The organism is Aeromicrobium sp. Root236 (assembly GCF_001428805.1).
GTDB lineage: Bacteria > Actinomycetota > Actinomycetes > Propionibacteriales > Nocardioidaceae > Aeromicrobium.
The window spans coordinates 279193-392848 of the sequence record NZ_LMIS01000001.1 but is presented as its reverse complement, the minus strand read 5'-3'; the positions used below and the strand labels follow the sequence as shown (position 1 = coordinate 392848).

The 113656-nt window shown below is 68.5% G+C and carries 109 protein-coding genes (2 of these 109 running past the window's edge); 38 read left to right on the top strand and 71 right to left on the bottom strand.

Going from position 1 to position 113656, the window contains the following annotated elements:
- The 6 genes in view from tkt to pgl are tightly spaced (at most 29 nt apart) and all read left to right on the top strand, a layout consistent with a single transcriptional unit that may run on beyond the window.
- Positions 1 to 818, top strand: the 3' end of a protein-coding gene (gene tkt / locus ASE12_RS01940) for a transketolase (RefSeq protein ID WP_056396240.1). Its footprint begins 1357 nt before the window's first position; the window shows 818 of its 2175 coding nt (coding positions 1358–2175); its start codon lies off the left edge, out of view; it ends in the stop codon at positions 816 to 818.
- A gap of 29 nt (positions 819 to 847) precedes the next feature.
- Positions 848 to 1936: a transaldolase gene (tal, locus tag ASE12_RS01935; protein ID WP_056396237.1), complete on the top strand. Its 1089-nt coding sequence runs from the start codon at positions 848 to 850 to the stop codon at positions 1934 to 1936.
- Between the two features lie 3 nt (positions 1937 to 1939).
- Complete coding sequence (locus ASE12_RS01930) at positions 1940 to 3520, top strand: glucose-6-phosphate isomerase (RefSeq protein WP_056396234.1); 1581 nt, start codon at positions 1940 to 1942, stop codon at positions 3518 to 3520.
- Positions 3521 to 3522: 2 nt separating this feature from the next.
- Positions 3523 to 5040, top strand: coding sequence for a glucose-6-phosphate dehydrogenase (zwf, locus tag ASE12_RS01925; protein WP_157413074.1), 1518 nt, complete (start codon positions 3523 to 3525; stop codon positions 5038 to 5040).
- Positions 5040 to 5945 carry a glucose-6-phosphate dehydrogenase assembly protein OpcA gene (locus tag ASE12_RS01920; protein ID WP_056404458.1) on the top strand — a complete coding sequence of 302 codons (906 nt, stop codon included), beginning with the start codon at positions 5040 to 5042 and terminating at the stop codon, positions 5943 to 5945. Before zwf ends, ASE12_RS01920 begins: the two co-directional genes overlap by 1 nt.
- A complete protein-coding gene (pgl, locus tag ASE12_RS01915; protein WP_056396230.1) occupies positions 5942 to 6643 on the top strand; it encodes a 6-phosphogluconolactonase in 702 nt (233 codons plus the stop codon). The genes ASE12_RS01920 and pgl overlap by 4 nt, the downstream gene beginning before the upstream one ends.
- A 175-nt stretch (positions 6644 to 6818) precedes the next feature.
- On the opposite strand, the gene ASE12_RS01910 is transcribed toward pgl, so the two are convergent.
- The 12 genes from ASE12_RS01910 to uvrA all read right to left on the bottom strand — a co-directional run bounded on the left by ASE12_RS01910 (position 6819) and on the right by uvrA (position 20266).
- Positions 6819 to 7658, bottom strand: coding sequence for a DUF4393 domain-containing protein (locus ASE12_RS01910; protein WP_056396228.1), 840 nt, complete (start codon positions 7656 to 7658; stop codon positions 6819 to 6821).
- Positions 7659 to 7760: 102 nt separating this feature from the next.
- Positions 7761 to 8546 (bottom strand): TIR domain-containing protein, encoded by a 786-nt coding sequence (locus ASE12_RS01905; RefSeq protein ID WP_162255459.1) that lies wholly within the window; start codon positions 8544 to 8546, stop codon positions 7761 to 7763.
- A gap of 268 nt (positions 8547 to 8814) precedes the next feature.
- On the bottom strand, positions 8815 to 9168 hold the full coding sequence (locus tag ASE12_RS01900) for an RNA polymerase-binding protein RbpA (RefSeq protein ID WP_082582025.1): 354 nt from the start codon (positions 9166 to 9168) through the stop codon (positions 8815 to 8817).
- The gene (gene secG, locus ASE12_RS01895) at positions 9168 to 9404 is read right to left on the bottom strand and encodes a preprotein translocase subunit SecG (RefSeq protein ID WP_082582024.1); all 237 of its coding nucleotides are present in this window, start codon (positions 9402 to 9404) and stop codon (positions 9168 to 9170) included. Before secG ends, ASE12_RS01900 begins: the two co-directional genes overlap by 1 nt.
- A gap of 18 nt (positions 9405 to 9422) precedes the next feature.
- A complete protein-coding gene (tpiA, locus tag ASE12_RS01890; RefSeq protein ID WP_056396219.1) occupies positions 9423 to 10223 on the bottom strand; it encodes a triose-phosphate isomerase in 801 nt (266 codons plus the stop codon).
- Positions 10220 to 11419: a phosphoglycerate kinase gene (gene pgk / locus ASE12_RS01885; RefSeq protein WP_056396216.1), complete on the bottom strand. Its 1200-nt coding sequence runs from the start codon at positions 11417 to 11419 to the stop codon at positions 10220 to 10222. Before pgk ends, tpiA begins: the two co-directional genes overlap by 4 nt.
- 3 nt (positions 11420 to 11422) lie before the next feature.
- The gene (gene gap, locus ASE12_RS01880) at positions 11423 to 12427 is read right to left on the bottom strand and encodes a type I glyceraldehyde-3-phosphate dehydrogenase (RefSeq protein WP_056396212.1); all 1005 of its coding nucleotides are present in this window, start codon (positions 12425 to 12427) and stop codon (positions 11423 to 11425) included.
- A gap of 152 nt (positions 12428 to 12579) precedes the next feature.
- On the bottom strand, positions 12580 to 13563 hold the full coding sequence (gene whiA / locus ASE12_RS01875; protein ID WP_056396210.1) for a DNA-binding protein WhiA: 984 nt from the start codon (positions 13561 to 13563) through the stop codon (positions 12580 to 12582).
- A gap of 51 nt (positions 13564 to 13614) precedes the next feature.
- Entirely contained in the window at positions 13615 to 14592 is a 978-nt protein-coding gene (gene yvcK / locus ASE12_RS01870) for a uridine diphosphate-N-acetylglucosamine-binding protein YvcK (RefSeq protein WP_056396207.1), read from the bottom strand.
- A complete protein-coding gene (rapZ, locus tag ASE12_RS01865; protein WP_056396206.1) occupies positions 14589 to 15452 on the bottom strand; it encodes an RNase adapter RapZ in 864 nt (287 codons plus the stop codon). The genes yvcK and rapZ overlap by 4 nt, the downstream gene beginning before the upstream one ends.
- Complete coding sequence (gene uvrC / locus ASE12_RS01860) at positions 15449 to 17392, bottom strand: excinuclease ABC subunit UvrC (protein ID WP_056396203.1); 1944 nt, start codon at positions 17390 to 17392, stop codon at positions 15449 to 15451. Before uvrC ends, rapZ begins: the two co-directional genes overlap by 4 nt.
- Positions 17393 to 17401: 9 nt before the next feature.
- Entirely contained in the window at positions 17402 to 20266 is a 2865-nt protein-coding gene (uvrA, locus tag ASE12_RS01855; RefSeq protein WP_056396200.1) for an excinuclease ABC subunit UvrA, read from the bottom strand.
- Between the two features lie 201 nt (positions 20267 to 20467).
- Here uvrA and ASE12_RS01850 point away from each other — a divergent pair, with 201 nt between their 5' ends.
- Both ASE12_RS01850 and ASE12_RS01845 read left to right on the top strand, forming a co-directional pair.
- The gene (locus ASE12_RS01850) at positions 20468 to 21124 is read left to right on the top strand and encodes an MBL fold metallo-hydrolase (RefSeq protein WP_056396197.1); all 657 of its coding nucleotides are present in this window, start codon (positions 20468 to 20470) and stop codon (positions 21122 to 21124) included.
- A 7-nt stretch (positions 21125 to 21131) separates the two neighbouring features.
- The gene (locus tag ASE12_RS01845; protein ID WP_157412779.1) at positions 21132 to 21569 is read left to right on the top strand and encodes a hypothetical protein; all 438 of its coding nucleotides are present in this window, start codon (positions 21132 to 21134) and stop codon (positions 21567 to 21569) included.
- Positions 21570 to 21572: 3 nt separating this feature from the next.
- Here ASE12_RS01845 and ASE12_RS01840 read toward each other — a convergent pair whose 3' ends face one another.
- The 6 genes from ASE12_RS01840 to ASE12_RS01815 all read right to left on the bottom strand — a co-directional run bounded on the left by ASE12_RS01840 (position 21573) and on the right by ASE12_RS01815 (position 25131).
- Complete coding sequence (locus ASE12_RS01840) at positions 21573 to 21932, bottom strand: hypothetical protein (RefSeq protein ID WP_200954946.1); 360 nt, start codon at positions 21930 to 21932, stop codon at positions 21573 to 21575.
- 25 nt (positions 21933 to 21957) lie between these two features.
- Complete coding sequence (locus tag ASE12_RS01835; RefSeq protein WP_056396191.1) at positions 21958 to 22209, bottom strand: hypothetical protein; 252 nt, start codon at positions 22207 to 22209, stop codon at positions 21958 to 21960.
- Positions 22210 to 22276: 67 nt separating this feature from the next.
- On the bottom strand, positions 22277 to 22573 hold the full coding sequence (locus ASE12_RS01830) for a hypothetical protein (RefSeq protein WP_157412778.1): 297 nt from the start codon (positions 22571 to 22573) through the stop codon (positions 22277 to 22279).
- A gap of 19 nt (positions 22574 to 22592) precedes the next feature.
- Complete coding sequence (locus tag ASE12_RS01825; RefSeq protein WP_056396185.1) at positions 22593 to 22829, bottom strand: hypothetical protein; 237 nt, start codon at positions 22827 to 22829, stop codon at positions 22593 to 22595.
- Positions 22830 to 22865: 36 nt separating this feature from the next.
- A complete protein-coding gene (locus tag ASE12_RS01820; RefSeq protein ID WP_056396182.1) occupies positions 22866 to 23849 on the bottom strand; it encodes a hypothetical protein in 984 nt (327 codons plus the stop codon).
- A 1-nt stretch (position 23850) separates the two neighbouring features.
- Positions 23851 to 25131 carry a cytochrome P450 gene (locus ASE12_RS01815; protein WP_056396177.1) on the bottom strand — a complete coding sequence of 427 codons (1281 nt, stop codon included), beginning with the start codon at positions 25129 to 25131 and terminating at the stop codon, positions 23851 to 23853.
- Positions 25132 to 25280: 149 nt separating this feature from the next.
- Between ASE12_RS01815 and ASE12_RS01810 the strand changes: the two genes are divergently transcribed.
- Positions 25281 to 26654 (top strand): APC family permease, encoded by a 1374-nt coding sequence (locus tag ASE12_RS01810; RefSeq protein ID WP_056396172.1) that lies wholly within the window; start codon positions 25281 to 25283, stop codon positions 26652 to 26654.
- Positions 26655 to 26661: 7 nt separating this feature from the next.
- On the opposite strand, the gene ASE12_RS01805 is transcribed toward ASE12_RS01810, so the two are convergent.
- The 3 genes from ASE12_RS01805 to uvrB form a co-directional block, all read right to left on the bottom strand.
- A complete protein-coding gene (locus ASE12_RS01805; protein ID WP_369797158.1) occupies positions 26662 to 27690 on the bottom strand; it encodes a TerC family protein in 1029 nt (342 codons plus the stop codon).
- Positions 27691 to 27865: 175 nt separating this feature from the next.
- Complete coding sequence (locus ASE12_RS01800) at positions 27866 to 28651, bottom strand: aldose 1-epimerase (RefSeq protein WP_082582023.1); 786 nt, start codon at positions 28649 to 28651, stop codon at positions 27866 to 27868.
- 27 nt (positions 28652 to 28678) lie between these two features.
- Positions 28679 to 30760: an excinuclease ABC subunit UvrB gene (uvrB, locus tag ASE12_RS01795; RefSeq protein ID WP_056396170.1), complete on the bottom strand. Its 2082-nt coding sequence runs from the start codon at positions 30758 to 30760 to the stop codon at positions 28679 to 28681.
- A 50-nt stretch (positions 30761 to 30810) separates the two neighbouring features.
- On the opposite strand from uvrB, the gene ASE12_RS01790 reads away from it, so the two are divergent.
- Positions 30811 to 31470 carry a TetR/AcrR family transcriptional regulator gene (locus ASE12_RS01790; protein WP_056396168.1) on the top strand — a complete coding sequence of 220 codons (660 nt, stop codon included), beginning with the start codon at positions 30811 to 30813 and terminating at the stop codon, positions 31468 to 31470.
- A gap of 14 nt (positions 31471 to 31484) precedes the next feature.
- Here the strand turns inward: ASE12_RS01790 and ASE12_RS01785 are convergent, their stop codons facing one another.
- Positions 31485 to 32870: a pyridoxal-dependent decarboxylase gene (locus tag ASE12_RS01785; RefSeq protein ID WP_056404455.1), complete on the bottom strand. Its 1386-nt coding sequence runs from the start codon at positions 32868 to 32870 to the stop codon at positions 31485 to 31487.
- A 42-nt stretch (positions 32871 to 32912) separates the two neighbouring features.
- On the bottom strand, positions 32913 to 33560 hold the full coding sequence (locus ASE12_RS01780) for a TetR/AcrR family transcriptional regulator (protein WP_056396165.1): 648 nt from the start codon (positions 33558 to 33560) through the stop codon (positions 32913 to 32915).
- Between the two features lie 59 nt (positions 33561 to 33619).
- Here ASE12_RS01780 and ASE12_RS01775 point away from each other — a divergent pair, with 59 nt between their 5' ends.
- Positions 33620 to 33910 carry a hypothetical protein gene (locus tag ASE12_RS01775; RefSeq protein ID WP_056396162.1) on the top strand — a complete coding sequence of 97 codons (291 nt, stop codon included), beginning with the start codon at positions 33620 to 33622 and terminating at the stop codon, positions 33908 to 33910.
- Positions 33911 to 33923: 13 nt separating this feature from the next.
- Here the strand turns inward: ASE12_RS01775 and ASE12_RS01770 are convergent, their stop codons facing one another.
- Together ASE12_RS01770 and ASE12_RS01765 are read right to left on the bottom strand one after the other, a co-directional pair.
- The gene (locus tag ASE12_RS01770) at positions 33924 to 34883 is read right to left on the bottom strand and encodes an SDR family NAD(P)-dependent oxidoreductase (protein ID WP_056396159.1); all 960 of its coding nucleotides are present in this window, start codon (positions 34881 to 34883) and stop codon (positions 33924 to 33926) included.
- A gap of 99 nt (positions 34884 to 34982) precedes the next feature.
- Entirely contained in the window at positions 34983 to 36374 is a 1392-nt protein-coding gene (locus tag ASE12_RS01765) for an acetyl-CoA C-acetyltransferase (protein ID WP_082582022.1), read from the bottom strand.
- A gap of 147 nt (positions 36375 to 36521) precedes the next feature.
- Between ASE12_RS01765 and ASE12_RS01760 the strand changes: the two genes are divergently transcribed.
- From ASE12_RS01760 to ASE12_RS01750, 3 genes are read left to right on the top strand one after another with little or no spacing between them, the layout of a single operon-like run.
- Positions 36522 to 37871 (top strand): 3-oxoacyl-ACP reductase, encoded by a 1350-nt coding sequence (locus ASE12_RS01760; RefSeq protein ID WP_056396156.1) that lies wholly within the window; start codon positions 36522 to 36524, stop codon positions 37869 to 37871.
- A 1-nt stretch (position 37872) separates the two neighbouring features.
- Positions 37873 to 38754: a MaoC family dehydratase gene (locus ASE12_RS01755; RefSeq protein ID WP_157412777.1), complete on the top strand. Its 882-nt coding sequence runs from the start codon at positions 37873 to 37875 to the stop codon at positions 38752 to 38754.
- A gap of 51 nt (positions 38755 to 38805) precedes the next feature.
- Positions 38806 to 40692 carry a CocE/NonD family hydrolase gene (locus tag ASE12_RS01750; protein WP_056396153.1) on the top strand — a complete coding sequence of 629 codons (1887 nt, stop codon included), beginning with the start codon at positions 38806 to 38808 and terminating at the stop codon, positions 40690 to 40692.
- On the opposite strand, the gene ASE12_RS01745 is transcribed toward ASE12_RS01750, so the two are convergent.
- Positions 40689 to 41561, bottom strand: a complete 873-nt coding sequence (locus tag ASE12_RS01745; RefSeq protein WP_056404449.1) for an acyl-CoA thioesterase II — start codon at positions 41559 to 41561, stop codon at positions 40689 to 40691. The two genes, ASE12_RS01750 and ASE12_RS01745, sit on opposite strands and share 4 nt — an antisense overlap.
- Before the next feature lie 77 nt (positions 41562 to 41638).
- On the opposite strand from ASE12_RS01745, the gene ASE12_RS01740 reads away from it, so the two are divergent.
- From ASE12_RS01740 to ASE12_RS01725, 4 genes are read left to right on the top strand one after another with little or no spacing between them, the layout of a single operon-like run.
- The gene (locus tag ASE12_RS01740) at positions 41639 to 42136 is read left to right on the top strand and encodes a hypothetical protein (protein ID WP_056396150.1); all 498 of its coding nucleotides are present in this window, start codon (positions 41639 to 41641) and stop codon (positions 42134 to 42136) included.
- Complete coding sequence (locus tag ASE12_RS01735) at positions 42133 to 43002, top strand: DUF4097 family beta strand repeat-containing protein (RefSeq protein ID WP_162255458.1); 870 nt, start codon at positions 42133 to 42135, stop codon at positions 43000 to 43002. The genes ASE12_RS01740 and ASE12_RS01735 overlap by 4 nt, the downstream gene beginning before the upstream one ends.
- Before the next feature lie 23 nt (positions 43003 to 43025).
- Positions 43026 to 43976 (top strand): ATP-binding cassette domain-containing protein, encoded by a 951-nt coding sequence (locus ASE12_RS01730; protein ID WP_056396145.1) that lies wholly within the window; start codon positions 43026 to 43028, stop codon positions 43974 to 43976.
- Position 43977: 1 nt separating this feature from the next.
- Positions 43978 to 44772 (top strand): ABC transporter permease, encoded by a 795-nt coding sequence (locus ASE12_RS01725; RefSeq protein ID WP_056396142.1) that lies wholly within the window; start codon positions 43978 to 43980, stop codon positions 44770 to 44772.
- Here the strand turns inward: ASE12_RS01725 and ASE12_RS01720 are convergent.
- The 10 genes from ASE12_RS01720 to ASE12_RS01675 form a co-directional block, all read right to left on the bottom strand.
- A complete protein-coding gene (locus ASE12_RS01720) occupies positions 44769 to 45917 on the bottom strand; it encodes a DUF418 domain-containing protein (protein WP_235508816.1) in 1149 nt (382 codons plus the stop codon). The two genes, ASE12_RS01725 and ASE12_RS01720, sit on opposite strands and share 4 nt — an antisense overlap.
- A gap of 76 nt (positions 45918 to 45993) precedes the next feature.
- Positions 45994 to 46890, bottom strand: coding sequence for a proteasome assembly chaperone family protein (locus ASE12_RS01715; protein ID WP_056396138.1), 897 nt, complete (start codon positions 46888 to 46890; stop codon positions 45994 to 45996).
- A gap of 16 nt (positions 46891 to 46906) precedes the next feature.
- Complete coding sequence (gene dxs, locus ASE12_RS01710; protein ID WP_056396136.1) at positions 46907 to 48787, bottom strand: 1-deoxy-D-xylulose-5-phosphate synthase; 1881 nt, start codon at positions 48785 to 48787, stop codon at positions 46907 to 46909.
- A gap of 76 nt (positions 48788 to 48863) precedes the next feature.
- The gene (locus tag ASE12_RS01705; RefSeq protein ID WP_056396133.1) at positions 48864 to 49382 is read right to left on the bottom strand and encodes a flavin reductase family protein; all 519 of its coding nucleotides are present in this window, start codon (positions 49380 to 49382) and stop codon (positions 48864 to 48866) included.
- A gap of 30 nt (positions 49383 to 49412) precedes the next feature.
- Positions 49413 to 50072, bottom strand: coding sequence for a TetR/AcrR family transcriptional regulator (locus ASE12_RS01700; RefSeq protein ID WP_056396131.1), 660 nt, complete (start codon positions 50070 to 50072; stop codon positions 49413 to 49415).
- Positions 50069 to 51751, bottom strand: a complete 1683-nt coding sequence (locus ASE12_RS01695) for an allophanate hydrolase (RefSeq protein WP_056396128.1) — start codon at positions 51749 to 51751, stop codon at positions 50069 to 50071. Before ASE12_RS01695 ends, ASE12_RS01700 begins: the two co-directional genes overlap by 4 nt.
- Positions 51748 to 55392, bottom strand: a complete 3645-nt coding sequence (uca, locus tag ASE12_RS01690; protein ID WP_056396126.1) for an urea carboxylase — start codon at positions 55390 to 55392, stop codon at positions 51748 to 51750. Before uca ends, ASE12_RS01695 begins: the two co-directional genes overlap by 4 nt.
- Complete coding sequence (locus ASE12_RS01685; RefSeq protein ID WP_056396125.1) at positions 55389 to 56108, bottom strand: urea amidolyase associated protein UAAP2; 720 nt, start codon at positions 56106 to 56108, stop codon at positions 55389 to 55391. Before ASE12_RS01685 ends, uca begins: the two co-directional genes overlap by 4 nt.
- Complete coding sequence (locus ASE12_RS01680; protein WP_056396122.1) at positions 56105 to 56944, bottom strand: urea amidolyase associated protein UAAP1; 840 nt, start codon at positions 56942 to 56944, stop codon at positions 56105 to 56107. The genes ASE12_RS01685 and ASE12_RS01680 overlap by 4 nt, the downstream gene beginning before the upstream one ends.
- A complete protein-coding gene (locus ASE12_RS01675; RefSeq protein WP_056396120.1) occupies positions 56944 to 58527 on the bottom strand; it encodes an APC family permease in 1584 nt (527 codons plus the stop codon). The genes ASE12_RS01680 and ASE12_RS01675 overlap by 1 nt, the downstream gene beginning before the upstream one ends.
- 181 nt (positions 58528 to 58708) lie before the next feature.
- Between ASE12_RS01675 and xylB the strand changes: the two genes are divergently transcribed.
- Genes xylB through ASE12_RS01660 form a run of 3 tightly spaced genes read left to right on the top strand, consistent with a single transcriptional unit; the run spans position 58709 to position 62476 of the window.
- A complete protein-coding gene (xylB, locus tag ASE12_RS01670) occupies positions 58709 to 60118 on the top strand; it encodes a xylulokinase (RefSeq protein WP_056396118.1) in 1410 nt (469 codons plus the stop codon).
- 7 nt (positions 60119 to 60125) lie between these two features.
- Positions 60126 to 61286 carry a xylose isomerase gene (gene xylA / locus ASE12_RS01665; protein WP_056396115.1) on the top strand — a complete coding sequence of 387 codons (1161 nt, stop codon included), beginning with the start codon at positions 60126 to 60128 and terminating at the stop codon, positions 61284 to 61286.
- Positions 61287 to 61288: 2 nt separating this feature from the next.
- Positions 61289 to 62476 (top strand): ROK family transcriptional regulator, encoded by a 1188-nt coding sequence (locus tag ASE12_RS01660; protein WP_056396112.1) that lies wholly within the window; start codon positions 61289 to 61291, stop codon positions 62474 to 62476.
- A 40-nt stretch (positions 62477 to 62516) separates the two neighbouring features.
- Here ASE12_RS01660 and ASE12_RS01655 read toward each other — a convergent pair whose 3' ends face one another.
- On the bottom strand, positions 62517 to 63719 hold the full coding sequence (locus ASE12_RS01655) for an IS110 family transposase (protein WP_056396109.1): 1203 nt from the start codon (positions 63717 to 63719) through the stop codon (positions 62517 to 62519).
- A gap of 936 nt (positions 63720 to 64655) precedes the next feature.
- On the opposite strand from ASE12_RS01655, the gene ASE12_RS01645 reads away from it, so the two are divergent.
- Entirely contained in the window at positions 64656 to 65273 is a 618-nt protein-coding gene (locus tag ASE12_RS01645) for a hypothetical protein (RefSeq protein ID WP_056396106.1), read from the top strand.
- 372 nt (positions 65274 to 65645) lie between these two features.
- Complete coding sequence (locus tag ASE12_RS19935; RefSeq protein ID WP_157412776.1) at positions 65646 to 66011, top strand: hypothetical protein; 366 nt, start codon at positions 65646 to 65648, stop codon at positions 66009 to 66011.
- Between the two features lie 103 nt (positions 66012 to 66114).
- Here ASE12_RS19935 and ASE12_RS01640 read toward each other — a convergent pair whose 3' ends face one another.
- The 3 genes from ASE12_RS01640 to ASE12_RS01630 all read right to left on the bottom strand — a co-directional run bounded on the left by ASE12_RS01640 (position 66115) and on the right by ASE12_RS01630 (position 68063).
- The gene (locus tag ASE12_RS01640; RefSeq protein ID WP_056396104.1) at positions 66115 to 66948 is read right to left on the bottom strand and encodes an alpha/beta fold hydrolase; all 834 of its coding nucleotides are present in this window, start codon (positions 66946 to 66948) and stop codon (positions 66115 to 66117) included.
- A gap of 27 nt (positions 66949 to 66975) precedes the next feature.
- Positions 66976 to 67398 carry a DoxX family protein gene (locus ASE12_RS01635; protein ID WP_056396103.1) on the bottom strand — a complete coding sequence of 141 codons (423 nt, stop codon included), beginning with the start codon at positions 67396 to 67398 and terminating at the stop codon, positions 66976 to 66978.
- A 92-nt stretch (positions 67399 to 67490) separates the two neighbouring features.
- A complete protein-coding gene (locus tag ASE12_RS01630) occupies positions 67491 to 68063 on the bottom strand; it encodes a PadR family transcriptional regulator (protein ID WP_056396099.1) in 573 nt (190 codons plus the stop codon).
- Positions 68064 to 68363: 300 nt separating this feature from the next.
- On the opposite strand from ASE12_RS01630, the gene ASE12_RS01625 reads away from it, so the two are divergent.
- Positions 68364 to 69233 (top strand): alpha/beta fold hydrolase, encoded by an 870-nt coding sequence (locus ASE12_RS01625; protein WP_056396096.1) that lies wholly within the window; start codon positions 68364 to 68366, stop codon positions 69231 to 69233.
- 128 nt (positions 69234 to 69361) lie between these two features.
- Here the strand turns inward: ASE12_RS01625 and ASE12_RS01620 are convergent, their stop codons facing one another.
- The 3 genes from ASE12_RS01620 to ASE12_RS01610 all read right to left on the bottom strand — a co-directional run bounded on the left by ASE12_RS01620 (position 69362) and on the right by ASE12_RS01610 (position 71988).
- A complete protein-coding gene (locus ASE12_RS01620) occupies positions 69362 to 70330 on the bottom strand; it encodes an aldehyde reductase (protein WP_056396093.1) in 969 nt (322 codons plus the stop codon).
- Between the two features lie 163 nt (positions 70331 to 70493).
- Positions 70494 to 71396, bottom strand: coding sequence for an NADP-dependent oxidoreductase (locus ASE12_RS01615; protein WP_056396090.1), 903 nt, complete (start codon positions 71394 to 71396; stop codon positions 70494 to 70496).
- A 46-nt stretch (positions 71397 to 71442) separates the two neighbouring features.
- Positions 71443 to 71988 (bottom strand): TetR/AcrR family transcriptional regulator, encoded by a 546-nt coding sequence (locus tag ASE12_RS01610; protein ID WP_056396087.1) that lies wholly within the window; start codon positions 71986 to 71988, stop codon positions 71443 to 71445.
- Positions 71989 to 72242: 254 nt separating this feature from the next.
- Between ASE12_RS01610 and ASE12_RS01605 the strand changes: the two genes are divergently transcribed.
- Both ASE12_RS01605 and ASE12_RS01600 read left to right on the top strand, forming a co-directional pair.
- Complete coding sequence (locus ASE12_RS01605; protein WP_056396085.1) at positions 72243 to 73721, top strand: adenylate/guanylate cyclase domain-containing protein; 1479 nt, start codon at positions 72243 to 72245, stop codon at positions 73719 to 73721.
- On the top strand, positions 73718 to 74584 hold the full coding sequence (locus ASE12_RS01600; protein WP_056396083.1) for an alpha/beta fold hydrolase: 867 nt from the start codon (positions 73718 to 73720) through the stop codon (positions 74582 to 74584). The genes ASE12_RS01605 and ASE12_RS01600 overlap by 4 nt, the downstream gene beginning before the upstream one ends.
- A gap of 151 nt (positions 74585 to 74735) precedes the next feature.
- Here ASE12_RS01600 and ASE12_RS01595 read toward each other — a convergent pair whose 3' ends face one another.
- The 4 genes from ASE12_RS01595 to ASE12_RS01580 form a co-directional block, all read right to left on the bottom strand.
- A complete protein-coding gene (locus ASE12_RS01595) occupies positions 74736 to 75659 on the bottom strand; it encodes a transglutaminase-like domain-containing protein (RefSeq protein WP_056396080.1) in 924 nt (307 codons plus the stop codon).
- A 405-nt stretch (positions 75660 to 76064) separates the two neighbouring features.
- Positions 76065 to 76346 (bottom strand): helix-turn-helix domain-containing protein, encoded by a 282-nt coding sequence (locus ASE12_RS01590; protein ID WP_056396079.1) that lies wholly within the window; start codon positions 76344 to 76346, stop codon positions 76065 to 76067.
- Positions 76343 to 76747, bottom strand: a complete 405-nt coding sequence (locus ASE12_RS01585) for a VOC family protein (RefSeq protein WP_056396076.1) — start codon at positions 76745 to 76747, stop codon at positions 76343 to 76345. Before ASE12_RS01585 ends, ASE12_RS01590 begins: the two co-directional genes overlap by 4 nt.
- 43 nt (positions 76748 to 76790) lie before the next feature.
- The gene (locus ASE12_RS01580) at positions 76791 to 77351 is read right to left on the bottom strand and encodes a dihydrofolate reductase family protein (protein ID WP_056396073.1); all 561 of its coding nucleotides are present in this window, start codon (positions 77349 to 77351) and stop codon (positions 76791 to 76793) included.
- Between the two features lie 141 nt (positions 77352 to 77492).
- Here ASE12_RS01580 and ASE12_RS01575 point away from each other — a divergent pair, with 141 nt between their 5' ends.
- Both ASE12_RS01575 and ASE12_RS19930 read left to right on the top strand, forming a co-directional pair.
- Positions 77493 to 78317 carry a class I SAM-dependent methyltransferase gene (locus ASE12_RS01575; protein WP_056396070.1) on the top strand — a complete coding sequence of 275 codons (825 nt, stop codon included), beginning with the start codon at positions 77493 to 77495 and terminating at the stop codon, positions 78315 to 78317.
- Positions 78318 to 78409: 92 nt separating this feature from the next.
- Positions 78410 to 78607 carry a hypothetical protein gene (locus ASE12_RS19930; RefSeq protein ID WP_157412775.1) on the top strand — a complete coding sequence of 66 codons (198 nt, stop codon included), beginning with the start codon at positions 78410 to 78412 and terminating at the stop codon, positions 78605 to 78607.
- A gap of 49 nt (positions 78608 to 78656) precedes the next feature.
- Here ASE12_RS19930 and ASE12_RS01570 read toward each other — a convergent pair whose 3' ends face one another.
- Positions 78657 to 79451, bottom strand: a complete 795-nt coding sequence (locus ASE12_RS01570) for an LLM class flavin-dependent oxidoreductase (protein WP_056404444.1) — start codon at positions 79449 to 79451, stop codon at positions 78657 to 78659.
- Positions 79452 to 79616: 165 nt separating this feature from the next.
- Here ASE12_RS01570 and ASE12_RS01565 point away from each other — a divergent pair, with 165 nt between their 5' ends.
- Together ASE12_RS01565 and ASE12_RS19925 are read left to right on the top strand one after the other, a co-directional pair.
- Positions 79617 to 80804: an FAD-dependent monooxygenase gene (locus tag ASE12_RS01565; RefSeq protein WP_056404443.1), complete on the top strand. Its 1188-nt coding sequence runs from the start codon at positions 79617 to 79619 to the stop codon at positions 80802 to 80804.
- 5 nt (positions 80805 to 80809) lie between these two features.
- Positions 80810 to 80965 (top strand): hypothetical protein, encoded by a 156-nt coding sequence (locus ASE12_RS19925; protein ID WP_157412774.1) that lies wholly within the window; start codon positions 80810 to 80812, stop codon positions 80963 to 80965.
- 218 nt (positions 80966 to 81183) lie between these two features.
- Here the strand turns inward: ASE12_RS19925 and ASE12_RS01560 are convergent, their stop codons facing one another.
- From ASE12_RS01560 to ASE12_RS01545, 4 genes are read right to left on the bottom strand one after another with little or no spacing between them, the layout of a single operon-like run.
- Positions 81184 to 81729 carry a hypothetical protein gene (locus ASE12_RS01560; protein ID WP_157412773.1) on the bottom strand — a complete coding sequence of 182 codons (546 nt, stop codon included), beginning with the start codon at positions 81727 to 81729 and terminating at the stop codon, positions 81184 to 81186.
- A 41-nt stretch (positions 81730 to 81770) separates the two neighbouring features.
- On the bottom strand, positions 81771 to 82232 hold the full coding sequence (locus tag ASE12_RS01555; protein ID WP_056396065.1) for an SRPBCC domain-containing protein: 462 nt from the start codon (positions 82230 to 82232) through the stop codon (positions 81771 to 81773).
- 9 nt (positions 82233 to 82241) lie between these two features.
- Positions 82242 to 82886 (bottom strand): dihydrofolate reductase family protein, encoded by a 645-nt coding sequence (locus ASE12_RS01550; protein ID WP_056396062.1) that lies wholly within the window; start codon positions 82884 to 82886, stop codon positions 82242 to 82244.
- 1 nt (position 82887) lies between these two features.
- Entirely contained in the window at positions 82888 to 83226 is a 339-nt protein-coding gene (locus tag ASE12_RS01545) for a helix-turn-helix transcriptional regulator (protein ID WP_056404442.1), read from the bottom strand.
- Between the two features lie 145 nt (positions 83227 to 83371).
- On the opposite strand from ASE12_RS01545, the gene ASE12_RS01540 reads away from it, so the two are divergent.
- Positions 83372 to 83656, top strand: a complete 285-nt coding sequence (locus tag ASE12_RS01540; protein WP_056396058.1) for a DUF4242 domain-containing protein — start codon at positions 83372 to 83374, stop codon at positions 83654 to 83656.
- 140 nt (positions 83657 to 83796) lie between these two features.
- A complete protein-coding gene (locus tag ASE12_RS01535) occupies positions 83797 to 86370 on the top strand; it encodes a helix-turn-helix transcriptional regulator (RefSeq protein ID WP_200954945.1) in 2574 nt (857 codons plus the stop codon).
- Here the strand turns inward: ASE12_RS01535 and ASE12_RS01530 are convergent.
- From ASE12_RS01530 to ASE12_RS01475, 12 genes are all read right to left on the bottom strand, one after another.
- Complete coding sequence (locus ASE12_RS01530) at positions 86317 to 86646, bottom strand: hypothetical protein (protein WP_056396055.1); 330 nt, start codon at positions 86644 to 86646, stop codon at positions 86317 to 86319. The two genes, ASE12_RS01535 and ASE12_RS01530, sit on opposite strands and share 54 nt — an antisense overlap.
- A 68-nt stretch (positions 86647 to 86714) precedes the next feature.
- The gene (gene arr, locus ASE12_RS01525) at positions 86715 to 87125 is read right to left on the bottom strand and encodes an NAD(+)--rifampin ADP-ribosyltransferase (protein ID WP_056396052.1); all 411 of its coding nucleotides are present in this window, start codon (positions 87123 to 87125) and stop codon (positions 86715 to 86717) included.
- A 59-nt stretch (positions 87126 to 87184) separates the two neighbouring features.
- On the bottom strand, positions 87185 to 88333 hold the full coding sequence (locus ASE12_RS01520) for a hypothetical protein (protein ID WP_082582015.1): 1149 nt from the start codon (positions 88331 to 88333) through the stop codon (positions 87185 to 87187).
- Positions 88334 to 88451: 118 nt separating this feature from the next.
- A complete protein-coding gene (locus ASE12_RS01515) occupies positions 88452 to 89549 on the bottom strand; it encodes an ROK family protein (RefSeq protein WP_056396046.1) in 1098 nt (365 codons plus the stop codon).
- A gap of 128 nt (positions 89550 to 89677) precedes the next feature.
- Positions 89678 to 90940: a sugar ABC transporter permease gene (locus ASE12_RS01510; protein WP_056396043.1), complete on the bottom strand. Its 1263-nt coding sequence runs from the start codon at positions 90938 to 90940 to the stop codon at positions 89678 to 89680.
- A gap of 14 nt (positions 90941 to 90954) precedes the next feature.
- Positions 90955 to 91731: an ATP-binding cassette domain-containing protein gene (locus ASE12_RS01505; RefSeq protein ID WP_056396040.1), complete on the bottom strand. Its 777-nt coding sequence runs from the start codon at positions 91729 to 91731 to the stop codon at positions 90955 to 90957.
- A gap of 101 nt (positions 91732 to 91832) precedes the next feature.
- Positions 91833 to 92882, bottom strand: a complete 1050-nt coding sequence (locus ASE12_RS01500) for a sugar ABC transporter substrate-binding protein (protein ID WP_200954944.1) — start codon at positions 92880 to 92882, stop codon at positions 91833 to 91835.
- Positions 92883 to 93120: 238 nt separating this feature from the next.
- Positions 93121 to 95916 (bottom strand): aconitate hydratase, encoded by a 2796-nt coding sequence (locus ASE12_RS01495; RefSeq protein ID WP_200954943.1) that lies wholly within the window; start codon positions 95914 to 95916, stop codon positions 93121 to 93123.
- Positions 95917 to 96054: 138 nt separating this feature from the next.
- Positions 96055 to 96741: an RDD family protein gene (locus ASE12_RS01490; RefSeq protein ID WP_056396034.1), complete on the bottom strand. Its 687-nt coding sequence runs from the start codon at positions 96739 to 96741 to the stop codon at positions 96055 to 96057.
- A gap of 8 nt (positions 96742 to 96749) precedes the next feature.
- Positions 96750 to 99398, bottom strand: a complete 2649-nt coding sequence (locus ASE12_RS01485) for an SCO7613 C-terminal domain-containing membrane protein (RefSeq protein WP_056396031.1) — start codon at positions 99396 to 99398, stop codon at positions 96750 to 96752.
- A gap of 21 nt (positions 99399 to 99419) precedes the next feature.
- Positions 99420 to 100625 carry a class I SAM-dependent RNA methyltransferase gene (locus ASE12_RS01480; RefSeq protein WP_056396028.1) on the bottom strand — a complete coding sequence of 402 codons (1206 nt, stop codon included), beginning with the start codon at positions 100623 to 100625 and terminating at the stop codon, positions 99420 to 99422.
- A complete protein-coding gene (locus ASE12_RS01475) occupies positions 100622 to 102634 on the bottom strand; it encodes an APC family permease (protein WP_056396025.1) in 2013 nt (670 codons plus the stop codon). Before ASE12_RS01475 ends, ASE12_RS01480 begins: the two co-directional genes overlap by 4 nt.
- A 69-nt stretch (positions 102635 to 102703) precedes the next feature.
- Between ASE12_RS01475 and ASE12_RS01470 the strand changes: the two genes are divergently transcribed.
- Both ASE12_RS01470 and ASE12_RS01465 read left to right on the top strand, forming a co-directional pair.
- Positions 102704 to 103366: a TrkA family potassium uptake protein gene (locus ASE12_RS01470; protein WP_056396023.1), complete on the top strand. Its 663-nt coding sequence runs from the start codon at positions 102704 to 102706 to the stop codon at positions 103364 to 103366.
- On the top strand, positions 103366 to 104028 hold the full coding sequence (locus ASE12_RS01465) for a TrkA family potassium uptake protein (protein ID WP_056213494.1): 663 nt from the start codon (positions 103366 to 103368) through the stop codon (positions 104026 to 104028). Before ASE12_RS01470 ends, ASE12_RS01465 begins: the two co-directional genes overlap by 1 nt.
- A gap of 2 nt (positions 104029 to 104030) precedes the next feature.
- Here ASE12_RS01465 and ASE12_RS01460 read toward each other — a convergent pair whose 3' ends face one another.
- The 4 genes from ASE12_RS01460 to dut are packed head-to-tail and all read right to left on the bottom strand — an operon-like array spanning position 104031 to position 106122.
- Entirely contained in the window at positions 104031 to 104669 is a 639-nt protein-coding gene (locus tag ASE12_RS01460; protein ID WP_056396016.1) for a DUF3159 domain-containing protein, read from the bottom strand.
- Positions 104666 to 105016, bottom strand: coding sequence for an OB-fold nucleic acid binding domain-containing protein (locus tag ASE12_RS01455; protein WP_056213490.1), 351 nt, complete (start codon positions 105014 to 105016; stop codon positions 104666 to 104668). The genes ASE12_RS01460 and ASE12_RS01455 overlap by 4 nt, the downstream gene beginning before the upstream one ends.
- Before the next feature lie 9 nt (positions 105017 to 105025).
- Entirely contained in the window at positions 105026 to 105655 is a 630-nt protein-coding gene (locus ASE12_RS01450; RefSeq protein ID WP_056396013.1) for a DUF3710 domain-containing protein, read from the bottom strand.
- Positions 105655 to 106122 (bottom strand): dUTP diphosphatase, encoded by a 468-nt coding sequence (gene dut, locus ASE12_RS01445; RefSeq protein ID WP_056396011.1) that lies wholly within the window; start codon positions 106120 to 106122, stop codon positions 105655 to 105657. The genes ASE12_RS01450 and dut overlap by 1 nt, the downstream gene beginning before the upstream one ends.
- Positions 106123 to 106176: 54 nt before the next feature.
- Between dut and ASE12_RS01440 the strand changes: the two genes are divergently transcribed.
- Positions 106177 to 106683: a DUF3093 domain-containing protein gene (locus ASE12_RS01440; protein WP_056396007.1), complete on the top strand. Its 507-nt coding sequence runs from the start codon at positions 106177 to 106179 to the stop codon at positions 106681 to 106683.
- Positions 106664 to 107110: a DUF4235 domain-containing protein gene (locus ASE12_RS01435; RefSeq protein ID WP_056396004.1), complete on the top strand. Its 447-nt coding sequence runs from the start codon at positions 106664 to 106666 to the stop codon at positions 107108 to 107110. Before ASE12_RS01440 ends, ASE12_RS01435 begins: the two co-directional genes overlap by 20 nt.
- Here the strand turns inward: ASE12_RS01435 and ASE12_RS01430 are convergent.
- From ASE12_RS01430 to ASE12_RS01420, 3 genes are all read right to left on the bottom strand, one after another.
- Positions 107085 to 107384, bottom strand: a complete 300-nt coding sequence (locus ASE12_RS01430; RefSeq protein ID WP_056213481.1) for a DUF4193 domain-containing protein — start codon at positions 107382 to 107384, stop codon at positions 107085 to 107087. The two genes, ASE12_RS01435 and ASE12_RS01430, sit on opposite strands and share 26 nt — an antisense overlap.
- Before the next feature lie 63 nt (positions 107385 to 107447).
- Positions 107448 to 108239: an inositol monophosphatase family protein gene (locus ASE12_RS01425; protein ID WP_056396001.1), complete on the bottom strand. Its 792-nt coding sequence runs from the start codon at positions 108237 to 108239 to the stop codon at positions 107448 to 107450.
- A gap of 76 nt (positions 108240 to 108315) precedes the next feature.
- Positions 108316 to 109389, bottom strand: a complete 1074-nt coding sequence (locus ASE12_RS01420; RefSeq protein WP_082582013.1) for a ferrochelatase — start codon at positions 109387 to 109389, stop codon at positions 108316 to 108318.
- 52 nt (positions 109390 to 109441) lie between these two features.
- On the opposite strand from ASE12_RS01420, the gene ASE12_RS01415 reads away from it, so the two are divergent.
- Positions 109442 to 110626 carry an MFS transporter gene (locus ASE12_RS01415; RefSeq protein WP_056395997.1) on the top strand — a complete coding sequence of 395 codons (1185 nt, stop codon included), beginning with the start codon at positions 109442 to 109444 and terminating at the stop codon, positions 110624 to 110626.
- A 36-nt stretch (positions 110627 to 110662) separates the two neighbouring features.
- A protein-coding gene (locus ASE12_RS01410) for a bifunctional proline dehydrogenase/L-glutamate gamma-semialdehyde dehydrogenase (RefSeq protein WP_056395994.1) crosses the window boundary here: on the top strand, positions 110663 to 113656 show its 5' portion. The gene runs 402 nt beyond the window's last position; only the first 2994 of its 3396 coding nucleotides appear in the window; its start codon is at positions 110663 to 110665; its stop codon lies beyond the right edge, outside the window.

The window sequence follows — 113656 nt, the reverse complement described above, 5'->3', positions numbered from 1 at the left end:
GGCTGACCCGTCCCTACGGCGGCACGTTCCTCGTGTTCAGCGACTACATGCGGCCGGCCGTACGCCTCGCCGCGCTGCAGGAGCTGCCCGTCACGTACGTCTGGACCCACGACTCGATCGGCCTCGGCGAGGACGGACCGACGCACCAGCCGGTCGAGCACCTCGCGGCCCTGCGCGCGATCCCGGGCCTCGACGTCATCCGGCCCGCCGACGCCAACGAGACGGTCGCCGTGTGGCGCACGCTGCTCGGCATCACCAACCGTCCGGCTGCCCTGGCACTCAGCCGGCAGAACCTGCCGACGTTCCCGCGCGGCACCGACGGCTGGGCGCCCGCGTCCGACGTCGCCAAGGGCGCCTACACGCTGATCGACGCCGACGGCGAGCCCGACGTGATCCTCGTGTCGACGGGCTCCGAGGTGCAGATCGCGGTCAAGGCTCGTGAGCAGCTCGCCGCCGAGGGCATCTCGGCGCGCGTCGTCTCGATGCCGTGCCGTGAGTGGTTCGAGCAGCAGGACAGCTCCTACCGCGACAGCGTCATCCCGCCGCAGCTCCGTGCCCGTGTCTCGGTCGAGGCCGGCGTGGCACTTGGCTGGCGCGACGTCGTCGGCGATGCCGGCCGCATCGTGAGCCTCGAGCACTACGGCGCCTCGGCTGACTACGAGACGCTCTACGACAAGTTCGGCATCACCGCCGACGCCGTCGTCGCCGCTGCCAAGGACTCGATCGCGGCTGCCGCCGGCGAGCCCTCGGCCCCGTTCCACGCCCGGCCGGCCGGACCTGTCGGTCCCGGTGACAACGCCGACGTCCAGTCACACTGACCCGCACAACTGAATTCCAAGGAGACACCATGAACGACCGTCTGAAGGCTCTCGCCGACGCGGGAGTATCGATCTGGCTCGACGACCTCTCGCGTGAGCGCATCGAGACCGGCAACCTCGCCTCGCTCGTCGCGGACTCCGGCGTCGTCGGCGTCACGACCAACCCCACGATCTTCGCCTCGGCCATCGCCAAGGGTGAGCGTTACGCGGCGCAGGTCAAGGAGCTCAAGGCGTCGGGCGCCGACGTCAAGACCACGGTCTTCGAGCTCACCACGACCGACGTCCAGAACGGCTGCGACATCATGCGGCCGGTCTATGACGCCACGGGCGGCGTCGACGGCCGTGTGTCGATCGAGGTCGACCCCGACCTCGCCAAGGACACCGACGGCACCGTCGAGCTCGCCAAGCGCCTCTGGGAGCGCGTCGACCGGCCCAACACGCTGATCAAGATCCCCGCGACCGTCGAGGGCCTCCCCGCGATCGCCGCGACGATCTCCGAGGGCATCAGCGTCAACGTGACGTTGATCTTCTCGCTCGAGCGCTACCGCGGGGTCATGGACGCCTACCTCTACGGCCTCGAGCAGGCCGCGGCCAACGGCAAGGACCTCTCGTCGATCTACTCGGTCGCGTCGTTCTTCGTCAGCCGTGTCGACACCGAGATCGACAAGCGTCTCGCCGACGACAGCCCGCTGCGCGGCAAGGCGGCCATCGCCAACGCGCGCCTGGCCTACGAGGCGTACGAGGAGGTCTTCGGCTCCGACCGCTTCAAGGCGCTCGCGGCCAAGGGCGCCAACACGCAGCGTCCCCTGTGGGCCTCGACCGGCGTCAAGGACCCGTCCTACCCCGACACGATGTACGTCAGCGAGCTCGTCGTCGCCGACACCGTCAACACGATGCCGGAGAAGACTCTCGAGGCGTTCGCCGATCACGGTGAGGTGCGCGGTGACGCGGTGCACGGCACGTACGACGAGGCCCGTCAGGTCATCGCCGACCTCGATGCCCAGGGCATCAAGTACGACGAGGTCGTCGAGCTGCTCGAGGTCGAGGGCGTCGACAAGTTCGAGACCTCGTGGAACGAGCTCCTCGAGACGGTCCAGACCGAGCTCGACAAGGCCTGAGCCGTGGTGCAGATCGCGCTCACGGTCCCTGCCCAGAACGAGTTCGAGACGGCCCTCCGCGAGGCCATCGAGCAGCGAGTCGCCTCGCGCATCGCTGCTCAGGACGCCACGCTGTGGGGTCCTGACGCCGAGTCCGAGGCGAGCATCCGGCTCAGCTGGACGCAGCTCGCCGAGGCCTCGCGGCCGCTCGTCGCCGAGATCACCGAGCTGCGCCAGCAGCTGGCCGGCAAGGGGCTCGACCGGGTCGTCCTGTGCGGCATGGGCGGCTCCTCGCTCGCGCCCGAGGTCATCTGCGACACCGCCGGTGTCCCTCTGACGGTGCTCGACTCGTCGCAGCCGGACATGGTGCGGGCCGCGATCGCCGAAGGGCTCGACCAGACCGTGGTCGTGGTGTCGAGCAAGTCCGGCGGCACCGTCGAGACCGACAGCCAGCGCCGGGCCTACGAGCAGGCGTTCACCGACGCCGGGCTCGACCCGGTCGACCACATCGTCGTGGTCACCGATCCCGGTTCGCCGCTCGACGACGAGGCGACCAAGGCCGGCTATCGCGTGTTCCGCGCCGACCCGCACGTCGGCGGCCGCTACTCGGCGCTGACCGCGTTCGGGCTCGTCCCGAGCGGTCTGGCCGGTGCCGACATCGGTGCCCTTCTCGACCAGGCGGCCGGCGCCCAGGCAGCGTTCTACGCCGACGACGCCGACAACCCTGCGCTCCGCCTCGGTGTGCTCATCGGCGTCGCCAACCGGCACCGCGTCGACAAGCTCGTGCTCGCCGACCAGACCCGTCACGGCGTGGGCGACTGGATCGAGCAGCTCGTCGCGGAGTCGACCGGCAAGCTCGGCAAGGGCGTCCTGCCGGTCGTCGTGCCGTTCGAGAACGCGGTCAACTTCAACCCGAGCACGGCCGACTCGATCCTCGTGTCGATCGGCGCCACGGACGCGCCCGAGGCCCAGTCCGGCTACGCCGCGGCACTCGACGCCGAGCTCGGCGCGCAGATGCTGCTGTGGGAGGTCGCCGTCGTGGTGGCCGGCCGGATCATCGGCATCAACCCGTTCGACCAGCCCGACGTCGAGAGCGCCAAGCAGGCCGCCCGTGAGCTGCTGTCCGGTGGCGGCGAGGTGCCGACGCCTGACGCCACCGACGACGGCATCGACATCTACGGGGAGGGCTCAACCGTCCCCGACGCCGTCGACGCCCTGCTCGCCAAGCTCGACCTGCAGCACGGCTACCTCGCGGTGCAGGTCTACCTCGACCGCATCGCGTACGCCGACTTCGCCGGAGTGCGCGAGGTCCTCGCGCAACGGCTCGGCCGGCCCGTCACGTTCGGCTGGGGCCCAAGGTTCCTGCACTCCACCGGTCAGTACCACAAGGGCGGTACGCCCAACGGCGTGTTCCTGCAGGTCACCGGCACGCCGGCGGAGGACCTCGCCGTCCCGGGGCGCGACTTCACGTTCGGCTCGTTCATCGACTCGCAGGCCGCCGGCGATGCCGCAGTCCTGCGTGATCACGGGCGTCCGGTGCTGCGGTTGCACCTCAACGACGTCGAGGCCGGCCTGAAGCGACTACGAGAGGCGTTCGCCAAGTGAGTCTGGTCGACAACCCGCTGAGGGACCCCAAGGATCGCCGGCTCCCCCGCATCGCGGGACCCTGCAGCCTGATCCTGTTCGGCGTCACCGGCGACCTCGCCAAGAAGAAGCTCGTCCCGGCGATCTACGACCTCGCCAACCGTGGCCTCCTGCCGCCAGGCTTCGCGCTGGTCGGCTTCGCCCGGCACGACTTCGGCACCGCCAAGTTCGCCAACATGATCAAGCAGGCGGCCAAGGACGGCGCACGTACGCCCTGGAGCGAGACGGTCTGGAACCAGCTCGCCGCCGGCATCCGGTTCGTCCCCGGCGAGTTCGACGACGACGAGGCGTGGGAGCAGCTCGGCAAGACCATGGCCGAGCTCGACGAGCAGCAGGGCACCGGCGGCAACCACGCCTTCTACCTGTCGATCCCGCCGGGCCTGTTCCCGGTCGTCGTGTCGCAGATCAAGAAGCACGGCCTCGCGGAGTCGTCCGAGGGCTGGCGCCGCGTCGTCATCGAGAAGCCGTTCGGACACGACCTGAAGTCCGCCGAGGAGCTCAACCGCATCGTCGGCGAGGTCTTCCCCCGGCGCTCGGTGTTCCGCATCGACCACTACCTCGGCAAGGAGACCGTCCAGAACATCCTGGCGTTCCGTTTCGCCAACGGGATGTTCGAGCCGATCTGGAACAACCACTACGTCGACCACGTGCAGATCACGATGGCCGAGGACATCGGCATCGGTTCGCGCGCCGGTTACTACGACGGCATCGGCGCCGCCCGTGACGTCATCCAGAACCACCTGCTCCAGCTCATGGCGCTCATCGCGATGGAGGAGCCGGTCTCGTTCAACGCTTCGTCCTTGCGCATCGAGAAGCAGAAGATCCTCGCGAACGCCCGTCCCCCGGCCCGCATGGACCTGCACACCGCCCGCGCGCAGTACGTCGGCGGCTGGGCCGGTGGCGAGCAGGTGCTGGGCTACAAGGAGGAGGAAGGCATCCCGCAGTCGTCGATGACCGAGACGTACGCCGCGATGCGCATCGACGTCCTGACCCGGCGCTGGGCCGGCACCCCGTTCTACCTGCGGGCCGGCAAGCGTCTCGGCCGGCGCGTCACCGAGGTCGCCGTCGTGTTCAAGCGGGCCCCGCACCAGCCGTTCAACAAGAACGACATCGAGGAGCTCGGCCAGAACGCCCTCGTCATGCGCATCCAGCCCGACGAGGGGGTCACGCTGCGCTTCGGTGCCAAGGTGCCCGGCACGACGATGGAGATCCGCGACGTCAACATGGACTTCGCCTACGGCGGCGCGTTCGTCGAGAGCAGCCCTGAGGCGTACGAGCGACTGATCCTCGACGTGCTGCTCGGCGATCCGCCGTTGTTCCCGCAGCACGAGGAGGTCGAGCTGTCGTGGAAGATCCTCGACCCCGTCATCGCGCACTGGGACAAGCAGAAGACCATCGACACCTATCCGTCCGGCACCTGGGGCCCTGAGTCGGCCGACAAGATGCTGGAGCGCGACGGCCGTACGTGGAGGCGTCCCTGATGGAGATTGCACTCGAGAAGACCAACTCGTCCCGCATCGCGCGGGCGATGGTGAAGGCCCGTGTGGCAGCCGGCAGCCCGGCGATGGACATGGTGCTGACGCTGCTCGTCGTGACCGACGACGAGAACGTCGGCGAGGCGCTCAAGACCGCCACGACGCTGTCGCGGGAGCACCCGTCACGCGTCATCGGCGTGATCCTCGGCGACGGCCGCGGGGCCCCCGAGCTCAACGCCAAGGTCCGCGTCGGCGAGAACTCCTCCGGGGAGTCGATCCTGCTGCGCATCTCCGGTGAGCTCACCAAGCACGCCGAGTCGGTCGTGCTGCCGCTGCTGCTGCCGGACTCCCCCGTCGTCGTGTGGTGGCCCGGCAAGCCGCCGACGGACCCGTCCGAGGACGCGATCGGCCGACTGGCCCGTCGTCGCCTGACCGACGCGGAGGCCACCGACTCACCGATCCGCTCGCTCAAGAACGTCGCCAGGCACTACGTCGCCGGCGACACCGACCTCTCGTGGACGCGGCTGACCCCGTGGCGTGCCTTGTTGGCCGCCGCGCTGGACCAATCCGCCGGCAAGGTCACGGGCGGCACCGTCATCGCCGGCAGCGGCAACCCCGCGGCCACGCTGCTGGTGGCCTGGCTCGAGAGCCGGCTCAAGGTCGACATCAAGACCCGCAAGAGCGACAGCGGTGCGCAGATCATGTCCGTCGTGCTCAACACCCCTGAGGGCGACGTGCAGATCGAGCGGGTCACCGACCACTCATGCCACTTCAGCGTGCCGGGCTCGTCCCCGCGCGAGGTGCCGCTCGGCCCCCGTACGCTCGCCGAGCTGCTCGCGGAGGACCTGCGCCGCCTCGACGCCGACGACGTCTACGAGGCGACGATCAAGCACATGCTGGCCGAGGCATGACGCTCAGCGAAGAGGTTTACCCGGACGCTCCGGCGTTGGCGGCCGCGATCGCCGACCGGCTCACCGGCCGGATCGCGCTGATCCAGGCCGAGGGGCGGCGACCCAAGGTCGTGCTGACCGGCGGGACGATCGCGATCGACGCGTACGAGCTGATCCAGAGCGAGCTCGTCGACTGGACCGAGGTCGACTTCTACTGGGGCGACGAACGCTTCGTGCCCGAGGGAAACGCCGACCGCAACGACCAGCAGGCGCGGGACGCGTTCCTCGACCGTCTGGGCGTACCTGCGTCGAGCATCCACTCGATGCCGGCGCACGGTTGCGACCTGAGCACCGCCGAGGCGGCCGACCAGTACGCCGCGGCGCTGCCGTCCGAACCGTTCGACGTGACGCTGCTCGGCGTCGGCCCTGACGGGCACGTGGCGTCGCTGTTCCCCGGTTTCCCGCAGCTGCACGAGGCGGAGCGGCGGGCCGTCGAGGTGTTCGACTCCCCCAAGCCCCCGCCCGTACGCATCTCGCTGACGTTCCCGGCGCTCAACAACTCCGAGGCGGTGTGGTTCATCGTCGCCGGCGAGGGCAAGGCCGACGCGGTCGCGCGGGCCCTGGGCGACGGGACGCTCGAGGACACCCCGGCACGCGGCACCCGCGGCCTCAGCGAGACGGCGTGGCTCCTCGACGACGCCGCAGCCTCCAGGCTCTGAAGCAGCGTCCACCGTCGCGAAGAAGCGGTGACGTGGCGTCCACGATCAGCTCGAACGTCGGCGCCAGGCACCGCTCAGTCAGCGGTGAGGCTCAGAAGATGACTTCGCTCATGTTGCCGTTTAGATGGCACAGGCACCTTCGAGCTGTCACACGGCGCCGTGGTCATCGCAATGCTCAGGCGACGACCGCGGCCATAAACTGCGTGCCGAAGTCACGCCTACGCATGATGCCGCGCGAGAAGCCAATTTCGTGGCCCTCTGGGAGGTCCATCTGCCCGAACCGAAGAAACTCCGGTCTGGTCTTCACCCAGTCGTAGGCTGTGGCGTCGGTGAGCTGAGTCTGGAAGTCGACTTCTACGAGTCCGAGTCGCACCCAGTTGTCGACCCAGACCGAGAGCGAAGGCTCGACGATCGGTATGTCACCGGCACGCAAATCGAGGACATGGGTCGCCAAGACATTGTGACCACTAGGGCCGAGCTCGTGAATGATGTTGGCGATGGGGATGATCGCAGATACGGGTGCCTCGTTTGAAATCAGGGCTTTCAAGAGTGCAGCCTCTTCGCCGGACAGTTGCCGAATGATCTCAGCAAACGACGGGTGTGCCTTCCCCTCAACTCTGCGGTCGGTGGCGGTCGCAAGCAATTCGAGGTACATGTCTTTGAGGGTTGGTTCATCTAGCGAATAGCGCAGCCCCTCCATCGCGGGACCAGCGACTGAGGGCTTCGGGCTTATCAGTTCTTCGTCAGGAATCCCGTCGAGTTTTCTCGCCATATCAGCGGCGAACTCATGCTCAAAGTAATCCTTTGACAGGCCGACGAGCTTGCCGAGCGGGCTGTAGAGCTTCAGCAAGAGGGCCTGCTTGACTTCCTGTCGCTTCGCAAGCGAGTTTGCTGCTGCCTTGAAGTGTGGCGACTCTTTGGCAATTTCTGTTAGCTGCTCACCGGTGTGGCGGTCACCCTTTGCAGCCTTGGCAGCAGCCTTCGCCGCGGCGGGCACGATCTCGGCACCAGTCATGAGCAAATTCTAGAACGCACCCGCCCCACACCGTTCGCTCCGGGTGCGGCTGCGAGTCTTGAAGACCTTGCGCGGGTGGCACGACCCGGTGTCGAAATAGGTTTAGTGGTCTTTGAAAGCTTCCCAGTTGACTGTCATTCCGGCATCTTCGATCTCTTTCGCAAGCTCGTTCTTCCAGGCTCCGCCGTGATCAAGGGCGATGTAGACCAGTCCGCGGATATCACCCACTTCCTCGATACCTTCGTCGTACAGGACAGCGACGCGAGCCCTGCCCAAAGCGGCGAAGAAGTAACCCATCTCGAAGACCACATTTTGCCGAGCGCGTGGAGTCAGCTCGAGCTCACGCTTGCTCCGGCCGACATCATCTGCAGTCGCGAGAATCACTGCGTAGGCAGCCGTACTCGCATGATTCTCAAACTTCTCGATGAGAGTTCGACCTCGATTTGTCTTCCGGTTCAAAATGACCGGTTCTCGCCCAGTCAGGTCCCTGAGGAAATCTTTCGTTTTTAGCTTTGTCGCCTCGTCGTGGCCGTGGACGATGAACACTTCCTGCGGCGTCGAACTCCCGGACGGTTCGGTTTGGTCCGACTCGGCAACCTCGGTGCCCATCTCCTCCGCAAGTTCCAGTTCATAGATTGCGGCATCGATAATCGTGCACGCCTTCTGGACGCCAGCCCGCTGATAGGGGCGAAAGTCGGTTCCCGATGTATACATCGATGGCGAATACTTCACGCCCGTGAACTTCCGATAGGCGGTGCTGTCCGGCCCCAAGATCTGACGGACTACGGCATCCGTGCGTTCGCGCCAGTCTTGCCAATCTTGCACGGCTCCGTTGTCCGCTGCGTCTATGCGTTCCCGCAGCAGTGCAATCTTTCGGGCTGTGTCCACCTGCAAATCGTAGTGGCTTAGGTGCGTCAGGTCCGCGCCACACGCCCTCGGATCGCGGGTCAAAATCGCGAACATCTCAGCGTTCTACGTAACGGTTCCTGACCGACACCTGGCAAACTCGGATCGAAGTCCCCGCTAGCAACGAGCGGACGTGTGCCAAGCGCAAGTTCTCGCACCAAGCACAAGCCGACGAGCATCAACTTCCGCTTGGTTCAGCGGAGCGCTGCGATCTCAGCCTTATTGTGGCGGTAGTTGCACCGAGCAGCCGTCAGAAAATTACTTCGCCGGTCTTGCGCTTGGTGCGCAGGAGCTCGATGGCTTCCTTGAGGATCTCGTCGGCCTCGGTCTCCGAGCGACGCTCCTTCACGTAGGCCAGGTGCGTCTTGTAGGGCTCGATCTTCTTGGCGGTCGGCCGGTTCTCGGCGTCGACGCTGGACGGCATGCCGCAACGCGGGCAGTCCCACGACTCCGGCACCTCGGCCTCGATCGCGAACTGCAGCTCGGTCGTGTGGTTGTTGATGCAGAAGAACGTCACGAACTGCCGCGGTGCGGCCTCGCCACGCTCGGCCTCACCCATGGGGCCCGAGCCGATACGGCTGCCCCGGATAGCACCTGCTGCCACTAGTTGCTCACCTTCAGTAGCAGGCCGAGCGCGAAGATGCACACGACCCAGACGACTGCGATACCGACCGTGATGCGGTCGAGGTTGCGTTCGGCGACCGAGGAGCCGCCGAGCGAGCTGGAGACGCCGCCACCGAACATGTCGGAGAGACCGCCCCCGCGTCCCTTGTGCATGAGAACCAGGACGATCATCAGCACGCTGCTGATCGCCAGGATTACGGAGAACGTCAAAATCACGAGTTGGGGCCTTCGTTGTCAGGCGCCGGACAGGTCCGGCATGGCATAGAACCGAGCGATCCCGGCGAACTCCTCCGCTTGGAGGCTTGCTCCGCCGACCAAGGCTCCGTCGACGTCCGACTTCGCCATGATGGCGGCGATGTTAGCCGCTTTCACTGATCCGCCGTAAAGGATACGCAATGATGCTGCGACTTCGGGCGACCAGGTCTCCGCAACACGCGAACGGATTGCTGCGCAGACCTCCTGGGCGTCCTCAGGGGTGGCGACCTCGCCGGTGCCGATGGCCCACACGGGCTCGTACGCGATGACGACCGAGGCCATCTGCTCGGCGGTCAGGCCGGTCAGCGAGCCGTCGATCTGGTTGACGCAGTGCTCGACGTGGCCGTCGGCCTGTCGGATCTCGAGGCCCTCGCCGACGCACACGATCGGGCTCATGCCCGCCGCCAGCGTCTTGAGGGCCTTGATGTTGACGACCTGGTCGCTCTCGGCGTGGTACTCACGTCGCTCGGAGTGACCCACCACGACGTAGGAGCAGCCGAGCTTGGCCAGCATCGACGCGGCGATCTCGCCGGTGTAGGCGCCACCGTCGTGCTCGGACACGTCCTGCGCGCCGTAGCCGATCGCGAGGTGGTCACCGTCGACGAGCGTCTGCACGCTGCGGATGTCGGTGAACGGCGGGATCACGACGACCTCGGCCTTGTCGAAGTCGTGCTTCTTGTCCTGCAGCGTCCAGGCGAGCTTCTGGACGAGGACGACGGCTTCCTGGTGGTTGAGGTTGGACTTCCAGTTGCCGGCCATGAGCGGCTTGCGGTCGGTCATGCATCGTCCCTTTCGAGGATGTCGAGCCCGGGCAGCGTCTTGCCCTCGAGGTATTCGAGGCTCGCGCCTCCCCCGGTGGAGATGTGCCCGAAGTCGCTGTCGGCGAAGCCGAGCTGGCGTACGGCCGCGGCCGAGTCGCCACCGCCGACGACCGACAGGCCGTCGACCTCGGTGAGCGCCTGGGCGACAGCCTTGGTGCCGGCAGCGAACGCCGCCATCTCGAACACGCCCATCGGGCCGTTCCAGAACACGGTCTTGGAGCCGCGGATGATCTCGGCGAACGCCGCTGCCGAGTCAGGACCGATGTCGAGCCCGAGCTGGTCGCTCGGGATGGCGTCGGCGGCCACCGTGGTGGCGGGCGAGTCGGCCTTGAACTCCGGTGCGACGACGATGTCGGTCGGCAGCACCAGGCGTACGCCCTGCTTGGCTGCCTGCTCGATGTAGCCGCGCGCGATGTCGAGCTGGTCCTCCTCGAGGAGCGACTTGCCGACCTCGTGGCCCTGCGCCTTGAGGAACGTGAAGACCATGCCCCCGCCGATGAGCAGGTTGTCGGCCTTGTCGAGCAGGTTGTCGATGACGCCCAGCTTGTCGGAGACCTTGGACCCGCCGAGCACGACGGTGTAGGGCCGCTCGGGGCTCTCGGTCAGGCGCTTGAGCACGTTGACCTCGGCCTCGACCAGTCCGCCGACGGCGGCCGGCAGCTCACGGGCGATGTCGTAGACGCTCGCCTGCTTGCGGTGCACGACGCCGAAGCCGTCGGACACGAACACGTCGGCGAGGTCGGCGAGCTTGCCGGCGAACTCCCGGCGCTCACCCTCGTCCTTGCTCGTCTCCTCGGCGTTGAAGCGTACGTTCTGCAGCACCGCCACCTGGCCGTCCTGGAGCGCCGACGCGATGCGGTGGGCCTCGGGGCCGACCGTGTCGTTGGCGAACAGCACCGGCGCGCCGAGCAGCTCTGCGAGCCGCTCGGCGACCGGCGCCAAGGAGTAGTCCGGGTTGGCGACGCCGTCGGGACGACCCAGGTGGGCCGTCACGAGGACGCGGGCGCCTGCGTCGGCAAGACGCTTGATCGTCGGCACGCTCGCGCGTACGCGACCGTCGTCGGTGATCGTGGTGCCGTCGAGCGGCACATTGAGGTCACTGCGGACGAGAACGCGCTTGCCGCGCAGGTCTCCCAGGTCCGAAACCGTCTTCACAGCTCAGAGCGACGATCCGACGTGGACGACCAGGTCGGCGAGGCGGTTGGAGTAGCCCCACTCGTTGTCGTACCAGCCGACGACCTTGACCTGGTCACCGATGACCTTGGTCAGGCCCGAGTCGAAGATGCACGACGCGGGGTCGGTGACGATGTCGGCCGAGACGATCGGGTCCTCGGTGTAGACCAGGAAGCCCTTCATGGCGCCCTCAGCGGCGTCCTTGACGATCTGGTTGACCTCTTCGACCGTGGTCTCGCGCGAGGCGGTGAACGTGAGGTCGGTCGCCGAGCCCGTGGGCACCGGCACGCGGAGCGCGTAGCCGTCGAGCTTGCCCTTGAGCTCGGGCAGCACGAGGCTGACGGCCTTGGCGGCGCCGGTCGACGTCGGGATGATGCTCAGGTTGGCAGCGCGGGCGCGGCGCAGGTCGCTGTGCGGCGCGTCCTGCAGGTTCTGGTCCTGCGTGTAGGCGTGGATCGTCGTCATCAGGCCGCGCTCGATGCCGAGGGTGTCGTTGAGCGCCTTGGCCATCGGGGCGAGGCAGTTGGTCGTGCACGACGCGTTGGAGATGACGGTGTGCGCGGCCGGGTCGTAGAGCTCGTGGTTGACACCCATGACGATCGTGACGTCTTCGTTCTTGGCCGGGGCCGAGATGATGACCTTCTTGGCGCCGCCGTCGATGTGGGCCTTGGCCTTGGTCGCGTCGGTGAAGAAGCCGGTCGACTCGATGACGATGTCGGCGCCGACGCTGGCCCAGTCGAGCTTGGCCGGGTCGCGCTCCTCGAACGCGGCGATCTTCTGGTCACCGACGTAGATGAAGCCCTCGTCATAGGTGACGTCGGCGTCGAGACGGCCGAGGATCGAGTCGTACTTGAGGAGGTGGGCGAGCGTCTTGTTGTCCGTCAGGTCGTTGACGGCGACGATCTCGATGTCTGCACCGGCGGCACGAGCCGCGCGGAAGAAGTTACGGCCGATACGGCCAAATCCATTGATGCCTACGCGTACGGTCACGGGGAACGTGTCTCCTGCGGGTCGATGTGGGTGACATGCGTAACCCTACCGAGTTGCCTTCACTACCGGCGAGTCACCTCAGCGCGGTGAGACGGTTCCTAGCGACGAAGTCGCGGGAGGAGCGCAGCGACGAAGGACGGCCTGAGCGACGATCAGCCCTCGGCGAGTCGCTCGTCGCTGAGCGTGGACTCGGTGTCCGGTACGCCCAGCTCCTCGGCCCGCTTGTCGGCCATCGCGAGCAGTCTGCGGATGCGGCCGGCGATCGCGTCCTTGGTCAGCGCCGGGTCGTGCAGCTGACCGAGCTCCTCGAGGCTCGCCTGACGGTGCTCGACGCGGAGCGTGCCGGCCATCTTGAGGTGGTCGGGGACCTCCTCGCCGAGGATCTCCAACGCCCGCTGCGCCCGTGCACCCGCGGCGACGGCCGCGCGCGCCGAACGGCGGAGGTTGGCGTCGTCGAAGTTGGCGAGCCGGTTGGCCGTGGCCCGCACCTCGCGGCGCATGCGGCGCTCCTCCCACGCCAGCAGCGACTCGTGGGCGCCCAGGCGGGTCAGCAGCGCACCGATGGCCTCGCCGTCGCGAATCACGACGCGGTCGACGCCACGCACCTCACGGGCCTTGGCACTGATGCCGAGGCGGCGAGCGGCGCCGACGAGGGCCAGTGCGGCCTCGGGGCCGGGGCAGCTGACCTCGAGGGCCGACGACCGGCCGGGTTCGGTCAGTGAGCCGTGGGCGAGGAACGTGCCGCGCCAGGCAGCCACGGCGTCGCACGAGGAGCCGGAGACGACCTGGGGCGGGAGGCCGCGGATCGGCCGGCCGCTGCCGTCGATGAGCCCGGTCTGGCGGGCCAGGGCCTCGCCGTCCTTGGAGACGCGGACGACGTAGTGGGTGTCCTTGCGGATGCCGGCGTTCTGCATGACCAGCACCTCGCTGTCGTGTCCGTAGATCTCAGCGACGTCCTTGCGGAGGCGGCGGGCTGCGGCGCCGGTGTCGAGCTCGGCCTCGACGACGATGCGACCGGACACGATGTGGAGGCCGCCCGCGAAGCGCAGGATCGACGACACCTCGGCCTTGCGGCAGCACGACTTCGTGATCGTGGTGTTGGCGAGCTCCGCCTTCACCTGAGCCGTCATTGCCATGCGGCCGAACCCCTGTCTGTCGATGTCATTGTCGTGGAGAAGAGTGTCACTCTATGCCGTCCTCATGACCTTGCCGAACGCGGCTGCGAGGCGCCCCGGGTCGTGCTGATCCGATCCCGGACTGGCCGCCACGTCCGCGACGTACAACCGCGCACCCAGTGACCGAGCCGTCGACTCCAGCGTGCCACGCGTGTCAACGAGGCTGGTGTCGGCGATGACCGCATCCAGCCCGAGCTCGGGCGCGTGAGCCGCCAGGACCTCGAGGTGATCCGTGGGGGTGAGCCCCTCGGTCTCGCCCTCCTGCTCGAGGAGGTTGAGCACCAGGATGCGCTTGCCCTTGGTCTTGGTGAGCGCGTCGCGGAGACCCGGGACGAGCAGCGTCGGCATGACGCTGGTGAACCAGGAGCCGGGTCCCACGACCACCCAGTCGGCGGCCTCGACCGCTGCCACCGCCTCGGGACAGGCCGGCGGATCACTGGGGTCGAGGCGCACGCTGACGACCTGCCCATCGGTGGACGACACCTCGACCTGACCGCGTACGAGCGTCAGCCGATCGGGCGCCGAGCGCAGGTGCACGTCGGCCTCGATGTCGAGCGGGACCGCCGCCATCGGGAGGACCCGTCCCTGGGCACCCAGAAGCTCCCCGACGAGGTCGAGCCCGGCCACGTGATCGCCGACCTGGTCCCAGATCGCGGCGATCAGCAGGTTGCCCACGGCGTGGTCCTTGAGCTCGCCGGTGCCGCCGAAGCGGTGCTGCAGCACCGCGGCCCACGTGCGCCCCCAGTCGTCGTCGCCACACAGGGCGGCCAGCGCCATGCGCAGGTCGCCGGGCGGCAGTCCCCCGAGCTCGGCACGGATGCGGCCCGAGGAGCCGCCGTTGTCGGCCACCGTGACGACACCGGTCAGGTCGGTCGTCAGCCGTCGCAACGCCGACAGGCTGGCGGCGAGGCCGTGCCCTCCCCCGAGCGAGACGACCTTGAGGTCGCCCTCGGCACGGCCCGCGACGTGTGCGGGGCCCGTCGGGGTCACTCGCGCCCCAGGTCACGATGGACCACGAGCGTACGGACCCCGTGGGCGCGCAGGCGCTCGGCGAACGCCTCGGACATCGCCACGCTGCGGTGGCGACCGCCGGTGCAGCCGATCGCGATCGTCAGGAAGTGCTTGTCCTCGCGGAGGTAGCCGTCGGTCAGCAGCGCGACGAGGCCTTCGTACTGCTCGAGGAACTCCGTCGAACGCGGCTGCCGCAGGACGTAGTCGCGGACGGGCTCGTCGAGGCCGCTCAACGGTCGCAGCTCGTCGACCCAGAACGGGTTGGGCAGGAAGCGCAGGTCGGCCACCATGTCGGCGTCGATCGGCAGGCCGTACTTGAAGCCGAACGACATGACCGACGCGCGGAGGCCGCCGGAGTCGGGGTCCTCGAACGCCGCGCGTACGCGCTGACCGAGCTGGTGGACGTTGAGGTTGGAGGTGTCGACCACGATGTCGGCCCGCCCGCGGATGCGCCTCAGGAGCTCGCGTTCGCGCTCCAGGCCGTCCATCAGCCGGCCCTCGAGGCTCAGCGGGTGCGGGCGGCGCGCGGCCTCCTGGCGGCGTACGAGGACCTCGTCGGCCGCCTCGAGGTAGAGGATCTTGGTGTGGATGCCGTCGTCGCGCAGCCCCTCGAGCGCCTCGACCAGACCGCCGAAGAACTGCCGCGACCGGGCGTCGACCACCACGGCGAGGCGATCGATGTCCTTGGACTCCTGCACCGTCGCCACGGCCTGAGCCAGCAGGTCGGGCGGCAGGTTGTCGATGACGTAGTAGCCGAGCTTCTCCAGCACCTTGGCCGCTGAACCTCGCCCTGCTCCGGTCATGCCGGTGACGAGCACGAACTGCGTCAAGGTCGTCAACTGTCCTCCAGGATCTCGCCGGTCGCGGTGTTGATGGCCGGTGCCTGCTCGCCGGACGCGAGCGCTTCCACGATGGATTGTGCCGTAGCGGCGCCGATGCCGGGCACGGTTGCGATCTCTTCTGCCGTCGCGGCGCGCAGCTTCTTGACCGAGCCGAACGTCTTGAGCAGCGCCTTGCGTCGCGTTGGGCCGAGCCCCGCGACGGGATCGAGGACGCTCTCGATCATCGACTTGCTGCGCCGGCCACGGTGGTGGGTGATCGCGAAGCGGTGCGCCTCGTCGCGGAGGCGCTGGAGCAGGTAGAGGCCCTCGCTCGTGCGCGGGAGGATCACCGGGTCCTCGTCGTCGGGCAGCCAGACCTCCTCGAGCCGCTTGGCCAGCCCGACCAGCGCGACGTCCTTGATGCCGAGCTCCTGCATCGCCGCGTGTGCGGCGGCGACCTGTGGCGGTCCGCCGTCGACGACCACGAGGGCAGGCGTGTAGGCGAACTTGCGCGGCTTGCCGGTCTCGGGGTCGATGCCGGGGCCGTCCTCGTCGTTGCCCTCGCGGGCGCGCAACAGCTGGGTGAAGCGGCGGGTGATGACCTCGTGCATCGCCGCGACGTCGCTCTGGCCCTCGTTGCGGATCGTGAAGCGGCGGTACTCGGACTTGCGGGGCAGGCCGTCCTCGAACACCACCATCGAGGCCACGGTCTCGGTGGCTCCGAGGTTGGAGATGTCGTAACACTCGATGCGCAACGGAGCAGTCTCGAGGTCGAGGGCCTCCTGGATCTCCTCGAGCGCCTTGCTGCGGGCGGTGAGGTCGCCGGATCGCTTGAGCTTGTGGCGTACGAGCGACTGCTTGGCGTTCTGCTCGACCGTCGCCATCAGCGCGCGCTTGTCGCCACGCTTGGGGACCCTGATGCGTACGGGACCGTCGCGCCGCTCGCTGAGCAGCTCGGCGACGGCGTTGGCGTCGGCCGGCAGCGTCGGGACGAGCACCTCGCGGGGTATGGCCGACGGCGCGGCGTCCTCGTAGAGCGTCATGAGGGCGGCCTGGACGAGCTCCGGGAACGGCGCCTCGTCAGCCTTGTCGGCGACCCAGCCGCGCTGACCGCGGATGCGGCCGCCACGCACGGAGAAGATCTGCACCGCGACCTCGAGGGGGTCGTCGACGAATCCCAGCACGTCGGCGTCGGTGCCGTCGCCGAACACCACGGTCTGCTTCTCGAGCACGCGGTGGAGGGCGCCGAGGTCGTCGCGGAGCTTGGCGGCGAGCTCGTACTCCTCGTTGTCGGAGGCCTCGCGCATGCGCTGCTCGATGCGCTTGGTGAAGCCCGCTGTCTGCCCGCCCATGAACGCCAGGAAGTCGTTGACGATGGCGCGGTGCTCGTCGGCGTCGACGCGACCGACGCACGGTGCGGCGCACTTGCCGATGTCGCCGAGCAGGCAGGGCCGGCCGATCGCCTTGGACCGGCGGAAGACCCCGGCCGAGCACGAGCGCATCGGGAACACCCGCAGGAGCGTGTCGACCGTGTCGCGGATCGCCCACGCGTGGCCGTAGGGACCGAAGTAGCGCACGCCCTTGCGCTGCGCGCCGCGCATGACCGTGACGCGGGGGAACTCCTCACTGACCGTGACCGCCAGCCACGGATAGGACTTGTCGTCGCGGTACTTGACGTTGAAGCGGGGGTCGAACTCCTTGATCCAGGAGTACTCGAGCGCCAGTGCCTCGACCTCGGTGCTGACCACCGTCCACTCGACCGAGCTCGCGGTCAGCACCATCTGCTGCGTGCGCTGGTGCAGGTTGGTGATGTCCTGGAAGTAGGAGCTCAGGCGCGGTCGGAGCGACTTGGCCTTGCCGACGTAGATGACCCGGCGCTCGGCATCACGGAACCGATAGACGCCCGGCTCGACCGGGATCTCACCGGGTGCCGGTCGATAGCTTGCGGGATCTGCCACCGACCCAGCCTACGAGGTGACGAGGAGCGGCTTGAGGAACGTGCCCGTGTGGCTGTCGGGGCTGTTGGCGATGTCCTCCGGAGTGCCCTCGGCGATCAGCAGCCCGCCGCCGCTGCCGCCCTCGGGCCCCATGTCGATGACCCAGTCGGCGGTCTTGATGACGTCGAGGTTGTGCTCGATGACGATGACCGAGTTGCCGGTGTCGACGATGCGCTGCAGCACGCCCAGGAGCTTGCGGATGTCCTCGAAGTGCAAGCCGGTCGTGGGCTCGTCGAGGACGTAGACCGTGCGTCCGGTGGACCGCTTCTGGAGCTCGGCGGAGAGCTTGACCCGCTGCGCCTCGCCGCCGGACAGCGTCGGCGCGGACTGGCCGAGGCGTACGTAGCCGAGTCCGACGTCGACGAGGGTGCGCAGGTGACGCGCGATCGCGGGGATGGCCTCGAAGAACTCGACGGCCTCCTCGATCGGCATCTCGAGGACCTCGGCGATCGTCTTGCCCTTGTAGTGCACCTCGAGGGTCTCGCGGTTGTAGCGGGCGCCGTGGCAGACCTCGCACGCGACGTAGACGTCGGGCAGGAAGTTCATCTCGATCTTGATCGTGCCGTCGCCGGAGCACGCCTCGCAGCGGCCACCCTTGACGTTGAACGAGAAGCGGCCCTGCTGGTAGCCGCGCATCTTGGCCTCGGGCGTCTGCGCGAACAGCTTGCGGACGTGGTCGAACACCCCGGTGTAGGTCGCCGGGTTGGACCGCGGGGTGCGGCCGATGGGCGACTGGTCGACGTGGATGACCTTGTCGACCTCCTCGAGCCCGCTGATCGTGCGGTGCCGGCCGGGGATCGCACGGGCGCCGTAAACCGTACGGGCGAGCTGCGTGTAGAGGATGTCGTTGACCAGGGTCGACTTGCCGGAGCCGGAGACGCCCGTGACGGCGACGAACATGCCGAGCGGGAACGTGACGTCGATGTCGCGGAGGTTGTGCTCCTTGGCCCCGTGCACCGTGAGCTCGCGCCCCTTGACCCGCTTGCGCCGCTTGTCGGGCAGCGGGATCGACTTGCGACCGGACAGGTATTGGCCGGTCAGCGAGTCCTTGCTGGCGTAGAGCTCGCCGACGGGTCCGGAGACGATGACCTGTCCCCCGTGCTCGCCGGCGCCGGGACCGATGTCGACCGCCCAGTCGGCGGCGCGGATCGTGTCCTCGTCGTGCTCGACGACGATCAGCGTGTTGCCGAGGTCGCGCAGACGCAGCAACGTCTCGATGAGGCGATGGTTGTCGCGCTGGTGCAGGCCGATCGACGGCTCGTCGAGGACGTACAGCACGCCGACCAGGCCGGCACCGATCTGGGTCGCGAGCCGGATGCGCTGGGCCTCGCCACCGGACAGCGAGCCGGCCGCACGATCGAGGGCGAGGTAGTCGAGGCCGACGTCGAGCAGGAACCGGAGTCGCTCGTTGATCTCCTTGAGGACGCGCTCGCCGATCTGGCGCTCACGGTCGCTCATCTCGAGCGTCTGGAGGTATTCGGACGCCTCGCTGATCGACAGGGCGCAGACCTCGGCGATGTTCTTGGCGCCGAACTTCTCGGACTCGAGCGTCACCGCGAGGATCACCGGCTTGAGGCGCGTGCCGTTGCAGACCCGGCACGGGACCTCGCGCATGAACCCTTCGAGGCGCTCACGGTTGGTCTCGGAGTCGGTCTCGTCGTGCCGGCGCTCGAGGTAGGTGATCGCACCCTCGAACTCCGTGTAGTAGGACCGGACGCGGCCGTAGCGGTTCTTGTAGCGGACGTGCACCTTGGTCGGGTGGCCGTGCAGGATCGCCTCGCGCACCTCTTCGGGCAGGTCACCCCACGGGGTGTCGGCGCTGAAGCCGAGCTCGTCGGCGAGCGCGCCGATCAACCGCGAGAAGTAGTCGGCGACGTGCGCCGACGACCAAGGTGCGACCGCGCCTTCGTTGAGCGACTTGGCGTCGTCGGGGACGACCAGCTCGGGGTCGACCTCCATGCGGGTGCCGAGGCCGTGGCACTCGGGGCAGGCGCCGAACGGGGCGTTGAACGAGAACGAGCGCGGCTCGAGCTCGTCGACCTCGAGCGGGTGGTCGTTGGGACAGGCGAGCTTCTCGGAGAAGCGGCGCGTACGGTGCTCGTCGTCGGCGGGCAGGTCGACGTAGTCGATGATGACGAGGCCGTCGGCGAGCCCGAGCGCCGTCTCGACCGACTCGGTGAGGCGCTGCTTCTGGTTGCCCTTGACCTGCAGGCGGTCGACGACCACGTCGATCGTGTGCTTCTTCTGCTTCTCGAGCTTGGGCGGCTCGTCGGCGAGCATGTGCGTCTCGCCGTCGACGATCGTGCGGCTGAAGCCCTGCGACTGCAGCTGGCGGAACAGCTCGCCGTACTCGCCCTTGCGGCCGCGGATGATCGGCGCGAGCACCTGGAACCGGGTGCCCTCGTCGCCGGCCATGATGCGGTCGACGATCTGCTGCGGGGTCTGGCGCGCGATCGCCTCGCCGCAGACCGGGCAGTGCGGGCGGCCGGCGCGGGCGTAGAGCAGGCGGAGGTAGTCGTAGACCTCGGTGATCGTGCCGACGGTCGACCGCGGGTTGCGGCTCGTGGACTTCTGGTCGATCGAGACGGCCGGCGACAGTCCCTCGATGAAGTCGACGTCGGGCTTGTCCATCTGACCGAGGAACTGGCGGGCGTACGCCGACAGCGACTCGACGTAGCGGCGCTGGCCCTCGGCGAAGATCGTGTCGAACGCCAAGGACGACTTGCCGGACCCCGAGAGTCCCGTGAACACGATCAGCGAGTCTCGTGGGAGGTCGAGCGAGACGTCCTTGAGATTGTGCTCTCGTGCGCCGCGGATGACGAGGCGGTCGGTCACTGGCTCCCCTGAAATGATTGGTGGTTGCGGGCAGAATCTTGGCCCACTCCATTGTATGGAGCAGGTCCGACAGAAACCCGTCGAGCGGCCGTACGTTCGCTCACAGCGTCCTTGGTCCCCAGCGGTGACCCTCGTCGAACGGCCCGTCCCGCGCTTCGAGCTGGCTCACCGCTCCTCACGCGGTCTGGCACGCTGATCACCATGACGTACACGGGCGAGGTCGAGGTCGGCGGACCGGCAGACGTGCAGGTGGCGGGCGACCTGATGATCACCAAGGTCGCGGTCGGCGAGATGAACAACAACGCGTACCTGCTGCGCTGCGTGCTCACCGGCGAGCAGGTGCTGATCGACGCGGCGAACGACTACGGCACCCTGCTCGACCTGATCGGCAGTGGCGGGCTCGCACGCGTCGTCACGACGCACCGGCACGGCGACCACTGGCAGGCCCTCGCCACGATCGTCGAGCGCACCGGCGCCGAGACCGTTGCCGGCGAGGACGACGCCGACGAGCTCCTTGTCGCGGTGACGACTCGCGTACGCACGGGCGCCCGTGTGCGCGTCGGATCGTGCGAGCTCGAGGTCATCGAAGTCGTCGGGCACACGCCCGGCTCGATCGTCCTGGCGTACGACGATCCCGACGGTGTCGTGCATCTGTTCACGGGCGACTCCCTGTTCCCCGGCGGCGTCGGCAACACGTTCGGCGATGCGGAGGCGTTCGCCACGTTGATCGACGAGGTCGAGACCAAGATCTTCGGCCGGTTCCCTGACGACACCTGGGTCTACCCGGGGCACGGTCATGACACGACCTTGGGCGTCGAGCGCCCGCACCTCGCGGAATGGCGCGAGCGCGGCTGGTGAGTCTTTGATGATCGATGCACGACGGCTTTCGGTCACGCGAGAATGGCCCTGGGGATTGGCTGTCGTCTGCGACCCCGCCTCCAACTCAATTGTTCCTACCGCGCCGAACGAGCACGGGATAGCAGCCAGCCTCGACATCGTTGCTGTCAGGATCAGCCATCAGGTCGATGGTGAGGCGACGGCAGAGGTCTGGACCGCGCCCCACCCCGGCGACTTGGAATGCATCTTCGACTCCACGTTCCAGTCAGCATCGGGCGCTGTGATCCTCGGCGACGCCGCCTTCGAGAGACACGCCCCCGCCGAGGTAGGCGAGGGTCTCCGTCGTCTGCGCGTTCTCGTGGGCGGGACGGGGCGGGACTTGGTCGTCTTCGAGTTCACGCCTGCTGACACCACCCTCGGCGTCGAGCGCCCGCACCTCGCGGAATGGCGCGAGCGCGGCTGGTAGCGGCTACTGGCCGTAGGTGAAGCGCAGATCGGCGAACAGCAGCTGGTTGATGCGTCTGCGGATGTGACCCGTCTTGCTGTCGTCGGGCGGATCACCGTGGGCGAGGAGCCTGAACCGAAGCGAGGATCCCCCATCCTCGGGCGAGAGCTCCAGCACGATCTGATCGTCCGGCCTGGTCGTCCAGAGCGAGGACCACACGACCAGCGTCGGACTCTCGGACTCGATCACGCGCGGCGGCGACTCGTCAGGCAGCAGGCGGAGCCACGGCCGCACGCCTTCGCTTCGCGGCTCGACAAGATCGCGCCACACCACGTTCGGTGGCGCAGGGAGATTGCGGGCGCGATTGCCGTACTCGATCACCACGTCGTTCCGACCCTCGTCCTGCAACCTAGGGCTTGACCTCGGGGTCGGGCTCATCGCCGTCACCGGTCTCGGCGACCTCCCGCTTGCGCTGGATCTCCATCTTGACGATGTTCGCGTCGTGCGCGGCGGGATGGAAGATCTCCTGCATGACCCCGAACGCACCTGACGCTCCTGAGGCGCCCGTGGCGGAGTTGTGCTCTGCTCGGCCGGCGATCAGTGGGACGCCGAAGACGAACGCGACGACCAGGACGACGACGATGATCGCAGCGGTGAGCATGCGGCCAGCGTACGCACCCCCGCCGCACAGCCGAGCCGAACGACCCCAACGCCCGCCGGCGAAGGACTCAGCGGACGAGACGCGCGCCGGTCCCCAGGTCGACGCCGAGGGCGCGGTAGAGCGTCGCGACGTAGCCACCACCGGCGACCCGCAGACCGGTCGGAGCATCGACGGTCGGGTGCGGATCGGCCCACGGCCCGTCGAGGATGATGACGCGCGGCACCGGCAGCGGCTTGAGGTGCGCGACCGACGCAGGGCGACTCACCGCGGTACGTTCATCAGCCCCGCTCACGAACCAGCCCACACCGAACGACATCGCGGCCACGAGGGCGACGGTCCCGGCTGCGAGGAGCACTCGGCGCATGCTCTGGATCTTAACCGCCTCAGCGGTGGTGGCCTTGGCTTTCGTACGCCGCCTGGGCGAACGCGAGCACCAGACCGGCGAGTGCCGACAGGATCGCGACCGCGACCGCGACGTAGCCCCATGGCTCGCGGCTGATCTCGCCGTCACGGGCGACGGCAATGATGATCGCCGCGCCCGCCGCGACGAAGACGACGAGTGCGGTGTAGATGCCCCACCGCCGGTGATGCTCGTGGAGCGTCAGGTTCCTGCGCACCATGCCTTCATCGTGCGCCCGAGACGGCCGCCGCGCAACCTACTCGTCGCGGGGCAGCGAGACGTACACGGCGTTGACCGCGACGGCCTGCTCGAGCTCGTTCGAGACCCCCGCGAAGAACTGCGAGCGGTACGTCTCGTCGGTGACCGCGTAGACGGTGAAGTACAGGCCCGCGAACGACGCAAGGAAGACGGCGACCTGGAACAGCTCGTTGGTCACCGGCAGGTGCTTGCCGAAGCGTGACGGCAGGTCCGTCACGTGGTCCTGCTGGGTCCACGACATCACCGTGTCGTTCGAGATCGTCAGGTGTCCGAAGACCACGAAGAAGACGAACAGGCCCAGGCTCAGCAGCAGCACCTGGATCGCCTGGTTGAACAGCAGCACCAGCACGAGGTTGGCCCGCGCGAACCTCGGCAGGTCCGCCGGCGTCGCGGTGATCGAGCGGGCGGCCTCGGCAGCGGGCGTCCCGACGCAGCAGTCCGCGAGCCGTTCGCCGGCGACCTCACGCTCGACGCGCCGCACCTCCTCGGGCAGGCGTACGAGCAGGAACACCGCGGCGATCACCGCGAAGAACGCGACGGACGCCCACAGCACGTTGCGCGACATCAGCGCGGCCACCTGCCAGACCTCGGCGTTGATGAACAGGAACGTCACAGCCAGCAGGAGCAACGGCAGCGCACGTGTCAGCAGGGGGAACATCAGTCCGAGCGACCCGAACGTGCGTCGTACGGCCCAGCGGAGCATCGTGCCCATGCGGAGCAGCCGTCCCGCGAACAGGCCGAGAGCGGCAAGGAAGAGCACGATGCCGGCAACCGGCCCCCACTTGGGATCCTCGGCGAGCACGCCGACCACGATGCCGGTGGCGATCGACGTCGCAACGATCAGCACGATGACAGCGGTGATGCGCTTGCGTGACAGCCACTTCTCGACCCGGTCCGCGTGGTCACCGGCGAAGTAGGGCAGGCCGTGGTCGTCGAACCACGCCTCGATCTCCGCAGCGGTACGCGCGTGGCTGTCGGACACGTCAGAAGGTGACGGGCAGCTCGTCGACGCCGTAGACGAAGGACAGCTGACGGAAGCTCAGCTCTTCCTGCGGCTTGGCGAGGGCGAGGTCCGGGAACCGCTGGAACAGCCGCGGCAGGGCGATGCGCAGCTCCATGCGCGCGAGCTCGGCACCGATGCAGCGGTGGATGCCGTGACCGAAGGCGAGGTGCCCGCTGGACGGTGTGCGGTAGGGGTCGAACTCGTCGGGTCGCTCCCCCGCCGAGCTCGGGTCGCGATTGGCGCCGCTCAGCGAGGCGAGCACGACGTCACCGGCCTTGAGCTGCTGGCCGAACAGCATCATGTCCTGCTTGGCGAAGCGCGGGAACGCGACCTGCACGACCGAGAGGTAGCGCAGCAGCTCTTCGACGATGCGGTCGACGTCCTCGGGATCGCCCTTGCGGATCAGCTCGGCGTACGCGGGGTCGCGCAGCAGGACGATCGTGCCGAGCGCGATCATGCCGGCGGTGGTCTCGAACCCGCCGGTGAACACTCCGTCGGCCAGTCCAGCGAGGTCGACGTCAGAGATCGTGTCGCCCTCGTCCCGCAGGATCTGCCCGATGAGTCCCGGTCCGGGCTCCTTGCGCTGCTTGGCGACGGCCTCGAACAGGAACTCACGCTGCTCCGAGACCGCGCCGAACGCGGCGGCGCCGCCGTTGGTCGCGTCGAAGCGGGCGCTGCCGAGCTTCTCGAACGCGTCGCGGTCCTCATAGTCGAGACCGAGCAACGCGCAGATGGTCTGGAACGGCACCGGGAACGCGACGTGCTTGGCCAGGTCGCTGCCGGAGCCCTCGCTCGCGAGCTTGTCGAGCTGGCGGTCCACGATCTCGCTGATCATCGGCTCGAGCCGCGCCAGACGGCGCATCGTGAACTCAGGCGTGACGATCTTGCGCAGCCGGGTGTGCAGCGGCGGGTCGGTGAACCCGAGGCCGCCGATGTCGTCGGACGTGGCCGGTCCGTCGCCGTGGAACATGTGGCGGATGTCGTTGGAGTACGAGTCGCGGTCCGTGAGGATGCGGCGCGACTCCTCGTAGCCGGTCACCAGGAAGGCCCGGAAGTTGAACGGCAGGTCGAGCCTGTGCATCGGCTCGGTGGCGCGGATCTCGGCGATCTTCGAGACCGGGTCAAGACCGCTGCGCTGGAGCGGGACCTTGGTCGGCTCGGGGATGAAGGAGATCCGGGACAGGTCGATGCCCTTCTTCTGGATGCGTCGCACCACCAGCTTGCCGATCCATCCGGAGACTTTTCCCCTTACGTCAACCACGGGTCGAAACTACACTGCCCGGTTGCGGTCCTGGGTCACTCGGGGAAGGGTGAGACCCAGGTCGCGCCCGACCGGGGCGCGGGCACAAGGGGGCCATCGTGAGTGCAGACACGTCAGATCTGAGACCGGACACCGAGCTTCGACGGGTCATGGGGCCCAAGCTTCTGCTCCTCTTCATCGTCGGCGACATCCTCGGCACGGGCATCTACGCCCTCACGGGCCAGGTCGCGGCCGAGGTTGGCGGCGCGGCGTGGTTGCCCTTCCTCGTCGCGTTCTTCGTCGCCCTGCTGACCGCGTTCTCCTACCTCGAGCTCGTCACGAAATATCCTCAGGCTGCCGGCGCCGCGTTGTACGTCCACAAGGCCTTCGGCGTGCACTTCTTCACCTTCATCGTCGCGTTCGCCGTGATGTGCTCGGGCATCACGTCCGCCTCGACCGCCTCCAACGCGTTCGCCGACAACCTCGCGACCGGCGTGAACTGGAACGCCAGCGACACCGAGATCATGCTGATGGCGATGGCGTTCATGCTGCTGGTCGCGGCGGTCAACTTCCGGGGCGCGAGCGAGAGCGTCAAGGCCAACGTGGTGCTGACCCTCATCGAGCTGTCCGGCCTCGTGCTGGTCATCCTCATCGGCTTCTACGCCCTGGCCGGCGGTGATGGTGACTGGTCACGCGTCGTCGCCTTCGACACCCCGGACGACAAGAACGTCTTCCTGGCGGTCACGACCGCGACGTCCTTGGCGTTCTTCGCGATGGTCGGCTTCGAGGACTCGGTCAACATGGCCGAGGAGTGCCACGAGCCGAGCCGGATCTTCCCTCGCATGATGCTCACGGGCCTCGGCATAACGGCCGTGATCTACGTGCTCGTCTCGATCTGCGCGGTTGCGCTCGTGCCGGTTGGCTCCCTGTCCGACACCGACAAGGCGCCGCCGCTCGTCCAGGTCGTCACCGCCGCGGCGCCGAGCCTGCCCGCCGACGACATCCTGCCGTTCATCTCGATGTTCGCCGTCGCCAACTCGGCGCTGATCAACATGATGATGGCCAGCCGGTTGCTCTACGGCATGGCCCGTCAGGGCGTCCTCCCGAAGACCCTGTCCCGCGTGCACAGCAAGAACCAGACCCCGTGGGCGGCGATCATCTTCACCACCGCCCTCTCGCTCGCCCTCATCGCGTACGTCGCGAACGCCAGCGAGGACGCGGTCGCCGTGCTCGGCGGGACGACCTCACTGCTGCTGCTCGGGGTCTTCGCCGTCGTCAACGTCGCGGTGCTGGTCCTGCGGCACGATCGCGTCGAGCACGACCACTTCCGCACCAAGACCGCCGTCGCGCTCGTGGGATCCGCGGCCTGTCTCTACCTCGTGACGCCACTGTCCGGACGCGATGGCGAGCAGTACGTCGTCGGCGGCCTGTTGCTGGCGCTCGGCCTCGTGCTCTCCGTGCCGATCTACCTGCACCGGCGCGCGCAGGGCGAGGACCTCGAGATCGCCGACCCCGAGGACATCCCGCCCCACGAGCTGCCCTGACGCTGGGTCAGCCCTGGCGCTCTCGTCGCGACGAGACCGTCAGGCTGACCACGGCGGTGACCGACAGGATGCCGACGATCACGCCGAGACTCAGGAGCGTCGGGATCTCCGGCACGTCGAAGTGTTCGCCACCGTTGATGAACGGCAGCTCGTTCGTGTGCAACGCGTGCAGCACGAGCTTGACGCCGATGAACGCCAGCAGGAGCGCGAGGCCCTGCGACAGGTAGATCAGGCGCTTCAGCAGGTCGCCGAGCAGGAAGTAGAGCTGGCGCAGACCCATGAGGGCGAACACGTTGGCCGTGAAGACGAGGTACGGCTCCTTGGTGAGGCCGTAGATCGCCGGGATCGAGTCCAGCGCGAACAGCAGATCGGTCGTGCCGAGCGACAGGATGACCAGGAACATCGGCGTGATGAAGGTCTTCCTGTTCTCCTTGATGAAGAGCTTGAGCCCGTGCCACTCGTTCTTGGTGTTGAAGTAGCGGCGGGCGAAGCGCACGACGCCGTTCTCACCGTCGTCGTCGTGATCGGTGTCCTTGACGAGCGTGTAGGCGGTCCACAGCAGGAACGCACCGAAGATGTAGAAGATCCACGAGAAGTTCTCGATCGCGACCGCGCCGAGGGCGATGAAGATGCCGCGGAACACCAGCGCGATGATGATGCCGACGAGCAGCGCCTCCTGCTGCAGCTTCCTGGGCACCTTGAAGCTCGCCATGATGATCAGGAAGATGAACAGGTTGTCGATCGAGAGGCTGTACTCGGTCAGCCACCCGGCGAAGAACTGCAGGCCGAAGTCGCCGCCCTTCGCGTCGACGTTGTGGTGGATCGTCACCCAGATGCCGAACGCGACTGCGAGGCCGATGTAGCCGGCGAGATAGATCGCGCATTCCTTGAGCGTCGGCTCGTGCGGCTTGCGCGCGACGATGATGACGTCGAACAGCAGCACGGCGACGGTGACGCCGATCGTCACGAACCACTCGGTCTGGGAGACCGACATGCCGATCGTGTCGGCGGAGCTCTCGGCAAAGGGCAGGATCACGGGTGGTACCTCCGGTCGTCAGGACGCCGGAGGTCTCTTCCGCCGCGCAAGGCGGCCCGCAACACCGGGAGACTGCTGGGAGTCTCCGTGATGACGACGTTGCGATCGGGGAATACTCCCCTCCACGCATCATTCTTGCAGATGCGGGAGGGTGCTCGCGCCACGCGTCGGGCCGCTAGATCGTGCGTGCGGTGATCTCGAGCCAGACGCCGTGCGGCCATGGGCCTTCGGGCTGCAGCGCCGGGTGGTCGAATGCGTCGGGCGGCGCGGTCTGGGGCTCGACACACACGGTGTCGTCGGGCTCGTCGTAGACCACCCACCAGGCGGAGGACGACTCGAGCGTGAGCTGGAGCGCTCCGGGCCAGGTCAGCACCGGTGTCGCGGCGAGCTGGAAGCAGTCGTCCCACGGCCCTGGCGTCGGGGCGACGAGTCGACCGGTCGGGAGGCCGTCGGTGCCGCGCTCCACCATCGACTCGGGCCGCAGCGATGCCACGAGGTCACCGCCGGTGTCGAGCCGGCGCCGGAACCATGGGTGCAGCCCGACCGAGCACGGCGCCTCGGTGTCGTCGTCCCACGACAGCTCGATGCGCATGCCGTCGTCGAGCAGCTCGTAGGTCAGCGTGGCGATGCCTTCGGTCGGCCACGGTTCGCCGATCGTGAGCTCGTACGCCCCCTCGGCGACCCGCTCCCACGCGGCGACGTGTCCCAGGCCGTGCAGGGCGTGGGTCCCATCGGTCTGCGGCAGCTCGTACGTCGCGCCGTACAGCTCCAGTCGGCCGTCACGTACGCGGCCGGCCCACGGCACCATCGGGAAGCAGCCGTCCGCGATCGCCGGGTCGATGTGTGGACTGCTGGCGCGGCCAAGCACCTCGTGGCCGTCGATCACCAGACTGGTGAGCCGGGCGCCCCTCGTGGGGTCGATGACGGCCCGGACCCGGTCGTTGCGCAAGACATCAGTCACGAGGCCAGCATGCCGTAGGTCGAAACCTCAGACGCCAGCTTGGAGCATGCTGCGGAGCTCCTTCTTGAGGTCGCCGATCTCGTCGCGCAGACGCGCGGCGACCTCGAACTGCAGCTCGGCTGCCGCCGCCCGCATCTGCTCGCTGAGCTGCTCGATGAGGTCGGCGAGCTCACCCGAGGGCAGGTTGGCGAGGTCGGCGGTGTGACCGAGCGGCACCGGCGCGCCCTTGCGGCGCTTGTCACCGGTCGCGGCGAGCAGCGTCGCCGTGTCGGCGTCCTCGCGGGCCAGCATGTCGGTGATGTCGCCGATCTTCTTGCGCAGCGGCGTCGGGTCGATGCCGTTGGCGACGTTGTAGGCGACCTGCTTCTCACGGCGCCGGTTGGTCTCCTCGATCGCCCAGCCCATCGAGTCGGTGATCGTGTCGGCGTACATGATGACCTGGCCCGACACGTTGCGCGCCGCACGGCCGATGGTCTGGATGAGCGAGCGACCCGAGCGGAGGAAGCCCTCCTTGTCGGCGTCGAGGATCGCCACGAGGCTCACCTCGGGCAGGTCGAGGCCCTCGCGGAGCAGGTTGATGCCGACCAGGACGTCGTACTCCCCCATGCGCAGCTCGCGGAGCAGCTCGACGCGGCGCAGCGTGTCGACCTCGCTGTGGAGGTAGCGGGTGCGGATGCCGGCCTCGAGCAGGTAGTCGGTGAGGTCCTCGGACATCTTCTTGGTGAGCGTCGTGACCAGCACGCGCTCCTCGCGCTCGGTGCGCAGCCGGATCTGGGTGATCAGGTCGTCGATCTGGCCCTTGGTCGGCTTGACAATGACCTCGGGGTCGACCAAGCCGGTCGGGCGGATGATCTGCTCGACGACGTCGCCCTGGACCTTCTCCATCTCGTAGTTGCCCGGCGTCGCCGACAGGTAGACCGTCTGGCCGATGCGCTCGAGGAACTCGGCCCACTTGAGCGGCCGGTTGTCCATCGCGCTCGGCAGCCGGAAGCCGTGCTCGACGAGCGAGCGCTTGCGGGACATGTCGCCCTCGTACATCGCGCCGATCTGCGGGATGGTCACGTGCGACTCGTCGACGACCAGCACGAAGTCGTCGGGGAAGTAGTCGAGCAGGCAGTGGCCCGGCGTGCCCGGCCCGCGGCCGTCCATGTGGCGCGAGTAGTTCTCGATGCCGGCGCACGTGCCGACCTGCTGCATCATCTCGAGGTCGTAGGTCGTGCGCATGCGCAGTCGCTGGGCCTCGAGCAGCTTGCCCTCGCCCTCGAGCTCGGCGAGCCGCTCCTCGAGCTCGATCTCGATCGTGCGCATCGCGCGGTTCATGGTCTCCTGGCCGGCGGCGTAGTGCGTGGCCGCTCCGACGTAGAGCTCCTGGTCGTCGCTGAGCACCTCGCCGGTCAGCGGGTGCAGCGTCATGAGCCGCTCGATCTCGTCGCCGAAGAACTCCACCCGCACCGCGTGCTCCTGGTAGACCGGGAAGATCTCGACGGTGTCGCCCTTGACCCGGAACGTGCCCCGGGTCGACGCGACGTCGTTGCGTACGTACTGGGCCTGCACCAGCGTGCGGAGCAGCTGCTCGCGCGGGAGCTCCTCGCCGACCTTGAAGCCGATCATGCGCTCGAGGTATTCCTGTGCCGAGCCGAGGCCGTAGATGCAGGACACCGTGGCCACCACGATGACGTCGCGACGGGTCAGCAGCGACCACGTGGCCGAGTGCCGCAGGCGTTCGACCTCTTCGTTGACCGACGAGTCCTTCTCGATGTAGGTGTCGCTCTGCGCGATGTAGGCCTCGGGTTGGTAGTAGTCGTAGTAGGAGACGAAGTACTCGACCGCGTTGTTGGGCAGCAGCTCGCGCAGCTCGTTGGCGAACTGGGCCGCGAGCAGCTTGTTGGGCATCATCACGAGCATCGGCCGCTGCAGCCGCTCGGCCAGCCAGGCCGTCGTCGCGGTCTTGCCGGTGCCGGTCGCACCCAGCAGCACGTTGTCCTTGACGCCGGCCTTGATCCGGCGTTCGAGCTCGGCGATCGCCGCCGGCTGGTCACCCGCGGGTTGGTAGTCGGAGACGACCTCGATGGGCGCCACCTGACGCTGGAGCTCTGACACTGAACGCATACCTACGAGCCTACGTCTCGCCACCGACAAAGCACTCTAAAGTGGCTGTCATGCCCGTCTCGGAACGCCGCGCTGAGCGCAAGAGGGAGATCCTCGACGCGACCCGTGCGCTCTTCGACGAGCGCGGCGTGCGCGATGCGCAGATCGAGGACATCGCGCGGGCCGTGGGCATCAACCGGGCGATCATCTACCGGCACTTCTCGGGCAAGGAAGAGCTGTTCGCCGAGACACTCGTCGGCTACCTCGACGAGCTCGCCAAGATGCTGCAGACCTCCGACGACGCCACGCACGAGCCGGTCGATCGCCTCGAGAACCTCGTCGTGGTGTTCCTCGACTTCGGGTCGGCCTATCCGGCGTTCGTCGACTGCGCCCAGACGTTGCTGCGCCGCCGTGGCGACGAGCTCATGGCCGAGGTCAGCGAACGCGTCATGTTCGACCTCGGCCGTGCCATGGCGTCGTGCCTCAACCATGTCGTCGACGTGCTCGAGGCCGGGGTCAAGGCCGGCGAGTTCCACGTACGCGACCCCAACCTGCTGGCCAACGTGTTCTACACGCAGGCGCTCGGCGTCATGAACCTGACGACGCTGCAGCTGTCCGTACGCGAGCAGAACCCGGGTCTGCCGGCTGTCGACGCCGTGCCGTTCGACGAGGTCAAGACCTACCTGCAGCACGCCGCCGTCGCGATGGCGCGCGCCGAGCCGTCAGCCTGAGCCATTCGACAGGCTCAAGAACCGACCGCGGCCCGTACGGTGTCGACCGACAGGCGTACGTCCTCCGCGTCGGTCGACCAGTTGCTCACCGACACCCGCAGGACGTCGCGGTCGTGCCAGCGCGAGCCGGACATCCACGTCGTGCCGTCCTCGATGACCCGCGCGGTGACCTCACGCGTACGTTCGTCGCTGCCGAACGACACGCAGATCTGGGTGTAGCCGACGTCGTTGAGCACCTCGACGCCTTCGATCTCCGACAACCCGGCGGCAATGGCGCGCGCATTCGCCGCGAGACCGTCGACCAGGTCGACCACTCCCTTGCGGCCCAGCGATCGCAACACGGCCCAGACCGGCACGCCACGAGCCCGCCGGGACAGCTCGGGCACCTTCTCGTACGGGTCGCCGGGCCCGGTCTCGTCGGCCACCAGGTAGCTCGCGTGCACCCCCATCGCCGCCCGCATCGAGCCTGAGTCGGCCACGATCGCGAGCCCGCAGTCGTACGGCACGTTGAGCGTCTTGTGCGCGTCCGTCGTCCAGGAGTCGGCGCCGGACAGGCCCTCGACGAGGTGACTCAGCCCGGGCGACGCCGCCGCCCAGAGCCCGAAGGCCCCGTCGACGTGCACCCACGCGCCGCGGGCATGCGCGAGCGAGACGGCCTCGGCGAACGGGTCGAAGGCGCCCGAGTGCACGTTGCCGGCCTGCAGGCACAGCACGATCGGCTCGCCGGGCGGGATCGCGGCCAACGCCTCGGCGAGCGCGTCGACGTCGATACGACCCTGGTCGTCGGCGACGACCGGAGTCGGCTGGCCGAGCCCTAGGTAGCGCAGCGCCAGGTCGATCGTGTCGTGCCGCTCGGCGCCCACGAGGACACGGACCCGCGGCGCACCCGTCAGGCCGTTGCGCTCGACGTCCCACCCCGCTTGGGCGAGGACCGCGTGGCGTGCAGCGGCCAGGCAGGTGAAGTTGGACATCGTGGCGCCGGTGACGAAGCCGACGTCGGCCGTCGGCGGCAAGTGCAACAGCTCGAGCAGCCAGCTCGCGGCGGCCTCCTCGAGCGCAGCGGTCGCGGGCGTCGAGTAGCGCATGCCGGCGTTCTGGTCCCAGCCGCTGACCATCCAGTCGGCGGCGAGCCCGGCAGGCAGCGTCCCACCCATGACCCAGCCGAAGAACCGCCCGGATGCGATCGCCATGAGCCCCGGGTCCGCCTTGGCGGCGAGCTCGTCCACGACGTCACCGGGGTCCAGGCCGTTGTCGGGCAACGGCCCGCCGACACTCTCCAGCAGCTCGCTTGCGGTGACGCGCGGCCCGACCGGCCGCTCGTCGATCGACGACAGCCAGCGGCGTACGTGTTGGTGCGCCTTGTCGAGCGAATCGTCGTATGTCTCACCGCGTGCGGTCATGTTGGTGCCGGCTTCCTCGGCTGGCTCGCCGTTCGCCACACCTTAGGACGCGAGCAGCAGCCTCCGCCACGAATCCGCGATCCAGCTTCGGAACTCTGCCGGGGTCCAGCCACGCTCCTCGACAAGCAGCACCCAGTACTCCGCTGCGTTCATGGACCAGATGACGTCCGCGACCCGCTGGTCGTCGAGGTCGGCACGTAGCTGTCGGGTCACGCGGAGGTCGGCGGCGAACTCGAGCATGTTGCGTGCTCGCCGCTCGCTGATCTCCTTCCAAAGGGCGCGGCACGACTCGTCGCTCAGCGCGGCGTCACGCAGGGCCAGGAAGATCGGGGCCATGCGTTGCTGGATCTCGGCGATGGCCTCCGCATAGATGTCGATCTTCTCGCCAGCTGTCGCGGCTTCGCGTATCTGCTGCACGTACGGACGCTGCTGGGCCGGCACGGCCTCGTTCTGCCCCGACAACGACGTCTCGACCAGTTCTCGCATGAGGGCGGGCTTGCGGCCGACCGCCGAGTAGATCGTGTCGATGTTGACCCCGGCCCGATCGGCGATCTGCTGCACCGTGGTGCGACGGAATCCCTGCGTGACGAAGAGGCTGCGGGCGGCGTCGAGGATCGCACCGCGAGTGCGCTCGGCCTGTTGGGCGCGCAGTGACGAGGTGTAGGTGCGGGTCTTGACGTGCTCTCCCATGGCTGCCTACTCTACCAGTATTCATCCGAATGTCATTCGGATCAACTTCAGGAGACATCATGGTCTACGCATTCACGCAGGACGTACCGATCGACTTCCCGACGTACGAGAAGGTCATCGCCAACCTCGGCGACGAGCCCCTCGACGGCTGCCTGGTGCACCTGTGCCTACGGCGCGAGGACGGCGGTCTGCGCTACATCGATGTCTGGGAGTCGCGGGACAAGTGCGCCACGGCGTTCGAGGAGCGCATCCATCCCGCAGTCGACGCGGCGCTCGGCGGTCGCCGGCCCTCAGAGGAGCCGCACAGCGAACCGCTGGAGGTGCTGCACGCCTTCGGTTCCCGGGTCTGACCGGCGCGCTCACTCAGGCGAACGCGTTGACACCGGTCAGCTCTGCGGAGAGGGCCCAGAGGCGCTGCGCCTCGTCGGGGTCGACCGCCCAGTCCTTCACGCCGGTGTAGACCTGGTCCTCCGTCCACGGCGCGGCCACGTCCACGTCCTCGAGGTAGAGCCCGCCCAGGCCGTCGAGCTGTCGCGAGGTCGCCGCCCACACCTGCGTCGCTGCACCGGCCTCGGGTGACTTGAACCGCGGGTCGATCAGGTTGCCGTCCTCGTCCAGGTATCCGGCCTCGATCTGCTCGGCCATCGACATGTGGCGCACCAGCGCGGTGAGGATCGCGCCCGGATGCACCGCGAACGCGCGCACGCCGGCGTCCCGGCCCAAGGCGTCGAGGTGGACGGCGAACAGCGAGTTCGCGGTCTTGGACTGGCCGTACGCGAGCCACTTGTCGTAGCCCTGCGTGAAGTGCGGGTCGTCCCACCGGATCGGCGAGAAGTGATGGCCACGCGAGCTGACCGAGATCACCCGCGCCCCGCTTGGCTCGATCGCGGGCCACAGCCTGTTGACCAGTGCGAAGTGGCCGAGGTGGTTCGTCGCGAGCTGTGACTCCCAACCGGGGCCGACGCGCGTCTCGGGTGCGGCCATGATGCCGGCGCTGTCGATGACCAGGTCGAGGCTGCGGTTCGTCGCCAGGAACCGGTCCGCAAAGCGTCGTACGCTCTCGAGGTCGCCCAGGTCGAGGGAGCCGACCTCGACGCGTTCGAAGCCGGCCAGCTGCTCCCGGGCGGTCTGGACCCGGCGCGACGGCACCACGACCTCCGCGCCGGCAGCAACGAGCGCCCGCGTCGTCTCGATACCGATGCCGGAGTAGCCGCCGGTGACGAGGGCGAGCGTGCCGGTGAGGTCGACGTCCTTGAGCACGTCGTCCGTGGTCGTGGTGGCGTCGAAGCCGGAGGGAAGTGGCCGTTGCGTGGCGTTCGTCATGACGCCGACGCTAGGCGCTGGAGCACGCTCCAGCGCAAGCCTGCGAACGTGCCTTCGACAAGCTCAAGGACCTCACGTTCTTGAGCTTGTCGAACCGACTCAGGCCTCGAGGATCGCGACGACGCCCTGGCCACCGGCGGCGCAGATCGAGATCAGGCCGCGGCCCGAGCCCTTCTCGTGCAGCAGCTTGGCGAGGTTGGCGACGATGCGCCCACCGGTCGCGGCGAACGGGTGTGCCGTCGCGAGCGACGAGCCCTTGACGTTGAGCTTGCTGCGGTCGATCGAGCCGAGCGGCTCGTCGAGGCCCAGGCGCTCCTTGCAGAAGATCGGGTCCTCCCACGCCGCGAGCGTCGTGAGCACCTGGCTCGCGAACGCCTCGTGGATCTCGTAGAAGTCGAAGTCCTGCAGCGTCAGGCCCTGGCGGGCGAGCATGCGCGGCACGGCGTAGACCGGAGCCATCAGCAGGCCCTCGGCGCCGGAGACGTAGTCGACGGCGGCCGTCTCGTAGTCGACGAAGTAGGCCAGCGGGGTCCAGCCGTGCTTCTCGGCCTCGTCCTCGGACGCCAGCAGCACCGTCGAGGCGCCGTCGGACAGCGGTGTCGAGTTGGCCGCGGTCATCGTGGCGCCCTCACCCTTGCCAAACACCGGCTTGAGCTTCGCGAGCTTCTCCAGCGACGAGTCGGGACGCAGGTTGTTGTCCTTGGTGACACCGAGGAACGGCGTCATCAGGTCGTCCTGCCAGCCCTCGTCGTACGACTTGGCGAGGTTGTGGTGCGAGGCAACGGCGAGCTCGTCCTGAGCCTCGCGGGTGATGCCCCACTCCTTGGTCGTGATGGCCTGGCTGTCACCCATCGACAGTCCGGTGCGCGGCTCGGAGTTGCGCGGCTGGTCGGGCGCCAGGTAGGCCGGGCGGATCTTGGCGAGCGCGGCGAGGCGGCCCTTGTTGTCCTTGGCGCGGTTGGCCTCGAGCAGGATCTTGCGGAGCTTGTCGCCGACCGCGAGCGGGGCGTCCGACGTCGTGTCGGCGCCACCGGCGATGCCGGACTCGATCTTGCCGAGCGCGATCTTGTTGGCGACGAGCACGGCGGCCTGGATGCCCGTGTCACACGCCTGCTGCACGTCGTACGCAGGGGTGTCGGGCGACAGCTTGGAACCGAGCACCGTCTCGCGGGCGAGGTTGAAGTCGCGGCTGTGCTTGAGGACGGCGCCGGCGGCGAACTCGCCGACCCGCTCACCCTCGAGGCCGAAGCGCTCGACGAGGCCGTCGAGGGCCGCGGTGAGCATGTCCTGGTTGGACGCGTTGGTGTAGACGGTGTTGGAGCGCGCGAACGGGATGCGGTTGCCGCCGATCACGGCGACGCGGCGTACGGTCTGGGCTCCAGCGGCGGCAGACGCGACGCTCGACACGGTCTCCGCAGCCTTGGTCGCGGCCGTCTTCTTCGCGGGTGCCTTCTTGGTGGGCGCCTTCTTGGCTGGTGTCGTGTCCGCCATGGCGGTCTCCTCGATCTTCGTGAACGATGGTTCTGGAACGTGATGAGCGCCGCATCCACGCTGGTGGACGGGGCTGTTTCATGAGGTTACAGTTTCAGGAGCATTCCAGATACCAATGGTATCCGAGAGATAGGACACACCCAAGTCATGGCCGACCGCTATCAGTCCCTTGCTCACAACCCGATCGGCAAGTTCATCGTCAAGAACCTGGGTCTGCCCAATCCCCCGGTCCTCGAGCGCTGGTCCGAAGGTGACCCGCTCGTCAAGGGCACCGTCCTCATCGGCGCCGCTCCCGGCAGCCGGCTCGGCAAGCAGCTCGCCGCGACGTTGAAGTCCAGCGGCATCACGTCGGTGGGCGTACGCGCCGACAGCAAGACGTACAAGGGCCTGGTGTTCGACGCCACCGGCATCAGCGACACCGCCGGCCTCGCCGACATGCAGCAGTTCTTCACCCCGGCGCTCCGCAGCCTCGCGAGCTCGGGTCGGCTCATCGTCATCGGCACGCTCCCCGAGCAGGCCGAGTCCGAGACCGCGGCGATCGCACAGCGCGCCCTCGAAGGTTTCGTACGCTCTGCCGGCAAGGAGATCGGTGGCAACGGCAGCACGGCCAACCTCGTCTACGCCGGCGCCGGCGCCGAGAACGCGCTCGGGTCGACCCTGGAGTTCCTGCTCTCCCCCAAGTCGGCGTTCGTCGACGGCCAGGTCATCCGCCTCGGGCTCACCGAGCTCGTCGATGCCGACCCCGTCGCCGACCCGGCCAAGCCGCTGGCCGGCAAGGTCGCGCTGATCACCGGCGCCTCGCGCGGGCTCGGCGAGGCCATGGCCCGCACGCTCCACCGCGACGGCGCGGCGATCGTCGGCCTCGACGTGCCGCAGCTGTCTGCCGAGCTGGAGGCCGTCATGGCCGAGCTCGGCGGCACCGCGATCGCCGAGGACATCACGGCGCCCGATGCGCCCAAGGTCATCGCCGACGCGCTCAAGAAGGCGCACGGCGGTGTCGACATCGTCGTGCACAACGCCGGCATCACCCGCGACAAGCGGCTCAAGAACATGAAGACCGAGAACTGGAACCTCGTGATCGACATCAGCGTCGGCGCGCCGCAGCGCATCACCGCGGAGCTGCTCAAGCGCAAGCTCATCCGCCCCGGCGGCCGCGTCATCGGCATCTCGTCGATCGCCGGCATCGCGGGCAACAACGGCCAGACGAGCTACGGCACGGCCAAGGCCGGCGTCATCGGCTTCGTCAACGACCTGTCCAAGCGGGTCGCCAAGGACGGCATCACGGTCAACGCGATCGCTCCCGGGTTCATCGAGACCGACATGGTCAAGACCATGCCGCTCGGCATCCGCGAGGCCGGTCGCCGGCTCAGCTCGCTGTCGCAGGGCGGCCAGCCGATCGACGTCGCCGAAGCCATCGCCTGGTACGCCAACCCGGGATCGTCCGCGATCTCCGGCAACGTCGTGCGGGTCTGCGGCCAGGCCCTGATCGGAGCCTGACGTGGTCACCCGTACGTTCGACAAGGCGCCCTCGACCGCGCCGTTGATGCTCAAGGCGGTCCTGCCGGCGATCCCCGTGATCGGTGGGCTGCCCGGCATCAAGCACGCCAAGGGCTCGGTCCCCGAGATCGTGCTGGAGCGCAAGGGTGTCGTGACCGACCTCAAGCACCTCGAGGCCTACAACGAGGTCTGCGGGTTCCCGCGCGGCGACCACCTCCCGGCGACCTACCCGCACATGGCGGCGTTCGGGTTGCACATGGCCCTGATGACCGACACGGCGTTCCCGTTCGCGCCGATGGGCCTGGTGCACCTGCGCAACACGATCCGCCAGCACCGCCCGCTCGGCGTCGCGGAGTCCTTCGACGTCTCCGTACGCGCTGCCGACCTGCGGCCGCACCCCAAGGGCTCGCTCGTCGACCTCATCACCGAGGTCTCCGTCGAGGGCGAGCTCGTCTGGGACGAGGTGACGACGCTGTTCTCCCGCCACAAGGGCGGCAGCGCGGAGACCTCACCGGCTCCCCTGGCAGGCGTCGAGGCACCTGACGGCGTCGTGCACTGGAAGCTCGCCGGTGACCTCGGCCGCCGCTACGGCTCGGTGTCGGGCGACCGCAACCCGATCCACCTCTACCCGCTGACCGCCAAGGCGTTCGGCTTCCCCACCAACATCGCCCACGGCATGTGGACCCTCGCTCGCAGCCTCTCGGCGCTGCAGAACAAGCTGCCCGCCGCGTTCGCGGTCGACGTCGAGTTCCGCAAGCCGATCCTGCTGCCGGGCACCGTCGTGTTCGGGTCACAGGCAGAGCGCGGCGAGCTCGTCTTCGGCGTCAAGGGTGCGAAGAAGCCGGTGACTCACCTCGTCGGAAGGGTTGTTACCGAAGCGTAACTCCGATTTACTTTGGGTCGTTGATCACGGCAACGACACAGGGAGCCCTTCGTGCACGCTCGAACCACGGTCCATCGCCTGCTCATGATCGTCGGGCTCGCGCTCGGGATGATCGCCGCCTCGCTCACGTTCAGCACCACGGCAGCCACGGCTGCGACGACGTGGAAGCCCCGTGCCGCGGAGTACCCCAAGACCGTCACGGAGCGCGACGTGGCGATCCCGATGTCCGACGGCACGATCCTGCGCGGCGATGTCGTACGCCCGGCAGACGCCAACGGCAAGGCGATCGCCAAGCGGTTCCCGGTCCTGGTGACCATCACGGCGTACAACAAGACCGTCGTCAGCTCGGCCGGCGGGTTCCTCGGCGGCGACTCGAGCTATCTCGTCAAGCGCGGCTACGTGCAGCTGACCGTCGACGCTCGCGGCACCGGCAGCTCCGAAGGCATCTGGAGGGCCTTCGACGCCCGGGAGAACAAGGACGGCGGCGAGATCATGACGTGGGCGCACTCGTCGGCGCGCCCGTGGAGCAACGGCATCACCGGCATGACGGGCCCGTCCTACATGGGCATCAGCCAGCTCTGGGCCGCGGCAGCCCAGCCGCCCGGGCTCAAGGCGATCTTCCCGCAGGTGCCCGGCGCTGACGTCTACCGCGACGTCGTCGCCTCGGGCGGCCAGCTCGACGTCGGCTTCATCCCGCTGTGGCTCGGCCTCGTCACCTCGACGGGCCTGATCCCGCCGACGGTGCTGGCGACGAGCCCCGACTCGGCGATCAAGGAGCTGCTCGACCACCTCACCGGCGCCGGCACGTTCACGGTCCCGCTGCTGCTCAGCGCGTTCCTCGGCGGTGAACCGGCATACGACGGGGCGTTCTACAAGGAGCGCTCGGTCATCAACGTGATCGACAAGGTCAAGGTCCCGGCGTTCTTCGTGTCCGGCGAGTACGACCTGTTCCAGCGCGGCACGCCGTTGCTGTTCGAGAACCTCAACAAGCGCGGCATCCCCGCCAAGATGATCGTCGGCCCGTGGGACCACCTGCAGGCCTCGAGCGGCGCCGACATCGCCAAGGCCGGCTACGGATCGCTGGGCGAGCTGCAGCTGCGCTGGTTCGACCACTACCTCAAGGGTCGCAGCGACTCGACGCTCAACAGCGACATCGCCAACCTCACGTACTACGAGCAGGGCACCGGCGCGTGGGCCAAGAGCACGAAGTGGATCGGCCCGTCCCTGACCGGCGCCAAGCTCAAACTGTCCGGCACGTCCGCGCTGCTCGGCGCCCCGGGCGGCCTCACGTCCGGCACCGCGACCGCCGGCACCTCGAGCATCCTCCCGATCCCCGCAGCGGGGCTCTGCACGCGCTCGGCCAACCAGTGGACCGCGGGCGTGCCCAACCTGCTACTCGCCCAGCTCCCCTGCTTCTCGGACAACCAGCTCAACGACAAGGCGGGCGCGGTGTTCTCGACCAAGCCGCTGACCAAGGCCGTGACGGTCCAGGGGCCGATCAACGCCCACCTGTACGCCTCGAGCGCCGGTGGTGACGGCATGCTGTCGGTCGCCCTCGAGGACGAAGCACCCGACGGCACGGTCAAGCGCCTCACGGGAGGCTGGCAGGTCATCTCGCACCGAGCGCTCGACACCAGCAAGTCGCGCTATCTCGACGGCGTGCTGATCCAGCCGTTCCACCCGTTCACCAAGGCAGCGCAGAAGCGGCTCGCGCCCAACGAGGTCGCGCCGATCGACGTCGAGATCTTCCCGACGCGAGCCAAGATCCTGCCGGGCCACAAGCTGCGGATCGCGGTGCAGGCGTTCGACGTCCCGCACCTGCTGCCCACGCTGCCGGACCTGCTCGGCACGCTGACGGTGCTCAAGATCCACAACTCGGCGACGTACCCGTCGACGATCAACTTCCCGAGCGTCGGGACGCTGCCGACGATCCCCTAGCCGCGAGGAGTGATCCGGCGGATCAGGCCTTCCTGGGCGACGGTCGCCACGAGCGTGCCGTCCTCGGTGAAGACCCGAGCCGTGCTCAGACCGCGAGCACCGGACGCCGACGGCGAGGTCTGGTCGTACAGGAGCCACTGGTCGGCGGCGATCGGCCGGTGGAACCAGATGACGTGGTCGAGCGAGGCCGCCTGGACGTCAGGGGCCCCGATGAACGTCCCGTGCGGCACGAGGCTCGCGCCGAGCAGGCTCAGGTCGCTGATGTAGGTGAACGCCGCGTTGTGGACGATCCGCGAGTCCGGCAGCGTGCCGTCGGCGCGAAACCACAGGCGCTGCACGACGGGGACGAGCCGGCGCTGCGGGTCGTCCTCGGCCCGGTTGTCGCCGATGTAGCGCATGTCGAACGACGACCACTCACGGTTCCAGAACTCGGCCGCCTCCGAGCCACGGCCGCCGATGACGTCGGTCAGCGGCAGCGACTCGTCCGGCGACGGCACGTCGGGCATCGCGTCCTGGTGGTCCCAGCCGTCCTCGACGACCTGGAACGACGCGGTCATGTAGAAGATGATCTCGCCGTGCTGACGGGCCGCGACGCGCCGCGTGGTGAACGAGCCACCGTCGCGGACGTTCTCGACGTCGTAGACGATCGGGATGCTCGGATCTCCGCCGAGGATGAAGTAGAGGTGCAGCGAGTGCACGTGGCGCTCGTCGGGCACGGTGAGCTGCGCCGCCATGAGCGCCTGGGCCGCCACCTGGCCACCGAACACGCGCGGCAGCTCCGATGCCTCGGGCTGCGACCCGCGATAGAGACCCACCTCCAGCTGCTCGAGATCCAGGAGTCCGACGACGTCTTCAAGGGATGCAGGCACGGTCCGATCGTAGCGGTGAGCGACGATGACGCCATCGTGACTTGCATGTGACGTCATAGTGGTGTCATGATGACGTCATGGACCTGAACCCTTACATCGAAGACCTTCGCCGCCACCTCGGCGTCGCGGCCGCGGCCGGCGGCGACGAGGCCCGCGAGATGGCCGAACGCCTCGTGGCTCCCCTCGAGTCGGCGGCCCGCCTCGTGCTGCTCGACGTGCTGTCCGCCGCCGCCGCCGAGATCACCACCGAGCTCGCCCCGGGCTCGGTCGACGTACGCCTGCGGGGACGCGATCCCGAGTTGGTCGTCACGACGGCTCCGAGCGAGCAGTCCTTCGACCAGGCGAGCACCGCGGCGACGCCGCCTCCGGTCGAGGCCGACGACAGTGGCACGTCGCGGCTCACCGTGCGCCTCTCCGAGCAGCTCAAGTCGCAGATCGAGGCGGCCGCCGGCCGCGACGGCCTGTCGGTCAACAGCTGGCTCGTGCGCACCGCCGCAGCCGCCGCCGACCCCGACAGGCGGCGCAACACCCCCACGACCACCACGAGCCAGCGTTTCAGCGGATGGGTGAAATGACCATGACCACACACGACTTCCAGACGCCTGACCACCTCTCGGTGACGATCGACCTCGCCTGTGTCGGCGACGTACGCATCACCACCGGCGACAGCGCCACCACGAGCGTCGACGTGCGCCCACGTGACGCGCAGCGCTCCGCGGACGTACGAGCGGCCGAGCAGGTGACCGTCGAGCTCCTCGGCGGCCTCCTCCGGATCGTGGCGCAGCGCAGCTGGCGCGCGGCCAGCCTGTGGGGCAACGGTGGCGCCGTCGACATCCTCGTCGAGCTGCCGGCCGGATCCGACCTGTCGGCCGACCTCGCGATGGGCCGGCTCGACGTCGAGGGGCCACTCGGCGCCTGCCGCGTCAAGACCGGCATGGGCAACGTGCGGGTCGACTCCACGGACGCCCTGCAGGCCCGCACCGGCTTCGGCGACGTCACCGCCGGAGCTGTTGCCGGCGACGCCGACCTGTCCACGGGATCGGGCGCCCTGCGCGTCAGCCGCATCGAGGGCGACGCCGTCATCAAGAACTCCAACGGCGAGATCCGGCTCGGCACCGTCACCGGCACGCTCGACGCCAAGTCGGCCAACGGCGACATCACCGTCGCCCAGGCCCAGGGGTCGGTCAAGGCCAAGACCGCTTATGGCAGCGTCCGGGTCGCCGAGGTCGAGCGTGGCTCCGCCGCCCTCGAGACCGCGTACGGGGACGTCGAGATCGGCATCCGCACCGGCACCGCTGCGTGGCTGGACGCGAGCAGCAAGTCCGGCACCGTGCGCAGCTCGCTCGAGGCCACCGACTCCCCCGCGGAGTCCGAGCAGACCGTCGAGGTCCGCGCCCGTACGTCCTACGGCGACATCCTGATCCACCGCTCGCCGGCCTGACCACCACCACGAGAAGAGGAACCATGAGCACCACCCCCACTCACTCCGGCATCACCGCGACCGGGCTGTGCAAGGCGTACGGCGACAAGGTCGTGCTGGACGGCATCGACCTCGACGTCCCCGCCGGCACGATCTTCGGACTTCTGGGACCCAACGGCGCCGGCAAGACGACGATCGTCCGCATCCTGTCGACGTTGATCAAGCCCGACGGCGGCGTCGCGACGGTTGCCGGTCACGACGTGACGAGCGATGCCGGCTCCGTTCGCCGGCAGATCGGCGTGACCGGGCAGTTCTCGGCGATCGACAACCTGCTGACCGGACGCGAGAACCTGCTCCTGATGGCCGACCTCAACCACCTGCCCAAGGACGTCGGCCGGCGCCGCGTCGACGAGCTCCTCGAGCAGTTCGACCTCGTCGAGGCGGCCGGCAAGACTCCGCCGACGTACTCCGGCGGCATGAAGCGACGGCTCGACCTGGCGATGACGCTGGTGGGCGATCCGCGCATCATCTTCCTCGACGAGCCGACGACCGGGCTGGACCCACGCAGCCGCCACACGATGTGGCAGATCATCCGCGGACTCGTCGCCGACGGCGTGACGATCTTCCTCACGACCCAGTACCTCGACGAGGCCGACGAGCTCGCCGACCGCATCGCGGTGCTCGACCGAGGCGCGATCGTCGCCGAGGGCACGCCGGCCGAGCTCAAGCGGCTCATCCCCGGCGGCCACATCCTGCTGCGGTTCGCCGATGCGTCGAGCCTCGACGCCGCGGCCCGGCACCTCGCCGAGGCCACCCGCGACGACGAGGCGCTGACGCTGCAGGTGCCGAGCGACGGCGGGATCGGCTCCCTGAGGACCCTGCTCGCCGGCCTCGACGAGTCGATCGAGGTCGACGACCTGTCGATCCACACGCCCGACCTCGACGACGTCTTCTTCGCCCTCACCGACCGACACGACGCACAGAAAGCCAGCTGACATGAGCACACTGACCTACGCCACCCGCGACTCCGCAACGATGCTGCGGCGCAACCTGCGCCACATGCAGCGCTACCCCTCCCTGACCCTGATGCTGGTCGGCATCCCGGTGGTCTTCCTCCTCCTGTTCGTCTATGTCCTCGGCGGCACGATGGGCGCCGGGCTCGGCGTCGCCTCCGGTGGCCGTGACGCGTACGTCGAGTACCTCGTGCCCGGCATCCTCGTGCTGACGGTCGCCGGCGCCGCCCAGGGCACCGCGATCGCGGTCGCGATGGACATGACCGAGGGCATCATCGACCGCTTCCGCACGATGGGCATCTCCCGCGCGGCGGTGCTGACCGGGCACGTCGTCGGCAGCATGCTCCAGACGCTGGCGTGCATGGCCGTCGTCCTGGTAGTCGCTCTGGTGATCGGGTTCCGGCCGTCGGCGTCGCCGCTCGACTGGCTGGCCCTGGTCGGCGTCCTCGCCGCCATCACGTTTGCCCTGACCTGGCTGACGGTGGCTCTCGGCATGAGCGCCAAGAGCGTCGAGACGGCCAGCAACAGTCCGATGCCGCTGCTCCTGCTCCCGTTCTTCGGCAGCGGGTTCGTGCCGACGGACACCATGCCGTCAGGCGTGCGTTGGTTCGCCGAGAACCAGCCGTTCACACCGTTCACCGAGTCCGTGCGCGGCCTGCTGACCGGCGCGGACCTCGGCAACGGCGTCGTGCTGACGATCGTCTGGAGCGCAGCGATCGCCCTGCTGGGCTACGTCTGGGCCATGCGGTCGTACGAGAAGGTCGCCGAACGGGTCTAGCGCCCGTACGTGACCCCCCGCACGAGCAGCTCGAACGGACCCCGATAACCGGCACGGCGCATGCGGTCGGCGATGACCACGGTCGACACCCAGGTCATCGTCGCCAGCAGCGCCGTGCCGGCGACGCTCAATGGCCCGGACAGATCGAGCAGGAACGGTGTGAACACCACCGTCCACACGACGGACTGCGAGAGATAGAACGTCATCGAGCGTTGTCCTGTCGCGGCGATCGCCCGGACGACGCGACCCTCCTTGCTCAAGCGGGCGGCCAGCAGCGTGATCGCGGCGGCATAGCCGAACCCGCCCAGCACTCCGGATGCGTCGTGCCACGGGCCGATCAGCTCGAGCGTGCTGCGGCTCGGCACGTCGGTGACGCCGGCGAGCATGAGTGCCACGGGCTGGGCGCCGAGCACGGCGACCGCGATGCCCACGACCGCCGTCACGGTCAGCAACCGGCGGTGGAGCTCCGGCTGCTCCAGGACTCGGCGGCGGCCGGCCCACAGCCCCACGAGGAACGGGCAGGCGAAGCCGATCGGACCCAGCAGCATGATGAACGGCTGCGCCACGATCCGGTCCGACAGCATCGTGAGCAGGTCCGGAGGCAGCATCGACGGGTCCGGTGGGTCGGTGACGATCGACATCGAGTCACCCGACGGGAACGCCCCGAGGGTGAAGATCACCGCCGCCACTCCCAGCAGCCAGCCGTCCCTCCACCTCACCGCCCAGGCGCCGAGGAGCAGCAGCACGCCGTACGCCGCGAGGATGTCGCCGACGTAGAGGAGCATCGCGTGGAGAAATCCCACGACGACGAGGAACATCGCCCGACGCCACAGGAGGTGTCGCACGCCCTTGGGTCCCAGCGCCTCCTGGCGCCGGACGATCATCGCCACCCCGTAGCCGAACAGCAGGCCGAACATCGGGAACGCCCGGCCATCGACGAACGTCGCGACGAACCAGGTCACGGCGGAGTCGAGCCTCGACCCGTCCATCGGGAAGCCGCCACGCACCGAGTCACCGCTCAGGAAGTAGTGCGAGTTGGCCAGCGCGATGAACAGCAGCATGAAGCCGCGGGCGAGGTCAGGGCCGAGAGCTCGGTCGGCCGGAGCGAGCGGGCCGGGACTGGCGCTCAGCGGAGTCGAGGACACCCCACGAACGTACGGAAGACGGTCGGCACCTTCCATCGGCCGAAGGTCGCCGGCCACCCGCTACTTTCGGCGCGCGTCAGCCTTGGTCGTTCTTGCGCTGACGCGCCAGGAACTGCTCGAACTGGTCGGCCAGCTCGTCGCCGCTCGGCAGGTCCTCGTCGCTGGCGAGCAGCGACTGGGCCGCACCGCGGGTGAACGCGTCGTACTGCTCCTCGAGCCCGCCGAGCAGGCTCTGGCCGCCCTGCTCCTCGATCTGCTGCTCGATCTCCGCGAGGGCCGCCTCCTGGCGGGCCTTGAGCGAGTCGACGTTGATGCTGAGCCCCGTGCGGTCGACGAGGGCGTCGATCAGCGCGAGCGACGCGGTCGGGTAGTCGATCTGCGCGAGGTAGTGCGGCACGTGCACGACGTAGCCGGCGGCGTCGTGGCCCCACTGCCCGAGGCGGTACTCCAGCAGCGACTGCGCGGACGACGGGACCATGACCTGCGCGGACCAGAGGTTCTGCCGGTCGACCAGGTCGGGACGCGTGCCATGAGCGGTGATCATGGTGGGCCGGGTGTGGGGCACGCCCATGGGCACGGCGCCGAGCCCGAGGGTCAGCGGGACGTCGTGCTCCTCGATGAAGTCATGGACCTCGGCGATGAACTGCTCCCAGTGGAAGTCGGGCTCCGGGCCGGCCAGCAGGAAGTAGGGCATGCCGTTGTCGTCGTGCTCGAGCACGACCTGCAAGGTCGGGTCGTCGTACTCCGCGTAGTGGTCCTCGCGGAACGCGATCATCGGGCGGCGGGCCCGGTAGTCGAGCAGCGCGTCGATGTCGAACTCGTGGACGACCTCGCCGTGGCCCGAGCGCAGCTGGTCTGCGGCCATGCGGGCAGCAGAACCGGCACCCAGGAACCCGTCGAGGGCATGGATGAGGATCGGACCGTTGCCCTCGCGGGGGGTCTCGTCAGGTTCGCGTCGCGGTAGCCATTTCATCGCCATGGTCAACCACTCACCCGTCGGTGCTATTCCGCGACAACGCGGCGAGCGTGTCGTCGGCGACAGCCTGCGGTGTGAGCCCGAGTCGTTCGAGGATCACGTCGCGCTTGGCGTGGTCGAGGAACTCCTGCTCGACGCCGTGCACGCGGATCGGCACGTCATGGCCTGCATCGCGTACGGCCTGGGTGAACGCCGCTCCCACACCGCCGTGGCGACCGTTGTCCTCGACCGTGACGACGAGGTCGTAGCCGGAGGCGAGCTCGACGAGCGCGGGGTCGATCGGCTTGACCCAGCGGGGATCGACGACCGTCACGCCGTGGCCCGCAGCGCGTACGATCTCGGCCGCGTCGGCGCCGAGGTGGCCGAACGAGCCGATCGCGACGATCAGGACGTCCTTGGCGTCGTCGCGGGAGAGCACGTCGGTCGTGCCGATGCGCTCGATCGCCGGGAGGTCCTCGCACACGCCACCCTTGGCGAACCGCACGACGGTGGGTGCGTCGTCGACGTCGACGGCCTCACGGAGCAGCTCACGCAGCTGCGAGCCGTCACGCGGAGCGGCGAGTCGCAGGCGCGGCACGATCTGCAGCAGCGACATGTCCCACATGCCGTTGTGGCTGGCACCGTCGTCGCCGGTGACGCCGGCCCGGTCGAGCACGAACGTCACGCCGCACCGGTGCAGGGCGACATCGAGCAGCACCTGGTCGAACGCGCGGTTGATGAACGTCGCATAGACCGCGACGACAGGGTGCAGGCCGCCCATCGCGAGCCCGGCGGCGCTGGTCACGGCGTGCTGCTCGGCGATGCCGACGTCGAACACCCGATCAGGGAACTTGTCGGCGAACGCGTCGAGGCCGACGGGATAGAGCATCGCCGCCGTGATCGCCACGATGTCGGGACGCTCGTCGGCGATGCGGACGATCTCGTCGCGGAACACCGAGGTCCAGCCGGCCGGCGCGACGTTGACCGCCTCGCCGGTGGCCCGGTCGAACGGGTTGGCCTGGTGCATCTGGTCGTTCTCGTTGGCGACCGCGATGTCGTAGCCTTGCCCCTTGGTCGTCAGCACGTGCACGAGGACGGGGCCGCCGAACTTCTTGGCCTGGGTCAGCGCGCGCTCGACGGCGGGACGGTCGTGGCCGTCGACGGGGCCGATGTACTTGAGCCCGAGGTCCTCGAACATGCCCTGCGGTGCCAGCGCGTCCTTGACGCCCTTCTTGATCGCGTGCAGCGCCTCGTACGCAGCGGGGCCCACGATGCGCGAGCGGTTGAGCCGCTCCTTGATCGCACCGAGCGCGGGCTCGTACTTGGGGTTGGTGCGGATCTCGGTGAGCCGGTTGGCGAGTCCGCCCACGGTCGGGGTGTAAGAGCGGCCGTTGTCGTTCACCACCACGACGAGGCGGCGGTCGTTGTCGGCGGCGATGTTGTTGAGCGCCTCCCAGGCCATGCCACCGGTCAGCGCACCGTCACCGATGACGGCGACGACGTGGTCGTCCTTGCCGAGCAGCAGGTTGGCCTTGGCCATCCCGTCGGCGTACGACAGGCTCGTCGAGGCGTGCGAGTTCTCGACCCAGTCGTGCTCGGACTCGGCGCGGCTCGGGTAGCCCGACAGGCCACCCTCCTTGCGCAGCGTCCCGAACTGGCCGGCGCGGCCGGTGAGCATCTTGTGGACGTACGCCTGGTGGCCGGTGTCCCAGACGACCCGGTCGCGCGGTGAGTCGAACACGCGGTGGATCGCCATGCCGAGCTCGACGACGCCGAGGTTGGGTCCGAGGTGACCGCCGTTGGAGGCGACCGAGGTGATCAGCAGCTCGCGGATCTCGGTCGCCAGCGCAGCGAGCTCGTCGTCGCTCATGCCGCGCAGGTCGGAGGGTCCGGTCAGGTTCGCGAGAACGCTCATCGGTGTCTCCTCCCCGCTCTCAGCCATAGCGGTCAGTCTATCGACGTGCGCCATCCGCGCCGAGTCGGCGGGCTCCTCAGTCGGTTGCGCCGAGGTCGCGGTATCGGCCCCGGAGGTGCACCAGAGCATCCGCCTCACCCACAGCGACCGACTCGACGATGCCCTCGACCAGCAGGCCCCACCCGACCTCACGGGGCTCGTCGGCATCACGGCGTACGCCGATCCAGCCTGCCGTTCCGGTCAGCACGGGTCCCCACTCGCTGTCGGTCCAGTCCCCGAGCGTGAACGGGCCGCCCGGCGCCGGTGCCGTACCGGCGAACGCGTCGGCGAGGAACCGGTGCTCGGCGCCCAGCACGTTGACGGTCCAGGTGTTCGGCTCCGCCTCCCAGAAGTCGGAGTCCGGGTCGATCAGGCCGAGCACCCGGTCGGGATCCCCCGCCGCCAGGAGCAGGGACGACACGGTCAGCCCGCGCCGCCGAGTGCCCTCGCCGGTGGCCCACACGGTGACCGGCGCCGGCAGACGGCCACGTACGCGCCGGAGCTGGTCGCGATCGCCCTCAGCGGGTACGAACGGGTGGTCCGAGTGGATCGTCACATCTTCATTGTGCGGCACCGACGCCCAGCGTCAGTCCGCTAATGCGGCCAGCAAGCGCTCGCCGGCGCTGACGCCCCTGAGCACCTCGTCCTCGGGCAGGCCGAGCAGCCGCAGGCACGCGGTGGCGATCGCGGGCGCCGTCGACGCGTCCGGCTCACCGTCGCGGCGCAGCGTGATGACCATCTCGACGAGCTGCATGCAGCACGCGCCGATGAAGGCAGGATCGTCGACCAGGCCGTCGACGAGCCGCTTGTAGGCCGACGCCAGCTCGTCGCGGTGCGCGCGGAACGTGTCGAAGCGCGGCTGCTGCACCTCGTGCGACAGGTAGAGCACGCCGACGTTGTGCGGCGTGGCCATCAGCGTCTCGACGTCGATCAGCGCCAAGGCGTACAGCGCTGCGGGACGATCGGGCTCGGCGAGCAACGGCGTGACGTACGCGAGGCTGGGTCGCACAGAGATCTCGAGGAGCTCCAGGAGGATCTCGTCCTTGCCGGCGAAGTAGTAGTAGAGCGACGCCTGGCGGATGCCGACGCGTTCCGCGATCGCGCGCGTCGTGGTGCCGGCGTATCCGTGCTCGGCGAACAATGCGGCCGCGGCACCCAGGATCTGGTCACGCGGCGCGAGGTCGGAGCTGCTCTGCGGCTTCGCGCGGGGACGGCCGACCTTCTGCGTGCCCGAGTCGGTGCTCATGCACCGGATCCTGTCACGGCGCCGACGTACGCGCGCCAGCCACCGAGGTCGCTGATGTCGCGAGCACCCGCCAAGGCGTACGGCTCGCAGAGGAATCCGGTGACGGACGTGCCGTCGTCGAGGTCGACGGTCCCGATCACCATCGGCGCAGGCAGCGCGCCCACGAACCTGCCGAATCCGGCGGCCGGTATGCGCCAGACCTCGCCCGGGACGCTCACGCCGCCGTCAGCAACTCGTACGAGACCGGGCTTGGGCGGCTGGGTGTCGAGCGCGTGCAGCCGGTACGCCTCGGCGGTCCGTACGTCAGCGACGAGCGTCCCGCCCGCCGACACCAGCTGGTGGTTGAGCGGCTGCCCGCTGAGATGGGCGCCGACCACGAGCAGGTCGACCGTGACTCCCGGGAGCAGCTGGGCGATCTCGGCCAGCAGCCGGTCGTCGAACGCCCGCCCGGTCAGCATCACGCCAAACGGCAGACCGTCGACGCTGCCCGCAGGCACCGCCAGCGACGACATGTCCAGCAGGTTGGCGAAGTTGGTGTAGCGCCCCATGCGGCTGTTGGCGCCCACCGGATCGGCGGCCACCTCCCTCAGGGTCGGGTGCCAGGTCGTCGTCGGGGTCAGCAGTGCGGCGAAGCCGTCGAGCAGCTCGTGCCCCTCCGCGCCGAGCCGCTCCAGCCGCTCGAGGTCCCGGAAGTAGTCGACCGCCGTCGCGTCGGACCCGCCCTGCACGATCGCCGCGACCGTCGGGTCGAGGTCGGTGCCGATGAGGTCGGCGTGCTTCGTGATGTGGTCGCCGACGGCCGCCGTGCGTTCGGCCACGAACGCACCGCCGTACAGCAGCTCGGCGGCGCGCAGCAGCGGCGTGATGTCGACCGGCACGACCTCGACACCGGCGCCGGCGAGTCGCGCGACGACCGCGCCGAACGCCTCGGCCCAGCCGTCGGCGAGGCCCTCGAGGTTGCCGGCGGCAGGGACCGCGATCCGTGGCGGCGCCGTTGTGAGCTGAGCCGGTCTGTCGCCTCGCGCTCCGGGGTCGATCCCGTCGGGGCCGCTGAGCAGCTCGACCGTCGTACGAGCCAGCCCGAGCTCGCGGGCGAACACCGTCACGCAGTCGAGGCTCCGGCACGCCGGCACGACGCCCGTGGTCGGGATCAAGCCCTTGGTCGGCTTGACCCCGACGATGCCGTTGAGAGCCGCCGGCACCCGCCCGGACCCGGCGGTGTCGGTCCCGAGCGCGATGTCGGCGACGCCGAGAGCCACCATGACGGCCGACCCTGAGCTCGATCCGCCGGAGATGCGGCTCGGGTCCCAGGCGTTGCGCACGGCGCCGTACGGACTGCGGGTGCCGACCAGCCCCGTGGCGAACTGGTCGAGGTTGGTCTTGCCGAGCACGATCGCGCCGGCAGCGCGCAGCCGAGCGACGGCGGTCGAGTCCGCGTCCGGCACATAGCGGTACGACGCTGCGCCCGCCGTCGTCGGCATGCCGGCCACGTCGATGTTGTCCTTGACCGCTGCCGTCAGCCCCGCCAGCGGCAGTGACTCCCCCGCCGCCACACGTGCGTCGACCGCAGCCGCCTCCGCGAGTGCGTCGTCGAGCGTGCGCAGGTGGATCCACGCCTCGGGCCGGTCGATCGTCGAGATCCGCTCGTATGCCGCGGTGACCCGCTCGGTCGCTGTCATGCCTGCTCCTTGATCGCCATCAGTACCTGTCCGGGGGTGACCTGCTCGCCGGGCGCCACATAGATCTCCACGACCTCGCCGTCGACCGGCGAGCTCATCGGTGTCTCCATCTTCATCGCCTCGAGCGCCACGACGCGGTCGCCGGCTCGCACCTGGGCGCCGAGCTCGACCGCGACCTGCCAGACGCTGGACACGAACGGCGCCAGCACGGGGGTGCTGCCGGGCGGGATGTCCACTGGCGCTCCGGCAACGGCGGCGGGTGGTTCGGGCTTGACGTCGAACTCGCCCGAGGCGCGCCAACGTTCCTTCTCGGCCTCGAACGCCGCAGCCTGTTGCGCACGGAAGTCCCCGATCGACTCCGCGTTGTCGGCGAGGAAGCGCTCGTGGTCCGCGAGCGCGAAGAGGCCGTCCTCGGTGTCGACGGGTCCGCGCCCGGCGGCAGTCTCGGCCCGCAGCTCGAGCAGCTCCTCGGCCGAGACCGGGTACCACTCGATCCGGTCGAAGAACCGCAGCGCCCAGGGTTGCTCGTCGGAGAGCCCGCCGCGGCGGAAGCTGTTCCACACCTGCGTCGTGCGGCCGACGAGCTGGTAGCCGCCGGGGCCCTCCATGCCGTAGATGCAGAGGTACGCCCCGCCGATCCCGACCGAGTTCTCCGCCGTCCACGTCCGTGCCGGGTTGTACTTGGTCGTGACCAGCCGGTGCCGTGGGTCGAGCGGCGTGGCCACCGGAGCGCCGAGGTAGACGTCGCCGAGGCCCAGCACCAGGTAGCTGGCGCCGAAGACGGTGCTGTGCACGTCGTCGACCGATTCCAGCCCATTGATGCGGCGGATGAACTCGATGTTCCACGGCGTCCACGGGGCGTCATCGCGTACGCCCGCCATGTAGCGCTCGGTGGCCAGCCTGGTCGCCGGGTCGTCCCACGACAGCGGCAGCCGGACCCTGCGCGACGGCACGACGAGCTCGTTGGTGGCCGGCAGGTCGTGCTCGATCTCCTGCATCAGGCCGGCGAGCCGGGCCGCGCCGATCACGTTGGCATCGGTGTGCACCTGCAGCGAGCGGATCCCGGGCGTGACGTCGAGGATGCCCGCCGGTGCCACCTCCTGCAGCCGGGTCATCAGCGCGTGCACGCGCATGCGCAAGCCAAGGTCGAGCACCTGGGCGCCGTACTCGACGAGCAGGTTGTCGTCGCCGTCGCGCCGGTACGTCACCGCGGGCCGTCCGCCAGCGGTCGGTTCGAGGCGCGCGATCACTCCGTCGTCCCCGTCGCCACCCCTCGTCGGCACGGTCACCGCAGCTCGGTGCGAGTCGAGCGCCGCGGCGTCCGCCTCGCGCACCGGGACGAAGCGCACGGTGTCCCCCGGCCGCAGCTGGCCGAGCTTCCACAGCTCACCGCTCGCCACGACCGCCGGGCACACGAAGCCGCCGAGCGAGGGCCCGTCGGGACCCAGGATGATCGGCGTGTCACCGGTGAAGTCGAGCGCGCCGACGGCGTACGGCGTGTCATGGATGTTGGAGGGGTGCAGCCCGGCCTCGCCACCGTCGCTGCGGGCCCAGGTCGGTCGCGGACCCATGAGACGTACGCCCGTGCGAGCGGAGTTGAAGTGCACCTCGTAGTCGGTCGCGTAGAGCGTGTCGATGTCGTCGCGGGTGAAGAACTCGGGCGCAGCGTGGGGGCCCTCGGTGACGCCGACCTCCCACGACGACGTCAGGTGCGGGCGTCGTTCCGGCGGCGTCGGGCCGCCGATGCGTGTCAGCGTCGCACCCTCGGCGAACGCCGGGTGGTCCGCCTCGGCGTCCTGCGATCCCGGGCGCAGCACGTCACCGGGCACGAGCGCCCGCCCACCATGACCGCCGAAGCCGCCGAGCGTGAACGTCGACGCGCTGCCGAGATAGGTCGGCACGTCGATGCCACCGCGTACGGCGATCGCCAGCCGGAGACCGGGACCTGCCGCCGTGCCGATCGCGAGCACCGATCCGGCGCCCACGTCGAGCGGCTCCCACATGGGCGCGGCCTCGCCGTCGATCGTGACCTCGGCCGGTGCGCCGGTCACGCACACGACGGCCGGGTAGGAGAACCGCAGGGTGGGCCCGGTCGCGGTGACCTCGAGCCCCGGCGCACCCTCGGGGTTGCCGACGGCGAGGTTCGCCTCGCGCAGCGAGACGGCATCCATCGGCCCCGACGGCGGCACGCCGACCTGCCAGTGGCCGATGCGGCCGGGCAGGTCCTGCACCGTGGTCATCGCACCGGCCTCGATCACGTCGATGCGCGGATCCGGGTCCTCCGTCGTCGACAGCGTCGAGGTGGAGTGCGTCGCGCTGCGGAGCGCGTCGCCGTCGGCGAGATCGCGAAGCAGCCCGAGGTTCGTCACGACGCCGTCGACACGACTCGTCGCGAGACCCTCGCCGAGGAGGTCGAGCGCCGCGTCCCTCGACGGCGCCAAGGCGATGACCTTCGCCAGCATCGGGTCGTAGAACGGGGAGACCTCGAGGCCGGTCTCGATCCAGCTGTCGACGCGTACGTCCGGCAGAGCGGGAGCGTCCTGCCCGGGGAACACCGCACGGGTCACCAACCCGCTCGACGGGACGTTGTCCTTCGCGGGGTCCTCGGCGTACACGCGAGCCTCCACGGCGACGCCGTCCGCGGACCACGTGCGGTCGAAGATGCCTTCGATCCGTTCAGCACCGTCGCGCGCCAGTCGCAGCATCAGCTCCACGAGGTCGACGCCGTAGACCATCTCGGTCACCGGGTGCTCGACCTGCAGGCGGGTGTTGACCTCGAGGAACGCAGCCTCCTCCCGAACGGGGTCGTAGACGAACTCGACGGTGCCTGCGGAGCGGTAGTCGACGGAGGCGGCCAGTGACGCGGCAGCCTCGTGCATCGCCGCCCGTACGTGATCAGGCAACGCGGGCGCCGGAGCCTCCTCGATGACCTTCTGGTTGCGGCGCTGCAACGAGCAGTCGCGGTCGCCGATGACCGCGATGCGACCGTCACCGTCGCCGAAGACCTGCACCTCGACGTGCCGCGCCGGACGGACGAGCCGCTCGAGGAACACGCCGGAGGAGCCGAACGACGCCTCGGCCTGACGGACCACCCGCTCGTACGCTGAGCGCACCTCCTCGACCGTGGCGCAGGCCTGCATCCCGATGCCGCCTCCCCCGCCGGTCGCCTTGACCATGACGGGCAGGCCGACCCGCTGCGCCTCGCGTACGGCGTCCTCCGCCGAGTCGAGCAGGCCGGTGCCGACGAGCATCGGCACCCCGGCCTTCTCAGCCAGCTCACGGGCGGTGTGCTTGCTGCCGAACCACTCGATCTGGCGCGGCGTCGGGCCGACGAACGCCATCCCGGCGTCCTCCACGGCACGCGCGAAGTCGGCGCTCTCGGACAGGAAGCCGTAGCCGGGGTGGATCGCGCCGGCGCCCGTACGCGCTGCCGCGTCGAGAACAGCCTCGATCCGCAGGTACGAGTCACGTGCCGGGGCCGGGCCGAGCAGCACGGCCTCGTCGGCCTCTCGTACGTGCGGCGCTGCGCGATCGGCCTCGGAGTAGACCGCGACGGTGCGCAGGCCGAGATCGTTGGCCGAGCGCACGATGCGGCGGGCGATCTCCCCGCGGTTGGCGATCAGCAGGGTGTCGAAGCTCATCGGACGGCGTCCTCGTTCCGGGTCACGATCATGCGCAGCGGGGTGGGGTTGAACTCGTTGCACGGGTTGTTCATCTGCGGGCAGTTGGACACGATCACCAGCACGTCCATGTCGGCGCGGATCGCCACGCGGCGACCGGGTGCCGACAGCCCGTCGACGATGCCGAGGGCACCGTCGGCCTCCACGGGGACGTTCATGAACCAGTTGAGGTTGGACACCAGGTCGCGCGAGGTCAGCCCGTGGCGGCTCGCCTCGGCGAGGAAGTTCTCGCGGCAGCCGTGCTGGTACGCCGTGTGGTGGCCGTAGCGAAGCGTGTTCGACTCCTTGCTGCAGGCGCCGCCGATCGTGTCCTGCCGGTCGATCTCGTTGCCGACGACGGTCATCAGCGGCCGACCGAGCCCCGATCGCAGCACCGTGCCCTCCCGGACGTACGCATTGCCCTGCCACGTGAGGGTGTCGGGCACGCTGTAGCGCTCCGAGGTGTCGTGGGCGTTGAACATCAGGCAGTCGGCGGACTGGTTGCCACCGACGTCAACGATCGTCAGCACGTCGCCGGCGCGGACCACCGCAGACCAGGGCGCGTTGGGTGCCACGCGCTCGTCCAGCACGACGTCGCCCGGCACGAGAGCCTCGCTCCAGTCGAACCGGGAACCCGGTGCGTACCGGGCGCCCACCGGCACGGTGGTGCGGATCGCTTCGACGGTCTCGGTGCTCACAGGCCCCTCGCCTCCAGGTAGTCGGTCGTGTTCAGATAGGCGCGCTCACGCTCGGGCGACGCGCCGTAGTGCTCATCGGCTGGGCCGCTCGGCTCGCTGCGCCAGGCATGGACCCGCAGCGGACCGGCGATGTAGTCCGTACGCGGGTCGAGCGGGTGCGGGACGTTGGCGACCAGCACGATCAGCGGCATCTCGGCGACCATGTCGACGTACGTCCCCGGTCCTGCCGAGCCCTGCCACGCCAGAGCCCCGTCCTCCTCGACGCGTACGCCTTGGAAGAACGACACCGACGGCGGCAGGTCGCGCGGAGTGAGACCGTGCTTGACCCCGGCGAGGGTGAGCAGCGCCCGGCCGGAGGGACTCGGCCCCTGCGGCGCTGCGTCGCCGTACTTGGCCACGTTCCACTCGTCCGAGGACGTGCCGCAGAACGCGTCGTGATGCGCCGACGTGTCCGCGACGACGGTCGCCAGCACCCGGCCCTCCCCCGACAGCAAGGGGTGACCGGCACCGAGATAGGCCTGCCACGGGATCTTCTGCGTGTCCGCGACGTTGAGCCGCTCCCATGGCTCGAGCGCGTTGAGCACCAGGACGTGGGCGCAGGCGTCACCGGTGACGTCCTCGAGCCGGAGCCGGGTGCCGCGTGCCACCACCTTGTGGGTGTAGCCGCCCGGCGCCACGGTCTCGGCCCAGACGAGCGCCGATGGGTCGACGTCTGCAGGTGCGAACGGTGAGGTGGCTGCCGGCAGGTACGGCATCCAGTCCGAGACGTTCGACCCCTGGGCGCGGGCGTCGGCCCGGGCCGCCAGGACGCTGGCGGTGTCGCGTGCGCCGACCATCAGGCGATCGCCTCGGCGGTGGTGTCGGCCGTCGTGTGGAGCGTGGGCAGCTTGATCGCGCCGCCGTGACGGATCCGGGTGCGCCAGTGGATGACCGCGCCGACGACGAGCGTCAGGCCGATGAAGAGCAGGGCACTCCACTGCAGCCACCAGCCGCGGCCCTCGAGGTCGTAGATCTCCTTGCGCGGCCAGGCCAGGTTGATGACCATGCCGATCTGGTACGCGATGGCGATGGCGTTCACGAGGATGCCCCAGCGACCGAGGGAGAACAGCGGACGGCCGTCCTCGTCGACACCGTCGGCGAGGCCCCGGTTGCGAACCCGCGAGACGAGCAGCGGGACGGTGACGCCGAGGTAGGCCAGGTAGAGCATCGCGATGCACAGCGAGGCCAGGGCGAGGAAGACGGCGCTCTGGTTCCAGTTGACCGCCAGCGCGATCGCCGCTCCGACGCCGACGACGACCGACGTGGCGATCGGGGTGCCGGTGCGCGGCGAGACCTTGGCGAGCACCGACGAGAACGGCAGCGTGCGCTCCCGCGCCATCGAGAACATCATGCGCGAGCCGGCCGTCTGGACCGCGAGGGTGCAGGCGAACACGACGATCGCGACAGCTGCGAGAAGGAACCGGCCACCGACGTCGCCGAGGCGAGCGGTGAGCACGCCGGCGAGGCCCGAGGTCGCGAGTGATCCGTCGGTGAGGCTCGGAGCGGCGAGCAGGCCGGCGAGCAGCAGCAGGAGCCCGCCGATGCCCGACACGACGAGCGCCCGGATGATCGTGCGCGGCGTGGTGCGACGGGGTGCGTGGGTCTCTTCGGACAGCTCGCCGGCCGAGTCGAAGCCCACCATGACGTACGCAGCCATCAGCGACGACGCGAGCCACAACGGCAGGTAGTGGCCCGGAGCGGCTCCGGCCGTGGTGTTCACCGTGCCGAGCCCGCGCTCGGAGTGGAAGAACAGCGCCGTCACGAGCGCGATGACCCCGAGGATCTCGATCACGACGGCCGCCGAGGTGACCACGGCCATCAGGCGTACGCCGATCACGTTGATCGCGGTGGTGAGGGCCAGCACGATCAGGCCGAGGACGACGGCGTTCTGCGCGCCGGTCGGGCTGAGCGGCGACGAGTCGGCGCCTGAGCCCCCGACGAGCTGGAAGCCGGTCCAGATCGCCGGCAGCACCGCCTGCATCGCGATCGCCGCGGTCGCCACCGTGAGGATCTGGCCGATCACCATGACCCAGCCGGTGAACCAGCCGAAGTCGGTGCCGGCGAGGCGGCTCGACCACTGGAAGATCGACCCCGAGATCGGGTAGCGCGCCGCCAGCTCGGCGAAGCACAGGGCCACGAGCAGCTGGCCGGCGAACACGAGTGGCCAGGTCCAGAAGAACGCTGCTCCGCCGAGGCTGAAGCCGAGGCCGAACAGCTGGAAGACGGTCGTCAGGATCGAGACGAACGAGAACCCGGCGGCGAACGAGGCGAAGCTGCCGACGCCGCGTCGGAGCTCCTGCGGATAGCCGAGCGCACCGAGGTCATGGGCCTCGGACGGTGGCGGAGAAGGCGCGGTCGAGGGTGGGGCGGTGAGTGTCATGGGGCGTCCTTTGAGCGGAGGGTGAGCCACTACCTGTCACGCGACAGATATCCCGACAAGTCTCGAACGGCGGCTGTTTCAAGCGTGTTGCGCGACCGTGAAGAGTTCGGTCCTCCGCCCTGCGGTGCCTGACCTCCACGCGGGGCTTGACTTAATTCAAGACTCGTACTAAACCTGTCCCATGGCATCCGACCTCGTCCTGGGCATCGACTCGTCCACCCAGTCGACCAAGGCCCTGCTCGTGGATGCCGCCACCGGCGAGGTCGTTGCGCAGCAGTCCGCCCCGCACCCCGACGGCACCTCGGTCGACCCGAAGGCCTGGCTCGACGCGTTCGACCAGGCCACCTCCGGGCTGCTCGACCGGGCCGGCGCCGTCGCCGTCGGCGGCCAGCAGCACGGCATGGTCGCGCTCGACGACGCAGACGAGCCGGTCCACGACGCGATCCTGTGGAACGACACCCGCTCGAGCGCCGAGGCGCGCGACCTCATCGACGAGCTCGGCGGGCCCGACGCCTGCGCCGAGACGATCGGCAGCGTGCTCGTCGCCTCGTTCACGTCGACCAAGCTGCGCTGGCTCCGCGACCACCAGCCCGACGCCGCAGCGCGTACGCGACGGGTGCTCCTCCCCCACGACTACGTCTCGCGGCACATCACCGGGGGCGAGCCCTTCACGGACCGCGGCGACGCGTCCGGCACCGGCTACTTCTCCACCGGCAAGGACGACTGGCTGCCCGAGCTCGCCGAGTCCGCGATCGGCCACGCCGTCGAGCTCCCCCGCATCGTCGCCTCGTCCGAGGTCGCCGCGAAGACCGCGAGCGGGCTCGTCGTCGGCGCCGGCACGGGCGACAACATGGCCGCCGCGCTCGCCCTCGACCTCGCACCCGGCGACGTCGTGGTGTCGATCGGTACGTCCGGCGTCGCCTCCGCGATCAGCGAGTCCCGCATCGCCGACGGCACCGGTTCGGTCACCGGCTTCGCCGACGCGACAGGCCGGTTCCTGCCGATGGCCACGACGATGAACGCCGCCCGCATCCTCGACCTGCAGGCCCGCCTGCTCGGTGTCGACCACGACGAGCTCGGCCGCCTGGCGCTCGCCGCTCCCCCGGGCGCCAACGGGCTGACGATCGTGCCCTACTACGACGGCGAACGTACGCCCAACCTGCCCGACGCCAGCGGCACCTGGAACGGGCTCACCTCGTCGACCAGCCGCGAGGACCTCGCCCGTGCCGCCTTCGAGGCCCTCCTCTGCTCGCTAGCCGACGGCGTCGACCACCTCGTCGCCAGGACCGGCATCACGGTCGGCCGCATCCTGATGGTCGGCGGCGCCGCAGCCAACCCCGCCGTGCACGCCATCGCACCGGCGATCTTCGGCCGTCCCGTCACCGTGCCGGCGCCCGGCGAGTACGTCGCCCTCGGCGCTGCTCGCCAGGCTGCCTGGGCGCTCAGCGGCAGCGCCGAACCCCCGACCTGGAGCTCGGCCACCGCCGAGACCCACGACGCAGAACCCACCCCTCTCGTGCGTGAGGCCTACGCACAGCTGCGCGACCGCACCATCCCGTGGTCCACATCCACCACCCCGTCACAGAAATAGGGCTTCCATGAGCATCCCGACCCCTTCACCCTCCGACAAGTTCTCGTTCGGCTTGTGGACCGTGGCCTACCCCGGACGCGACCCGTTCGGTGAGCCCACCCGCGAGCCGATGGACCCGATCTACGCCCTCGAGCAGCTCGCGAGCCTCGGTGCGTACGGCGTGAACTTCCACGACGACGACCTGATCCCGTTCGGCTCCGACGACGCCACCCGCGACCAGATCATCGAGCGCTGGAAGAAGGGCCTCGCCGACACCGGGCTCGTCGTCACGACGGCCACGACCAATCTGTTCACCCACCCCGTCTTCAAGGACGGCGGCTTCACGTCGAACGACCGCGACGTCCGCCGCTTCGCGATCCGCAAGGTCATGCGCAACATCGACCTCGCCGCCGAGCTCGGCGCCAAGGTGTACGTCTGCTGGGGCGGCCGTGAAGGTGCCGAGTCCGGCGCCGCGAAGGACATCCAGGCTGCGCTCGACCGCTACCGCGAGGCGTTCAACGTGCTCGGCGAGTTCGTGCACGACAAGGGCTATGACATCAAGTTCGCGATCGAGCCCAAGCCCAACGAGCCCCGCGGCGACATCATCCTGCCGACGATCGGCCACGCCCTGGCGTTCATCGAGACCCTCGACCGGCCCGAGAACGTCGGCGTCAACCCCGAGATCGGGCACGAGGAGATGGCCGGCCTCAACGCCGCGCACGGCTACGCGCAGGCGATGTGGCAGGGCAAGCTGTTCCACATCGACCTCAACGGCCAGACCGGCCCCCGCTACGACCAGGACTTCCGGTTCGGCGTCGGCAACGTGCGTGGCGCGTTCTGGATCGTCGACACGCTGCTCGCGGGTGGCTACGACGGACCCGTGCACTTCGACTTCAAGACGCCCCGCACCGAGGACGACAAGGGCGTCTGGGTCGCGGCCAAGGCGTGCATGACCAACTACCTCATCCTGCGTGAGAAGGCTCAGGCGTTCCGCGCCGATCCCGAGGTGCAGGAGGCGCTCGCCGCCGCGAAGCTCCCCGAGCTGTCGCAGCCCACGCTGTCCGAAGGCGAGGGTTGGGCCGACCTGGAGGCCGCCCAGCTCGCCGACCCCGACGCGCTCGCTGTCCGCGGCGCCGGGTTCGAGCACCTCGACCAGCTGGCGCTCGAGCACCTCTACGGGGTGCGCTGAGGGTGACGCTCAACGGGGTCCCGACAGGGACGGAGTACGTACGCCGGCAGAACACCGGCCTCGTGCTGCGCGCCCTGCGGGCCCACGGGCCGGCGACGCGTACGGAGCTGGCCCGGCGCACCGGGCTGGCCAAGGCGACCGTCGGCACGATCGTCGCCGAGCTCGAGGCCGCCCGCGCCGTGACCCAGGACGACGACTCGGTGTCGTCCGGTCGCGGCCGGCCCGGCCGTCCGGTGGCGTTGACGGGTGAGTCGATCCTCGGCCTCGGGCTCGAGGTCAACGTCGACTACGTCGCCGCCGTGGCGCTCGACCTCGGCGGCAACGTGCGGGTCGTCGAGACCCGTCCCGTCGCCACCGCCGGCACGCCGCCGAGCACCGAGGAGCTCATCGAGCTGGCAACCGACGTGCGTACGGCGCTGATGGCCGACGGCCACACGGTCGTCGGCGCGACGGTCGCCGTACCCGGCCTCGTCGCCCACGACAACCGCACGGTCTCGTGGGCGCCCAACCTCGGCTGGGACGGCCGCCACCTCGCCGCCGAGCTCGAGGAGGCCTTCGGCGGCGACTGCCCCACCACGATCGACAACGACGCCAACTGCGCCGCCCTCGCCGAGGCCGCCCACGGCGTCACCACCGACGTCAGCCACTCCCTCTACATCACGGGCACGATCGGCATCGGCGCCGGCATCGTCCAGGACGGCCGGCTCGTACGCGGCGGCGCCGGGTTCGCCGGCGAGGTCGGCCACATGCCGATCGGCAACCCCTCCCGCGTGTGCGGCTGCGGTCGCATGGGCTGCTGGGAGGCCTCCGTCGGCCTGCGCGCCATGCTCAGCGCGGTCGGGATCGACGAGGAGGACACTCCCCTGCAGACTGCCCTCGCCGTCGCAGACCTCGCCGCCCGCGACCCCTCCACCCGCGCCTCGCTCGCCACCCTCGGCCACGAGCTCGGCACCGGCCTGGCCACCCTCGCCGCCGTGCTCGACCCTGCTGCCATCGTCCTCGGCGGCTACTTCGTGCCCCTGGGTGCCTACGTCGTACCCGCCGCCGGCCAGGTCCTCGCCGAGCGCCTCCCCTCGGCGTCGATCCACCTCCCCCAGATCCGCCTCAGCTCGCTGGGCATCCACGCCGCCGCACTCGGTGCCGCGGAGGACGCCCTCGCCGACGTCTACGCCGGCACGCTGGCGCTGTAGCGACGCAGTCACCCCGCGACATTCCGGCTCCCCTCTGTTGTCAACTGGCGTCTTGGAGGGGTTTGGCAGGTTGGTTCTTTCGTGCCGTGGTGGGCTGGGCGTAGCGTCGTGACTGCGGTCCCGGGAGTGGCTTTTCCGAAGTGCCGATGTGCGGGGGTAGGTCGGTCGCGCTGGACTCAGGAGTCGCCCCGCGGTGCTCTCCCGGGACCGCCTTGCCTGCTGGTTTGGTGTCCGCGATGAGCTGTCGGTAGATGACGTCGGAGATGCGGCGTTTGAGGCAGCGGAGCGCTTCTTGTGGCTTCTTGCCGGCGGCGCGTTTGCGCCGGTAGTAGGCGCGGCCCTCGGTGTCGAGGCGTAACTGGGTGACCGCGGCGATGTGGATCATGTGATTGACCCGTCGGTTCCCTGCCCGGGATAGCCGGTGGCGGTCCTGCTCGCCGGAGGAGGCGTCCAACGGCGCGGTGCCGGTCCAAGACGCGAACCTGTTGCGGTCGGCAAACCGGGTGACGTCGCCGACATCGGCCAGGATTCTGGCGGCCACCACCGCTCCGATGCCGTGAATGTCCATCAGTCGTGAGTCGCGGGCCAGGACCATGTCCTTGAGCTCGGCGGTGCTCTTCTTGATCTTGGCCTCGACCGCGATCAACTCAGCCAGTTCTTCTGCAGCAATGCGGCGTCGGGTCTTGCCGGCGATGTCGCGGGGTCTGACGGTGGCCAGCATGGCCTTGGCCTGACCGGTGGTGATGTCACGTTTGGCCTGGCCAGGGAGCAGCTCGGCGAGCAGCGCCTGGAGTCGGCAGACGGTCTGGACCCGTCGTCGGGTCAGGGCTTCGCGACGGTCGGTGAGGATCCGCATCGCCTCGAGCTCCCCGTCGACCTTGAGCGCTCGCAGGTTCGAGGTGCGGACAGCCACGACCGCGACTGAGTGAGCATCCAGTGCGTCGGTCTTGCGGTTGTGGCCGGTGTCGAAGAGTCGGACGCGAGCGGCTAGCTTCGCCGGGACGTCGACGACTTGTTCGCCGGCTTCGAGCAGACGTTGGGCCAACGGGCGACCGGCCCCGTTCGCGCCCTCGACTGCCCAGACTCGTTCGGGCCAGGACTTCACCAAGGCCCGCATCGCGGAGTAGCCGGCCTGGTCTGTTGAGAATCGGCCCGATCCCAACATCCGCTCGTTGTGGTCGACGACCTCGATCGTCGCTGACAGCTTGTGGGGATCGACCCCGATGATGACCTGCTCCACCATCTCGCTCCTGCTCACTCGGCACCGGAATGGACGGCGAGGTGGGCATTGCTACTACGAGCTGGGCAGTCCCCTCTTGAGCCACGCCTCGTCAGCGGGGCCCGGCAGGCTGCAAACCGGAATAGAGCCACACCCGCAGGACGGATGGGCAGCCCAAAAGAGAGCGAACCTGCCGAGCACCTAGGCCGAGTCTGGCCAGACGCCGGCCTTGCCGAAAGTCTCTAGTAGCCCAGAATGGGTCAGGTAGTTGCGGACTCGCCGCGCATGGTGAGCGACGGGTCTTCCTCCAGAAACCAAGACGCAGCGTGGCTACGAGGCCGCCTTATCCCACAACCTGAACGCCTCACCTGTCGCCATCGTCGCTGCTGCTAGCGACGTCCCGTAACTCTCGGTCGTAGCTGATGAAATTCGGAGTTTGGCGTGCTGCTCGACGAGGGGAACCATCTCGTTTGGGCGGACGTCGCCCGGCCAGATCCGCGCGTTTGCTGTACCGCTGGCCAGGCGCCACTCTGCCAAGTACGCCCGCCTAAGCCACACATCTTCTGTCCTGGCATCGTCGATCGCTTTGGCAGCGTCCTTGAGCATCCTGGTCACTGAGTTCTCCCCGCGTTTCGGGCTCAATGTCGCCCTGAGAGACTTGTGCCGATTTTCGACCTCACCCGATCGTCGATTAACGTTCGTGAGAAATTCCGCGGAGACGGTACCCGCAAGTGAGTCATCCCGTGAGTAGTCCCGAAGAAACGAAAGAAGTCCCTCCAATTCGAGCAGCTCGACGAGTTGTATTCGTCGTAAGCGGGTGTCACGCGATCCGCTAAGCACCCAGATCGCCTGTGAGGCCGCTACCAGGGCGCCCCGACAAAGCGTGTAGAACGCGAACGGTCGCAACCGGGCCCCTCTAGAACCGATCGAAGCTGACCTGGGGAGTTCTAGTATTGCTGGATGCCGTCTGACAAGGAAGTGGCCATTGGTGCCGAGGCCGGACTGATTGGGCCGGTGCCGTATGCGAAGGTAAACGCGAAATTTGTTGCCCGTTTCAACAAGCGCGCCGATGAAGTGATGGAGTCCGCGTCGGCCGCTGCGGGAGGCCCCGACGCCCTAGACCTGCGCCTGGAGGCGAACGAGGAACTTGATGTTCTTGTAGGGGTGGCTTCGATGGCCGCTGCGACTTCGGCCATGCATGACAAGAGAAGACTGCTAGCACGGGTAGTTGCCGCCGCGCTTTCAGACGAAGCGAGTATCGACGAAGCCGCACTCCTCATAAGTGCCCTGTCGGAGATCGACGCCGTGCACGTTCGCGCCCTTACCGCGATTGGCCGAGCCGAAGATGACGCGAAGGCATCAGGTGAGATCGGGGTCACGGCGAGAGGCGCCGAGAAGCCGCTCACCGGCACTGTTCGCCAAGTCGTCGATAAGTTGCCAGATCCCGTCCTCAGAAAGCTGCTGACCGTCGGGCTCATAGAGGGGTCGATCCTCTGGGACGGTACCAGTCACGTTCCGGGTCTAACGACGTTCGGCGAAAGGATCCTGGCTGATCTCAGGTCGGTCGAAATCGAATGAGAGGCAGTACGCCCGCTACGTGAGTTGCTCACCAGAGTTCCTGAACGCCGATCTCACGAGCACAACCGTGCCAGTAACGAATACCGCAAGCGCGAACCAGGCGCGCTCCGTTCGTGCTGGGCCGCACCCAGGCGCATCACTCTTCGCTACTCGAATCACGGGTCCGCAGTCGTCGTTGCCGGTCGACGCTGGGGCGAGAACTAGAATCGCTCCTAGTACGACCAATACGATCCCGAGCAACGCGAGGGCTCGGCGCAAGTCAGACATGCGAAGAGAGTAGTGGGCCGTACACCGGCTGCGTCATTCCGCCGCGTTCTTGCGCAATCGAGGGTTAGAGGGTGAGGGAATCATCTCGGGTGCGACGATGTGCCGGTGACGCCCGACAGATTTGCCGACCGCCTAGATCCTGCCACGTATGCAAATGATGACGGTCACGTCGGTGTCTTTGAGTCAGACCCTGCTGAAGAGGATTCCCTGTGGATCTCCGAACGGCTTTTTCAAAGGCTCGCTGCTGTTGCCACCGCCTACGAACTGCACACCCTGCCAATGCTCGGCGGTTCCGATCCGGTGACGCTCAGCCGAGCTAGATGTGAGTCCCTGCTTGACGAGCTCGCCTTCGTCGCCGACCGCCTTGACGACCCGCTTGCAGCTTCAACGGCACAGGGTATCCAAGGCTACGTAGCCGCGCGGATCCACCGACCTCTATGGGATGGCGCGGTGACTTTCGAGGGCGAGTGAACGACCTGCAGCTGGCCCCGCGTCATTCCGCCGCTTACGAACGCTAGAAGGCGATTCCTCGACGCTCTAGCTCAGTTTCGGCCTGGCGAGCCTTCTCGCGCCCTCAGTGTTCGCTGCTGAAGAACCGTAGCAACAGCGGGCCGACGATCTGTGGGTCGACGACGTGATCCGACCCCTCGAGGGTCTCCCGTTGAGCGTGGGGTAGGAGGACTGCAAGCTCGTCGGCTGCGCGGTCGAAGAAGTCCGAGGGCAGGCCTGCCATGTAGGGGACCGTGATCGGTCCTCCGGTGGTGACCAGGACCGGTTGGGTGACGGTTGCCAGTCGATCGGCCGGCAACTGGTAGTGGTTGAGGAAGAGGCTGTCGTGGACCAGCGTGGGCGCGAGGGCGACCGAATCCGCCCAGTGCGCCGTCTGCTTGCCTGCCGCTTTCCTGGCCGCGATGTTGTCGTCGGAGGCGCCGGTCATGCGCATGAACAGTTCGAGAACCTCCTCGTCTCGCCCGGCGTCGAAGGCGCGCCGGGTGTCCGCGACGTACTGCTCGAATCGCGGGCGTATGTCGTCCCCGACCGCGTAGGGCACCTCCCACACGGCGATCGTGTCGATGGCTGACCCGGCCGCGGCGGCTTCCAGCGCCAGAGCGCCACCAGAGGACGCCCCGAACAGGTGTGCCGAGCCGCCCGCCTCCGCGATCAAAGCATCCAGGTCCTCGATCTCCCTTTCCACGGCGTAGGGCTCGGTGAAGCCGCTCGCGCCGCGTCCCCGACGGGCATAGTTGTAAACCGTGAAGTGCTCGGCGAGAGCAGGTATCAAGGGAGCGTTCTCGGCTCCATCGTCCTGTGCGCCGCCTACCAGGACGACAGCCGGGCCGCTTCCCTTCCTGTCGTAGGCGATGGTGGTGCCATCGTTTGATGTCACGCGAAAGGCCATCTCGTTCATCTCACATCTCCGTTCGAGAGGTTTGTCTCAGCGCCTGAGCAGCGTGCCGACGACGGCCTCGGTGCGCGACCACCGCACCCTTGCGATCACGGCCGCCACGACGAGAAGGGCGAGCGGCAGCCAAGGGCTCTGCTCGAGCACGAACTGATCGGTGATGACAGCACCGGTCAGCAATGCCGCCAACCCGAGACTGGCCAGGCCCGCCAGAGCCGGGATCAGAAGTCCAAACCCTCCCGCGACCTCCAGCGCTCCGACCAGGTACCGGAGCCACTGGCCAGCCCCGATGTCGGCGAACATGTCCACCATGACCGGGTCGCCGGCGAGCTTCGAGATTCCGCCGCCGGCGATGATTGCCGCCAACACGACTTGCAGAACCCAGACCGCGATGCTGCTCGCCCGCCTGGGCGCGTGCGCAACGGTTTCCGAGCTGTTCTTGAGGATGGTGCTCATTCGGCTCTCCTTGCCGTGCCCGGACCTGGGCGACTAGTCAAGTTTGATTACTCGGCCAAAGTAGACGAGGAGGAGCATCTAGTCAAGGTTGATTAGTGGACTGTTCGCCACGAACCCGGATCATCGGCCATGGTGTAGGCGCCCTCAGCCAGTCGTTTGCTCAGGCTCTTCGCCCACTCCAGTTCGGTGCGTGCATGTCCCGCCCACAGTTCGGCCTGATCGCGGACGTGTTCGGGAATGTCGGGGTTCGGGCGCTCCCGCCACTTGGCCTGCTCTACGAGCTCCGCTTCCAGGCGCGCGACCCGCTCGTTGACGTGCGCGATGGCATCTGTCCTGGTCAGCATGGGCAACATGGCGATCGACGCGTTGAGCATGGTGGGGTCATGCGTGCGCCGCAGACCGTGGCGGACCAGGTCAACTATCTCGTCACGTCCCCGAGCTGTTACGCGGTACAGAACGCGCTCCGGTCCGGAGTTGCCCGGCTCGGCGTGTTCGGTGAGGAGGCCATCAGCCGCCGCCTTCTTCAGCGCGTGATAGATCGAGCCGGGCTTGATCTTGGCCCAACTCTCCACGCCCCAGCTCTGCAGCTCGGACCGCACCTGGTAGCCATGCGCGCCGCCGGAGAGGTGCACGACACCGAGTACCAGGACCTTCGTCGCCGACATGCGCTTACCTCCGCTCAATCTGCTCGGACTCGCTCCGCTTGCGCGCCCGCCAGGGTGGTGTCAATTCCCACCCACACTAGGGTGCCCTCCTGGTCCGGGTGGTGTCAGCACTGATCTAAAACGGGGCTGGTGGAGACCTCCAAAGCCATCGTGGGAATCTTGGCGTTCCGCTTTCTACGCAAGTAGGTGGGCCAATGGGCGTGCGTCATTCCGCCGCGTCAGCGCGCCCCTTGAAGGCACCCGCCGCCCCTTCGTGCCATCATCGGGAAGCGAAAGGCAATCCGGGAGGGAGAGGCCCAGATGACTGCAATCACAACTCATGCGATCGACGCGCCCGGCGCCGTACTGACCTACGACGTCCGCTCCGGAAAGGACGCGGACAAGACCGCACTCGTGATGGTCGGTTCGCCGATGGGTGCCGCCGGTTTCACCACCTTGGCCGGCTACTTCACCGACCGCACCGTGGTTACCTACGACCCAAGGCAGAGCGAGCGCAGCAAACTCACCTCCGACACGGATCCAACCCCGGAGACGCACGCCGACGACATTCACAGGGTGATCAAGGCCGCAGTGGGTTCCGGCCCGGTCGACGTCCTGGCGAGCAGCGGTGGCGCGGTAAACATGCTGGCGTTCGTGGCGGCGCATCCTAACGTTGTTCGCACCCTCGTCGCCCACGAACCACCGCTCATCTCGGCATTGCCCGACCAGGAAGCAGCGTTTGCTGCCATACACGATGTCCAGGACACGTACGAGCGAGATGGTCTGGGTCCGGCAATGGCCAAGTTCCTAGCCCTGATCATGCACAGCGGCGAGGTCCCCGCCGACTGGCCTGATCGGCCCACTCCCGACCCGGCCCAGTTCGGGTTGCCGACAGAGGACGACGGCTCGCGGGAGGATCCGATGCTCGGCCGCGGCCACATTATTCACACAACCGGATACGAACCCGATTACGACGCCATCAAGGCTGCACCGACCCGGGTTGTCCTGGCGTACGGCATCGAGTCGGAAGGCTTGATCACGCAACGCAGCGCGGTCGCCGTCGCCGATGCCCTCGGGATTGCGGCGACCAGATTCCCGAGCAACCATGGCGGCTTTCTGGGCGGGGAGTACGGCCAGACCGGCAACCCTGAGGCGTTCGCGGCCAAGCTGCGCGAGGTGCTCGACGGCTGAGCCGAGACGTCACGGACGCTCCGCGAACGCGATCTGTACGCCGATCGGGCGAGACCTTTCGCTCTTCCCGCAGGCTACTCGCCCAGCAGGCCAAGATCGCGGAGTGCGCGGGCAGTTGCCTCTAGTGTTTATATGTTTGAGCGTGGGTCCCAACCAAGGACGGTACGGGCTTTCTCGTTCGACACTCGACGTACCTTCCCCAGTTCGCCGACCATGCCTGCCATGCCGGGATCGGTCTTGGCCGCTTCCCGTACGACCTCGTCGGGAAGGAGCGGCAGTTGTGGGGATTCGTGTCCGACGGCCGCGCGCAGGATCTCTGCAATCTGCTGGAACGGCAAGGGTTCACCGGTCGATGCCAAGAAGCGTTCGCCAGCGGCGGCTGGGTTGGTCATGGCCCGTAGGTGCAGGTCTGCCGCGTCGCGGACGTCGACCACTGTGGTGGCGAGTCGCGGAACCGCGGCCATGGCGGTCATCATCTGATGCGCGAGTCCGATGGATGCGGACAAGTCTGCTGTCAGGGGCGGGCCAAATATGCCGACAGGGTTGATGACCGCCAGTCCTAAATCGCCGCCTTGGGACTCCATGAAGTCCCAGGCAGCACGCTCAGCCAAGGTCTTTGATCGGATGTAGGCGCTGAGCGGTGCGTTCACATTGGTCCAGCTGTGTTCGTCGAACGCTTCATCTGTCGGCTCATGTCCGTAGCCCGCAGCGGCGAACGACGACGTCATCACAACCCGGTCAACGCCAGCGTCGCGTGAGGCACGCAGTACACGCAGCGCACCATCACGGGCAGGACGAATCACATCGTCGTCGCTGTCCGGCATCGCGGGCGGAAACGGAGAAGCCACGTGCAGGACGTAACGGGCCCCTCGGACGGCGTCTGACCAACCAGTGTCTTCGGACAAGTCCGCGGCGACAAGCTCGACCGAGACCTCGCCCTGAACGCCCGCGCGGGACAGCGCCTCACGAAGCTCGGACTCACGGCTCAGATCGCGCACTGTGGCGCGGACAAGATAGCCGGACTGGAGCAGCTGAGCAATCACGTGAGTGCCCAAGAAGCCAGTGCCTCCGGTGACGAGTACCTGGTCGTCAGTCATGCCATTTCTCCTCTTCGATTGCTGTCTGGCTCGTCGATGACGGACTCGATGCATGGTCAAGTCTTCGTCGCGCCTCGCTTGAACATCACCTGACTTGTCGCGCCCGACGGGAGTCGGTTCCGCTTGTCCTGTCCCTGACATGGAGAGTCGTACAACGCCGCGCTCATTCGAGAACGAGCACGATCTTTTCGTTCGTCTCCCCGGACTCAAGCAACCTGTGCGCCTCGGCTGCCTCCGCGAGAGGCAGGACCTTGCGCTGCTTGAGGCGGAGCGTTCCATCGGCGATCATGGGCATTGTCAGAGCTAGTGCATCAGGCGCGCGGTCGGGGCCTGGGTGTGACATGAGGGCCCCGGAGGTCGCAACCTCGGGTCCACCGGTCAGGGTGACGACCCTGGTGGGATCTCCAACCCTCGCGACCGCGTCCGTAAGTCCGCCGTGTCCCGCCGCGTCGATGACAGCGTCGACGGGTCCCTCGATCCGGTCGAAAACTCGGTCGCCGTAGGGCACAAATTCACCGCCCACTTCACGGATGAGCTGTTCGTCCCGTTGGCTTGCCACTCCGATGACTCGAATGCCGTCCGCGTGAGCCAACTGCACGATGATCAAACCGACTGAGCCGGCCGCGCCCAGCACGACCAGCGTCTCGCCCTGAGCAGCACGAATCTCATGCAAGGTCCCGACGGCAGCCTCTGCGGATGCGGGCAATGCGGCCGCGGCATCCCAGCTCACCGACGGGGGCTTGGGATACCAGACCGATGTCGTCACCCGCTCGCCGTAACCACCCTGCGCAGGTAGCAGGGCTGATACTTCGTCGCCGAGGGTTGCGTCGACGCCTTCTCCGACGGCCTCGATGACGCCCGCAGCCTCGAAGCCGAGCACGTCGCCTGCTTGTTGAGGGAAGACGCCGATCAGATGTCCAGCACGGATGTGCAGATCCGTCGGGCCGACTCCGGCAGCCTTCACGCGGATGGCCACCTCACCCCGCTGCGGCTCAGGGGCTTGCACCTCCCGCCATTGCAACACGTCCGGGCCGCCGAACTCCGTGATCACCATTGCGTGCGACATGGGTAACTCCTTCGTGTGGATGATGTGCTCCAGCCGGATGGCGCCGTCACGTCAGCAATCGCTGACAAAGGCGCCGGAGCGCGTGTCGCAATTCCTCGTCAGGTAGTCGGTCGAGTGTGCGCAGCACGGGTTTGAGGTCCTGCAGCACTGCGAGGCCGGCGAGTTGGTCCACCGTGGGCTGCTGACCGAACAGCGCAGTCGCGAATCGCCCTGTTAGCGCATCCAACCGTTCGGCGACCTCCGGTTGGGAGCGCACCGCGGGGTCAGCGAAGTCGACTGGTGCGACCGTGCGGTACGCCTTGACCACCTCGTCCACGTATCCGGTGACAACCAGTTCGCGACGCGCTTGGATCGAAGACTCTGACTCAGCATGGTCGAGCATCGACTCCAATGCGATCACTCGCTCATCGAGGAGCGCATCGAGGATCGCGGCCTTGGTCTTGAAGTAGTAGTAGACGTTCGCCTTGCGCACATCCATGGCGTCGGCGATGTCCTGCAGCGACGTACCGGCGAAACCGCGAGCAGCAAATAGCTCACGAGCAGTGAGCAACACGGCCTGCCTGGTCCGCTCGGCTTGCTCGGCTCTTGTCATACGTCTCATTCTAGACTTTCATTAGCCAATTGGCTAATGAAAGTCTAGGTAGAACCTCACAGCCCGCGAAGCGCCTAGGTGCACGACGCTGAAAACCCCAAGTCCCACGCCATTCCGTCACAAAACGTGCATGCCGGCGGGCAGCCCAGCGGTGCCAGAGCACCGCTCGAATGGAGACATGGTGACCCTTCGAGCGAGGCCGCCTTATCGCCGTTTTGGCCTTGGGTCCGAGGGATTTGCGGTTTGATGGAGACGTGACGCCCCCCGACACGAAATACATCGATCGTGAGGGTGCAGGTCTGGCATTCCAAGTCTTCGGGACGGGGCCCGGAGAGTTCGTCTACTACGGCAGCGAGATCATGCATCTCGATTTGTTGTGGGCCGACCCGCACACCGAAGCGAACCTCGGCGCCGTGGCGCGCAACGGTCGCATCGCCCTTTTCCAGCGGCGCGGCCTCGGCTTGTCCGACCGGATCGACTACGTGCCGACGCTCGAGCAGCAGGCTGACGACATCATCGCGGTCATGGATGCCGCTGGCATGCAGCGGGCCGTCATCGGCGCACCTGGAAGTGCCTGCGGTCCGGCCGCGCTGGTTGCTGCGCGCTACCCCGAACGCGTCGCAGGTGTGTGCCTTTGGATGCCGTTCCCCCAAGCCGTCGACGGGTCGTGTGACGACCCGTGGGCGAGTGAAGCCGAGATCGCGTCGATGGCGGAAGTGATCCGTCACGTCGCCGACAACTGGGGTCGCGGGCGGACCATGGACATGTGGAACGCCGAGATGCGATCCGCCAACAACCGTCGGTTGATGGCCATGCTGGAGCGCAGCTCGATGTCGCCGACCGAAGCGCGTGCGCACTGGGGCTGGTCCGCCGGACTCGACTTCACGCACCTCCTGCCCGCGATCCAGGCACCGACCCGAGTGCTGATCCAGGACGGGGGTGTCAGCCCGTTGTCCTGGAGCGAGCGGATGGTCGCGGAGATGCCGAACGCGACCCTGCACGTGATGCCGGCACCAGCGCCGGGCTCCTCGATCGGCGAGGCGTACTACCCCGTGGTCATGCACCTCCTCGAGCTGGCGTTGGGGCCCAAGAGGGCGGCCGAGGACAACCGCTTCTTCGGCACGGTCCTCTTCACCGACCTGGTGTCATCGACCAAGCTGCTGGCCGAGATCGGCGACAGCGAATACCAGCGGTTGAGGTCCATCCACGAGCACGCGGTGAAGGCGGCGGTGTCCGACGCCGACGGGCAGGTGCTGGACTTCAGCGGAGACGGATCTCTCAGCCTGCTCGACATGCCGGGTGTCGCCGTCCACTGCGCCGAGCGCATTGCGCGAGAGGCCAGCGCTGCCGGCATCGGAGTTCGCTGCGGTGTGCACGCCGGGGAGCTGCAGCGGGAGCTCGGCCGCGTCACCGGTCTCAACGTCCACGTCGGCGCGCGGGTCATGGGTGCCGCAGGGGCCGGCGAGGTGTACGTCTCGCGGACGGTTCGCGACCTGGTGATCGGCTCGGGACTGGAGTTCGATCGGGTCGGTGAAAAGCGACTCAAAGGCGTACCCGGCGTGTGGGAGCTGTACCGGTTCGATGAAGTGCGCAGCCCTCAGAGCATCCCACTCACCGACTCCCAGACGCCGATGGACAAGGTCGCCGTCCATGCCGCCCGCCGCGCGCCTCGCCTGATGCGTGCGATGGCCAGGTTCGCGAACGCGACCGATCGGGGAGCCCGCGTCTCATGACGGGGCGGATCCGCCGCCTCAAGCAGTTTGTCGAGGTGACGAGCAGCGGTCGACGGACACTTCATGTCGGGTCCGGGGAGCCGCTCGTGCTGCTCCACATGGGCGCGAATCCGTGGAGCAAGTGGGAGCTGGTGATTCCCTACCTCGCCGACCGGTTCGAGATCATTGCGCCGACCCTCGCGGGTTGGGAGGGCGGGAACCCGCTGGCCGGTCCGATCACCTTGGACGACCTGACCTGCGGCGTCGTCGAGGAGATGGACCGTGCGGGGTTCCAGTCCGCCCACATCATCGGTTGCTCTCTCGGTGGCCTCGCTGCCCTTGGCGTTGCGAGGGAGGGAAGGGCGCGCAGCGCCCTCGCCATGTGCCCGGCCGGCGGCTCGAACCAGGAGCAGACCCAGCGGCTCGTGAAGCATTTCGACATGCTGAACAATCTGTCGTTGCCGCAGCGTCTGCTCGTGCCGGTCGTCCTCTCGTCCGCGCGCATGAGGCGGATCGCCCTACGGGCGGTGCTCGACGACGGTGGCCGGATCTCAGCTCGACAAGCCATCCAGATTCGCAGGAACAGTGCGAAGGGCGACTGGGCGAACCTGCTTCCGGGATTCTCCGCTTTTCGCCTTGAATCAACGCCTGAAGCGCCCGTGCCGTTCATGCTGGCATGGGGCGAGAAGGACCGCTTCACGCCGATGGTCCACGAGCAGCCTCTATGGCTCGAGGCTGTCCCCCATGCCGAGTCCCACGTCCTGTCGGGGGTCGGCCACCTGCCCATGTTCGACGACCCCGACCAGACGGCACTGCTGATGCGCGGTTGGCTGGACCGTCACGTATCGGCGTCTGCGGTCGAGTCCGCTGGCCAGCCCGACTAGACGAGATTCACCACGAACACGGCGGCTGATCAACGGTGCGGAGAGCCGACCACCGGTGGCCGCCAGTGGTTGCGTTTCGGGGCGGCCGTGATCTGCCTACCCGTGCCGGATGAATGTCTGTGGCTCTCGATCGCCGCGCGTCGAGGGCCCCTCAACGCAGGGTGACGAGGTGTGCTCCGTTGAACGGCGCGTAACAGGTGACCGTGGCCGGTGTCCGCAACACGTCGTTCTCGGCGAACAGCTTGCGCACTGCCTCGAAGGACACGTTGCCGCTGACGATCGGCGCCACCTGGTCGTAGAACTCTTGAGAGGGCCGCGACAACGGCGTGTCCGGCTCTCCCCCGTCCTCGCCCCACACATCCCACAACAGCGTCTCCACCTTGTTCAGCGCGGCGAGGTCGAGCCTGATGTTGCCCGCCACGAAGCGTTCACCGAACAACGGCCCCTCCCCCGGTGGATGCAGCCCGAAGGTCGTCTCGTCCGCTCCCTCATCGCGGATCGCCCGCCAGGCCTCACCGGCGACCAGGAACCGTGACCGGGGAATGTCCATCGGATCGAAGTCCACGGGCCAGCTGGCGGTGATCGCGGGGTCGGCCAGCTGAGCGTCCGCCAGCAGCCAACCCCGCTCCTCGTCCCAGTACTCGGTGACCATGTGGTCGTGATGGAAGCCGTCCGAGCCGAAGTAGTCCGCGAACCCCGATCGCGAGCGGGCCGGGACGCCGGCATGGCGAAGCAGCGAGACGTGCAGCAGCGTGAAGTCCCGGCAGGTACCGACGAACCGGTCAGCGGGCTCGCGCCGCACGGTCAACGAAGCGTCGTTCCGCCCGATGACGATCCGCAGGATGTCGTCCAAGTAGCGGGTCTCGGCGTCGTCGTGGAGCCTGTCGATCGGGTGGGTGTGTTCAAAGAGGTGACCCTCGACGCGATGGATCATCACATCGCGTGCGATACGCGCCAGCTGAGCTGGGTCGCGGGGCATGTCACCGTACAGATGAGCGAGCTCACCCGGGTCGGAGAAAGCGCTCTGCTCGGCGTAGAAGGATAGGGACACGACAGGCCTCCCGAGGGGCGTCATCAACCACGCGTTCGATACGGGTCGGCGCACCCACGGTGTCAAAATTCCCGGCCAACCGTCCAGCAGACGGCCAGGGCCGGACCGCTCTTTTCGGCCGGCCCGAGTGGTTTTGAGCTCGTCGTGGTCAGGTGCTCAGCTCAGATTCGATCATCCTCGCGCCGTAGATCGGCCCGACGATGCGTCCACCAACGAGTGAGGAACACGACGCCAAGAACGACCCAACCGACGCCGCTCAGGAGCTGCACCGTGTCGCTATGAGGAACCAGGAACCACAACCCGAGCACGAAGTACGCCGCGGCAATCCACAGAGGTGCAGAACCAGAGAACGCCCTTCGCGATGACACATCGCGAGCGTAGACCTCAAAGGCTTCTTCGATTGCAGAGCGACGTGGCTCAGCGTTGCACTCAGTCCTCCCCGGCGCCCCAGCGTGAGAGTGCGGCTATCGCGTCCTGCAACGCGAGCCCGCGATCGGTCAGCGCGTAGGCGCGGGTGTTGTGCCGAAGCGGTAGTCGGTAGAGGACACCGGCAGCCTCGAGCTCGCGTAGGCGGGTGGCGAGCATGTTCGTCGGCACTCCGAGATCGCGCTGCAGATCGCCGTAGCGCTGCGGCCCCTGGAGCAGCCTCTCCACGATCAGGAGAGCCCACCGAGCTCCGACGACACGGAGAGCCGCCGCGAGGTCGCTCACGCCGTCGGGTCGGTGTCCGGCTTCATCCAGAACGGCGAGTAGTGGTAGCCGTCGGGGTCGTCGAACTGGCGCTGATACATGAACGGGTAGTCGTCGGTGTCACCGATACGGCCCCCGGCGTCGCCCGCTCGTTTGACCAGCTCGTCGACGGCCTCGCGGCTGCCAAGGTCGAAGGAGACTGTGACCTTCGATGGCGTGTCCGGTCCGCCGATCAGATCCTCGGTGCCACCGATGTCGGCGTACATCTCGCGGCTGCCCAGCATGACGTACTGCTCAGGTGCGATGGCGAAGCACGACACGTTGTGGTCGGACATCTCGGGATTCAGGGTCCAGCCGATAGCGGTGTAGAAGGCAGTCGCGCGCTCGACGTTGTCGACAGGGCAGGTGATGAAGAGGCTCATGACGCCACACTTGCAAAATACAAGTGCCAAGTCAATAGCTGACTCAGCGGCGGACGGCGTACCGGATGTGAGTCGCCTCGGGGGTGTCGATCACGTCACGGATCTCGAGCTCGGTGAGTCCAGGCAGAATGTCGAAGAGCCGGCGACCGCTGCCCAAGAGGACCGGGACCTGGTGGACCTGGATCTCGTCGAGGACGCCAGCCTCAAGAGCGCGTTGCGCGACGTTGCCTCCACGGACCTGGACGTTCTTGTCGCCGGCGGCAGTCTTCGCCTGCGACATGGCACTCTCGATGCCGTCGGAGACGTAGGTGACCAAGGGGTAGCCCCAGCGGACAGCCGGCGGGGGCGGGCGATGGCTGGGGACGAAGATGGGCAGCCCGCCGTGCGAACCGCCCCAGTGGTCCATGAGCTCCGCAGTCCGGCGGCCGGCAAGGATCGCCCCCGCCGCGTTCCACTCGTCCTCGAACTGCTTGACGGGGCGCGAGGGATCCCGCGAATCGGCCCAGGCGTGGAGCCGCTCGCCGTCCTCACCACCGAGGTAGTCGTTGACGTCGGCGACAAAGCCGTCAACCGAGACTGACATGTCGAGCACCGAGATTGCCATGATTCCTCCTTGATTCGCTTCTGGTCGGCGCGACGGTGATGCTGCGCCTCTGCCATCACCACGAACGGGCGGAGCCGGATACGACACCGCGCCCGCAACTTGCTCGTCGACGTACCGGCAACTCGGTGCGAAGATGGCGGGATGACCGAGGTTTCGCGGTTCTACAGCGGCTCGGGTGGTCTGGTCGAGGCCATCAGCTCCGCTCTGGATGCGGCCGGCTTGGACCGCGAAGCTCTCAGACCGGTGGACCTCGCTCCGGTCGATGAGTTCCACATCCGCGGCCGCGCGGCGACGTTGGAGATCATCGAGGCCCTGGGTCTGAGCGCCAACTCTCACGTGCTCGACCTCGGCAGCGGATTGGGCGGTCCGGCCCGGACATTGGCCGAGGTGACCGGGTGCACGGTCACCGGAGTCGACCTCACCTCCGAATTCTGCGAGGTGGCGACGGCACTCTCGGAGTGGACGGGGGTGTCCGACCGCACGCGCTTCCACGTGGGGGACGCAACGGATACCAGTCTCCCTGATGGTGCCGTCGACGCGGCATTGACCGTCCATGTGGCGATGAACATCCCGGACAAGGCAGCGCTCTACGCCGAGGCGTTCCGGGTGCTCGAACCCGGCGGCAGGTTCGTCGCGTACGACGTGTTGCAGGGTGAAGGCGGCGACGTCAAGTACCCGGTGCCGTGGGCCAACGACTCGTCGACGAGCTTTCTCGCGACCCCGGAAGACATGCGCGAGCTGCTCCACGAAGCGGGCTTCGAGGTCATCTCGGAGGTCGATTCCTCCGACGAAAGCCTCGTCTGGTTCCAGCAGATGCGCGCCCGGATCGAACGAGACGGACCACCGCCGGTCACCTTCTCGGCATTCCTCGGCGATGCATTCGGGCAGATGGCCGCGAACCAAGTGGCCAACCTCGCCGAGAGACGCATCCGCACCGTCATGTTCGCGTGCTCGCGACCGCTCTGACCACCCCCACTGCGCCACATTGGCGCCACCCGGAACCGGGTGCTTTTGCGCAACGGCCTGCAGCGCCTGCGACGCGATGCCACACTCGCGTGGTGACCATGCACCCGAACCCGAATCGCGACGGTCTATCGACGACCACCCTCGCGGTGTTCTTCGTCATCGGCGTCGCCATGGTCGTCTTGGCGGCGAGAGATTTCAAGGGCGAGATCCTGTTCCTGCTCATCGGTGCTGTTGTGGCGGCATCCAACGGCGTCGCGTTGTATCGCCGACGTCACAGTCGACGCCCCTGACCCGGAGGGCGCGGCGCCCCAGGGCGTACGTGCGCCGGCGGCCGTTCGGCTAGCTGTCTGCGAGCCGCGCGACGACGGGTGCCATGGTCTCGGCGGAGTTGGAGCCGATGACCACATAGGTGGCGCCGATCTCCTCCCGGCATCGCAGCAGCTCCTCGACAGCGGCGCCGGGATCGGCCGGCAGGATCGCCGGCGAGTCCTCCGCGCGCAGCACGGCCGGGTCGGTGTCCGGGCCGGCCATGAACGGCGCGACGACATCGCCCACGACCGATACGTGCAGAGCGACGGGTACGTCACGCACAGCTCGGAGCTCTTGTGCCATGCGGACCACCTCGTCTCGTGTGGCATCCGGTGCCATCACGAACGTGACGATGTCGGCGATCTCGGCGGCGAGCGCTCGCGCCTTCGGGCCGCGAACGGCCATCACCACGGGGGTGTGCCGGTCCGGGCCGTCGTACTCACGCAGCAACGCGACGGTGTCCCGTATGCGGGTCAGCCGTTCGCCCGGTGAGAGCGCGGGCAGCCCGAGCTCGCGCAGCAGGTCCTCGAGGCCAGGTCGGCCGGTCCCGATCCCGAGGTCGTACCGCCCATCGGTGAGCTCCGACAGGGAGTGCGTTTCCCAGGCCAACGTCGAGGCCGGGCGCAGCGGCGAGGCACAGACCCACGTGCCCACTCGAAGGTCCGTGAGACTCGCGGCAACGGCCAGGGCCGGGCCGGGCGCCGGCTGCCATCCGGGCACATCAGGCATCAGCAGCGTGGAGTAGCCGAGGTCGGCGATGCGGCGGACCTCGTCTCGCCACCTCGCCGGGCTGTCCAGGACGGGGGTCACCACTCCGAAGCGCACGACATGCACGCTACAAAGCCGGCGCGCGCTTGTGAACCTCGTGGACGTATTGGCATGGCAGGGGTGTCGTATTCGCCCTCGCCTGTTCGTGGTGTCTGTGAACGGCGGCCGACCGGGCGCCATACGATCACCAGACCGCCGACTGGCGGACGAGAAGGGGACATGATGACGAAGACCAAGGTGTTGGTATCGGGAGCGAGCATCGCGGGTCCGGCGCTGGCCCATTGGCTGCGCCGGCGAGGCGCCGAGGTGACGGTGGTCGAGCAGTCCGACGGCCTGCGTCCCGGCGGGCAGGCCGTCGACGCGCGCGGTGTGGCCAAGGAGGTCATCCGCCGGATGGGGCTCGACGCCAAGATCCGCGCGGTGTGCACGGACACCGCCGGCGCGTACGTGGTGGACGCCGACGGGAAGGTGCTGGACACGCATCGCGCGGAGGAGAACGACGGCGACGGCTACATCTCGGAGATCGAGGTCCTGCGCGGAGACTTCTCCCAGGTGCTCTACGACGACACGCGTGACGGGGTCGAGTACGTCTTCGGCGATCGGATCGCCGAGCTCAGGCAGGACGCGGACGGCGTCGACGTCACGTTCGCAGGCGGAGATCGTCGTCGCTTCGACCTGGTGATCGGTGCCGACGGGCTGCACTCCGCGCTGCGCGGCATGGTCTTCGGGCCGCGCGAGCAGTTCATCCGGCACCTCGGGCTGGTGCTGGCCTTCTACACCGTCCCCAACGAGTTCGGCCTGGACCGCTGGATGATCGACTACCACGAGGACGGGCGTTCAGCGGGTCTGCGGCCCATCCATGACGCCGATCGGGCGATCGCGATGCTCTCGTTCCCCTCCCCCGACTTCGAGATCGACTACCGCGACATCGACGGCCAGAAGCGACTGCTGCGCGAGCAGATGGCCGGCGTCGCCTGGGAGACCGAGCGAATCCTCGCGCATCTCGACAGCACCCCGGACTTCTACCTCGACCAGGTCGCGCAGGTCGTGATGGAGCACTGGTCCAACGGACGGGTCGGGCTGCTCGGCGATGCTGCGTTCAGCGCCTCGCCGATGTCCGGTGCTGGCACCGGCCTGGCTCTCGTCGGCGCGTACATGCTGGCCGGAGAGCTCGCAGCGGCCGACTGGGATCCCGTGGCCGGGTTCGCCGCGTACGAGGATCGGATGCGCACGTACGTCGAGGACAACCAGGAGATCGGCCGGATGCACGTGCAGATGCTCACCGCCACCGACGCCGAGCCGGCACCCGAGCCCGACATGGAGGCGCTCATGGCACTGGTCGAGCGCGCCGTCGGCGGCCCGGAGCTGCCCGACTACGTCGGCGTGCCGGATTCCGGCCCGACCGGGTAGCTCGGATGACAGCCACCGCGGCGACAGCGACGATCGGCCCGATCAGCACGCCCGCGGGCGGGAGATCACCGGATGATCGCCGGGCGAGCATCGCCCGGGACGCCTGGGAGGACAACACCGAGCCTGTGCTCTGGTGGGACAGCACGGAGCTCGAGCTCTGATGAGAGAGCACTGAGCCGCCGCTCTGGTTCGACATGAGCGAACCGATCGACATGCTCGATCCGACGGAGAAGGCCGACGCGAACGAGCCGACGCTGCCGATCGACAGGACCGACCTGTCGGACCAGAGTGAGAGGACCGAGTGCGAGGAACCGATGGACCAGCGGCTCGTCCCGCGCGATGACGTCACGAACACGATCGTAGGACGGACAACCGAGTGTCAGCGAAGGACGATGAGCTTCTGCGAGTCACCCTTGGGCCGCACCCTGGTCTCGTCGGGGTCGGTCGGGGCGGGCATCCCGTGGCCCTCCATCGCGACCCCGACGAAGTACCTCGGCGCGTACGGGACGGTGACCGTCATGGTCGCCTCGCAGGTCTTGCTGTCGACGAGGCGCGCGTGATCGGGGATCGTGAAGCTCTTGAGCGGCCGTCGGTCGTACTTCTTGTCCGGACCTTCGAAGACCAGCTCGCTGCCGACGCCGAGCGCGTCGCACCGGTCCCCCGCAACCTGGTACGCGTCGGAGTACGGCACGGTGAGCTGGTCGCGGATCGTGACGACGAACGTGTGCTCCTTGGGATCGTCGGCTTTCGGGACGTACGTGGCCTGGGCCGCCGGGCGGCTCGTCGTCGCCGAAGGTCTGGAGGTCGCGGAGGTTGTTGCGGCGACATCCTTCGGCTCGGAGTCCTTGCCGTCGCCGGAGCACCCGCTCAGGATCGCAAGGGACAGGACGCATGTCAGCGCTCCGGCGATTCGCATGGCGGTCACGCTACAGCCGTACGATCCGGCGCGTCCCCGGTTCGCGGACCCTACGAGAGGTAGCGACCCAGCGCCTCGAGCAGGCCACGGCTGCCGACCTCGCGGTTGGGACCGTCGGCCCAGAACTGGTCGAAGAAGACACCGTGCTCGGTGTGCGTGAACCGCGTGCCGTCCTCGATCGGCTCGAACTCCAACGACGCGACCGACGTCGACATGTGCACGCCGTCGAGCCACATGTCGTACGTCGTGACGATGCGGACGTGCTCGACGATGTTGGTGTACGTCGCTACGTAACGCGAGACAGGACCGTCGTGGAACTTCCCCTCGGCGACGTCGCGTCCCCCGACACGGAAGTCGAACGCCCAGTCGCGGTGCTCGATGGCGTCACCGGCACCCCACCAGCTCAGCTTCTCCTCCTCGTCGGCGAACGCAGTCCAGACCCGTTCGACGGGAGCCGGGTAGTCACGGGTCAGGGTGAAGTCGGCACGGGCGATGCGGCGTTCGATCGTCATGCGTACGTCCTATCGGTTCAGGTTGATGTGGATCGTGCCGCTCTCGGCCACTTCCGACGTCACCGTGTGCGTGCGGTCGAAGCCGGCCAGGTCGTCCCACAGACGATGACCTCGACCCATGAAGATCGGCGCGACCATGAGGTGCACGTCGTCGACCAGGCCGGCACGCAGGAACTCACGCGCGGTGCGGTATCCCCCGCCGATGCGCACGTCGCCTCCCCCGGCAGCCTCAGTCGCCTCGACGAGGACGTCATCGATGGCAGCGTTGCGGAAGTGGAACGTCGTGCCGCCCTCCATGGGGATCTCCGGGCGCGGCGCGGTGTGGGTGAGCACGTAGACCGGCGTGCCGAACGGCGGCTTGTCGCCCCACCAGCCCTTCCAGTCCGGGTCGTCGGGGAACGAGTGCAGGCCGAACATCGCGGCCCCCATGATCTCGGCGCCGACACCGTCCGTGAACGCAGCGGCGTACCGCTCGTCAATGCCCGTCGTCCCCTCGCCGCTGGTGTCGCCGAAGACGTTCTTGCGGAACGTGCGTGTGGCGGCGTACGCGGCGGTGAGCCGTTCCCAGTCAGCTCCCATCGGGTTCTCCGCGGTCTGGTCGGACGGGGTGTAGCCGTCGAGCGAGATGAACAGGTCCATACGTACGCGGGTCATGTCAGGTTCCCTTCGGGGTGGTGCGGGTCAGGTGGAGGCCGAGCCGGTCGGCCTGGTGTTCTGCCGGTGTTCGTTGCTCGCCGAGCCACACGTGGAGCACGTCGAGAGCGCCCGGACGCAGGCTCACGGTGCGTACGCGCCCGTGCTTCTGCGACGTGACCACCCGCGCGTCCTCGAGCACCCTCAGGTGCTGCATCAGCGACGGCAACGCCATCGAGAACGGCGCCGCGAGCTCGGACACGACAGCCGGCGACTTCGCCAGCCGTTCCACGACAGCGCGACGCGTCGGGTCCGCGAGAGCGCGGAGCACGGCGTCGAGCTCGTCGTGATACTTAGGCATACACCTAAGTATCACGTACGCACGGGCATTCGTCAACCCGGCGAAATCTAGGGAGTGGCTCCCGATGTCCGGCATCACCCCGGACGCGAGGGTTGGAGGCACCTGGCGGCGCATCGTCGCCACACCGACAGAAGGAGCGAGAACCATGAAGCGATTCATCATCGAGCGCGAGATCGAGAACGCCGGCGACCTGACCGCCGACCAGCTGGCCGACATCGCGCAGACCTCGAACGAGGCGGTGGCATCCCTCGGCGTGCCCTACACCTGGGTCAACAGCTACGTTGCCGGCGACAAGATCTACTGCGTGCACGAGGCCGAGGATGCCGAGACGATCCTCGAGCACGCTCGGCGAGGTGGCTTCCCGGCCAACAAGGTCACCGAGGTCGCCAACGAGTTCGGCCCACATTCCGCCGGCGCGCGGGTGTCGTGAGCCATCACAAGCTCTCGGACACGGCCTCAGGAACCGGACCGGATCTTCGGGTCCGGGCCGGTTCCTGACCGTATTGGCAGGGATTTATGAGTATGCGCAAATCGGTTGGCGGGCTCCGCGAGCGTCCCTACACTGAAGCGGTGCAGCTGCTCGAACGCGAGAACGAGCTGACGGTCCTGCGGACCGCCGTCGACGGGGCCGTTCAAGGTCAAGGCTCCGGGGTCGCGCTTGCCGGAGACAGCGGCTTCGGCAAGTCCGCACTCATCGAGGCGCTGTGCCGCGACGTCACGGGGGCACGCGTGCTGCGTACGCACTGCGACCCGTTGGACACACCGCGTCCGCTGGGACCGTTCCGCGACCTGCGCCGTCTCCAGCTCGCCGGCCTGGAGCGCGGTGAGGACTTCTTGCTGGCCGAGCTGTGCGAGCAGATCTACACGTCGCTAGCCGCCGAGCCGACGGTGCTGGTGGTCGAGGACCTGCACTGGGTCGACGCGGCGTCGACCGACGTCCTGCGTTTCCTCGCCCGCCGGGTCGAGTCGATGCCCCTCGCGCTGATCCTGAGCTATCGGGACCGGGAGATCGACCCGCGACACTCCGCTCGCCGGCTCCTGGGCGACATCGCGTCGCTTGACGGGCTCACCCAGGTCGCGCTCCAGCCGCTGTCCGTCGACAGCGTCCGAACACTGCTCGAGGGCACCGGTCTCGAGCCCGAGCGCGTGCACGCGATCACCGGCGGGAACCCGTTCTTCGCCGCCGAGGTCGCGAAGGAGCCGGACCTCCCGCTTCCCAACTCGGTGCGCGACGCGGTGCTGGCCCACACCTCAGAGGTCGAGCCGAACGATTTCGAGGTGCTGCAGCTGATCGCCACCGCGCCGGACCGGCTCGACGACCGAGCACTGCCACTGCTCGGCGTGGACCTGCCGACGCTCCGCCGGCTCGACGCGACCTCGCTCCTCACCCGTACGGACGACGGCATCGTCTTCCGGCACGAGCTCGCCCGACAGGCAGTCGAGACGACGATCCCGCCGGGCGGCGGCTCGCGGTTGCACGCGGTGCTGCTCGACGTGCTCGAACAGGTCGAGACCCGCGATCCAGCCGTGCTCAGTCACCACGCCGTCGGCGCTCGCGACGGTGCACGTGCCACGCACTACGCACGGCTGGCCGGCGAGGATGCTGCCCGGGCGGGCGCACACACCGAATCAGCGGCGTTCTTCGCCACCGCCCTCGAGCACCTCACGACCGACGACCCACGTGAACGCGCCGGCCTCCTCCTGCAGCTGTCCTACCAGCAGTACATGACCAGCCGGCTGGTCGAGGCCATCGACAACGTCCGCGCCACGTTCCCCCTCTGGGAGCGAGCCGGCGACGCAGCCGGGCTTGCCGCCGCGCACGAGGCCGTCGCACTCTACGAGTACTACAGCGCCAGACGGCGTCAGGCAGAGACGCACTCCGGCCGTGCGGCCGACATCGCCGTGGCGCCTGCGGCCGGACTGGCCCTCGGCACCGCACGGGCGCTGCAGGGCTATCTGGCAATGATGCGGTCGGAGATCGAGCAGGCGCGCGAGTTCTTCGCCGAGGCGACTCAGGTTGCAGCGGAGCATGACGACGGGTTGTTGACCCTCAAGAGCGGGCTCTTCCGCGCCACCACCGAGCTGGTCTGTGAAGAGGACGGCGCCCGGAGCAACCTCCTGGATCACATCGACGCGGCCCGTGACGGCGGCTGGGACGAGCTGGCCTCGACGGGCTACTCCCAGATCGCCAACCTGGACGTCGAGCACGGCCGGTTCCGCGCGGCCGAGAACCTGCTCCAGCTCTCGATCCCGTTCACGATCGAACGCGACATCCCGATCTGCCGGCACTGGCAGACCGCAGTTCGCTCGCGGCTGCACCTGCACCAAGGGCACTGGAACGCTGCGCTCGAGGACGCCGGAGACGTGCTCAACAGCGAAGGGATGCCGTTGGCCAAGCTCTGGCCGTACCTGGTCAACGTGCTGGTACCGCTGCGCCGCGGCGAATCGGCGGACCTCAACGCGCTCGACGAGGTCTGGGCGCTGGCCGACCTCATCGACGAACCGCTCCGCCGGCTGGCGGTGTTGGCGGCGCTCGCCGAGGTGTCCTGGATGACCGGGGAGCCGGACGAACGCGTGCGCGAAGACGCGGTCGACCAGCTTGCCGACCTCACGGCGCAGCCGGGCGCGAGCTGGGGCGCCGGGCACCTGGCCGTCTGGCTGCGACGCCTCGACCTTCCCGTCGGGGTCAGCGGCGAGCTCGCTGAGCCGTTCAGGCTCGCTCTCGAGGGCCGCCATGCCGACGCCGCTCGGTGGTGGAATCTCGCCGGCGATCCCTTCGCCGAGGCGATGTCCTGGTCGGACTCCTCAGATCCCGACGAACGGGTCCGGGGCATCAAGCTCCTCGACGGCCTCGGCGCGGTCGGCACTGCGGACCGGCACCGCGTCGTGATGCGCGCCGAAGGCTTCACAGCCGTGCCGCAGAGGCCCCGCCAGAGCACGAGGGCGAACCCCGCTGGGCTCACCAATCGACAGCTCGAGGTGGCCAAGCTCGTCGCCCGCGGCCTGTCGAACGCGGAGATCGCCGCCCGCCTCTACATCTCCCCCAAGACCGCCGATCACCACGTCTCCGCCATCCTCGCGAAGATCGGACTACCGACTCGGCGCGCGGTCGTGGTCCAGGCGACCGAGCTCGGTCTCACCTGACTCGCCGCCCGGGTGGGCGTAGCGGAGGAACCAGATCAGCATGATCGCTGTGCTCATCTGGTTGAACGCGTGGAGGAACCAGACGGGGCCGATCGGCAGGCTGAGCACGTAGACCGAGTACACGACATTGCCGGCGTTCGCGAGCACCAGGTTGCCGAGGCTGTACGAGGCCAGGTCGCGGGTGCGGAGCGCCTTGGTGAGCATGGGCAGGGTGCTGCTGGCGAAGATCGCCGTCGAGACGATCCCCGCGAGCACTGGGAGGCTGGTCGAGGTCATGCTCCGACGCTAGGAGCGCCAGAGCTCCTGGACATCGGGCGCGACTCCCTATCTAAGGGCGCAGCGCGTCAGTTGATGATCTCGCCGCGTTCATCCGCGAGGATCGCCGCCAACCGGTCGCGCCACCCCTGGAGCTCCTCCGGCGTCAGGCGCTTCCAGTCGAGCTTCTCGTCGACGACTCTCAGCGGCTCGCGGCTCCGGTAGGAACGAGTGGGGTTGCCGGGGAACTTCTTGTCGGTGACGTTCGGATCGTTCTCGAACGACCCGGTCGGCTCGACGACGTACACCCGCGGCTCACCGTCGCCTGCCGCGAGCTCTGCGGCCAGGCCGGCGCCGTCGGACAACGCGGTGAAGTAGATGTGGTTCATCACCACTTCGGGCCGATAGTTGGACCGGTATCCCGCGGTCAGCAGATCGCCCACCCTGAGGTCGGCCTTGGTCCCGTGGAAGAACGGCCCCTCGTCCAGCACATCACCCATGGGCCCAGCCTAGGCACACCAGCTGCCGGCGCCCGAGTCAGCCCGCGAGGGCGGAAAGCTCAGCTCGGGGCAGCCGCACTCACCTTCGTAGGCAGCTTGCGATCCAATCGATCGCCAGTCCCGAGCTGGCCCCATCCGTTCCAGCCCCAGCAGTACGCGTTGCCCGTCGACTTGAGCGCGCACCCCGAGGCAGCCCCGATCCAAAGGCCGTGCAGGTCGGTCGAGACACCGACCTTCCTGGGCACGTGGCGTTCGGACGTGGTGCCGTCGCCGAGCTGTCCTGATCGATTGTCTCCCCAGCAGTACACGGAGCCGGAACGCTGCCGTGCGCACGTGTCGTAGTCCCCGGCCGCGACACTCGTCCAGCCCGAGGAGCCGCCCACCCGAGCGGGCCGGATGCGGTCCTGGACCGTCCCGTTGCCGAGCTGGCCGTATCCGTTGAAACCCCAGCAGTACAGCGAGCCTGACGTGCGCACAGCGCACGTGTGGTTCTTGCCGATCGCCACGCCGGCCCAGCCTGGTGACGAGACGACCCTGGTCGGTGTGAAGCGGTCAGTGGTGGTGCCGTCGCCAAGCTCACCTGAACGGTTGTATCCCCAGCAGTAGAGCGCGCCGGACGCATGGACGGCGCACGTACGGACGGCGCTCGCCCGAACACTCACCCAGCTCGTCGACGTCCCGACCCTGGCAGGCGTGGTCCGGTCGAAGTGGTCGCCGATCCCGATCTGTCCGTAATGGTTGTCGCCCCAGCAGTAGATGGATCCTGTCGCGTGCCTCGCGCACGTGTGCTCATTGCCGGCTGTCACGCTGGTCCACTTGGTGGACGTGCCAACTCGTGTCGGCGTGAGATGAGCGGTCTGCGAGCCGTCTCCGAGCTGGTAGTCGTCGTTGGAACCCCAGCAGTACAGCGCACCTGACGTCGTGATGGCGCAGGAGTGACGGAGCGCCACGGCCACGCTTCGCCACTGGGCGAACCGGCCGATTCTCTTAGGCTCGTTGTGCGCCAGGATGGTTCCGTCCCCCAGCGCACCATCGGCGCCGTAGCCCCAGCAGTAGAGCGACGCATCGGAGCGGATGGCGCAGCTGTGATTCTCACCGGCCGCGATGGTCGACCATTGCGGGGCAGCCGCCTCCGCTGGTCCGTCTGTCGCCATCGACATCGCTGCGACGACCATCAGCGCTCCTGCGAGCCGCACGACTGCCCTCATCAAGAATCCCCCTCCAATACGCCTGAGAAGGATGCTAGGAGACAGCCCGTACGTCCGCGAGTCGTGCGTCGAGATTCTTCGGTTCACGAGCCGGGCGGCAGCCGCCTCGACTGACGAGTCAGCCCGCGAGCGCGGAATCGACGTCGAGGCAGGCGTCGGCAAGGCGGCCGACCGGGTCGGCGAGCAGAGGCTCGAAGGCGAGCTCCGCGGCACCGTGGAGCACCGAGTCACCGCCGAGGCCCGGCAGGGTCACCAGAACCTGCTCGCGCGGGGCGGCCAGGCCGTGCACCTGGAGCTCGGCGTCGACGTCCTCGCGTACGAGCGGAAATAAGGAACGCAGGTAGCCGCCGAGCACGATGACGCGAGGGTTGAGCAGGTTGACCGCACCCGCGAGGCCGCGACCGAGGTGGCGTCCGACGATGCGGAGGTCAGGCGTGGCGTCATGAACGCCCTCGAGGAACTCCCCCAGCGCGCCGACCTGCTCAGCAGGACAGCCGACGGCGAGGGCGATCGCGGGAGCGCCGATCTCGGTCTCCCAGCAGCCGCGCGCACCGCAGTGGCACAGCTTGCCTTCAGGCAGGAACGGCATGTGGCCGATCTCGCCGGCGTAGCCGCCGGCGCCTTCGAGCTTGCGGCCGCCGACGATGACGCCGGCACCCACGCCGACCTCGCCGGACAGGTAGACCAGGTCGTCGACACCGACACCGGCACCACGGAGGTGCTCGGCGAGGGCACCGAGGTCGGCGTCGTTGCCCAGGACCGGCATGGCGATCGGACCCAGCCGTTCGGACAGGATCTTGGTGAACGGCACGTCGTGCCAGCCGAGGTTGGGCGCCAGGCGTACGAGCCCGTCGTCGCCGCGGATGATGCCCGGCACGCCGAGCCCGACGCCGACGAGTGCGGCGTTGGGCTCGACGTCGCGGACGACGAGTCGCATGAGGTCGACGACGGAGTCGGCGATGGCGTACGGGTCGTGGTCAGCCGGTACGGGACCGGTGGCCCGAGCGCGTACGACTCCCCCGAGTCCCACACGGGCGACCGTCAGACCGTCGACCCGCAGGTCGACCGCCAGGACGTACGCGCCCGTGCGGGCCTTGACGTCGACCGACGGGCGTCCGGCGCCGATCCGGGTCCCCGAAGGCTTGGCCTGATCGGCCAACCCCAGGGACTCCAGCTCGGCCACCAGACCCGCGATCGTGCTGCGGTTGAGACCCATCCGAGCCGTCAGCTCGGCACGAGAGATTCGGCCCGCGCGATGCACATGCCCGAGAGCTGTCCCGAGATTGTGCCGGCGGACGTCCTCCTGATTCGTGCCGACCCCCGAGCGTCCGGCTGTTGCCATGACTAGAGACCTGTCGCCGAACGTCGCCTGCGCGAGATCGCGTCAACGCTGGCCGCCAGGAGCAGCACGCCTCCGGTCACGACGAAGTTGATCCACGACGCCTGGTTGAGCAGGCCGAGCCCGTTGGCGATCGTGGCGATCACCAGACCACCGGTCACGGCGTCGCGGGCCTTGCCCTTGCCGCCGAACAGGCTCGTGCCGCCGATGACGGCCGCGCCCACTGCGTACAGCAGAGCGTTGCCGGCACCCGACGAGGACGAGACCTTGCCACTGACGGACGCCTGGACGATGAGGCTCAGCGCCGCCATCGTCGAGCACGCCATGAACACCGAGATGCGGATGCGATCGACGCTGATGCCGGCGCGACGTGCAGCCTCGGGGTTGCCACCGACGGCATAGACGTGCCGGCCCCAGGTCGTCCGGCCGAGCGCGAAGGTCCACAGGATCAGGAGCACGACGATCATCGGCAGGACGTAAGGGATGCCCTGGATCGGGAAGTTCGGGTTGACGCTGCGGTTCTGGTTGAGGACGAACGTCACGCCGAGCATCACGGCGCCAAGGGCGATGATCTGGGCGACCACGACCGCGAACGGCTGGTGCTGCAGACCTCGCTCGACCTTCTGCCTGTGGCGCAGGAGTGCCAGGACGGCATAGGCCGCGATGACGGCCACGGCGACGATCCAGCCGGCCGCGACGCTCATGTTGTTGTTGGCGATGCCGGCGATGACTTCCTGGTTGATCCGGACGGATCCGCCCTCGCCGATGAGCTTCAAGGTCACGCCCTGGAGGCCGAGGAAGAACGCCAGGGTCACCACGAAGGACGGGATCCCGAGCTTCGCCACGATCACACCGATGACGATGCCGATCACGGCGCCTGTCGCCAGTGCGGCGAGCACCGCGAGGCCCCACGGCTGGTCGTGCTTGACCATGAGCACACCCATGACACAGGCCGCCACACCTCCGGCGACGCCTGCGGACAGGTCGATCTCGCCCAGCAGCAGGACCGGCACGAGTGCCATCGCGAGGATGATGATCGGTCCGGCCTGCGTGATCAGGTTGGCCATGTTGAGGTTCGACAGGAACCGGTCGTTGGCGAAGCCGAACACGATGAACAGCACGACGAGGCCGAACACGGACGGCAGCGCGCCCATGTCACCGCCGCGCACACGGCTGATGTACGCCTGGACGGACTCGCCCAGCGTGGTGGACTGCGTGAGGTCGGACGCGAAGCCCGCCTCTTCTGATTCAGTGATGATGTCAGTCATGTGAGATCTCCCGGTCAGACCGTGGTGGAGGACGCCGAGGCGTCGAGGTCGGATGAGTGTCCGGTCGTGATCAGCTCGACGACCTGGCGGGACGTGACGTCCTTGGTGGCGACGTCGGCAGCAACCCGGCCGAGGTAGAGCGCCGTGATGCGGTCAGCGACCTCGAAGACGTCGGTCAGGTTGTGCGAGATCAGCAGGACGCCCACGCCGGAGTCGGCGAGGCGGCGTACGAGATCCAGCACCTGACGCGTCTGCGCGACACCGAGAGCAGCGGTCGGCTCGTCGAGGAGCACGACACGCGAGTTCCACAGCACCGACTTGGCGATCGCGACGGTCTGCCGCTGGCCACCGGAGAGGCTGGCCACGCTCTGGCGCACGGACTTGACGGTGCGGACCGACAGCGAGGTCAGCGCCTCGCGCGCCTTGGACTCCATCGTGGTCTCGTCGAGGACGAGGCCGTTCTTCTTCTCGCGGCCGAGGAACATGTTCTCGACGATGTCGAGGTTCTCGCACAGGGCGAGGTCCTGGTAGACGACCTCGATGCCGAGGGCACCGGCGTCCTTGGGTCCGTGGACCGAGACGGGCTTGCCCTCGAAGACGTACTCGCCGGTGTCGATCGGGTAGATGCCCGCCAGGCACTTGACGAGCGTGGACTTGCCGGCGCCGTTGTCACCGACGAGTGCGGTGACCTGTCCGGGATAGATGGCGAGGTCGACGTCGTGGAGGACGTGGGCCACACCGAAGCTCTTGTTGATTCCTCGGAGCTCGAGGAGGGGGGTCGATTCGCTCATGGTGAGCCTTTCGGGGGGTGCAGGGTCCGAGATGGGGTGGTGCGAAGACAGCATCGGGTGCGGCCCTCCGGACGTTGCCCGGAGGACCGCACCCTCAGCAATCAGCTAATGCCAGCCGCGGTGCACAGCTTGGCGTACTTGCCGGTGCACAGATCGGAGGCCTTCATGTCGCCGGAATCGATGACAGCCTTGACGTTCGACTTGTCGATCGCGACCGGGTCCAGAAGGATCGCCGGGACGTCACGCTTGCCCGTGTCGTCCTTGACGGTGCCCGTGGTCTCGGCCTTGTCGCCCTTGGCCATGGCAATCGCTGCCTTGGCGAGCGCGCCGGCCTGACCCGTGGCGGACTTCTGGATCGTCATGCACTGGTCACCCGTGAGGATGTTCTGCAGACCCTCGACCGTGGCGTCCTGGCCCGTGACCGGGACCTTGCCGTTCTGGCCGTTCTTCTTGAGGATCGAGATGACGCCGCCCGCGAGGCCGTCGTTGGCCGCGTAGACGCCGTCGACCTTGCCGTCGACGCGCGTGTAGAGCTGCTCGAAGATCGTGACGGCCTTGTCGTTGTCCCAGTCCGGGACGGCCTGCTCAGCGACCTTCTTGTAGTTCGAGATCTTGTCGAGCACGCTGTGCGCACCCTGCGAGAACAGCGTCGCGTTGTTGTCGGTCGGCGAACCGTTGAGATAGATCAGGTTCGCCGGCTTGTCGCCCAGGCACTTGGCGAGGCCTTCACCCTGAAGGGCACCGACCTTGCTGTTGTCGTAGGAGATGTAGACGTCGGCCGAGCCACCCAGCGTCAGGCGGTCGTAGTCGATCGTCTTGACGCCCTGCTTCTTGGCCTTGGCCTCGATCGCGGCACCCGAGTCCGAGTCGAGGTTGACGATCGCGAGGACCGTCACGCCGTCGGTGATCATGCCGTCGGCGATGGTGGCCATCTTGTCGGCGTCACCCTCGGCGTTCTGGATGTCGTACTTGACTCCAGCAGCGTCGAACGCCTTCTTGAGGGCCGGACGGTCGGCGCTTTCCCAGCGGACCGAGGACTTGGTGTCGGGCAGGATGACGCCGATCTTGCCGGCCTTGTCCTTGCTGCCACCTCCGCCGTCACTGCTGTCGCTGCTGCCACCGCAGGCGCTGAGCGCGAGGCTCGCACCCATGATTCCTACAAGTACGAGATTGCGTGTCCGCTTCACACAGACCGCCTCCTATTTCCTCCAGTAGTGCGCCGGGGCCGACATTATTTCGTCCACGTGACGCGTTTGTTGTTTGCCACAACGTATACGGTGATGGGGGTCACGTCCAGCGGTTGCGACAACAAATTGGTTACAGGACGGTGACCCCACGACGCAGCAGGGGCACCGCCGAGTCGGCGATGCCCCTGACCTGCGGCTTTGCTCAGTCGAGCAGGCTGCGCAGCACGTACGGCATGATGCCGCCGTTGCGGTAGTAGTTGGCTTCGCCGGGCGTGTCGATGCGTACGACGGCGTCGAACTCGACGTCGCCGGCCTTCACGTGCACCGTGCGCGGCGTCTCGCCGTCGTTGAGCTTCGTGATGCCGGAGAAGTCGAACGTCTCCTCCCCCGTCAGCCCGAGCGACTCGGCGTTCTGGCCCTCCGGGTACTGCAGCGGGAGGACGCCCATGCCGATCAGGTTGGACCGGTGGATGCGCTCGTAGGACTCGGCGATGACGACCTTGACACCCAGCAGCGCCGTGCCCTTGGCGGCCCAGTCGCGCGACGACCCGGAGCCGTACTCCTTGCCCGACAGGACGACCAGCGGGACGCCGGCGGCCTGGTAGGCCTCGGACGCCTCGAACACGCTGGTGACCTCGCCACCGTCGATGAGGTTGCGCGTGAAGCCGCCCTCGGTGCCGGGCGCCATCTGGTTGCGCAGGCGGATGTTGGCGAACGTGCCGCGGATCATGACCTCGTGGTTGCCGCGACGTGACCCGTACGAGTTGAAGTCGCGCGGCTCGATGCCGTGCTCCGACAGGTACTTGCCCGCGGGGCTGTCCTTCTTGATCGCACCTGCGGGGCTGATGTGGTCGGTCGTGACCGAGTCGCCGAGCTTGAGCAGCACGCGGGCACCCGTGACCTCCTCGACCGGCGACGGCTCACGGTCCATGCCGTCGAAGTAGGGCGCCTTGCGGACGTAGGTCGACTCGGGGTCCCACTCGAACACGTCGCCGTCGGGCGTCGGCAGGTTCTGCCAGCGCTCGTCACCGGCGAACACGTCGGCGTACTCGCGGCTGAACGTGTCGGAGTCGATCGAGGTCGCGATGACGCCCTCGATCTCCTGCGGCGTCGGCCAGATGTCCTTCATGAACACGTCGTTGCCGTCGGCGTCCTGGCCGAGCGGCTCGGCGTAGAGGTCGACATCCATCGAGCCGGCCAAGGCGTACGCGATCACCAGCGGCGGCGACGCGAGGTAGTTCATCTTGATGTCGGGGTTGATGCGTCCCTCGAAGTTGCGGTTGCCCGACAGCACCGCGGTGACCGCGAGGTCACCGTCGTTGACGGCCTGGCTGACCTCGGGGATCAGCGGTCCGGAGTTGCCGATGCAGGTGGTGCAGCCGTAACCGACCAGGTTGAACCCCAGCTTGTCGAGGTAGACGTTGAGCCCGGACTTCTCGTAGTAGTCCGTGACGACCTTCGACCCGGGAGCCAGCGTCGTCTTGACCCACGGCTTGCGCTGCAGGCCCTTCTCGACGGCCTTCTTGGCCAGCAGACCGGCGCCGATCATGACTGAGGGGTTGGACGTGTTGGTGCAGGAGGTGATCGCCGCGATGGTCACGGCGCCGTGGTCGAGCACGAACTTCGTGCCGTCCTCGAGGGTGACCTCCTGCGGGTTGCTCGGGCGGCCACCGTCGGCGGGCGCGCAGCTCAGGTAGTCACGAGCGGGCGTCTGGCCGTCTGCGTGCTCGTTGGACGGCGGGTCGGAGGCCGGGAACGACTCCTCCAGCGACTCGTCCCACTCGCCTGCGACGGCGTCCGCGTCAGCATCGACGTACGCCGCGAGGGCACCGCGGAACGACTGCTTGCTGTCGGTCAGCGACACCCGGTCCTGGGGACGCTTGGGGCCGGCGATCGACGGGACGACGTCGCCGAGGTCGAGCTCCAGGTACTCGGAGTAGCGCGGCTCCTTGTCGGCGTCGTGCCACAGGCCCTGCGCCTTGGCGTAGGCCTCGACGAGGGCGATCTCGTCGTCGGTGCGACCCGTCAGGCGGAGGTACTTGGTGGTCTCGTCGTCGATCGGGAAGACCGCGATCGTCGAGCCGTACTCCGGGCTCATGTTGCCGATCGTGGCGCGGTTGGCCAGCGGCACCGCACCCACGCCCGAGCCGTAGAACTCGACGAACTTGCCGACGACCCCGTGCTCACGGAGCATCTCGGTGATGACGAGGACGAGGTCGGTGGCGGTGGCGCCCTCGGGCAGCTCGCCGGAGAGCTTGAAGCCGACCACACGCGGGATCAGCATGCTGATTGGCTGGCCGAGCATCGCCGCCTCGGCCTCGATGCCGCCGACACCCCAGCCGACGACGCCCAGGCCGTTGACCATCGTGGTGTGCGAGTCGGTGCCGACGCACGAGTCGGGGTAGACCGTGCCGTTCTTGTCGAACACGACGCGCGCCAGCTTCTCGATGTTGACCTGGTGCACGATGCCGGTGCCCGGCGGGACGACCTTGAAGTCGTCGAACGCGCCTTGGCCCCAGCGAAGGAACTGGTAGCGCTCGCGGTTGCGCTCGTACTCGATCTCGACGTTGCGCTCGAACGCCTCGGGCGTGCCGAAGACGTCGGCGATGACGGAGTGGTCGATGACCATCTCGGCCGGTGCGAGCGGGTTGATCTTGGTGGCGTCGCCGCCCAGGTCGGCCATGGCCTCACGCATCGTGGCGAGGTCGACGACACACGGGACGCCGGTGAAGTCCTGCATGATCACACGGGCAGGAGTGAACTGGATCTCCTTGCTGGGATCGGCGTTGGCGTCCCAGCCGGCCAGCGCCTCGATGTCGGCCTTGGTGATGTCGGCGCCGTCCTCGGTGCGGAGCAGCGACTCGAGGAGCACCTTGAGGCTGAACGGGAGGGTCGAGACGTCGAGTCCGTCGCCCGTCACCGCGTCGAGGCGGTAGTAGTCGTACGTGGAGTCCCCGACTGTGAGGGAGTCCTTCGATCCAAAGCTGTCGACGGCCATCGTCATTCTCCTTCGCGTCGTCTTCCATCCTGCCCAGCATCGCTGCGCAACGCACGGTCAGGTCGTCCTAACCTCGTGCGGAATGTCTCTTGACATCAAGATACATGATGTCGAGACGTCTGGCACCTCGACGCGCGGTCAGAACGGGTCGGGGAACTTCAGGAGCGGCGAGTAGTAGGCGATGTACGTGATCGCGACGCCGAGCAGGCCCACCACGCCGGCGACGTCCACCGCGGTGAGGATCCGCTGGCGCCCCTCGGTGGTCCGCGCTCCGGCACCGGTCGCGCGTACGACCTTGGTGCGCGCGATGCGATCGGCGAAGCCACGGTCGCTCGAGAGCAGCAGCGGCACGACCAGGACGATGAGCGCGAGATAGGCCGCCCCGCCGAAGTGCCAGCTGTCGGGCGTCAGCCTCCGGAACGTCGTCGGCAGGCCGATCGGGATCGCCGCGACGGCAAGGTCGAGCAGCACCGCCATGATCAGGCCACGCAGGATCCCCCGGCCGGCGCCGGTGGGCGCCTCGTCACCCACGTCGACGACCGCGAGGCCGACACGGTGCTTGCCGATGCTGTGGCCGCGCAGGCCCTGACGCAGTCCGTTGTTCCAGATCAGGAACAGCTCCCCCGCGATCAGCCCGCTGAGGATCAGGTCGTCGGAGAGGCTGATGGTCCAGAAGTCGGCGCTGCCGCCGTCCGACACGGCCTCGCGGACCGCCCGGCCGAGGAAGTAGAGCAACGCACCGGCAGAGAACGCAGCGCTGAACAGCAACGCGTCGTGCCCGAGCGCTTCACGCCGCAGCTGCTTGATCGTCCTGTAGTCGGCCATGACGACTCCTAACGCATCGATCGTACGTATCCGACGAGCTTGCGGCCGTCCCTGACACGGTCCTCCCACGTGATTCCGAATCCGAGCAGGACGACGCTGACCCCCGCGATCAGCACCACACGGGGAGCCGCATTGGCGTACGGGCCGATGTTGAACAACACCAGCAGGGCGAGGATCGTGACGCCGAAGACGAAGGGCGCCTGCCAGCTGAAGCGGATGCCGAGCGCCAGCGCCGCGGCCGCGCCGAGTCCGAGCAGCAGCGCGCGCAGGTCCGTCGGGTCGGCCAGCGCCTGCGGGACGCTCGGCACGAGAGCGAGGGTCAGCCCGGGGCCGAGCAGCAGCCAGGTCTCCGTGTCGGGACGCTTGCGGACGAAGTAGAGACCGACCGCCAGGCCGATCGCACCGAACGGCAGCGTGTAGGCCTCGACGAACGAGAAGCCGTTGTCCACGAGGAGCAGGACGTACGCGACGGCGAGCGCGGCCCCACCGGGCCACAGGTACCACCGGCGATCCGGCACGACGAAGCTCAGGCCGATCACCACGACGCCGGCGATCGTCCACCGGACGGCGGCCTCGGACGCCGAACCCTCGGAGACCAGGGCGACGAACATCGTGACGGCCGACGCTGCCTCGACCCCGAGGCGTACGGGGTGCTCGCGCAGCAGCGTCCCGGCCGCGGCGACGAGAGCCAACGACACGACGACCCCGACGAGGACTGGGACCGCCTCCGGCGGGTCGAGCAGGTCGGCCGCGGCCGCAAGGCCGGCGACGACCGCGAGGACGCCGGCGACGGCGTACACCTGCCGGGCCCACACAGGACCCTTGGCGTACGCCAGCCCACCGAGCACCAGAGCGCCGGCGATCCACGCCGAGACCGACACGCCCTGGTTGGGAGCGGCGAGTGCGGCGGCGAAGCCGGCGAGCACCGCTGCCGCGGGACCGGCGAGGGCTCCGAGGCTCCGGACGTGGGCAGCGAGGAGGGCTGTGGCGACGACCAGCAGCACTGCCACGGCCGCCCACAACGCCAACCGGGCCTCGACCACCGCGACGAGAGCGCCCAGGGCGAGCGCGGCCGCGACCGACGAGAACGCCTGCGCGCGGCTCGCCTTGAGCTCGGGCCAGCGCGGGACGAACCACGCGACGATAAGGAGACCGACGACCATCGGCACGACGACCCAGGCCGCAGTGTCCTCAGCCCACGCGGTCTCCAGCCGACCGTCCCAGGACCCGTTCCACGCGTCGTCGAACCCGGTGCCGATCGCGTTGAACACGTCGACGAGCAGGCCCAGGTGCAGGAGCACGACGCCGGCGACGACGGGAATCGCGCCGACCCGCAGACCCTTGGCCCAGTCGGACGCGCCCCGCGAGGCGGCGACGGCGAGCACCGCGGCGAGCCCCGCGATCGCCAACCAGGCACCCTCCGGCCGCCACGCGTCACCCGATGGGACCGCGACGAGCGCGCACACCGCGAAGACCGCCAACGCCACGGCCCAGATGCGTACGGGGGCAACCAGCCAGGCGATGACAACCGCAGCGGCGGCCATGAGGACCAGCGGCAAGCCGTGCCCGTCCCCCACGAGCTCGTCGACCGTCGGGTGGTCGACGAGGCCGATCAGCGCCACGACGTACGACCAGGCGAAGAACGCGGCCACCACGACTCGCGCGGTGATCGTCAGCGGACGTATGCCCGCGGGGCGGGTCGTGAGCGCGAGCAGGCCGGCGACGACCAAGGCGAGGATCGACCGCCAGGGCAGGTCCCAGTCGACCGGGCCGTCGACTGGGACGTTGGCCGCTCCAATGCCCGCGATCGTGATGCCGAGGCCGCCTGCGAGTGCGGTTGAGAGCAGGTCGGCCTTGAGCGACGCGCGGGCGAACAGTCCGATGCCGATGCCCAGGCCGACGAGCACGACACCCCAGACCACCCAGGCCCACGCGACGTCCATGCCATCGAGGCCGAGCATGCCCTCGTGACGGGCCGCGAAGAAGTCCAGCGTCAGCAGGGCCAGGACGACGGTCCACACGGCTTCCGCCGACGCACGCAACGTCCGGCGAGTGACCCAGACGCCGAGGGCCGCGAACGCAGCGGTCACGCCGAGCAGCACGAGCGTCCGGCCGACCAGCCCCAGGTCGCCCCATGACCGGGTCACGAAGATGAATCCGGCGACGATCAGGCCGAACGCGCCGAGCGTCAGCAGGATCGTGCCGACCGACCACTGCCGGGGCGCCGGGCGCTGCCCGGTCTGGAGCTGCCCGGTCTGCAGGAACCCGCCGAGGGCGTCGTCAGCCGGCGCGGGCCTGGCCTGCGGATAGGTCGGCAGCGTTCCGGCCGCGGGCGGCGTGGTCGGTGCGCGCGGCGGGGTCGGTGCCTGCGGCGAAGGTGGCACGACCGGCGGTGCCGGCGGCACGGTGGGTTGCGCAGGTGGTGGGGCTGCCTCAGGTGCCGCGAACGGATCGGCTGCTCTCGGCGGCGGAGGCGCCAGCACCGAGCGGTCCCGCTTCTGGGCCGCGCGCGCCAGGAGCTCATCGGCCTGCAGGAGCGTCTGCCACAGCTGGCGGACCTCGGCAGACGTCAGGTCGAGGCCGCAGTGCGGGCACGTCGACTGACCGGCGATTGCGCCGCGACAGTCCGGACAGGCTTGCGGGTCTGCGAAGCGCATGGCCTCACTGTGTCCTGACCCTCACTCCCGCACAAGCACCGCCACGCATTCCACGTGGTGCGTCATCGGGAACAACGCGAACGCTCGAAGACCTTCGAGGGCGTAGCCGCGTGCGGCGAACGAGGCCAGGTCGCGGGCCAGGGCCGCCGGATCGCAGGCGACGTAGACGACGCGCCTCGGGGCGAGGTCGACGATGCCGGCGACGGCCTTCTTGGCGCCGGTACGCGGTGGATCCAGCACGACGACGTCGGCCGACTCCCCCAGCGACCCGTTGCGGAGCGCACGTTCGACGGTCTCGCCGACCAGCCTGACCTGGGGGAAGTCGTGCAGGTTGCGGCGGGCGTCGCGGGACGCGCCGCGGTCGGACTCGACGCTGAGGACGACGCCCTCCTCTCCGGCCTCGTCGGCGATGAACGTCGTGAAGAGGCCGACCCCGGCATAGAGGTCGAGCACCGTGTCACCGGCGGTCACGTCTGCGGCCTCGATGACCGCGTCGACGAGCGTCGCCGCCGCGTCAGGGTGCACCTGCCAGAAGCCCGAGCCGGACACCCGGAAGTCGGCGGCGAGGACGCGCTCGGTCACAGCACCTCGTCCGCCACGCACGGTGCCGTCGACCGCCACGACGCCGTCGACGGCCGCCTCGACGTCGTCCGGGATCGAGGCGTCGGTGACGAGGAGCGTGTCGCCGGTCGACGACACGATGGCCTCGACCGACTCGGCGTCCCACGTACGACCGAGCACTTCCGGCAGGTCGGGGTGGGCGATCAGGCAGCGGTCGACCGGGACGATCTCGTGCGACCGGTGCTTGCGCAGCCCGGGCCGGCCCTCGTCGTCGACCGCGAACTGCATGCGCGTACGCCAGTCGAACGCCTCCGGCTCGACGGCCTCGACCTCGCCGTCCCACGTGATGCCGGCGAGCCGGCGGAGCTGCTCGCGTACGACGTCGCCCAGCAGGTCGCGCTGGGTCGCCGGGTCGACGTGCTGGAAGTCGCAGCCGCCGCACCTGCCCGGTCCCGCGTACGGGCACGGCGCCTCGACCCGGCCCGGCGCAGCCTCGATGACCTCGACGGCGTCGGCCCGCAGGAACGTCTTCGAACGCTCGGTGATGTGGATGCGTACGCGCTCGCCCGGCAGCGTGTGACGGACGAACACGACCTGCCCGTCGAGGCGGGCGACGCAGTGCCCGCCGTGGGCGACCGGTCCGACGTCGACGATCGGGTCGGTCATCGGTCGCGGAAGCCGCGGCGGATGTCACCCGGTGCCGGACGGCTGCGGGCGAGCCGCTTCTTGGCGCGGCCGGCGGAGCTGAGCTGATAGGGCACGCTCGTCACCATGACGCCGGGCATGAACAGCAGGCGGCCCTTGAGGCGCAGGGCGGTCTGGTTGTGCAACAGCTGCTCCCACCACTTCCCGACGACGTACTCGGGGATGTAGACCGTGATGATGTCGCGGGGGCTCGACTTGCGGAGCTCCTTGACGTAGCGGATCACGGGGCGCACGAGCTCGCGGTAGGGCGAGTTGACGACCTTGAGCGGGATCGGGATCTCGAGGTCCTCCCACTGCTTCATCAACGCCTCGGTCTCCGCGGGATCGAACTCCACGGTCAGCGCCTCGAGCGAGTTGGGCCGCGACACCCGGGCGTACGACAGGGCCCGCATCGTCGGCTTGTGCAGCTTGCTGACCAGGACGATCGCGTGCACCCGGGCGGGCAGCGCGACGTCGGAGTCGTCGATCGCGAGCTCGGCGGAGACCCGGTCGTAGTGCCGGCCGATGCCTCGCATCAGCAGGAAGATCGCGATCATCGCCACGATCGCGATCCACGCGCCGGCGAGGAACTTGGTGATCAGCACGATGACCAGCACCGTCGCCGTCATGCCCAGGCCGATCGAGTTGACGACCCGGGACCGCTTCATGCGGGAGCGTTCGGCGGGGTCCTGCTCCGTACGAAGATGACGGTTCCAGTGCCGGATCATGCCGAGCTGGCTGAGGTTGAACGAGACGAACACGCCGACGATGTAGAGCTGGATGAGCCTGGTGACCTCGGCGTCGTACGCCTGGATCAGCGCCACCGCCGCGACCGCCAGCAGGATGATGCCGTTGCTGAACGTGAGCCGGTCGCCGCGGGTGTCGAGCTGGCGGGGCAGGAAGCCGTCGCGGGCCAGGATCGAGCCCAGCACCGGGAAGCCGTTGAACGCCGTGTTGGCGGCCAGCACGAGGATGATGCCGGTGCAGGCGATCGTGAAGTAGAAGAGCGGGGTGAAGTCGCTGTAGAGCGACTTGGCCAGCTGGCCGATCACGGTGTTCTGCTCGTAGCTCTTGCCCACGGCGGTGCCGTCGGCCTTGAGCAGCTGACGAGCGGGGTCCTCGACGTAGTGCAGCTTCATCAGGTCGGCGAGCACGACGATGCTCATCAGCATCGTGATGGCGATCGAGCCCAGCAGCAGCAGGGTCGTCGCAGCGTTCTTGCTCTTGGGCTTCTTGAACGCGGGCACGCCGTTGCTGATCGCCTCGATGCCGGTCAGCGCGGTGCAGCCCGACGAGAACGCGCGGGCGAGCAGGAACACCATGGCGACGCCGGTGAAGCCGTTCTCGAACTGGCCCTCCGGCGAGATGGAGTACTTCGCGCTCTCCGCGTCCGGCAGGTCGCCGGTCAGGTAGCGCAGGTAGCCCCACAGCCCCATCAGGATGATCGCGATCATGAACAGGTAGGTCGGCACGGCGAACGCCTTGCCCGACTCCTTGGTGCCACGCAGGTTCATCGCCATCAGGACGAAGACGAGCACTGACGCAGCGGTCGCCTCGTGCCCGTTGAGCCACGGCAGCGCCGACGCCGCGTTCTGCACTCCCGAGGAGATCGAGACGGCGACCGTGAGGACGTAGTCGACGAGGAGCGCGCTGCCGACGGTCAGGCCGGCGGTGGGTCCCAGGTTGACCGTCGCGACCTCGTAGTCGCCGCCACCACTCGGATAGGCGTGCACGTTCTGCCGGTAGGACATCACCACGACCGCCATGACGCAGGCGACGGCGATGCCGATCTTCCAGTTGAACGCGTACGCCGACAGCCCGCCGAGCGAAAGCGTCAGGAAGATCTCGTCGGGCGCGTAGGCGACGGACGACAGTGCATCGCTCGCGAAGACCGGCAGCGCGATCCGCTTCGGGAGCAGAGTCTCACCGAGCTGGGTGCTGCGGAGCTTGCGGCCGACCAGCGCACGCTTGGCGACCTCGGTGATTCCCACGAGAGACGATGCTAGACCTCACACTGAGTCTTTGCGCGGCCCGTCCCGACGCGGTGTAGCGTCGCCTGCGTGCACATCGTGATCATGGGCTGCGGCCGAGTCGGCTCGACCCTCACCCGCAGCCTCGAGGAGCGCGGCCACACCACGGCCGTCATCGACTCCAACCCGGACGCTTTCCGCCGCCTGGGCCCGGGTTTCAGCGGGATCACGGTCACCGGCATGGGATTCGACCGCGATGTCCTGATCAAGGCCGGCATCGAGCACGCCGACGCGTTCGCCGCGGTCTCGAGCGGCGACAACTCCAACATCATCTCCGCGCGTGTCGCCCGCGAGCAGTTCAAGGTCGAGAACGTCGTCGCCCGCATCTACGACCCGGGCCGCGCCGAGGTCTACGAACGCCTCGGCGTACCCACCGTCGCCACGGTCCCCTGGGCTGCCGACCAGGTCCTGCGTCGCCTGGTCCCGGCCGGCACCGAGCCGGCGTGGCGCGACCAGACCGGTGAGGTCCGCCTCGACCAGGTCTACGCGCCCAACCCGTGGATCAGCCGCAAGATCTCCGAGCTCGAGGACGCCGCCGGCGTACGCGTCGCCTTCCTCCGCCGCCTCGGCACCGGTGTCATCGCCACCCCGGACACGGTCATCCAGGAGGGCGACTACTTGAGCCTGTTCATGCGCGAGGACCACGCCAGCGCCGCACTTGCCGCCCTCGAGGCCGGACCGGAGGACGACTGATGCGCGTCGTGATCGCGGGAGCCGGCGCCGTCGGCCGCTCCGTCGCCCAAGAGCTCATCGACAACGGCCACACCGTGCTGCTGATCGACAAGTCCCCCGCATCGATCCGAGCCGACGCCGTGCCGGAGGCCCAGTGGCTGCTCGCCGACGCGTGCGAGCTGTCGTCCCTGGAGGAGGCGCAGCTCGAGTCGTGCGACGTCGTCATCGCGTCGACCGGCGACGACAAGGCCAACCTCGTCATCTCCTTGCTGGCCAAGACCGAGTTCGCCGTCCCCCGCACCGTCGGCCGCGTCAACCACCCGAGCAACGAGTGGCTGTTCAGCGAGTCGTGGGGCGTCGACGTCTCGGTCTCGACTCCCCGCATCATGTCGGCCCTCGTCGAGGAGGCGGTCTCGGTCGGCGACCTGGTGCGCCTGTTCACGTTCCGCCAGAGCAACACCAACCTCGTCGAGCTCACGATGCCCGAGGACTCCCCCTACGTCGGCAAGCGCGTCGGTGAGGTGCCGTGGCCCGACGACGTCGTCCTCGTGGCGATCCTGCGGGACAACGCGATCCAGACGCCGGACGCGGACCGTTCGCTGGAGTCCGGCGACGAGCTGCTGTTCGTGACTCCCGAAGAGGCCGAGGACCACCTCGGCGAGCTGCTCTCCCCCAAGGGCTGAGCTCAGGCCCCGTCCGGCTCGACGGGAGTGCGGTCGCGGCCGAGCATCCACGCCATGACGGCGAAGGACGCGACGTAGAGGGGCCAGCCGAGCGCGAGCTTCGCCGAGCCCAGCAGGGCGACGTGATCCGTCGCCCACAGCGGTCCCTGGATCGCCACGCGGATGATGTTGGGGGTGACGAGCACCCAGGTCAGCCTGGTGCAGAGCTTGACCAGTCCGCGGTCGTCGTGCCAGGCCGTGGGGTCACCGGTGGCGCTGCCGATCAGGAAACCCACCAAGGGCCAGCCGACGGCGATGGACACGATCATGATGGCGCCGGTCCCGGCGTTGAGCAGGATGCCCGGCAGGAACACGTCACGCGCTTCGCCGGTCCGTGAGGCGATGAACGCCGCGATACCGATGCCGAACAGGGCGTTGAAGACGAACTGGATCGTCGAGCGCTGGACGACGCGTACCAGGAGCAGCAGGACTGCAGCGCCGACGCTGATCGTCAGCGACGTACGCAGGTCGTGCGTGATGATCCACGACACCGTGAACAGCGCCGTCGGGACAGCACCCTCGACGATCCCCCGGCGCCCGCCGAACGCCTTGGCGAGCTGCGAGCGAACGACTGCTTCGACCGTGGCAGCCTGGTCGGTCATGCCTCGAGTTCGTAACGTGGGTTGTAGATCACGCGGGTGCCGTTGCGCATGCCGATGCGCCCGTACGCCTTGAGCTGCCGGCCTGCGGCCACGCCCTCGATCTTGCGGCGGCCGAGCCAGATGAGGGTGACGCAGTCCGAGCCGTCGTAGAGCTCGGCCTCGAGGGCCGTCACCCCGTCGACGGGACGCAGCGTGACGGAGCGCAGGACACCGTGGATCGTCACCACGGAGCGGTCCGCCTGGGAGGCGATGAGCTTGCAGCCGGCCTTGGCGGCGTCGCTCTGCAGCTCCTCGGCCTCGATGTTCTCGGTCGAGAGTCTTTCAAGGGTCCTGCTGATGCGTCCCATACTGAAATTCTACTCCTCGTCCGGGGTCGCGACGGCGTTCTCGGGCAGTGTGAGCAACAACGCTTCCCGCGGGATCCGAGCCTCGATGCCGCGTACGACGATGACGTCGCGGAACGCGTCCATCAGCGGTCCGTCGTCGCTCGGGTTGAGCGCGACCTCGCCCAGGAACGTGCCACGCAGCAGCCATCGCGGTCCCTCGACGGCGACGATGCGACTGGGCTGGAAGCCCTTCTCGTTGTCAGGCAGGTCGACCGGCACGGTGACCCGCAGCTCCGGCCCGAACGGGCCGTCGACCTGCTCGCACTCCCCGTTCAACCGGGCGACCTCGAGGATCAGGTCGTCGCGGACCTCGTCCCACAGCCCGCCGGAGCGCGTCGCGGCGAAGGCGCGCAGCTCGAGGGCGGAGTCCTCGGCGACGAGGACGGCTGAGGCGATCTGCCCCTCCTCGCCTTCGGCCGGGAGCTGGATCGAGTACGCGTCGCGGGCGCGCACGAGCAACGGACCCAGGTCGATGTAGGACCGGTCGCCGTCGGGCGTCTTCTCCGTGATGTCCCACGGACCGTTCGCGCGTACGTCGGGCGCGGTCTCCTCGGGCTCGACGTCCTCCTGCGACTGCTCCTGCTTGCGTCGGCGCACCATCAGCTTCTCTCCCCCTGGGGCTCGGCGATCGCGTGACCGCCGGTCGAACCGTACCCTCCGGCTCCCCGCGCCGAGTCGGGCAGCGACTCCGCTTCCGCGAATGCCACGCGCTCGACCCGCTGGATCACCAGCTGCGCGACCCGATCACCGCGCGTCAGACGTACGGACTCGCGGGGGTCGTGGTTGACCAGGAGGACCTTGATCTCTCCACGGTAGCCCGCATCGATCGTGCCGGGGGTGTTGACGATCGACAGGCCGTGACGCAGAGCGAGCCCGGAGCGCGGGTGCACGAATGCAGCAAGGCCCTCGGGCAGGGCGACCGCGATGCCGGTCGGGACCAGCGCGCGCTCGCCGGGAGCGAGCTCGACGTCGATCGTCGTCACGAGGTCGGCGCCGGCATCGCCGGGATGCGCGTACGTCGGGAGCGGCACTCCCGGATCCAGACGTGTGACGGCGACCTCGAACATGGCAGCGACCCTACCTGCGTCGGAGCGCCGGCCGGCATGAGGCAAGGTTGAACCGTGACGACGTACCGCGAACGACTGACCGCGCCCGCTTCCTGGTGGCTGGCCGCGATCGTGTTCGCCGCTGCCTGGGGCTGGATCATGCTGGTCGCGACGACGTGGCCCATCGCCATCGTCACGACTCTCATCGTCGCTGGTCCCGGCCTCTACCTCGTGTGGCGCTACGGCGCGCTGCTGATCTCGGTCGATGCCGACAGCCTGCGCGTCGGCCGTGCGTCGATCGACCGTGCGCACCTTGGCTCGGTCGAGCCGCTGCACCGCGCCGACTACCGGCTGCGCCTCGGGACCCAGGCTGACGCCCGGGCCTACCTCGTGACCCGCCCCTACATCGATCGCGGTGTGCTCATCCCGCTCGCCGACGACAGCGACCCCACGCCCTACTGGGTCGTGTCGAGCCGCCATCCGGACGCGCTCGCCGCTGCTCTGGGCCACACTGAGAAGGCGCCGGCCACACCGGCGCACGACCTGAACGGAGACCCGCCCCGTGGCGAAGAAGAAGGCTAAGCACGCAGAGCAGCTCCTCGCCGAGGCCACCACCACGCCCAAGACCAAAGCGCCCGGCAAGGGCGCGTGGAAGCTCATGGACCGTGGCTCGTCGATCGTCGCGGGCCTGCTGGCCCAGCGGGCCTCCGTGCTCGCGTGGCGCGCCGTGACCGGCAAGAAGCCGCCGAGCAGCGGTCGCCATCCTGACGTCACCACGGGCGAGGCCGTCGCGTGGGCGGTCGTCGGTGGGGCGATCATCGAGCTCGTCAAGGTCGGCGTGCGCCGTGGCACCGCGACCTACTGGGTCAAGTCGACCGGTCACCTGCCGCCAGGCATGAAGCCCTTGGAGAACTCGGCCCCGGACAACGCAAAGGAGCCGGTCCTTGCGGATCCGGCTCCCGAACGTTCGACCAAGAAGAAGGTCAGTAGGCGCAATCGCGGCAGATGAGGACGCCGTTCTTCTCTGATGCCAGCTGGCTGCGGTGGTGCACCAGGAAGCAGGACGAGCAGGTGAACTCGTCGAGCTGCTTGGGCACGACCTGGACCGCGAGCTCTTCGTGTGACAGGTCCGCACCGGGCAGCTCGAAGTTCTCGGCAGCCTCGGTCTCGTCCTCGTCGACCTTGCCCGAGCTCTTCTCGTGCCGACGCGCCTTGAGCTCCTCGATGCTGTCCTCGGACTGCTCTTCCTCGGTCTTGCGCGGTGCGTCGTAATCGGTAGCCATCAAATCTCCCTTTGTGCGGAACAACCGGCGTGATTGTGCCACACGCCCCAAATGTTCCGTTCGTCAGAACCCACAAGCACGTACGAGGGCGAAATATTCCTCAGCAATCGCAGGATGAGCAGCCATCACCATACGCTCGTCCGGGCCCCCGTCGAAGCCACTCAGGACCAGGCCCGACTCGGCGGCGATCAGGCCGCCCGCGGCGAGGTCCCAGGGCTTGAGCCCCTGCTCGAGATAGGCGTCGTAGTAGCCCTCGGCCAGCCCGCACAGATCCAGTGCCGCGGAGCCGATGCGGCGGATGTCACGGACCTGCGGCAGGAACGTCGCCATCGCCGAAGCCTGCGCCGTGCGTACCTCCGGGACGTAGTTGAACCCGGTCGCCACCAACGCGTGTGCCACCGACTCGGGCCGCGGCGCCATGAGCGGCTCGCGGGACTCGCCGGCGTAGCGCCAGGCGCCCGCGCCGCGGATCGCGCCCCACTCCGCGCCCGTCGCGATGTTGATGACGTAGCCCGCGACGACCTCGTCGTCGTGGCGGGCGCCGATCGAGACGGCGTACGTGGGGATGCCGTAGACGAAGTTGACCGTGCCGTCGATCGGGTCGACGACCCAGTCGACCCCGCTCGTGCCCACGACGTCGTTGCCCTCCTCGCCGACGAACCCGTCATCGGGCCGCGCCGCGAAGATGCGGTCGCGGATGAGGCGTTCGCACGCCTCGTCGATCTCCGTGACGACGTCGGTCGGGCTCGACTTGGTGGCCGAGATCGTGACGCGACCGGCGGGACGGCGGCTGGCGACGAACGCAGCGGCTTCGCGGCCGACCTCACGGGCCAGCGCCAGGAGCTCCTCGCTCATGCAGCTGCCCCCCAGAAGAGCCCACGACAAGGGACCACCTGCATGAGTGCCTGATTGTTCCCTCGCTGGCGCTCGGTCATGCGACCGTCGCGGACGTGCCGTCGGCGGCGCCGCCGATCGTCGGCAGAGCCGATCGCGGGTTGAGGCAGCAGTCGACCGGGCACACGTCGTGGGACGGTCCGAGCGCGCCGAGCGAACAGCGCTCCGGCTGCTCCCCCCGTTCCACGGCAGCACGCTCGAGCAGCAGGTCGCGCACCATGGCGACGAACCCCGGGTGGGCGCCGGGGGTGTCGACCCGGTCGTACGCCATGCCGAGACCGTCGGCCGTCATCTTGGCCTCCGTGTCGAGGTCGTAGATGACCTCCATGTGGTCGGAGATGAACCCGATCGGCACGACGACGACGGACGTGGTGCCGGACTCGTGCAGCTCACGCAGGTGGTCGTTGATGTCGGGCTCCAGCCACGGCATGTGCGGAGAGCCCGACCGCGAGCAGTAGGCCAGCGACCAGCGATGCGTGCCGACGCCCTCCGCAACCAGCTCGGCCACGCTCTCGTGCTGGCGGACGTACGCCTCGCGGCCCGGCCCGCCGCTCGCGAGGTTCATGGTCTCGGGGATCGAGTGCGTCACGAAGACGACGTGCGTGCCCTCGGGCGCGCTCGCGAGAGCCTCCCCCGTCGCCTCGATGAACGGGCCGACGAAGCCCGGATGGTTGAAGTAGTGCCGCAACCGGCTCAGCTCGATGTCGAGGCCACTGACGGCGTCGTAGAGGTCCTCGCGGTACTGCCGGCAGCCCGAGTAGGACGAGTAGGCGCTCGTCACGAAGCATGCCGCCCGGCGCACACCGTCGGCTGCCATCTGGCGTGCCGCGTCGCGGAGGTAGGGGTCCCAGTTGCGGTTGCCCCAATAGATCGGCACGTCGACGCCGTGGTCGGCGAAGTCCTTGCGGAGCGCGTCGAGCAGCTCGAGGTTGAGCTCGTTGATCGGCGACTTGCCGCCGAACAGGTAGTAGTGCTGGCCGACCTCCTCGAGCCGTTCACGTGGGATGCCGCGCCCCCTGGTGACGTTCTCGAGGAACGGGACGACGTCGTCCGGATGCTCCGGGCCGCCGAACGACACGAGCAACAGGGCGTCGAAGGGGCGTGCATCCATGTGCTCATCATCCCACCGGCACGGATAGGGTCGGCATGCTGGGAGGGCATTCATGCTGACGACATATCGGGACGTGCTGTCACGGCCCGGCGCTGCCCTCTTCTCGTTCACCGGTGTCTGGTCGCGCCTGCCGCTGTCGATGACGGGTCTCGGCATCGTCCTGCTCGTGTCGGAGCGCACCGACTCCTACGGTCGCGCCGGCGTGATGGCCGCGGCGTACGTCCTGGCGGCGGCCGCGTTCGGGCCGTTCCAGGGCAGGTTCGCCGATCGCATCGGCCAGGCCAAGGTGCTGGTCGTCGTCGGGACCGTCTACGCCCTGGGCATTGCCATGACGCTCGTCGCGATCGAGTCCGACTGGCGCGCCCCGCTCCCCCACCTGTGCGCCGTTCTCGCCGGCCTGGCGACGCCGCAGACCGGCAGCATGGTGCGAGCTCGCTGGACGCACGCGGTGTCCGAACGCAGCCAGCTCAACACCGCGTTCTCGATCGAGGCGGTCCTGGACGAGGTCGTCTTCGTCGTGGGCCCCGTGCTCGTGACGTTCCTGACCCTCGAGGTCGCCGAGGTGTCGGGCCTGGTGTTCGCCGGCGCCGCTGCCACGCTCGGGTCCTGGGCCTTGGCCCTCCAGCGCCACACTGCTCCCCCGCTCATCCGCCAGGACGGCCAGCCCCGCGAGGCGATCGGTTGGGGACTGCTCGGTCCGCTCGTGGCGGTCTCCGTGGGGCTCGGGACGCTCTTCGGCTCAACAGAGGTCATCGTCGTCGCGTTCACCGAGGACGACGGCCGGCCGGGCGCCGCCGGCGCGGTCCTGGCCGTGTGGGCCGCCGGCAGCCTGGTCGCCGGGATCGCGGTCGGGGCGCTCCCGCAGACCCTTCATCCCCTTCGTCAGTTCCGCTCGGCGATGCTGGCACTCGCTCTCCTGTTCGCGCCCCTCGGTCTGCTGCCCAGCTCGGTGTGGCTCGCGGTCGGGATGTTCCTCGCCGGCGTCATGATCTCGCCGACGCTCATCGCCATGGTCAACATCACCGAGCTCGGAGTCCCCGCGTCGCGCCTCACGGAGGCGCTCACGTGGACCGGCACCGGCATGGCCGTCGGCGTCGCGCCGGGCGCCGCCGTGGCCGGCTGGGTCATCGACCACGAGGGGGCGTCGGCGGGCTTCCTGGTGCCCTTGATCGCGGGGCTGGCCGCCGCGGCTGTCGCGTGGAGCATCCGTACGCCCTCGCGGGGTGCCGCGGGGTGAACTTCCGGGCAGTGTGGCACTAACCTTGGGCTCGACATGACCGAACTCACTCTCGCCGAGCGCAGCGTCGAGCTCGTGCGCACCTGGATCGAACCCGCGCGCACCTCCAAACGCCGTGCCGATCCCTCCGCCGAACGCCTTGCCCAGCTGCTCAAGGACCCGCACGGGCTCGAGTTCACGATCGGTTTCGTCGACCGCGTCGTACGCCCCGACGACCACCGCGTCGCCGCCCGCAACCTGCGGCGGCTCGCGCTGCACACACCGTCGTTCCTGCCCGTGTCCCAGCGTGTGCTGCTCAAGCTCGGCGCCGTCACGGCGGTCGTGTTCCCCAAGATGGTCGTGTCGATCGCACGCCGCACGCTGCGCCGCATGGTCGGTCACCTCGTCGTCGACGCCCGCCCCGACAAGCTGGGCAAGACGATCAAGCGCCTGCGCTCCGGCGGCGACCGGCTCAACCTCAACCTGCTCGGCGAAGCCGTCCTCGGCGAGGGCGAGGCCGCGCATCGCCGCGACGGCACGATGGAGCTGCTCGAGCGCGACGACGTCGACTACGTCTCGGTCAAGGTGTCCTCGGTCGCCAGCCAGCTCTCGATGTGGGCGTTCGACGAGTCCGTCGCGCGCGTCGTCAAGCAGCTGACCCCGCTCTACGAGCGCGCGTCCAGCGGCGAGCCGACGTTCATCAACCTCGACATGGAGGAGTACCACGACCTCGACCTCACGGTCGCGGTGTTCAAGGCGATCCTCGAGTCGTTCCCCGACCTCGAGGCCGGCATCGTCCTCCAGGCCTATCTGCCGGACGCGCTCGGCGCGATGCAGGACCTGCAGGAGTGGGCCACGCAGCGCCGCGCCAAGGGTGGTGCACCCATCAAGGTGCGCGTCGTCAAGGGCGCCAACCTGGCGATGGAGCGCGTCGACGCGGCGATGCACGGCTGGCCGCTCGCGACGTGGTCCAGCAAGCAGGAGACCGACACCAACTACAAGCGCGTACTCGACTGGGCCATGACCCCCGAGCGCGTCGACGCCGTACGACTCGGCGTGGCGGGCCAGAACCTGTTCGACATCGCGTACGCCTGGCTGCTCGCGGGTGATCGCGGCGTCCGCGAGAGCGTCGACTTCGAGATGCTGCTCGGCATGGACAGCGGTCCGGTCGACGCCGTGCGCGACGACATCGGCCAGCTGCTGCTCTACACGCCGGTCGTGCACCCGTCGGAGTTCGACGTCGCGATCTCCTATCTCGTACGCCGGCTCGAGGAGAACGCGAGCAGCGACAACTTCATGTCGGCGGCGTTCGAGCTCGCCGACGAGCCGGACCTGCTCAACCGCGAGATCCGGCGGTTCTTCGCCTCCGTGGATGCGCTCGACGACACGGTGCCCGAGCCCCACCGCACGCAGAACCGGCTCACCGAGGTCGTGCCCGTGCATCCCGACACGTTCGCCAACACCCCAGACACCGACCCCTCCACCGCACCCAACCGCGAGTGGGGCCGGCTCGTGCTGGCCCGGTCGGCATACACGCAGCTCGGCACCGAGACCGTCCGGGGCAACACGATTCCCGGCCCCGCGAGCCTCGAGAGCGTCATCCAGGACACCCGCGTGGCGGCCAAGGGCTGGCAGGGCCGCGGCGCCGAGGTCCGGGCGTGGATCCTGCACCAGGCCGGCAACGCGCTCGGTGCACGGCGCGGCGACCTGATCTCGGTCATGGCTGCCGAGGCCGGCAAGACGATCGCCGAGGCCGACGTCGAGGTCAGCGAGGCGATCGACTTCGCGCACTACTACGCCGAGTCCGCACGCCGGCTGGAAGCCGTGGACGGTGCCGAGTTCGTGCCCGACACCCTGACGATCGTCGCTCCCCCGTGGAACTTCCCCGTCGCCATCCCGGCCGGCTCGGTGCTCGCCGCTCTCGCCGTCGGCAGCGGGGTCGTCATCAAGGCAGCGCCGCAGACCCGCCGTTGTGCCGCAGTCATGGTCGAGGCGCTCTGGCAGGCCGGAGTCCCGCGTGACGTGCTGCGCTACGTCACGATCGACGAGGGCCCCCTCAGCAAGGCGCTGATCTCGCACTCCGACGTCGACCGGGTCATCCTCACCGGCGGCTGGGACACCGCCAACCTCTTCCGCTCGTGGCGGCCCGACCTCCCGCTTCTCGCCGAGACGAGCGGCAAGAACGCGATCGTCATCACCCCCAGCGCCGACATCGACCTCGCGGTCGCCGACCTGGTCAAGAGCGCATTCGGGCACGCAGGGCAGAAGTGCTCGGCGGCCAGCCTGGCGATCCTCGTCGGATCCGTGGGCGACTCCGAGCGGTTCGAGCGCCAGCTCATCGACGCCGTCTCGTCGCTCAAGGTCGGTTTCCCGCACGATCCCGAGGTCACGATGGGGCCGATCATCGAGCCGCCACTCGGCAAGTTGGCCGAAGGCCTCACGACCCTCGGCGACGGCGAGCAGTGGCTCGTTGCGCCGCGTCAGCTCGGCTCCGACGCTCGCGTGTGGTCTCCGGGCATCCGGGTCGGCGTACGCCCCGGGAGCCGGTTCCACAGGACGGAGTACTTCGGGCCCGTCCTCGGCATCATGAAGGCCAAGTCGCTGCAGCAGGCGATCGAGTGGCAGAACGCGACCGACTACGGCCTCACCGCCGGCATCCACTCGCTCGACGCCAAGGAGGTCAACACCTGGATCGACTCGGTCCAGGCCGGCAACCTCTACGTCAACCGCGGCATCACCGGCGCCATCGTCCAGCGCCAGCCGTTCGGCGGCTGGAAGCGGTCGTCGGTCGGCACCACCGCCAAGGCCGGCGGGCCCAACTACCTGACGCACCTCGGCACGTGGCGCCCCCGACCCTTGCGGTCGACCGAGGCACCCGAGCTGTCGCGTGAGGTCTCCCGCCTCCTCGACGCCGCGCGGCCCCACGTCAGTGGCGTGGAGCACCGCGAGCTCGCCGCCGCCGCGTCGTCGGACCACATCGCCTGGACCCGTGAGTACGGCGTGCTCAAGGACGTCTCCAAGCTGGGCGTCGAGCGCAACGTGTTCCGCTAC

Excerpts from the sequence above, each read along its gene's own strand:
- ASE12_RS01835 (WP_056396191.1), bottom strand. The coding sequence starts at position 22,209 with ATGCTCACCGCTGCGATCATCGTCGTCGTCCTGGTCGTCGCGTTCGTC.
- ASE12_RS01850 (WP_056396197.1), top strand. The coding sequence starts at position 20,468 with ATGACGTACACGGGCGAGGTCGAGGTCGGCGGACCGGCAGACGTGCAG.
- ASE12_RS01530 (WP_056396055.1), bottom strand. The coding sequence starts at position 86,646 with ATGACCTCGACCAGCCTCCCAGTGCTCGCGGGGATCGTCTCGACGGCG.
- ASE12_RS01615 (WP_056396090.1), bottom strand. The coding sequence starts at position 71,396 with ATGTCGCACGCAATGGTGATCACGGAGTTCGGCGGCCCGGACGTGTTG.
- ASE12_RS01655 (WP_056396109.1), bottom strand. The coding sequence starts at position 63,719 with ATGGTGGAGCAGGTCATCATCGGGGTCGATCCCCACAAGCTGTCAGCG.
- ASE12_RS01765 (WP_082582022.1), bottom strand. The coding sequence starts at position 36,374 with ATGGCGGACACGACACCAGCCAAGAAGGCGCCCACCAAGAAGGCACCC.
- ASE12_RS01585 (WP_056396076.1), bottom strand. The coding sequence starts at position 76,747 with ATGAGCCTCTTCATCACCTGCCCTGTCGACAACGTCGAGCGCGCGACT.
- tpiA (WP_056396219.1), bottom strand. The coding sequence starts at position 10,223 with ATGACCGACCGCAAGCCGCTCATGGCCGGCAACTGGAAGTCCAACCTC.
- ASE12_RS01555 (WP_056396065.1), bottom strand. The coding sequence starts at position 82,232 with ATGACGATCGAACGCCGCATCGCCCGTGCCGACTTCACCCTGACCCGT.
- uca (WP_056396126.1), bottom strand. The coding sequence starts at position 55,392 with ATGAGCTTCGACACCCTGCTGATCGCCAACCGCGGGGAGATCGCCCGC.
- uvrB (WP_056396170.1), bottom strand. The coding sequence starts at position 30,760 with ATGCGTTCAGTGTCAGAGCTCCAGCGTCAGGTGGCGCCCATCGAGGTC.
- whiA (WP_056396210.1), bottom strand. The coding sequence starts at position 13,563 with ATGGCAATGACGGCTCAGGTGAAGGCGGAGCTCGCCAACACCACGATC.
- ASE12_RS01565 (WP_056404443.1), top strand. The coding sequence starts at position 79,617 with ATGACGAAGACCAAGGTGTTGGTATCGGGAGCGAGCATCGCGGGTCCG.
- ASE12_RS01505 (WP_056396040.1), bottom strand. The coding sequence starts at position 91,731 with ATGAGCGAATCGACCCCCCTCCTCGAGCTCCGAGGAATCAACAAGAGC.
- ASE12_RS01680 (WP_056396122.1), bottom strand. The coding sequence starts at position 56,944 with ATGGTCGGCGCACGCGACACCGCCAGCGTCCTGGCGGCCCGGGCCGAC.
- ASE12_RS01500 (WP_200954944.1), bottom strand. The coding sequence starts at position 92,882 with ATGGGTGCGAGCCTCGCGCTCAGCGCCTGCGGTGGCAGCAGCGACAGC.
- ASE12_RS01775 (WP_056396162.1), top strand. The coding sequence starts at position 33,620 with ATGGTCTACGCATTCACGCAGGACGTACCGATCGACTTCCCGACGTAC.
- ASE12_RS01845 (WP_157412779.1), top strand. The coding sequence starts at position 21,132 with ATGATCGATGCACGACGGCTTTCGGTCACGCGAGAATGGCCCTGGGGA.
- ASE12_RS01490 (WP_056396034.1), bottom strand. The coding sequence starts at position 96,741 with ATGGCCGACTACAGGACGATCAAGCAGCTGCGGCGTGAAGCGCTCGGG.
- ASE12_RS01545 (WP_056404442.1), bottom strand. The coding sequence starts at position 83,226 with ATGCCTAAGTATCACGACGAGCTCGACGCCGTGCTCCGCGCTCTCGCG.
- ASE12_RS01830 (WP_157412778.1), bottom strand. The coding sequence starts at position 22,573 with ATGCGCCGAGTGCTCCTCGCAGCCGGGACCGTCGCCCTCGTGGCCGCG.
- ASE12_RS01625 (WP_056396096.1), top strand. The coding sequence starts at position 68,364 with ATGACTGCAATCACAACTCATGCGATCGACGCGCCCGGCGCCGTACTG.
- ASE12_RS01700 (WP_056396131.1), bottom strand. The coding sequence starts at position 50,072 with ATGAGCACCGACTCGGGCACGCAGAAGGTCGGCCGTCCCCGCGCGAAG.
- ASE12_RS01735 (WP_162255458.1), top strand. The coding sequence starts at position 42,133 with ATGACCATGACCACACACGACTTCCAGACGCCTGACCACCTCTCGGTG.
- ASE12_RS01635 (WP_056396103.1), bottom strand. The coding sequence starts at position 67,398 with ATGAGCACCATCCTCAAGAACAGCTCGGAAACCGTTGCGCACGCGCCC.
- arr (WP_056396052.1), bottom strand. The coding sequence starts at position 87,125 with ATGGGTGATGTGCTGGACGAGGGGCCGTTCTTCCACGGGACCAAGGCC.
- ASE12_RS01785 (WP_056404455.1), bottom strand. The coding sequence starts at position 32,870 with ATGACCGCACGCGGTGAGACATACGACGATTCGCTCGACAAGGCGCAC.
- ASE12_RS01425 (WP_056396001.1), bottom strand. The coding sequence starts at position 108,239 with ATGAGCGAGGAGCTCCTGGCGCTGGCCCGTGAGGTCGGCCGCGAAGCC.
- ASE12_RS01480 (WP_056396028.1), bottom strand. The coding sequence starts at position 100,625 with ATGACCGACCCGATCGTCGACGTCGGACCGGTCGCCCACGGCGGGCAC.
- ASE12_RS01450 (WP_056396013.1), bottom strand. The coding sequence starts at position 105,655 with ATGGTGCGCCGACGCAAGCAGGAGCAGTCGCAGGAGGACGTCGAGCCC.
- ASE12_RS01430 (WP_056213481.1), bottom strand. The coding sequence starts at position 107,384 with ATGGCTACCGATTACGACGCACCGCGCAAGACCGAGGAAGAGCAGTCC.
- ASE12_RS01640 (WP_056396104.1), bottom strand. The coding sequence starts at position 66,948 with ATGAACGAGATGGCCTTTCGCGTGACATCAAACGATGGCACCACCATC.
- ASE12_RS01610 (WP_056396087.1), bottom strand. The coding sequence starts at position 71,988 with ATGACAAGAGCCGAGCAAGCCGAGCGGACCAGGCAGGCCGTGTTGCTC.
- ASE12_RS01495 (WP_200954943.1), bottom strand. The coding sequence starts at position 95,916 with ATGGCCGTCGACAGCTTTGGATCGAAGGACTCCCTCACAGTCGGGGAC.
- ASE12_RS01595 (WP_056396080.1), bottom strand. The coding sequence starts at position 75,659 with ATGACGCCCCTCGGGAGGCCTGTCGTGTCCCTATCCTTCTACGCCGAG.
- ASE12_RS01420 (WP_082582013.1), bottom strand. The coding sequence starts at position 109,389 with ATGGATGCACGCCCCTTCGACGCCCTGTTGCTCGTGTCGTTCGGCGGC.
- ASE12_RS01580 (WP_056396073.1), bottom strand. The coding sequence starts at position 77,351 with ATGGCAATCTCGGTGCTCGACATGTCAGTCTCGGTTGACGGCTTTGTC.
- ASE12_RS19925 (WP_157412774.1), top strand. The coding sequence starts at position 80,810 with ATGACAGCCACCGCGGCGACAGCGACGATCGGCCCGATCAGCACGCCC.
- ASE12_RS01740 (WP_056396150.1), top strand. The coding sequence starts at position 41,639 with ATGGACCTGAACCCTTACATCGAAGACCTTCGCCGCCACCTCGGCGTC.
- ASE12_RS01630 (WP_056396099.1), bottom strand. The coding sequence starts at position 68,063 with ATGTCGGCGACGAAGGTCCTGGTACTCGGTGTCGTGCACCTCTCCGGC.
- ASE12_RS01455 (WP_056213490.1), bottom strand. The coding sequence starts at position 105,016 with ATGGGACGCATCAGCAGGACCCTTGAAAGACTCTCGACCGAGAACATC.
- tal (WP_056396237.1), top strand. The coding sequence starts at position 848 with ATGAACGACCGTCTGAAGGCTCTCGCCGACGCGGGAGTATCGATCTGG.
- ASE12_RS01510 (WP_056396043.1), bottom strand. The coding sequence starts at position 90,940 with ATGACTGACATCATCACTGAATCAGAAGAGGCGGGCTTCGCGTCCGAC.
- ASE12_RS01725 (WP_056396142.1), top strand. The coding sequence starts at position 43,978 with ATGAGCACACTGACCTACGCCACCCGCGACTCCGCAACGATGCTGCGG.
- dut (WP_056396011.1), bottom strand. The coding sequence starts at position 106,122 with ATGTTCGAGGTCGCCGTCACACGTCTGGATCCGGGAGTGCCGCTCCCG.
- ASE12_RS01675 (WP_056396120.1), bottom strand. The coding sequence starts at position 58,527 with ATGACACTCACCGCCCCACCCTCGACCGCGCCTTCTCCGCCACCGTCC.
- ASE12_RS01910 (WP_056396228.1), bottom strand. The coding sequence starts at position 7,658 with ATGACTGGTGCCGAGATCGTGCCCGCCGCGGCGAAGGCTGCTGCCAAG.
- ASE12_RS01645 (WP_056396106.1), top strand. The coding sequence starts at position 64,656 with ATGCCGTCTGACAAGGAAGTGGCCATTGGTGCCGAGGCCGGACTGATT.
- ASE12_RS01485 (WP_056396031.1), bottom strand. The coding sequence starts at position 99,398 with ATGCGCTTCGCAGACCCGCAAGCCTGTCCGGACTGTCGCGGCGCAATC.
- pgl (WP_056396230.1), top strand. The coding sequence starts at position 5,942 with ATGACGCTCAGCGAAGAGGTTTACCCGGACGCTCCGGCGTTGGCGGCC.
- ASE12_RS01620 (WP_056396093.1), bottom strand. The coding sequence starts at position 70,330 with ATGACTGACGACCAGGTACTCGTCACCGGAGGCACTGGCTTCTTGGGC.
- ASE12_RS01465 (WP_056213494.1), top strand. The coding sequence starts at position 103,366 with ATGCGCGTCGTGATCGCGGGAGCCGGCGCCGTCGGCCGCTCCGTCGCC.
- ASE12_RS01415 (WP_056395997.1), top strand. The coding sequence starts at position 109,442 with ATGCTGACGACATATCGGGACGTGCTGTCACGGCCCGGCGCTGCCCTC.
- ASE12_RS01600 (WP_056396083.1), top strand. The coding sequence starts at position 73,718 with ATGACGGGGCGGATCCGCCGCCTCAAGCAGTTTGTCGAGGTGACGAGC.
- ASE12_RS01920 (WP_056404458.1), top strand. The coding sequence starts at position 5,040 with ATGGAGATTGCACTCGAGAAGACCAACTCGTCCCGCATCGCGCGGGCG.
- xylB (WP_056396118.1), top strand. The coding sequence starts at position 58,709 with ATGGCATCCGACCTCGTCCTGGGCATCGACTCGTCCACCCAGTCGACC.
- xylA (WP_056396115.1), top strand. The coding sequence starts at position 60,126 with ATGAGCATCCCGACCCCTTCACCCTCCGACAAGTTCTCGTTCGGCTTG.
- ASE12_RS01780 (WP_056396165.1), bottom strand. The coding sequence starts at position 33,560 with ATGGGAGAGCACGTCAAGACCCGCACCTACACCTCGTCACTGCGCGCC.
- ASE12_RS01540 (WP_056396058.1), top strand. The coding sequence starts at position 83,372 with ATGAAGCGATTCATCATCGAGCGCGAGATCGAGAACGCCGGCGACCTG.
- ASE12_RS01575 (WP_056396070.1), top strand. The coding sequence starts at position 77,493 with ATGACCGAGGTTTCGCGGTTCTACAGCGGCTCGGGTGGTCTGGTCGAG.
- ASE12_RS01730 (WP_056396145.1), top strand. The coding sequence starts at position 43,026 with ATGAGCACCACCCCCACTCACTCCGGCATCACCGCGACCGGGCTGTGC.
- ASE12_RS01770 (WP_056396159.1), bottom strand. The coding sequence starts at position 34,883 with ATGACGAACGCCACGCAACGGCCACTTCCCTCCGGCTTCGACGCCACC.
- ASE12_RS01790 (WP_056396168.1), top strand. The coding sequence starts at position 30,811 with ATGCCCGTCTCGGAACGCCGCGCTGAGCGCAAGAGGGAGATCCTCGAC.
- ASE12_RS01520 (WP_082582015.1), bottom strand. The coding sequence starts at position 88,333 with ATGAGGGCAGTCGTGCGGCTCGCAGGAGCGCTGATGGTCGTCGCAGCG.
- ASE12_RS01810 (WP_056396172.1), top strand. The coding sequence starts at position 25,281 with ATGGGGCCCAAGCTTCTGCTCCTCTTCATCGTCGGCGACATCCTCGGC.
- ASE12_RS01760 (WP_056396156.1), top strand. The coding sequence starts at position 36,522 with ATGGCCGACCGCTATCAGTCCCTTGCTCACAACCCGATCGGCAAGTTC.
- ASE12_RS01715 (WP_056396138.1), bottom strand. The coding sequence starts at position 46,890 with ATGAAATGGCTACCGCGACGCGAACCTGACGAGACCCCCCGCGAGGGC.
- ASE12_RS01695 (WP_056396128.1), bottom strand. The coding sequence starts at position 51,751 with ATGACAGCGACCGAGCGGGTCACCGCGGCATACGAGCGGATCTCGACG.
- ASE12_RS01825 (WP_056396185.1), bottom strand. The coding sequence starts at position 22,829 with ATGGTGCGCAGGAACCTGACGCTCCACGAGCATCACCGGCGGTGGGGC.
- ASE12_RS01550 (WP_056396062.1), bottom strand. The coding sequence starts at position 82,886 with ATGACCCGCGTACGTATGGACCTGTTCATCTCGCTCGACGGCTACACC.
- ASE12_RS01460 (WP_056396016.1), bottom strand. The coding sequence starts at position 104,669 with ATGACCGACCAGGCTGCCACGGTCGAAGCAGTCGTTCGCTCGCAGCTC.
- ASE12_RS01515 (WP_056396046.1), bottom strand. The coding sequence starts at position 89,549 with ATGGGTCTCAACCGCAGCACGATCGCGGGTCTGGTGGCCGAGCTGGAG.
- dxs (WP_056396136.1), bottom strand. The coding sequence starts at position 48,787 with ATGAGCGTTCTCGCGAACCTGACCGGACCCTCCGACCTGCGCGGCATG.